Annotated in this window: 110 protein-coding genes and 5 pseudogenes (2 of these 115 cut by a window edge); 76 read left to right on the top strand and 39 right to left on the bottom strand. The window is 66.0% G+C overall.

Going from position 1 to position 113,790, the window contains the following annotated elements; translation table 11 throughout:
* From ACVWWN_RS29980 to ACVWWN_RS29965, 4 genes are all read right to left on the bottom strand, one after another.
* On the bottom strand, nt 1-1,205 hold the 5' portion of the coding sequence (locus ACVWWN_RS29980; protein ID WP_457147116.1) for a carbon starvation CstA family protein. It extends 1,090 nt beyond the left edge of the window; the window shows 1,205 of its 2,295 coding nt (coding positions 1-1,205); the start codon lies at nt 1,203-1,205; the stop codon falls past the left edge of the window.
* Nucleotides 1,206-1,297: 92 nt separating this feature from the next.
* Nucleotides 1,298-2,845 carry an ATP-dependent DNA ligase gene (locus ACVWWN_RS29975; RefSeq protein ID WP_457147115.1) on the bottom strand — a complete coding sequence of 516 codons (1,548 nt, stop codon included), beginning with the start codon at nt 2,843-2,845 and terminating at the stop codon, nt 1,298-1,300.
* 21 nt (nt 2,846-2,866) lie between these two features.
* Nucleotides 2,867-2,995, bottom strand: coding sequence for a hypothetical protein (locus tag ACVWWN_RS29970; RefSeq protein ID WP_457147114.1), 129 nt, complete (start codon nt 2,993-2,995; stop codon nt 2,867-2,869).
* A 279-nt stretch (nt 2,996-3,274) separates the two neighbouring features.
* Complete coding sequence (locus ACVWWN_RS29965) at nt 3,275-4,837, bottom strand: molybdopterin-dependent oxidoreductase (protein WP_457147113.1); 1,563 nt, start codon at nt 4,835-4,837, stop codon at nt 3,275-3,277.
* 100 nt (nt 4,838-4,937) lie between these two features.
* Here ACVWWN_RS29965 and ACVWWN_RS29960 point away from each other — a divergent pair.
* The 3 genes and pseudogenes from ACVWWN_RS29960 to ACVWWN_RS29950 all read left to right on the top strand — a co-directional run bounded on the left by ACVWWN_RS29960 (nt 4,938) and on the right by ACVWWN_RS29950 (nt 9,013).
* Nucleotides 4,938-5,559, top strand: a pseudogene (locus tag ACVWWN_RS29960) (SDR family NAD(P)-dependent oxidoreductase).
* Between the two features lie 10 nt (nt 5,560-5,569).
* Entirely contained in the window at nt 5,570-7,306 is a 1,737-nt protein-coding gene (gene poxB / locus ACVWWN_RS29955) for a ubiquinone-dependent pyruvate dehydrogenase (protein ID WP_457147112.1), read from the top strand.
* A 189-nt stretch (nt 7,307-7,495) separates the two neighbouring features.
* Nucleotides 7,496-9,013, top strand: coding sequence for a DUF222 domain-containing protein (locus tag ACVWWN_RS29950; RefSeq protein WP_457147111.1), 1,518 nt, complete (start codon nt 7,496-7,498; stop codon nt 9,011-9,013).
* A 182-nt stretch (nt 9,014-9,195) separates the two neighbouring features.
* On the opposite strand, the gene ACVWWN_RS29945 is transcribed toward ACVWWN_RS29950, so the two are convergent.
* Both ACVWWN_RS29945 and ACVWWN_RS29940 read right to left on the bottom strand, forming a co-directional pair.
* Nucleotides 9,196-9,951 carry a sulfite exporter TauE/SafE family protein gene (locus ACVWWN_RS29945; RefSeq protein WP_457147110.1) on the bottom strand — a complete coding sequence of 252 codons (756 nt, stop codon included), beginning with the start codon at nt 9,949-9,951 and terminating at the stop codon, nt 9,196-9,198.
* A 72-nt stretch (nt 9,952-10,023) separates the two neighbouring features.
* Nucleotides 10,024-11,559, bottom strand: a complete 1,536-nt coding sequence (locus tag ACVWWN_RS29940; RefSeq protein ID WP_457147109.1) for an amino acid permease — start codon at nt 11,557-11,559, stop codon at nt 10,024-10,026.
* A 125-nt stretch (nt 11,560-11,684) separates the two neighbouring features.
* On the opposite strand from ACVWWN_RS29940, the gene ACVWWN_RS29935 reads away from it, so the two are divergent.
* Both ACVWWN_RS29935 and ACVWWN_RS29930 read left to right on the top strand, forming a co-directional pair.
* On the top strand, nt 11,685-12,734 hold the full coding sequence (locus ACVWWN_RS29935; protein WP_457147108.1) for a putative nucleotidyltransferase substrate binding domain-containing protein: 1,050 nt from the start codon (nt 11,685-11,687) through the stop codon (nt 12,732-12,734).
* The gene (locus tag ACVWWN_RS29930) at nt 12,731-13,546 is read left to right on the top strand and encodes a Fic family protein (protein ID WP_457147107.1); all 816 of its coding nucleotides are present in this window, start codon (nt 12,731-12,733) and stop codon (nt 13,544-13,546) included. Before ACVWWN_RS29935 ends, ACVWWN_RS29930 begins: the two co-directional genes overlap by 4 nt.
* A 13-nt stretch (nt 13,547-13,559) precedes the next feature.
* On the opposite strand, the gene ACVWWN_RS29925 is transcribed toward ACVWWN_RS29930, so the two are convergent.
* Nucleotides 13,560-14,309, bottom strand: coding sequence for an IclR family transcriptional regulator (locus ACVWWN_RS29925; RefSeq protein WP_457147106.1), 750 nt, complete (start codon nt 14,307-14,309; stop codon nt 13,560-13,562).
* A gap of 121 nt (nt 14,310-14,430) precedes the next feature.
* Between ACVWWN_RS29925 and ACVWWN_RS29920 the strand changes: the two genes are divergently transcribed.
* Nucleotides 14,431-15,945 carry an MFS transporter gene (locus ACVWWN_RS29920; protein WP_457147105.1) on the top strand — a complete coding sequence of 505 codons (1,515 nt, stop codon included), beginning with the start codon at nt 14,431-14,433 and terminating at the stop codon, nt 15,943-15,945.
* On the opposite strand, the gene ACVWWN_RS29915 is transcribed toward ACVWWN_RS29920, so the two are convergent.
* Nucleotides 15,856-16,605, bottom strand: coding sequence for a 2,3-bisphosphoglycerate-dependent phosphoglycerate mutase (locus ACVWWN_RS29915; protein WP_457147104.1), 750 nt, complete (start codon nt 16,603-16,605; stop codon nt 15,856-15,858). The genes ACVWWN_RS29920 and ACVWWN_RS29915 overlap by 90 nt on opposite strands.
* On the bottom strand, nt 16,602-17,057 hold the full coding sequence (locus ACVWWN_RS29910; protein ID WP_457147103.1) for an RpiB/LacA/LacB family sugar-phosphate isomerase: 456 nt from the start codon (nt 17,055-17,057) through the stop codon (nt 16,602-16,604). The genes ACVWWN_RS29915 and ACVWWN_RS29910 overlap by 4 nt, the downstream gene beginning before the upstream one ends.
* A 141-nt stretch (nt 17,058-17,198) precedes the next feature.
* On the opposite strand from ACVWWN_RS29910, the gene ACVWWN_RS29905 reads away from it, so the two are divergent.
* Both ACVWWN_RS29905 and ACVWWN_RS29900 read left to right on the top strand, forming a co-directional pair.
* The gene (locus ACVWWN_RS29905; protein WP_457147102.1) at nt 17,199-17,519 is read left to right on the top strand and encodes a 2Fe-2S iron-sulfur cluster-binding protein; all 321 of its coding nucleotides are present in this window, start codon (nt 17,199-17,201) and stop codon (nt 17,517-17,519) included.
* A gap of 2 nt (nt 17,520-17,521) precedes the next feature.
* Complete coding sequence (locus tag ACVWWN_RS29900) at nt 17,522-18,775, top strand: NAD(P)/FAD-dependent oxidoreductase (RefSeq protein ID WP_457147101.1); 1,254 nt, start codon at nt 17,522-17,524, stop codon at nt 18,773-18,775.
* Between the two features lie 173 nt (nt 18,776-18,948).
* Here the strand turns inward: ACVWWN_RS29900 and ACVWWN_RS29895 are convergent, their stop codons facing one another.
* Nucleotides 18,949-19,875, bottom strand: coding sequence for an ABC transporter substrate-binding protein (locus ACVWWN_RS29895; protein ID WP_457147100.1), 927 nt, complete (start codon nt 19,873-19,875; stop codon nt 18,949-18,951).
* Nucleotides 19,876-19,957: 82 nt separating this feature from the next.
* Between ACVWWN_RS29895 and ACVWWN_RS29890 the strand changes: the two genes are divergently transcribed.
* From ACVWWN_RS29890 to ACVWWN_RS29810, 17 genes are all read left to right on the top strand, one after another.
* A complete protein-coding gene (locus ACVWWN_RS29890) occupies nt 19,958-21,082 on the top strand; it encodes a zinc-dependent alcohol dehydrogenase (RefSeq protein WP_457147099.1) in 1,125 nt (374 codons plus the stop codon).
* Nucleotides 21,061-21,792 (top strand): 4-carboxy-4-hydroxy-2-oxoadipate aldolase/oxaloacetate decarboxylase, encoded by a 732-nt coding sequence (locus ACVWWN_RS29885; RefSeq protein ID WP_457147098.1) that lies wholly within the window; start codon nt 21,061-21,063, stop codon nt 21,790-21,792. Before ACVWWN_RS29890 ends, ACVWWN_RS29885 begins: the two co-directional genes overlap by 22 nt.
* 3 nt (nt 21,793-21,795) lie before the next feature.
* Nucleotides 21,796-22,815 carry an amidohydrolase family protein gene (locus ACVWWN_RS29880; protein WP_457147097.1) on the top strand — a complete coding sequence of 340 codons (1,020 nt, stop codon included), beginning with the start codon at nt 21,796-21,798 and terminating at the stop codon, nt 22,813-22,815.
* Between the two features lie 3 nt (nt 22,816-22,818).
* Nucleotides 22,819-23,805, top strand: coding sequence for an ABC transporter substrate-binding protein (locus tag ACVWWN_RS29875; RefSeq protein WP_457147096.1), 987 nt, complete (start codon nt 22,819-22,821; stop codon nt 23,803-23,805).
* Nucleotides 23,806-23,904: 99 nt separating this feature from the next.
* A complete protein-coding gene (locus ACVWWN_RS29870) occupies nt 23,905-25,008 on the top strand; it encodes an ABC transporter substrate-binding protein (protein ID WP_457147095.1) in 1,104 nt (367 codons plus the stop codon).
* A gap of 32 nt (nt 25,009-25,040) precedes the next feature.
* The gene (locus tag ACVWWN_RS29865) at nt 25,041-27,017 is read left to right on the top strand and encodes an AAA family ATPase (RefSeq protein ID WP_457147094.1); all 1,977 of its coding nucleotides are present in this window, start codon (nt 25,041-25,043) and stop codon (nt 27,015-27,017) included.
* 62 nt (nt 27,018-27,079) lie between these two features.
* Nucleotides 27,080-28,180, top strand: coding sequence for an ABC transporter substrate-binding protein (locus tag ACVWWN_RS29860; protein WP_457147093.1), 1,101 nt, complete (start codon nt 27,080-27,082; stop codon nt 28,178-28,180).
* Nucleotides 28,181-28,220: 40 nt separating this feature from the next.
* Nucleotides 28,221-29,087, top strand: a complete 867-nt coding sequence (locus ACVWWN_RS29855) for a dienelactone hydrolase family protein (RefSeq protein WP_457147092.1) — start codon at nt 28,221-28,223, stop codon at nt 29,085-29,087.
* A gap of 31 nt (nt 29,088-29,118) precedes the next feature.
* Nucleotides 29,119-29,739: a cysteine hydrolase family protein gene (locus tag ACVWWN_RS29850; RefSeq protein ID WP_457147091.1), complete on the top strand. Its 621-nt coding sequence runs from the start codon at nt 29,119-29,121 to the stop codon at nt 29,737-29,739.
* Between the two features lie 82 nt (nt 29,740-29,821).
* Complete coding sequence (locus ACVWWN_RS29845; RefSeq protein ID WP_457147090.1) at nt 29,822-30,865, top strand: cupin domain-containing protein; 1,044 nt, start codon at nt 29,822-29,824, stop codon at nt 30,863-30,865.
* Between the two features lie 310 nt (nt 30,866-31,175).
* Nucleotides 31,176-32,282, top strand: coding sequence for an ABC transporter substrate-binding protein (locus ACVWWN_RS29840; RefSeq protein WP_457147089.1), 1,107 nt, complete (start codon nt 31,176-31,178; stop codon nt 32,280-32,282).
* Nucleotides 32,283-32,336: 54 nt separating this feature from the next.
* Nucleotides 32,337-34,085 (top strand): ABC transporter permease, encoded by a 1,749-nt coding sequence (locus tag ACVWWN_RS29835; RefSeq protein WP_457147088.1) that lies wholly within the window; start codon nt 32,337-32,339, stop codon nt 34,083-34,085.
* Between the two features lie 26 nt (nt 34,086-34,111).
* Complete coding sequence (locus ACVWWN_RS29830) at nt 34,112-35,275, top strand: ABC transporter ATP-binding protein (RefSeq protein WP_457147087.1); 1,164 nt, start codon at nt 34,112-34,114, stop codon at nt 35,273-35,275.
* Between the two features lie 8 nt (nt 35,276-35,283).
* Nucleotides 35,284-36,570: an MFS transporter gene (locus ACVWWN_RS29825; RefSeq protein ID WP_457147086.1), complete on the top strand. Its 1,287-nt coding sequence runs from the start codon at nt 35,284-35,286 to the stop codon at nt 36,568-36,570.
* A gap of 53 nt (nt 36,571-36,623) precedes the next feature.
* Complete coding sequence (locus ACVWWN_RS29820) at nt 36,624-37,769, top strand: ethanolamine ammonia lyase-activating protein (protein ID WP_457147085.1); 1,146 nt, start codon at nt 36,624-36,626, stop codon at nt 37,767-37,769.
* Nucleotides 37,766-39,289 (top strand): ethanolamine ammonia-lyase reactivating factor EutA, encoded by a 1,524-nt coding sequence (locus tag ACVWWN_RS29815; protein ID WP_457147084.1) that lies wholly within the window; start codon nt 37,766-37,768, stop codon nt 39,287-39,289. Before ACVWWN_RS29820 ends, ACVWWN_RS29815 begins: the two co-directional genes overlap by 4 nt.
* Nucleotides 39,286-40,020 (top strand): class II aldolase/adducin family protein, encoded by a 735-nt coding sequence (locus tag ACVWWN_RS29810; protein ID WP_457147083.1) that lies wholly within the window; start codon nt 39,286-39,288, stop codon nt 40,018-40,020. Before ACVWWN_RS29815 ends, ACVWWN_RS29810 begins: the two co-directional genes overlap by 4 nt.
* Nucleotides 40,021-40,030: 10 nt before the next feature.
* Here the strand turns inward: ACVWWN_RS29810 and ACVWWN_RS29805 are convergent, their stop codons facing one another.
* Entirely contained in the window at nt 40,031-40,885 is an 855-nt protein-coding gene (locus tag ACVWWN_RS29805) for an NAD(P)-dependent oxidoreductase (protein WP_457147082.1), read from the bottom strand.
* Nucleotides 40,886-41,075: 190 nt separating this feature from the next.
* On the opposite strand from ACVWWN_RS29805, the gene ACVWWN_RS29800 reads away from it, so the two are divergent.
* Genes ACVWWN_RS29800 through ACVWWN_RS29785 form a run of 4 tightly spaced genes read left to right on the top strand, consistent with a single transcriptional unit; the run spans nt 41,076 to nt 44,528 of the window.
* The gene (locus ACVWWN_RS29800) at nt 41,076-42,308 is read left to right on the top strand and encodes an aromatic ring-hydroxylating dioxygenase subunit alpha (RefSeq protein WP_457147081.1); all 1,233 of its coding nucleotides are present in this window, start codon (nt 41,076-41,078) and stop codon (nt 42,306-42,308) included.
* Nucleotides 42,305-42,823: a 3-methyl-2-oxobutanoate hydroxymethyltransferase gene (locus ACVWWN_RS29795; protein ID WP_457147080.1), complete on the top strand. Its 519-nt coding sequence runs from the start codon at nt 42,305-42,307 to the stop codon at nt 42,821-42,823. Before ACVWWN_RS29800 ends, ACVWWN_RS29795 begins: the two co-directional genes overlap by 4 nt.
* Before the next feature lie 8 nt (nt 42,824-42,831).
* The gene (locus ACVWWN_RS29790) at nt 42,832-43,653 is read left to right on the top strand and encodes a 3-methyl-2-oxobutanoate hydroxymethyltransferase (protein WP_457147079.1); all 822 of its coding nucleotides are present in this window, start codon (nt 42,832-42,834) and stop codon (nt 43,651-43,653) included.
* Nucleotides 43,650-44,528: an alpha/beta fold hydrolase gene (locus tag ACVWWN_RS29785; protein WP_457147078.1), complete on the top strand. Its 879-nt coding sequence runs from the start codon at nt 43,650-43,652 to the stop codon at nt 44,526-44,528. Before ACVWWN_RS29790 ends, ACVWWN_RS29785 begins: the two co-directional genes overlap by 4 nt.
* Here the strand turns inward: ACVWWN_RS29785 and ACVWWN_RS29780 are convergent.
* Nucleotides 44,514-45,257 carry a FadR/GntR family transcriptional regulator gene (locus ACVWWN_RS29780; protein WP_457147077.1) on the bottom strand — a complete coding sequence of 248 codons (744 nt, stop codon included), beginning with the start codon at nt 45,255-45,257 and terminating at the stop codon, nt 44,514-44,516. The genes ACVWWN_RS29785 and ACVWWN_RS29780 overlap by 15 nt on opposite strands.
* A gap of 250 nt (nt 45,258-45,507) precedes the next feature.
* Between ACVWWN_RS29780 and ACVWWN_RS29775 the strand changes: the two genes are divergently transcribed.
* Entirely contained in the window at nt 45,508-45,999 is a 492-nt protein-coding gene (locus tag ACVWWN_RS29775) for a homocitrate synthase (RefSeq protein ID WP_457147076.1), read from the top strand.
* A gap of 18 nt (nt 46,000-46,017) precedes the next feature.
* Here ACVWWN_RS29775 and ACVWWN_RS29770 read toward each other — a convergent pair whose 3' ends face one another.
* Complete coding sequence (locus tag ACVWWN_RS29770) at nt 46,018-47,499, bottom strand: cytochrome P450 (RefSeq protein WP_457147075.1); 1,482 nt, start codon at nt 47,497-47,499, stop codon at nt 46,018-46,020.
* A gap of 119 nt (nt 47,500-47,618) precedes the next feature.
* On the opposite strand from ACVWWN_RS29770, the gene ACVWWN_RS29765 reads away from it, so the two are divergent.
* Entirely contained in the window at nt 47,619-48,248 is a 630-nt protein-coding gene (locus ACVWWN_RS29765) for a TetR/AcrR family transcriptional regulator (RefSeq protein WP_457147074.1), read from the top strand.
* A gap of 4 nt (nt 48,249-48,252) precedes the next feature.
* On the opposite strand, the pseudogene ACVWWN_RS29760 reads toward ACVWWN_RS29765, so the two are convergent.
* Nucleotides 48,253-48,478, bottom strand: a pseudogene (locus tag ACVWWN_RS29760) (hypothetical protein).
* A gap of 75 nt (nt 48,479-48,553) precedes the next feature.
* On the opposite strand from ACVWWN_RS29760, the gene ACVWWN_RS29755 reads away from it, so the two are divergent.
* The gene (locus ACVWWN_RS29755) at nt 48,554-49,411 is read left to right on the top strand and encodes an SDR family oxidoreductase (RefSeq protein WP_457149332.1); all 858 of its coding nucleotides are present in this window, start codon (nt 48,554-48,556) and stop codon (nt 49,409-49,411) included.
* Nucleotides 49,412-49,418: 7 nt separating this feature from the next.
* Here the strand turns inward: ACVWWN_RS29755 and phoA are convergent, their stop codons facing one another.
* From phoA to ACVWWN_RS29735, 4 genes are all read right to left on the bottom strand, one after another.
* Complete coding sequence (phoA, locus tag ACVWWN_RS29750; RefSeq protein ID WP_457147073.1) at nt 49,419-50,936, bottom strand: alkaline phosphatase; 1,518 nt, start codon at nt 50,934-50,936, stop codon at nt 49,419-49,421.
* 90 nt (nt 50,937-51,026) lie between these two features.
* Nucleotides 51,027-52,208 (bottom strand): AAA family ATPase, encoded by a 1,182-nt coding sequence (locus ACVWWN_RS29745; RefSeq protein ID WP_457147072.1) that lies wholly within the window; start codon nt 52,206-52,208, stop codon nt 51,027-51,029.
* 26 nt (nt 52,209-52,234) lie between these two features.
* Complete coding sequence (locus ACVWWN_RS29740) at nt 52,235-53,275, bottom strand: DNA polymerase IV (protein WP_457147071.1); 1,041 nt, start codon at nt 53,273-53,275, stop codon at nt 52,235-52,237.
* Between the two features lie 124 nt (nt 53,276-53,399).
* The gene (locus ACVWWN_RS29735) at nt 53,400-54,008 is read right to left on the bottom strand and encodes a helix-turn-helix domain-containing protein (protein WP_457147070.1); all 609 of its coding nucleotides are present in this window, start codon (nt 54,006-54,008) and stop codon (nt 53,400-53,402) included.
* Nucleotides 54,009-54,104: 96 nt separating this feature from the next.
* Here ACVWWN_RS29735 and ACVWWN_RS29730 point away from each other — a divergent pair, with 96 nt between their 5' ends.
* The 6 genes and pseudogenes from ACVWWN_RS29730 (at nt 54,105) to nrdE (ending at nt 60,092) form a co-directional block, all read left to right on the top strand.
* Nucleotides 54,105-54,647, top strand: a complete 543-nt coding sequence (locus ACVWWN_RS29730; protein WP_457147069.1) for an NADPH-dependent FMN reductase — start codon at nt 54,105-54,107, stop codon at nt 54,645-54,647.
* Nucleotides 54,648-55,076: 429 nt separating this feature from the next.
* Nucleotides 55,077-56,322 (top strand): annotated as a pseudogene (locus tag ACVWWN_RS29725) (nucleotide disphospho-sugar-binding domain-containing protein).
* Nucleotides 56,323-56,325: 3 nt separating this feature from the next.
* Nucleotides 56,326-56,766: pseudogene (locus tag ACVWWN_RS29720) on the top strand (adenylate/guanylate cyclase domain-containing protein); the annotation flags it as partial.
* A gap of 458 nt (nt 56,767-57,224) precedes the next feature.
* Entirely contained in the window at nt 57,225-57,476 is a 252-nt protein-coding gene (locus ACVWWN_RS29715; protein ID WP_457147068.1) for a redoxin NrdH, read from the top strand.
* A gap of 34 nt (nt 57,477-57,510) precedes the next feature.
* Nucleotides 57,511-57,954, top strand: coding sequence for a class Ib ribonucleoside-diphosphate reductase assembly flavoprotein NrdI (nrdI, locus tag ACVWWN_RS29710; protein WP_457147067.1), 444 nt, complete (start codon nt 57,511-57,513; stop codon nt 57,952-57,954).
* Nucleotides 57,921-60,092, top strand: coding sequence for a class 1b ribonucleoside-diphosphate reductase subunit alpha (gene nrdE / locus ACVWWN_RS29705; protein WP_457147066.1), 2,172 nt, complete (start codon nt 57,921-57,923; stop codon nt 60,090-60,092). The genes nrdI and nrdE overlap by 34 nt, the downstream gene beginning before the upstream one ends.
* Nucleotides 60,093-60,161: 69 nt before the next feature.
* Here nrdE and ACVWWN_RS29700 read toward each other — a convergent pair whose 3' ends face one another.
* Nucleotides 60,162-60,464: a hypothetical protein gene (locus ACVWWN_RS29700; RefSeq protein ID WP_457147065.1), complete on the bottom strand. Its 303-nt coding sequence runs from the start codon at nt 60,462-60,464 to the stop codon at nt 60,162-60,164.
* Between the two features lie 250 nt (nt 60,465-60,714).
* Between ACVWWN_RS29700 and ACVWWN_RS29695 the strand changes: the two genes are divergently transcribed.
* On the top strand, nt 60,715-60,858 hold the full coding sequence (locus ACVWWN_RS29695; RefSeq protein ID WP_457147064.1) for an MFS transporter small subunit: 144 nt from the start codon (nt 60,715-60,717) through the stop codon (nt 60,856-60,858).
* Between the two features lie 37 nt (nt 60,859-60,895).
* Here ACVWWN_RS29695 and ACVWWN_RS29690 read toward each other — a convergent pair whose 3' ends face one another.
* Nucleotides 60,896-62,080 carry a geranylgeranyl reductase family protein gene (locus ACVWWN_RS29690; protein ID WP_457147063.1) on the bottom strand — a complete coding sequence of 395 codons (1,185 nt, stop codon included), beginning with the start codon at nt 62,078-62,080 and terminating at the stop codon, nt 60,896-60,898.
* A gap of 153 nt (nt 62,081-62,233) precedes the next feature.
* Here ACVWWN_RS29690 and ACVWWN_RS29685 point away from each other — a divergent pair, with 153 nt between their 5' ends.
* The 5 genes from ACVWWN_RS29685 (at nt 62,234) to nrdF (ending at nt 67,042) form a co-directional block, all read left to right on the top strand.
* Nucleotides 62,234-62,971 (top strand): TetR/AcrR family transcriptional regulator, encoded by a 738-nt coding sequence (locus tag ACVWWN_RS29685; protein ID WP_457147062.1) that lies wholly within the window; start codon nt 62,234-62,236, stop codon nt 62,969-62,971.
* A 66-nt stretch (nt 62,972-63,037) separates the two neighbouring features.
* The gene (locus ACVWWN_RS29680) at nt 63,038-63,784 is read left to right on the top strand and encodes a hypothetical protein (RefSeq protein ID WP_457147061.1); all 747 of its coding nucleotides are present in this window, start codon (nt 63,038-63,040) and stop codon (nt 63,782-63,784) included.
* Between the two features lie 117 nt (nt 63,785-63,901).
* Nucleotides 63,902-64,270 carry a hypothetical protein gene (locus ACVWWN_RS29675; protein WP_457147060.1) on the top strand — a complete coding sequence of 123 codons (369 nt, stop codon included), beginning with the start codon at nt 63,902-63,904 and terminating at the stop codon, nt 64,268-64,270.
* A 131-nt stretch (nt 64,271-64,401) separates the two neighbouring features.
* Nucleotides 64,402-65,958 carry a flavin-containing monooxygenase gene (locus ACVWWN_RS29670; protein WP_457147059.1) on the top strand — a complete coding sequence of 519 codons (1,557 nt, stop codon included), beginning with the start codon at nt 64,402-64,404 and terminating at the stop codon, nt 65,956-65,958.
* Between the two features lie 121 nt (nt 65,959-66,079).
* Complete coding sequence (nrdF, locus tag ACVWWN_RS29665) at nt 66,080-67,042, top strand: class 1b ribonucleoside-diphosphate reductase subunit beta (protein ID WP_457149331.1); 963 nt, start codon at nt 66,080-66,082, stop codon at nt 67,040-67,042.
* Nucleotides 67,043-67,628: 586 nt separating this feature from the next.
* On the opposite strand, the gene ACVWWN_RS29660 is transcribed toward nrdF, so the two are convergent.
* The 3 genes from ACVWWN_RS29660 to ACVWWN_RS29650 form a co-directional block, all read right to left on the bottom strand.
* Complete coding sequence (locus tag ACVWWN_RS29660; protein WP_457147058.1) at nt 67,629-67,877, bottom strand: hypothetical protein; 249 nt, start codon at nt 67,875-67,877, stop codon at nt 67,629-67,631.
* Between the two features lie 793 nt (nt 67,878-68,670).
* Nucleotides 68,671-69,513: a bile acid:sodium symporter family protein gene (locus tag ACVWWN_RS29655; protein WP_457147057.1), complete on the bottom strand. Its 843-nt coding sequence runs from the start codon at nt 69,511-69,513 to the stop codon at nt 68,671-68,673.
* A 553-nt stretch (nt 69,514-70,066) separates the two neighbouring features.
* Entirely contained in the window at nt 70,067-70,240 is a 174-nt protein-coding gene (locus ACVWWN_RS29650) for a hypothetical protein (RefSeq protein WP_457147056.1), read from the bottom strand.
* 322 nt (nt 70,241-70,562) lie between these two features.
* On the opposite strand from ACVWWN_RS29650, the gene ACVWWN_RS29645 reads away from it, so the two are divergent.
* Complete coding sequence (locus ACVWWN_RS29645) at nt 70,563-70,826, top strand: hypothetical protein (RefSeq protein WP_457147055.1); 264 nt, start codon at nt 70,563-70,565, stop codon at nt 70,824-70,826.
* Nucleotides 70,827-70,853: 27 nt separating this feature from the next.
* On the opposite strand, the gene ACVWWN_RS29640 is transcribed toward ACVWWN_RS29645, so the two are convergent.
* From ACVWWN_RS29640 to ACVWWN_RS29625, 4 genes are all read right to left on the bottom strand, one after another.
* The gene (locus ACVWWN_RS29640) at nt 70,854-71,705 is read right to left on the bottom strand and encodes a class I SAM-dependent methyltransferase (RefSeq protein ID WP_457147054.1); all 852 of its coding nucleotides are present in this window, start codon (nt 71,703-71,705) and stop codon (nt 70,854-70,856) included.
* Nucleotides 71,702-72,052, bottom strand: coding sequence for a VOC family protein (locus tag ACVWWN_RS29635; RefSeq protein ID WP_457147053.1), 351 nt, complete (start codon nt 72,050-72,052; stop codon nt 71,702-71,704). Before ACVWWN_RS29635 ends, ACVWWN_RS29640 begins: the two co-directional genes overlap by 4 nt.
* A gap of 1 nt (nt 72,053) precedes the next feature.
* Nucleotides 72,054-72,221, bottom strand: a complete 168-nt coding sequence (locus ACVWWN_RS29630; protein WP_457147052.1) for a ribbon-helix-helix protein, CopG family — start codon at nt 72,219-72,221, stop codon at nt 72,054-72,056.
* Between the two features lie 95 nt (nt 72,222-72,316).
* Complete coding sequence (locus ACVWWN_RS29625; protein WP_457147051.1) at nt 72,317-73,924, bottom strand: APC family permease; 1,608 nt, start codon at nt 73,922-73,924, stop codon at nt 72,317-72,319.
* 227 nt (nt 73,925-74,151) lie between these two features.
* Here ACVWWN_RS29625 and ACVWWN_RS29620 point away from each other — a divergent pair, with 227 nt between their 5' ends.
* On the top strand, nt 74,152-74,454 hold the full coding sequence (locus ACVWWN_RS29620) for a DUF3349 domain-containing protein (RefSeq protein ID WP_457149330.1): 303 nt from the start codon (nt 74,152-74,154) through the stop codon (nt 74,452-74,454).
* A gap of 4 nt (nt 74,455-74,458) precedes the next feature.
* Here ACVWWN_RS29620 and ACVWWN_RS29615 read toward each other — a convergent pair whose 3' ends face one another.
* From ACVWWN_RS29615 to ACVWWN_RS29605, 3 genes are all read right to left on the bottom strand, one after another.
* Complete coding sequence (locus ACVWWN_RS29615) at nt 74,459-75,505, bottom strand: NAD(P)-dependent alcohol dehydrogenase (protein WP_457147050.1); 1,047 nt, start codon at nt 75,503-75,505, stop codon at nt 74,459-74,461.
* 144 nt (nt 75,506-75,649) lie between these two features.
* On the bottom strand, nt 75,650-75,925 hold the full coding sequence (locus tag ACVWWN_RS29610) for a YciI family protein (RefSeq protein ID WP_457147049.1): 276 nt from the start codon (nt 75,923-75,925) through the stop codon (nt 75,650-75,652).
* Nucleotides 75,926-75,935: 10 nt separating this feature from the next.
* Nucleotides 75,936-77,048, bottom strand: coding sequence for an iron-siderophore ABC transporter substrate-binding protein (locus ACVWWN_RS29605; protein ID WP_457149329.1), 1,113 nt, complete (start codon nt 77,046-77,048; stop codon nt 75,936-75,938).
* Nucleotides 77,049-77,230: 182 nt separating this feature from the next.
* Here ACVWWN_RS29605 and ctaD point away from each other — a divergent pair, with 182 nt between their 5' ends.
* The 4 genes and pseudogenes from ctaD to ACVWWN_RS29585 form a co-directional block, all read left to right on the top strand.
* Nucleotides 77,231-78,976 (top strand): aa3-type cytochrome oxidase subunit I, encoded by a 1,746-nt coding sequence (ctaD, locus tag ACVWWN_RS29600; RefSeq protein ID WP_457147048.1) that lies wholly within the window; start codon nt 77,231-77,233, stop codon nt 78,974-78,976.
* Between the two features lie 56 nt (nt 78,977-79,032).
* Entirely contained in the window at nt 79,033-80,274 is a 1,242-nt protein-coding gene (gene serB, locus ACVWWN_RS29595) for a phosphoserine phosphatase SerB (RefSeq protein ID WP_457149328.1), read from the top strand.
* Between the two features lie 238 nt (nt 80,275-80,512).
* On the top strand, nt 80,513-80,653 hold the full coding sequence (locus ACVWWN_RS29590) for a hypothetical protein (RefSeq protein ID WP_457147047.1): 141 nt from the start codon (nt 80,513-80,515) through the stop codon (nt 80,651-80,653).
* Nucleotides 80,602-81,072 (top strand): annotated as a pseudogene (locus tag ACVWWN_RS29585) (DUF222 domain-containing protein); the annotation flags it as partial. The gene ACVWWN_RS29590 and the pseudogene ACVWWN_RS29585, both read left to right, overlap by 52 nt.
* Nucleotides 81,073-81,275: 203 nt before the next feature.
* Here ACVWWN_RS29585 and yczR read toward each other — a convergent pair.
* Nucleotides 81,276-82,718 carry a MocR-like transcription factor YczR gene (gene yczR, locus ACVWWN_RS29580; protein ID WP_457147046.1) on the bottom strand — a complete coding sequence of 481 codons (1,443 nt, stop codon included), beginning with the start codon at nt 82,716-82,718 and terminating at the stop codon, nt 81,276-81,278.
* A 62-nt stretch (nt 82,719-82,780) separates the two neighbouring features.
* Between yczR and ACVWWN_RS29575 the strand changes: the two genes are divergently transcribed.
* Together ACVWWN_RS29575 and yczE are read left to right on the top strand one after the other, a co-directional pair.
* A complete protein-coding gene (locus ACVWWN_RS29575) occupies nt 82,781-82,933 on the top strand; it encodes a hypothetical protein (protein ID WP_457147045.1) in 153 nt (50 codons plus the stop codon).
* Nucleotides 82,926-83,621, top strand: coding sequence for a membrane protein YczE (gene yczE, locus ACVWWN_RS29570; protein WP_457147044.1), 696 nt, complete (start codon nt 82,926-82,928; stop codon nt 83,619-83,621). Before ACVWWN_RS29575 ends, yczE begins: the two co-directional genes overlap by 8 nt.
* On the opposite strand, the gene ACVWWN_RS29565 is transcribed toward yczE, so the two are convergent.
* A complete protein-coding gene (locus ACVWWN_RS29565) occupies nt 83,559-84,764 on the bottom strand; it encodes an ROK family protein (RefSeq protein ID WP_457147043.1) in 1,206 nt (401 codons plus the stop codon). The genes yczE and ACVWWN_RS29565 overlap by 63 nt on opposite strands.
* Before the next feature lie 116 nt (nt 84,765-84,880).
* Here ACVWWN_RS29565 and ACVWWN_RS29560 point away from each other — a divergent pair, with 116 nt between their 5' ends.
* The 11 genes from ACVWWN_RS29560 (at nt 84,881) to ACVWWN_RS29510 (ending at nt 94,721) form a co-directional block, all read left to right on the top strand.
* A complete protein-coding gene (locus ACVWWN_RS29560; RefSeq protein ID WP_457147042.1) occupies nt 84,881-85,918 on the top strand; it encodes a substrate-binding domain-containing protein in 1,038 nt (345 codons plus the stop codon).
* Nucleotides 85,915-86,934: an ABC transporter permease gene (locus ACVWWN_RS29555; RefSeq protein WP_457147041.1), complete on the top strand. Its 1,020-nt coding sequence runs from the start codon at nt 85,915-85,917 to the stop codon at nt 86,932-86,934. Before ACVWWN_RS29560 ends, ACVWWN_RS29555 begins: the two co-directional genes overlap by 4 nt.
* Nucleotides 86,931-87,740, top strand: a complete 810-nt coding sequence (locus ACVWWN_RS29550) for an ATP-binding cassette domain-containing protein (RefSeq protein ID WP_457147040.1) — start codon at nt 86,931-86,933, stop codon at nt 87,738-87,740. Before ACVWWN_RS29555 ends, ACVWWN_RS29550 begins: the two co-directional genes overlap by 4 nt.
* A gap of 58 nt (nt 87,741-87,798) precedes the next feature.
* Nucleotides 87,799-88,686, top strand: coding sequence for a sugar phosphate isomerase/epimerase family protein (locus ACVWWN_RS29545; RefSeq protein ID WP_457147039.1), 888 nt, complete (start codon nt 87,799-87,801; stop codon nt 88,684-88,686).
* 22 nt (nt 88,687-88,708) lie between these two features.
* Nucleotides 88,709-89,380 (top strand): nucleoside/nucleotide kinase family protein, encoded by a 672-nt coding sequence (locus ACVWWN_RS29540; protein ID WP_457147038.1) that lies wholly within the window; start codon nt 88,709-88,711, stop codon nt 89,378-89,380.
* 48 nt (nt 89,381-89,428) lie between these two features.
* On the top strand, nt 89,429-90,307 hold the full coding sequence (locus ACVWWN_RS29535; RefSeq protein ID WP_457147037.1) for an ABC transporter ATP-binding protein: 879 nt from the start codon (nt 89,429-89,431) through the stop codon (nt 90,305-90,307).
* Nucleotides 90,304-91,146, top strand: a complete 843-nt coding sequence (locus ACVWWN_RS29530) for an NUDIX hydrolase (RefSeq protein WP_457147036.1) — start codon at nt 90,304-90,306, stop codon at nt 91,144-91,146. The genes ACVWWN_RS29535 and ACVWWN_RS29530 overlap by 4 nt, the downstream gene beginning before the upstream one ends.
* Entirely contained in the window at nt 91,143-91,790 is a 648-nt protein-coding gene (locus tag ACVWWN_RS29525; protein ID WP_457147035.1) for an enoyl-CoA hydratase, read from the top strand. The genes ACVWWN_RS29530 and ACVWWN_RS29525 overlap by 4 nt, the downstream gene beginning before the upstream one ends.
* 10 nt (nt 91,791-91,800) lie before the next feature.
* Complete coding sequence (locus ACVWWN_RS29520; protein WP_457147034.1) at nt 91,801-92,805, top strand: class I SAM-dependent methyltransferase; 1,005 nt, start codon at nt 91,801-91,803, stop codon at nt 92,803-92,805.
* Nucleotides 92,763-93,965, top strand: a complete 1,203-nt coding sequence (locus tag ACVWWN_RS29515) for a THUMP-like domain-containing protein (protein ID WP_457149327.1) — start codon at nt 92,763-92,765, stop codon at nt 93,963-93,965. The genes ACVWWN_RS29520 and ACVWWN_RS29515 overlap by 43 nt, the downstream gene beginning before the upstream one ends.
* Before the next feature lie 66 nt (nt 93,966-94,031).
* Complete coding sequence (locus ACVWWN_RS29510; RefSeq protein ID WP_457147033.1) at nt 94,032-94,721, top strand: esterase; 690 nt, start codon at nt 94,032-94,034, stop codon at nt 94,719-94,721.
* Nucleotides 94,722-94,727: 6 nt separating this feature from the next.
* Here the strand turns inward: ACVWWN_RS29510 and ACVWWN_RS29505 are convergent, their stop codons facing one another.
* Nucleotides 94,728-96,011 (bottom strand): outer membrane protein assembly factor BamB family protein, encoded by a 1,284-nt coding sequence (locus tag ACVWWN_RS29505; RefSeq protein WP_457147032.1) that lies wholly within the window; start codon nt 96,009-96,011, stop codon nt 94,728-94,730.
* 82 nt (nt 96,012-96,093) lie between these two features.
* Between ACVWWN_RS29505 and ACVWWN_RS29500 the strand changes: the two genes are divergently transcribed.
* Together ACVWWN_RS29500 and ACVWWN_RS29495 are read left to right on the top strand one after the other, a co-directional pair.
* On the top strand, nt 96,094-96,831 hold the full coding sequence (locus ACVWWN_RS29500) for an acyltransferase (RefSeq protein ID WP_457147031.1): 738 nt from the start codon (nt 96,094-96,096) through the stop codon (nt 96,829-96,831).
* A 37-nt stretch (nt 96,832-96,868) separates the two neighbouring features.
* Nucleotides 96,869-97,030: a hypothetical protein gene (locus ACVWWN_RS29495; protein ID WP_457147030.1), complete on the top strand. Its 162-nt coding sequence runs from the start codon at nt 96,869-96,871 to the stop codon at nt 97,028-97,030.
* 197 nt (nt 97,031-97,227) lie between these two features.
* Here ACVWWN_RS29495 and ACVWWN_RS29490 read toward each other — a convergent pair whose 3' ends face one another.
* From ACVWWN_RS29490 to ACVWWN_RS29470, 5 genes are read right to left on the bottom strand one after another with little or no spacing between them, the layout of a single operon-like run.
* Entirely contained in the window at nt 97,228-97,983 is a 756-nt protein-coding gene (locus ACVWWN_RS29490) for an ArsR/SmtB family transcription factor (RefSeq protein WP_457147029.1), read from the bottom strand.
* Complete coding sequence (locus tag ACVWWN_RS29485; RefSeq protein WP_457147028.1) at nt 97,976-99,355, bottom strand: MFS transporter; 1,380 nt, start codon at nt 99,353-99,355, stop codon at nt 97,976-97,978. The genes ACVWWN_RS29490 and ACVWWN_RS29485 overlap by 8 nt, the downstream gene beginning before the upstream one ends.
* Before the next feature lie 45 nt (nt 99,356-99,400).
* The gene (locus tag ACVWWN_RS29480) at nt 99,401-100,648 is read right to left on the bottom strand and encodes a glycosyltransferase family 4 protein (protein ID WP_457147027.1); all 1,248 of its coding nucleotides are present in this window, start codon (nt 100,646-100,648) and stop codon (nt 99,401-99,403) included.
* Nucleotides 100,649-100,658: 10 nt separating this feature from the next.
* On the bottom strand, nt 100,659-102,197 hold the full coding sequence (locus ACVWWN_RS29475; RefSeq protein ID WP_457147026.1) for a 1,4-alpha-glucan branching protein domain-containing protein: 1,539 nt from the start codon (nt 102,195-102,197) through the stop codon (nt 100,659-100,661).
* On the bottom strand, nt 102,194-102,985 hold the full coding sequence (locus ACVWWN_RS29470; RefSeq protein ID WP_457147025.1) for a class I SAM-dependent methyltransferase: 792 nt from the start codon (nt 102,983-102,985) through the stop codon (nt 102,194-102,196). Before ACVWWN_RS29470 ends, ACVWWN_RS29475 begins: the two co-directional genes overlap by 4 nt.
* Nucleotides 102,986-103,179: 194 nt before the next feature.
* On the opposite strand from ACVWWN_RS29470, the gene ACVWWN_RS29465 reads away from it, so the two are divergent.
* The 6 genes from ACVWWN_RS29465 to mnmA all read left to right on the top strand — a co-directional run bounded on the left by ACVWWN_RS29465 (nt 103,180) and on the right by mnmA (nt 109,423).
* On the top strand, nt 103,180-103,980 hold the full coding sequence (locus tag ACVWWN_RS29465; RefSeq protein WP_457147024.1) for an electron transfer flavoprotein subunit beta/FixA family protein: 801 nt from the start codon (nt 103,180-103,182) through the stop codon (nt 103,978-103,980).
* Between the two features lie 49 nt (nt 103,981-104,029).
* Nucleotides 104,030-104,986, top strand: coding sequence for an electron transfer flavoprotein subunit alpha/FixB family protein (locus ACVWWN_RS29460; protein WP_457147023.1), 957 nt, complete (start codon nt 104,030-104,032; stop codon nt 104,984-104,986).
* Between the two features lie 156 nt (nt 104,987-105,142).
* On the top strand, nt 105,143-105,988 hold the full coding sequence (locus ACVWWN_RS29455; RefSeq protein ID WP_457147022.1) for a GNAT family N-acetyltransferase: 846 nt from the start codon (nt 105,143-105,145) through the stop codon (nt 105,986-105,988).
* Nucleotides 105,985-106,815 carry a lysophospholipid acyltransferase family protein gene (locus tag ACVWWN_RS29450; protein WP_457147021.1) on the top strand — a complete coding sequence of 277 codons (831 nt, stop codon included), beginning with the start codon at nt 105,985-105,987 and terminating at the stop codon, nt 106,813-106,815. Before ACVWWN_RS29455 ends, ACVWWN_RS29450 begins: the two co-directional genes overlap by 4 nt.
* Nucleotides 106,816-107,117: 302 nt before the next feature.
* Nucleotides 107,118-108,344: a cysteine desulfurase family protein gene (locus ACVWWN_RS29445; RefSeq protein WP_457147020.1), complete on the top strand. Its 1,227-nt coding sequence runs from the start codon at nt 107,118-107,120 to the stop codon at nt 108,342-108,344.
* Nucleotides 108,344-109,423 carry a tRNA 2-thiouridine(34) synthase MnmA gene (gene mnmA, locus ACVWWN_RS29440; protein ID WP_457147019.1) on the top strand — a complete coding sequence of 360 codons (1,080 nt, stop codon included), beginning with the start codon at nt 108,344-108,346 and terminating at the stop codon, nt 109,421-109,423. The genes ACVWWN_RS29445 and mnmA overlap by 1 nt, the downstream gene beginning before the upstream one ends.
* On the opposite strand, the gene ACVWWN_RS29435 is transcribed toward mnmA, so the two are convergent.
* Nucleotides 109,420-110,064 carry a sensor domain-containing protein gene (locus tag ACVWWN_RS29435; protein ID WP_457147018.1) on the bottom strand — a complete coding sequence of 215 codons (645 nt, stop codon included), beginning with the start codon at nt 110,062-110,064 and terminating at the stop codon, nt 109,420-109,422. The genes mnmA and ACVWWN_RS29435 overlap by 4 nt on opposite strands.
* A gap of 86 nt (nt 110,065-110,150) precedes the next feature.
* Here ACVWWN_RS29435 and ACVWWN_RS29430 point away from each other — a divergent pair, with 86 nt between their 5' ends.
* The 5 genes from ACVWWN_RS29430 to ACVWWN_RS29410 all read left to right on the top strand — a co-directional run.
* Nucleotides 110,151-111,161: a methionine synthase gene (locus ACVWWN_RS29430; RefSeq protein ID WP_457147017.1), complete on the top strand. Its 1,011-nt coding sequence runs from the start codon at nt 110,151-110,153 to the stop codon at nt 111,159-111,161.
* A gap of 85 nt (nt 111,162-111,246) precedes the next feature.
* Entirely contained in the window at nt 111,247-112,068 is an 822-nt protein-coding gene (locus tag ACVWWN_RS29425; RefSeq protein ID WP_457147016.1) for an alpha/beta fold hydrolase, read from the top strand.
* A gap of 91 nt (nt 112,069-112,159) precedes the next feature.
* Nucleotides 112,160-112,654: an SRPBCC family protein gene (locus tag ACVWWN_RS29420; RefSeq protein WP_457147015.1), complete on the top strand. Its 495-nt coding sequence runs from the start codon at nt 112,160-112,162 to the stop codon at nt 112,652-112,654.
* A complete protein-coding gene (locus ACVWWN_RS29415; protein ID WP_457147014.1) occupies nt 112,651-113,001 on the top strand; it encodes an ArsR/SmtB family transcription factor in 351 nt (116 codons plus the stop codon). The genes ACVWWN_RS29420 and ACVWWN_RS29415 overlap by 4 nt, the downstream gene beginning before the upstream one ends.
* A 116-nt stretch (nt 113,002-113,117) precedes the next feature.
* A protein-coding gene (locus ACVWWN_RS29410; RefSeq protein ID WP_457147013.1) for a hypothetical protein crosses the window boundary here: on the top strand, nt 113,118-113,790 show its 5' portion. The gene runs 251 nt beyond the window's last position; 673 of the gene's 924 nt are visible here — the first part of the coding sequence; the start codon lies at nt 113,118-113,120; the stop codon falls past the right edge of the window.

The raw sequence follows: 113,790 nt of genomic DNA, 5'->3' as shown, positions 1-113,790 counted from the left end.
CCGATCAGCCGCATCTGGCTTTCCTTCTCGAGCAGCTTGGGCGTGGTACCCGAGGAGATCAACGAATGGAAACCCGACAGCGCGCCACAGGCGATGGTGATGAACAGGAACGGGAACAATGAGCCGGCGAAGACAGGGCCCGTGCCGCTGCCGGCGAACGAAGAGATGGCGGGCGCCTCCATGATCGGACGGGCCAGCAGGATGCCGAGCGCCAGCAGGGCGATGGTGCCGACTTTCATGAAGGTCGACAGGTAGTCGCGCGGGGCGAGCAGGAGCCACACCGGCAACACCGACGCGGCGAAGCCGTAGATGATGATGCACCACGACAACGCCACCTTCGACAGGGTGAACCAGTCAGCGCCCCACGACGTTTCGGCGACCCACCCACCCGAGATCACCGCGAGCAGCAGTAGTACGACGCCGATCAGCGACACCTCGGACACCCGTCCGGGGCGTAGGAACCTGAGATACAGGCCCATGAAGACCGCGATGGGAATGGTCATCGCGATCGAGAAGACGCCCCACGGGCTCTCGGCGAGGGCGCCGACCACCACCAGCGCCAGCACCGCGAGCAGGATCACCATGATGACGAGCACCCCGACGATGGCCGCTACGCCGCCGATGGCGCCGAGCTCGTCACGGGCCATCTGGCCGAGAGAGCGTCCGCGCCGGCGCGTGGAAATCGCCAACACCAGGTAGTCCTGTACGCAACCGGCGAACACCGCGCCGATGATGATCCAGATCGTTCCCGGCAGATAGCCCATCTGCATCGCGAGCACCGGGCCGACCAGCGGACCCGCTCCGGCGATCGCCGCGAAGTGGTGCCCGAACAACACCCTGCGGTCGGTCGGCATGTAGTCGGTGGCATTCTCGAAAAGCTCCGCGGGCGTGGCATTGTCATCGCGTGGCTGCACGATCTTCATCTCGATGAGCCGGGCGTAGAACCGGAACCCGATCACATAGGTGCAGATGGCGGCGATGACGAACCAGACGGCGTTGACGGTCTCGCCGCGGAAGAACGCGATGATCGCCCAGGCGATCGCGCCGATCAGTGCGATGACGCCGAAAATGATCTTGTGTTTGGTGGTGATCGGCGATCGGTCGATAACGGCTACCGGCGGTAGATCCTTCTCGGTGCGGATGTAGGTGAGGTCGCCGTCCCGCTCTTCGATACGGTCCGATGGTGCGGCAGTGGGTGTAGCCACGGTCTCTCCCTTGTCGGCTCGACTGTGTCAGGTACCTTCGGTGATCCTTTCACTGCCCAAATAAGCGTGGCGGTGAAACTGGGTGTTTCCTTTCAGCCGCCGCGCTCATACAGGGCCCGGACGGTATCTATAGTGTCCGCCTCAGCAGGGCTTTTGTCGTCGCGATATCGCAGCACACGCGCAAAGCGCAGTGCCATGCCGCCAGGGTATCGCGAGGAACCCTGCACGCCGTCGAACGCGATCTCCACCACCTGCTCCGGTCTCACTTTGACCACCCAACCATCAGTCGGGCCGTCGGCCAATTCGGTGAATCGTGCTGTCTGCCAGTCGAGCATCGCGTCCGTCATCCCTTTGAACGTCTTTCCCAGCATGATCAATTCGCCGGTCACCGGGTCTCGCGCGCCGAGATGGATGTTCGACAATTTGCCGGTGCGTCTGCCGGATCCCCACTCCACGGCCAGCACGACGAGATCGAGGGTGTGCACCGGTTTGACCTTCAGCCAGCCAGCGCCGCGGCGGCCTGCCTCATATGGTGCGGCCAATGACTTGGCCATCACCCCTTCGTGACCGGCGCCGAGCGTCACATCCAGGAACTGCTGGGCCGCGGCCGCGTCGGACGTGATCAGCCGGTCCACCCGGTGCGCTTTCGGCACGATCGCATCCATGGTCGCCACCCGCTCGCCCGTCGGTTGGTCGAGCAGGTCGACGCCGTCGAGATGCAGCAGGTCGAACACGAACACCGACAGTGGCTGGGATAGGCGCGCCGCCGCGATGTCGACCGAGCGCCCGAACCGTGAGGCGGTGACCTGAAATCGGTGCGGACGGCCGTCCGGGCGCAGAGCGATCACCTCTGCGTCCGCGATCAGGTCACCGACGGGCAATGCGAGCGTCGCCTCGACGACCTCGGGCAGGCGCTCGGTGACGTCGTCCAGGCTGCGCGTGTAGATCGACACCGCATCGCCGAACCGGTGAATCTGGACGCGCGCGCCATCCAGTTTGGCCTCGAAAATTGCTGTGCCGCCGAGACGTTCGAGCGCATCGCCGACTCCCGTCGCCGTCTGCGCAAGCATGGGGCCCACCGGCCGGCCGACCCGCAGCGTGAACTGCTCCAACGCGGCCTGGCCACCTGTGAGGGCCGCGGCCGCCACCGCAGGCAAGTCGCCTGCGAGCATGGCCGCGCGCCGCACCCCCGCGGCCGGGATGCCTGCGGCCTTGGCCACCGCGTCGGCCATCACCCCGACCAGGGCGCCTTGGCGCAGCTCCCCGCCGAGCAGCCGGCGAAGGAACGCCTGTTCCTGTTCGGTTGACGCGGCGAACAGACCAGCGACCAGCTCGGCGCGTCGCGCCTGTGATCCCTTACCGGCGACCCTGCCGATCTCCGTGAACCGTGCGTCGACCTCGCTGACACTCAGCGACGGTTGAGCAGCCGGCGACGGCAGGGAGCGCAGCGCGGCCCATCCGACCCCGATCTGCCGTTGTGGTAGCTCGCCGGACAACCACGCCACCACGACGTGCACCAACTTCGGATCAGCCTCGTCGCTCGCTGCCTTCAACAGGTCAGCGATGCGCGCGATCTTGGCGAGCCGGGCAGACGAGGCACCGACATCGGCAGATGCGGTCGCGACGTCAACGAGCTGCACTGCACCAGCCTCGCACGGACCTCAGACATCTCCGAGGAGTTCGGCCAGCACCCTTGCCTCGGCCTGCAGCGTCGCGGCCCGCTCGGGACGGCCCCCGTCGTACGACGCCGCGGCCACTCGCTCGTCGAGCTCGCCCGACAAACAAGGCACGGATCTGCCCGTCGGACAGATCCAGGCGCGGTACCTCGTGCGTTGGCGATCGCGCTGAGTGCCGACCGGACGTCCGAGACCCGGATGGAATCGTGGGCCTTTCGGGCAGCCGGCAGCGAATCGCACAACAATGACCGCCACTGCTGAGGGGGTCGCTCGGACAGGGGAGGCCAAACTGGCCGGTTCGGCTGCCGATGCAACTCATTTCTTCGCGCACGAGCGTGCGTGAACTCGTGAAATCTGCGGCGTGTCGCCGGCAGACACGCACGGTCACGGATGTTAGTGGACGGCGAAGGAGACTGTGTGCCAACCGGAGGCGCCGTCGGGAACCGGATCGGCGAGATCTTCGGTCTGGACCGCACCACTGTTGTCGGTGGCACGCACCGCGATGGTGTGCGGCCCGGAGTCGGTGGCCTGCCACGGGAAGCTCCACAACCGCCAGGTGTCGTTGGAATAGGCGGCGCCGAGCTGAGCCGGCTGCCAGTCACCCTGCCCGCCCGGCCCGTCGATCCGGACCTCGACCGCGCGCACCCCGCGGTTCTGCGCCCAGGCGACGCCGCCGAACGTCACGGGTCCGCGCGCCACCTCCTGACCGCTGCGCGGCACGTCGACGCGCGACTCGGTTTTGATCGGGCCTCGCGGTGACCAGCCGAGTTCCGTCCAGTACGCCTGGGCCTGGTCGAATCGGGTCACCTCGAGGTCGATCAGCCATTTGGTCGCCGATACATAGCCGTACAGGCCGGGCACCACGAGCCGCGCCGGGTATCCGTGCTCGGTGGGCAGCGGCTCGCCGTTCATCCCGACCGCCAACAGTGCGTCCCGGTTGTCGGTGAGCGCCTCGACGGGTGTGCCTGCGGTGAACCCGTCGATCGACATCGACAGCACCATGTCGGCGTCACCCTTGACACCGGCTTCCGCAAGCAGGTCGCGCACCCGATATCCCGTCCACGCCGCATTCGAGATGAGCTCGCCGCCAACTGGATTGGACACACATGTCAGCGTCACCAGTTTCTCGACGACCTCGAATCGGTCCAGATCCGCGAATCGGTAGGTGATTTCACGATCGACCATGCCGTGGATCCTGAGCTGCCAGTCCGATCGGCTCAACTGCGGCACGCTGAGTGCGGTGTCAATCCGGTAGAAGTCGGCGTTGCTGGTGACGAAGCTCGGCAGCGCAATGCCCGTGGGTTGCACCGTCGGCGGTACCGGCGGGGCGGCGATGTCGACGCGCGGAAGCGCGAACGAGTCCCGATCGCCGGCCACCGATGTCAGAAGACGCGACAGCACGACCCCGGCTACGCCCGAGACGGCGCCCGCGCCGAGGAGGCCCAGCGTCACCAGGGACAGCCGGCGCCCCGGATCGGGGGTATCCCGTGCGTGACCGCCGCTGTCATTGACCTCCGGTTCGTCCGTGAGCCGACCCGATGTGAGCAGCCTCAGCGCCGCCACTCCGCATACGGTGCCCACGACCGTCGGAACGATGTCGACCGCCGTGGCCCCTTCCCGGGACAGCACCGCCGCGCAACCGGCGACGCCGGCGAGGACGATCGCGACACTGCCGATCGGCCTCCGGCGCGTCTCCCAGGTGGCCGTCACCGCGGCGACCATCGCGATCACAGCGAGAACGAGCAGCGACAGGAACAGCTTGTCCGCCATGCCGAAGAGCTGGATCGCCCACTCTTTGACAGCCCCGGGTGTCAGATCGATGACCGCCGACCCGACTGCGGTCCGGGCATCGGCCTGGGGTCCGAACGCGACGGCGAGGAGCTGGGTAACTCCCAATGCGACGGCGGCCGCCGCGATGCCGCCCCACGCCCGGGAGCGCTGGAGGGGTTCGGTCATGATCGCCAAGGTACTGCCCGGTACACCCGAACGCCTCATCGAAAAGATCACGTCGGCTAGGTTGCTTTACAGTTCACCCACGATTTGGAAACGGAGCTAGATGGAGATCGAGGGCAAGAAGGCCATCATCGTCGGCGGCGCGTCGGGCTTCGGGAAGGCGACCGCGGAGTCGCTTGCGAAACGCGGCGCCAACGTCGCGGTGCTGGATCGCCCACAGTCGAAGGGCAAGGAAGTTGCCGACGCCATCGGCGGCACGTTCCACGAGATCGATGTGACCGACTTCGCGGACACCGAGCAGGTACTCCAGAATGCGGTGGACGGGCTCGGCGGGCCGCACATCGCGGTGACGACCGCGGGTGGCGGCATCGGCGAGCGCACCATCAAGAAGGACGGTCCGCACAGCCTGGACTCGTTCCATGCCAGCGTCGACCTCAACCTCATCGGCACCTTCAACATCAGCCGACTGGCCGCGTGGCAGATGAGCAAGAACGAACCCGTCGACGACGAGGCCGAGGAGCGAGGCGTCATCATCAACACGGCGTCGATTGCGGCGTTCGAGGGTCAGATTGGCCAGGTCGGACGCCGCGTTCCCGAAGCGGCAGGGCCGCGCCGACGAGTACGCCAAGCTCGCTGGCGCAATCGTGGAGAATCCGATGCTCAACGGTCAGTGCATCCGCCTGGACGCCGGGCAGCGCTTCGCCCCCCAAGTAGGCCGGCGCTAGGCTTTTGCGCGTGACGACCGTTGCCGATCATGTCATTTCAGCCTTGCGGATCAGCGGCGTTCGTCGCGTCTACGGTCTGCCCGGCGACAGCCTCAACGGGTTCACCGATGCGCTGCGGCGCTCCGGCGACATCGCGTGGGAGCACGTCCGCCACGAGGAGACCGCTGCCTTCGCGGCCGCAGCGGATGCCGCGCTCAGCGGCCGGCTCGCGGTCTGCGCCGGCAGTTGTGGTCCGGGCAATCTGCATCTGATCAACGGCCTCTTCGACGCGCAGCGCAGCCGGGTTCCGGTGTTGGCGATCGCGGCGCACATTCCCCGCGCGGAGATCGGCTCCGAATACTTCCAGGAAACGCATCCGCAGGATCTGTTCCGCGATTGCAGTGTCTACTGCGAGCTCGTCAGCACCCCCGAGATGGCGCCGCGGATCCTGGAAATGGCAATGCGTGCCGCCGTGGAGGAGAACGGCGTCGCCGTGATCGTGGTGCCCGGTGAGATCTTCCTGCAGCGTGCCGACGGGTCCGGATTCCCATCGCGCCCGGTGGTGGCGACTCGCTCCGTGGTGCGGCCCGACGACGCGTCGCTGAGGCAGGCGGCCGAAATCCTCAACGCCGCACAGGCGGTCACCGTGCTGGGGGGAGCGGGCGCGGCCGGTTCGCATGCCGCCCTGATCGAGCTGGCCTCGACGCTCAACGCGCCCATCGTGCACGCGCTGCGCGGCAAGGAGTTCATCGAGTACGACAACCCGTTCGACGTCGGGATGACCGGACTGCTCGGCTTCGCCTCGGGCTACAAGGCGATCAAGGAAGCCGACGCGCTGCTCATGCTGGGCACGGACTTCCCGTATCAACAGTTCTATCCGGACAACGCCAAGGTGATTCAGGTCGACATCCGGGGTCGCAATCTCGGCCGCCGCACCGCCGTCGATCTCGGCCTCGTCGGCACCGTGAAGGACACGCTGGCCGCGTTGCAGCCGATGCTGCGCCAGAAAGTCGGCCGCGGCCATCTGGACCGTTCGCTGCGGCACTATGCGAAGACCCGTAAAACGCTCGACGAGCTCGCCGTCAACGACCGCGACCGCACCCCGATCAGGCCGGAATACGTTGCCGGACTTGTCAATCAGGCGGCGGCGGACGACGCCGTTTTTACGGTCGACGTGGGGTCACCGGTGGTTTGGGCGGCGCGGTACCTGCGCATGAACGGTCGGCGCCGGCTGATCGGATCGTTCAACCACGGCACCATGGCGTGTGCCCTGCCGCTTGCGATCGGTGCGCAGACGATCTCACGTGAGCGGCAGGTCGTCGCACTGGCCGGTGACGGTGGCCTGACGATGCTGTTCGGCGAACTGGTCACCCTGACCCAGAACCGGCTACCGGTCAAAGTGATCGTCTTCAACAACTCGTCGCTGAACTTCGTCGAGTTGGAGATGAAGGCGGCCGGCATCGTCAACTTCGGCACCGACCTGGTCAACCCGAACTTCGCCGACGTCGCACAAGCGATGGGGATATTCGGCCGACGCGTCGAGCAACCCGCGGATCTGCAAAAGGCGCTGATGGACGCGTTCGCGTTCGACGGCCCCGCCCTCGTTGACGTCGTGACGGCCCGTCAAGAGCTGTCGATACCGCCCGCGATCACTGTGGAACAGGCCAAAGGCTTCTCGTTGTACGCGATCCGGACGATTCTGGCCGGGCGTGCCGACGAACTGTTGGACCTGGTCACCACGAACGTGGCGCGACGCATACTCGACTGAGCGACCCCGTTGCGCGCCAATCGCCGACCACGAAGGCTGGTCCAGTGCAGGGGCGACCGTAGCCGGTGAGGGTGACAAGAGGCGCCTTCCGTCTCGGGGTTGTGCACAGTTGCGGTTTCATCCACAGCCCAGAAGTCGGGTTTTTGCACCTGGGCGATTTGGTCGGAGAGCCCGCCTAGATTCGTACGTATGTTCGACGATTTGGTTGCGGCCGCTCAAGGTGCCGGTGGTGCTGGGGAGTGGGGTCGGGTGGAGAACGCGGCCTGTGCCCGAAAGCTGGCCGCGATCGCTGACCTGCTCGAGACCCGGCTGGCCGCGGTAGGCTCCGCCGAACGCGAGCAGTGGTGTCTGGACAACTGGGACGCGGTGTGCGCCCAGATCGCCGCCGCATTGCACGTCTCGTTGGGAGTGGCGTCGCATCAGCTGATCCTGGCCCAGGCGTTACGCGAACGACTGCCCCGAGTGGCCGAAGTGTTTGCGGCTGGGTTGGTCTCGTCTCGGCTGATCACCACCATCGTCTACCGCACCGGGTTGATCACCGACCCCAATGCCCGCGCGAAGGTGGATGCCGAGCTGGCCGGGGTGGTGGTGGTGTGGGGGCCGCTGTCGGTCGCCAAAACCGAGCTGGCCATCGACGAACTCGTGCAGCGCCACGACCCCTACGCGTTGCGGCGGGTGGAAACCAGCATCCGGGGCCGCCACCTCGACATCACCCCCGACGCCGACGGCACGGCCGGGGTGGAGGGGGTGTTGCTCGGCCACGACGCCGCCGCCCTCGGTGCCCGCCTCGACGCGATGGCCGCCACGGTATGCGCCGGTGATCCGCGCACCGCCAAGCAGCGTCGCGCCGACGCGATGGGAGCCCTGGGCCGCGGGCACACCACCGCTCTTGCGTGCCTGTGCGGCAGCCCCGACTGCCCCGCCGCCGACCAGCCCACCCCGTCGGCATCGTTGGTGGTGCATGTCATCGCCGGGGCCGACAGCCTGGCCGATGACACCCCGGTCGCGTTGGACGGGCAAGAACCGCCGCAGGAACAGCAGGCGATCCCGCTGCGGGAGCAGACCCTGGCCCAGGCGCTGGCCCCCGACGCCCCGACCGGCACTGCCCACACCAATCCGGGGCTGATTGTGGGGAGTGGGGTGTTGCCCGCCCCGCTGTTGGCGGCCAAAGTCGGGCCCATTGCAACCATTCGGCGGGTGATCCATCCCGGTGACGCGCCACCCGAACCCCGGTATACGCCCTCACCGGCGTTGGCCGATTTCATCCGTTGCCGGGATCTGACGTGTCGGTTCCCGGGCTGTGACGAACCGGCCTACAACTGCGATTTGGACCACACCATCCCGTATCCGTGGGGGCCGACGTGTGCCTCCAATGTGAAATGCCTCTGCCGGAAAAACCATCTCCTCAAAACCTTCTGGGGCGGCCACGACGGCTGGCGGGAGCGCCAGTTGCCCGACGGCACCGTCGAGTGGACCGCTCCGGATGGGCGCACCTACACCACCCATCCCGGCAGCCGGCTACTGTTCCCCACCCTGTGTAAACCGACGGCACCGGTCGATCCCCGACTGGCCAACCACGATCCGGATCGACCCCGGCCGCGGCCGGAAAATGCCCCGACGCACCCGCACCCGCGCCCAACACCGCGCCGACTACATCACCGCCGAACGCGCCCGCAACAAGGAACTGTCCGAGAATCCCGGAAATGATTGCGGCAACGCCTGTTTCCCAGCCCAGCCGCGACCCGCAGCCGACGATGACCCGCCCCTATTTTGACGACCGCCCCGACATCCAGTGTCCGTGGCGGAGGCGGGCGGCTGCATTCGAATGCGCAGAATCTGATCGACATTGGCACGCGTGTTGCCCACGGCGACAGTCCTTTTGGCATCGGCTAGGGATAGGCGTCGATTCCCAGTTTCACCGCCAGCGCCAGACCGGCGACGCCGATGCCCACGCGTAAGGGCCATGCAGGCGCATGCCGGACGACGACGGGGCCGAGCCGGGATCCGAGTAGACACCCGAGCCCGACGGCGACGACGGCCGGCCAGTCCACCGGCGCGATGACAACGAAGATGACGGCGGCCGTAGTGTTGGCGACGGCCAGAATGACGTTCTTGCCCGCGTTGGCGTGCGCGAGCCCGGCCCCGCCGGCCCGAAGCAGCAATGCCAAGAGCAACACGCCCGCCGCGGCGCCGAAATACCCGCCGTAGATGCAGATCAGAAAGATCGCCGCGGCCTCCAGTGCCACGGTGACACGGTGGCGTTGGTGGCTGCTGACCCGCGCCGGCCGGCTTGCACGATGCGGAATGACGATCGCGACCGAGGCCAGGCCGATCAGTATCGGCACGATCTTCTCGAAACCCTCTGCGGGCGTGGATAGCAGCAGCGCGGCACCGGCCGCGCCCCCGAGCAGCGCGACGGGTGCGATCCGTTTGAGCCATGCGCCCTGACCCTCGAGTTCAGGCCGTGAACCCCACACCGACCCGATGCCGCTGAACACCAAAGCCACGGTGTTGGTGACGTTGGCCAACAAGGGCGGAAGCCCAACCAGCAGCAGGGCCGGGTAGGTGGCAACCGACGCGAGTCCCGCGATGCTTCCGGCAAGTCCGCCCAACACGCCGGCGCCAAAAAGCAAAGCCCAGTTCATCGGCCGACCACTGTGGGCCCGTGCCACGTGATGTCCGATTTCAACGTGACACGTGCCCACATTCGGGCCAGACTACTTCTTCCCGCGGACCAGGGCGTCGACGGGATCGGGCGCACCGTCGCGGTCCTTGACCACGCGGTAGGCGAAACAGCCGGCCACCAGTGTGATCGCCACGAAGGTCACGGCGAAGTACTGCAGCGCCGCCGAGGAGCCGTCGGGGTCGTAGACCTCCTGACGCGGCCACGCGATGTTGACACACAATATCGCGCCCATGACCACCGCGATCAGGTTCACCGGGATGCCCCACCTGCCGAGATCGAGTACCGGTCGTCCGTAGCTGAGACTGGTGCCGCGGAGTCGGTGCAGCAGCGCGGGCACGGTCACCATCAGATACGCGAGGTAGACGATCACCACCGAAACACTGGTGATTGCCGCGAACACTCCTGCCTGGCCGAGGTTGACGAGCAGAACCAGGATCGCCAGGGCGCTTACCGTGCTGCCGGTGATGAGTGGAGTTCCGGTGCGCTTGTTGACCTTTGACAGAACCTTCCCGAGCGGTAACCGGTTGTCCCGGGCCATCGAGAACATCACCCGTGACGCCGAAGCCTGGATGGCCAGCGTGGCCGAGAAGATCGCCACCGCGACGGTGCTCAGCAGCGTCTTGCCGAGCCAGCTGTCGAGCTGGCTGGTGATCACCCAGGCAATGCCCTCGGTGGACAGCAGCGGATCGTGGAGCGAGGGCGCCGACATCAGCGCACCGAGGATCATCAGACCGCCTCCGACGAACGACACCAGCAGCGCGGTGATGATCGCTCTGGGTGCGGTCTTCCGGGGATCCCTGGTCTCTTCAGAAAGTTCTGCAGCGCTGTCGAATCCGTACATCACGTAGGCCGCCATCAACATCGACGCGAGGAATGCGGGAGCGTATCCGAGCCCGGACCCGTGGCCACCGGTGTCCAGGACGGCCTGCGCGGGCCCGCGTTCCGCCGTGAGGAACATCGCCGCTACGATCAGCACTGCGCCGATGATCTCGATCGTCACACCGGTCACGGTGATCTTGCCCATGAACGACACCCCGACACTGCTGATGATGGTGCACAGCACGATCGTGATCGTTCCTAGGATGATGCCATTGGTGGCGCCGCTGACCGAGGTGAGCGCCGGGTTGTCACCGACCAGTTGGAAGCCGGTCCAGATCGATGGCAGCACGCTCTGCATCGCGATCGCCAGCGCCGAGATGCTGACGATGTAGCCGATCAGCATGAACCAGCCCGCAAACCAGCCGACCGCGTTTCCGGCCAGCCGCCGCGACCACTGATAGATCGCGCCTGCGACGGGGAACTTGCCGGACAGCTCCGCGAAGACCAGGCATACGCAGAACTGGCAGACGAAGACGATGGGCCAGGTGAAGAAGAACGCCGGACCGCCGAGGCCGAAGCCGAGCGCGAACAGGGCGAACACCGTGGTGAGGATCGAAACGAACGAGAACCCGGACGCGAACGCCGCATAGGCGCCGATGCCACGGTGCAGTTCCTGGGTGTAGCCGAGTTCGGCCAGCGAGTCGGCGTCCTCGGGCGAGGAAATCGCCGGGTCGAAGGTCGCGGTCATAGAGGAATCTCCTAGGGGTGACCAATATCTGTCGTGCGATAGAAATTAGCGACGGTTTTTGTTGCGGAGGTTTCCCGTCTGTCACAACTGTGTGACCAACCCGCCGATCGGTGAGAATCGACGACGTGCCCAGCCCGATGGACTCCGAACGACGGATTGCCGCGACCATCGGAGCGATCGATACCGCGATTGACGAGGAGCAACTGAGCGCCGCCCTGCTGCGGGCCAGAGAAGCCGTGGCCGCCGAGCTGGCTGCCCACATACCGACGCTCACTGTGGCGGCGGCTTGGTCAGAGGTGATGCAACGGTCCGTCGCAACCGCAGCACGGTTGATCGCGGGCGCGCAGAGACCGGGGTGGACGTGGTTCGTGTCGGGCAGCGTCGCGCGGGGCGAGGCCAGTCCGGGTTCGGATGTGGAGACGCTCGTTGCGGTCGACGATGGTGTCGACGATGACGGGAAGACGACGCTGCTCGCTTCGGCGGCAGAGGTCCACGCCCTCCTCGAGCGTTGCGAGCTGCGGCCCGATACCAACGGGGTGCTGGCCAGCCGCGGCCGGTTCTGCCGTAGGCGGGCCAACTGGGCCGAACGGATCGAGCGATGGTGTGACGAGCCGGCCGAAGACCGTGGAGTGGTGATGACCGGCGTGCTGGCGGATGCGACCGGTGTGCATGGCCTGACGCACGGCGAGGACGAATTGCGGACACTCACCGTCGGCGCGGCGCGGCATCATCCCGCTGCGCGCCGCGCGATGTTGCAGGATGCCACGGCGGTGCGCGCCGCCATCCCGTCTCGGTTGCGGCTCTTGGCGACGCAGGACGATCGGGTCGACCTCAAGCTGGCGGCCGTCGACCCGATCGTGAAGATCGCCCGGTGGGCCGCGTTGTCGGCAGGCTCGACCGCCCTCTCGACGCCCGACCGTCTCAGCGACGCCGGCACGGCGCAGGTACTCGACATCGATGACGCCTCCACGCTGCGCGACTGTTTCCTGTCGCTGACGCGGATTCGGTGGCGGACGCGCGCTGGGGCGTGGATGACGGGCGAACCCATCTCCGAGCGAGTGTCGTTGTCCGCGTTGGCTCCTGCCGAGCGCGCCGCGATACGCACCGTGGCGCGGGAAGTGGGCGGTATCCGACGCAAACTGGCGTACCTCGCCTCGACATCGTCGTTCGGGTGACGAATCAGGAGCTGCCGGACTCGATTCGGCTCGCCATCGACCAGACCATCGCCGCCGAACGGCTGGAAGGGTGGGCGCCCACCGACACGGATGTCGCCGCGCTCGCCGAGCTGGTGTCCGGGCACACCACGTTCGACGAATATCTCGCCGCCTACCGGGCGCGGTACCCGGCCGGCGGGCCCTCACCGCGCCGCGACCACCGGCATCTCCTGCGCCGCAGAGGCCAATACCTGATACCCGGAACGACGCTGCTGCGCAACAACTTCGGAGTGGATTCCCAAGCAGCGCTGTCGGATCTCGAGTTCGTCGCCACCGCCGGACGCATCGCTGCCTGGCACGCCCGGATCGCCGACGGCGCCGTCGCGGTCAACGACGTCGACATCCGTGCCATCCACCGGCACGTCTTCGCCGATGTCTACCTGTGGGCGGGCAACTACCGGCGGTGCGAACTGCGGCGCGGCGACTCCGTTTTCGCATGGCAGTCATCGCTTGCACGGTCGACGGCACTGCTCATGGAATCCGCTCGGGCGCTGGCCCTCAACGGTGGCGGACTGGACGCGGCCGGACTGGCGTACCGGTTCGCCCGGCTCTATGCCGACTACAACCACATCCATCCCTTCCGCGAGGGAAACGGTCGCGCTGGCACGCTTCTGCTGCACACCGTCGCGGCCCTGTGCGGACGTCGGCTCGATCTCACCGGGATGTCCCGCGAGGACTGGTATTCGGCGTCGCGTGACAGCATGCCGTTCCGGCGCGGCGGGCAGCCCAACCATCGGCCGTTTCTCCCACTCTTCGTCGCCGCGATCAGATAACGGATTCCGGGTATCACAGGAGCCGTCCGACGCCGCGTGCCGCGACCTGCAGCGCACCGACCAGTCGCTGCCGGTCATGCTTGAGGGAGCCGACCACCACGCCGATCGCCGCCACGACCGCGCCGTCAGAGGACTGCACCACCGGCACGGCCAGCGAACACGACCCCAAGGTCATCTCCTCGCTCGTCGTCGCCACGCCATCGCGGCGGACCCGGTCCAGCTGCGCCCGCAGCGTGGCCGGCCGGGTGATCGTGTACGGCGTGACTCTCTCGAGTGTGGCGAGCAGGCGGCTGCGGACATCGTCGGGCGCGTGCGCGAGTAGCACTTTGCCGACCCCTGTGCAGTGCATCGGAAGGCGGCTGCCCGCCGTGCTGACGATGGGCGCGGAGCACCGGCCCCGCACCCGGTGCAGGTACAACACCTCGTCGCCATCACGCACGGCCAGGTGCACGGTGGCCACCGTTGCGGCGTAGACGTCATGGAGAAACGGTTCGGCCACTTGGCGCAGACCGCCCTGCATGGGGGCCAACAGGCCGGCCTCCCAGACCATCGGGCCGATGACGTAACGATCGTCGTCCCAACGTTGTAGGGCTCCGCCGCCGACCAATTCGCGGACCAGCCGGTGAGCGGTCGGCACCGGCACGGCAGCGCGGCGCGCGATCTCCGACAACGTGAGGCTGCGATGTCGCTCATCGAAGGCGCCGAGCAGCGCGAGCAAGCGTGACGCGACGGTGGCACCGGGCACCGAGGTGTTTCCAGCCATTTCAGCGTTCCTTCCGCTCGACGAAAGTCTAAGCGTCAGACCAACGCCGTTGTCTTCAGCGAAGCTTTTATTGGCATAATGGTCTGGCAATTACGGTGCTTTCGGCGCTAACATCGCCCCCATGACATCCCCGCCGTTGAGCCGTCGCCGACGGTTCCTGGTGCTCGGGATCTGCTGCATGAGCCTGTTCATCGTCAGCATGGACACGACCGTCATCAACGTCGCGCTACCGTCGATCAGCGACGATTTCGGCGCCTCGATCTCGGATCTGCAGTGGACCATCGATGCATACATCGTCGTGCTGGCGAGCTTCCTGTTGCTCTCAGGCTCGACCGCCGATCGCATCGGTCGTCGCCGGACGTTCCAGACCGGCCTTGCCGTCTTCGGGCTCGGATCGTTGCTTTGTAGCGCGGCGCCTTCGGTGGGCTGGCTGATCGCTTTCCGGATGTTGCAGGCACTCGGCGGTTCGATGCTGAACCCCGTAGCGATGTCGATCATCACCAACGTCTTCATCGAGCCACGAGAACGCGCCCGCGCCATCGGCATCTGGGGTGCCGTCTCCGGCCTGGGGATCGCTCTGGGGCCGGTGGTCGGGGGAGTGCTCGTCCAAACTGTCGGGTGGCGGGCGATCTTCTGGGTCAACGTCCCGATTGTGGCCATCGTTCTGATCGCCGCCGCGGCTTTCATCGGCGAATCGCGCTCGCCGCGCCCACGTCGAATCGACCCCGTCGGCCAGGTTGCCATGGTGGTGCTGCTGGCCAGTTGCGTCTACGCGATCATCGAAGCGCCGCATGCGGGCTGGCTTTCGGCGCAGACGATTTCGCTGTTCGGCGTTGCCGTCGCGGCGCTGGGGGTGCTGCTGTACCACGAGTCGCGGCGCACCGATCCGCTGATCGAGCTACGGTTCTTCCGGAGCGTTCCGTTCACCGGAGCGACATTGGCGGCTATCAGCGCGTTCGGCGCGTTCGGCGGCTTCCTTTTCCTCAACACCCTCTATCTGCAGATCGTGCGCGGGCTCTCGCCCCTGCAGGCCGGACTGTGCACGCTGCCCATCGGGCTCGCGGTGCTCATCTGCTCGCCCATGTCGGGACGCATGGTCGGCGCATACGGGCCGCGGCCATCGCTGCTGTTGGCCGGCTCCATGGTCTGCCTCGGCGCCGTGATCTTGTTGCGACTCGACGCCGACACACCGCTGACCTATGTGCTGGTTGGATATGTCGCGTTCGGCATCGGACAGGGGGTGGTCAACGCACCGACCACCAACACCACCGTGTCGGGGATGCCGCGCAGCCATGCGGGCGTTGCTGCCGCAGTGGCCACGACCAGCCGCCAGATCGGCACCAGCCTCGGTGTCGCCATCGTCGGCTCCATACTCAGTTCGCACGTGTCACGCCCGGTGGCCACGGAATTGACCGCGGCAAGCCGACCCGCACTATGGGTCATCGTCGGGTTCGGGCTCACGGTCATCGCCGTCGGCGCGGTCACCACCACGCGCTGGGCGCAGCGGACGACGGAACGCGTCGCCCACCTCTTCGACGATGACGAGTCAGCGGCGATCGCCCGCGGCCAGCCGGGTCAGGCCGTCGGCCGTACCGGCGGGGTCCAGGTAAACACCACCGCGTACCGACGGCGTTAGCGTGTCATCGAGGTCGTAGCGCAGTGGCATCCCGGTGGGGATGTTGAGGGTGCGCACCCGCTCCGGCGTCAGGCCGTCCAGGTGCATGCACAGTGCCCGAAGCGAGTTTCCGTGCGCCACCACGAGCGTGACGAGCCCCGCAGTGAGGTCGGCCGCGATGGCATCCTGCCAGTAGGGGACCAGGCGGCGCCGGACAGCGGCGAGCGATTCCGCGGTGGGGAGTTCCTGTGCAGGCAGCGCGGCGTAGCGGGGGTCATGGCGGGGATGGGACGGGTGATCCCATCCGATGGCAGGTGGGGTCAGGTGATAGGAGCGGCGCCAGTCGGCGACGAGCTCGGTGCCGAACTCCCGGCTCACGGCGGAACGTGTGCGCCCCTGGAGCGTGCCGTAGTGACGCTCGTTCAGGCGCCAGCTGCGCCGAGTCTCCCGCGTCGGTGAGTTCGACTCGTCGGCAACCATATCGGCAGTGTCGATGGCGCGGCTCAGTAGCGAGGTATGCACGGAGCCGATAGCAAGCCCCGTATCGCGGATCAGCCTGCCTGCAGCGGCAGCCTGATCTTTACCGCGGTTCGTCAGCCCGAAGTCGAGCCAGCCGCCGAACTTGTCTTCGGCGTTGGCGGTGCTCTCGCCGTGCCGCAACAGCACCAGGACGCGGGTCATACCAGCGATTCACCTCGTTCCAGTGCCGAGATCTGCTCGACCCGCTGCTGGTGTCGGCCGCCCTTGAACGCAGTGGCCAGCCATACGGTGAGGATGCGCTCGGCGAGATCCGGCGCGACCACCTTGGACCCCATGACCAGGACGTTGGCGTCGTTGTGTGCGCGGGCGATCTCGGCGGTGAAGACGCAGTGGCAGAGCGCGGCGCGCACACCGTGGATCTTATTGGCGGCGATCCCCTCACCACAGCCGCTGCCGCCGAGAATGACGCCGAAATCAGCCGGTCCGTCGACCACGCGCGAGCCGACGTCGGCGCACAGCGGCGGGTAGTCCACGATCTGGCCCGGTGTATCGACTCCGCGGTCCTCGACCTGATGGCCCTGTTCGGTCAGCCAGGCGGACAGGCGGGACTTCATCGAAACTGCGTTGTGGTCGGAAGCGATCGCGATACGCATCTGTCCGGTCCTAGGGCTCGCAACAACTAAGTAGTGGCCTTATGGTAACACCATAAGGCTGCGAGGTAGGGCTTGAGGAAACGCCTGGCGCTCGGTTAAGGTAGAATGGTTAGACCAACGAGACTAGGTTGCGGAGGCTGTATGCCGAAGGTTGTCTTCATCACCCTCGACGGTGCCGCGCGGGTCGTGGACGCCCAGGCCGGCGAGTCGGTCATGGCCGTGGCTGTGCGCAACGGAATCCCCGGCATCATCGGCGAATGCGGCGGCAACTGCAGCTGTGCCACCTGCCACGTCTATGTCGACAATGAATTCTCGGCCAGCGTGGGCGGCGCAGGGGACATGGAGGATGATCTGCTTGACCTCGGGGTCGCCGACCGCCGGGACACCAGTCGGTTGTCCTGCCAGATCAAGGTCTCAGAGGAGCTCGACGGGCTCACGGTGCATATTCCGGAGGAGCAGTGACCGTGGACGCCGGCACCTTGGTCGTCGGCGCCAGTCAGGCGGGTCTGCAGCTGGCGGTTTCTCTGCGAGACGCGGGTGACACGGCGCCCATCACCCTGATCGGCGAGGAACCGCACGCACCCTATCAGCGTCCCCCGCTGTCGAAGTCCTACCTGCAGGGCGGCGCCGAGCTCGAGCAGCTGTGGCTCCGGACGCCGGAGTTCCTGGCCGACAAGGACATCACGCTCGTCACCGCCGAACGGATCGACACCATCGAGCTGGACCACGGTGGACCATCGGGGTCGGCTCGGACCGTCAGCGGTCAGACGCTGACCTTTGATCGCCTCGCACTGACCGTCGGCGCCCGCCCGCGTCGTCTCGAAATACCCGGCGCGGACCTGGATGGCGTGACATATCTGCGCACCGCGGCTGACGCGACACTCCTGCGCGAATTGCAGTCCGCCGCGGAATCCGTCGTGGTGGTCGGCGGCGGGTTCATCGGTCTGGAGGCCGCCGCGGTCGCGCGCGCTCAGGGCAAGGCGGTGACCGTCGTCGAGGCCGCCGATCGCCTGATCGGCCGCGCGGTGGCGCCGGTGGTATCCGAGTTCTACCGCGCCGCACATGCGCGCCGCGGCGTCGACGTCCGTCTCGGCGTTCAGGTGACATCACTGGCGGGCGAAGGCAACCGCGTGCAGTACGTCGGACTCTCCGATGGCAGTCGGATTCCCGCGAACCTCGTCATCGTGGGTATCGGGGTGGTGCCACGCATGCAACTGGCCCGGCAGCTCGATCTCGACATCGAAGGCGGCATCGTGGTCGACCGCTACGCCCGCACCAGCAATCCGACCGTGGTGGCCGCGGGTGACTGCACCGTTCAGCCCAATCCGTTGACCGGCCAGGGCAGGGTGCGGCTCGAGTCTGTGCAGAACGCGATCAGCCAGGCCAAGACCGCCGCCGCGACGCTGCTCGGACGGCGTGAGCCGAACGACGCGGTGCCGTGGTTCTGGTCCGATCAGTACGACCTCAAACTTCAGATCGCCGGTCTGTCAAACGGGCACGATCGATTCGTGGTTCGCGGGGACCTCGAGGAAGAGGCGTTCGCGGTGTTGTATTACCGCGATGAGATGCTTCTCGCGGTTGACGCCGTGAATTCGCCCGGTGACTACATGGCCGTGCGCAAGGCCCTCACGCAGGGTTCGACGATCTCCGCCGACGCGGCCGCCGACGGGGCGGTGGCGCTGCGAAGCCTGATCGTGCCGCAGGCCCTCGGCGTCTAGGCCACCGCGTCGATCACACGGGTGGTGGACACCGAAACTCGGCAATGGGCGACCGGCGAAGGCGCCGGCGAGATAGTCCGTCGAGCACAGCTGATAACCAGGCATGCTTGAACGCACCGGCGACCTGCGTGCTTCAGTGCTGCGCCGGAATCACCTGCAGAGATAGCTGAGTCTCAGACGGCGAACAGTTCGTCGACGTCGATCGGGCGCGTCAGGATGCGCTGTGCGAGCGCGAATTCCATGAGCTGCTCGAGCATCGCGCGGTTGGGCTCGACGCCGTAGGGGAGCGGGTCGGTGCCGGTGATTTCGAGCACCCGGGCGTACATCTTGTCGCCGGCGGTGGTCACGTCTCCGTCACGGAGGCGTGCGACGTATCGCTCTTTGGCTTCGGTGAAGGCATCGATCACCGACGACGCGACCTCCGGATACCTCTTCAGCACTTCGTCTTTCACCACGATCAGATGATTGATCGGGTAGAACGACTGTCGCCGGAGCGCGGCGACCGCCGCCTCGTCGGGGTCAGGGATCAGCGGTGCGACGTCGGGGTGGTCCACCTCGACGCCGATCACGGCGTCGAGTTCGCCGCGGACCAACAGGTCGGCGAGGTCGGCGTCCGGGCCCGCCGGCTCCACGTTGGCAGGCGGCACGTACGACGCGACATGTTCGTCACCGGAGAGCACCCACGTGACCTTGTCGAGGTCGACGCCGTACTCCGAGGCGAGGATGCCGCGGGCCCAGACCCCGGTGGTCACGGTATATCCGCGGTTCACCCCGACCCGGCGACCCTCGAGATCCTTCGGCTGTCGAATCGCCGATCGGGTGTTGTAGCGAATGGCGCCGTGATGGAAGCCGCGCACCAAGAAGATCGGCAGCGCGGTGAAGGCCACGCCGTGTTCGCGCGCCGTGAGATAAGTGGTCAGCGCCATCTCGCTCACGTCGAACTCCAACTGCCGCACCATCCGGCGGAAGCCCTTGACCAGGACCGGGATCTCTTCGAACTGCAGAGAAAACCCGGCGGGCACTACCGTGCCGTCCTTCAGCGCCTGGTTTGCGCCCTGGGTTCTGGTCACTGTCGTCAACACGCGGTCCGGATCAGACATCGTCACTTCCGTCTCTGGTGGCCTCAGATGCTGCGATGGTAGATTGGCATGACCATAATGCCATAAGAAATAGGGGTGACAATTGGCCGAGCATGTCCTGGCCGCCGTGCGGACCGCGCCGAGCACCACCGAACTGCGGGAACTGCCGATGCCCGTGTTGTCCGACGATGCCGCCCTGTTGAAGGTCGAGGTGGCAGGCATCTGCGGCACAGACGTGAAGATGTACGCGAAGCCGCCGTTCGACGACCCGGTGATCATGGGGCACGAGAACGTCGGCACCATCGCGGTAGCAGGGGAGAAGTTCAAGCGCTTGCACGGCGTGCAGGAAGGCGACCGCGTCTTCGTCGAGCATTACGTCGGGTGTTTCAACTGCGAATGGTGCCGCATCGGTGAGTACCGACACTGCGAAGCCACCGACTGGCGGACCAATGCCGACGCAAGACGCTACGGGTACACGTCGTCGGAGAACTTCGGCACTCTGTGGGGCGGATTCTCCGAGTACATGTATCTGCCGTGGAACGCAGTGCTGCACAAGGTGCCCGACGGGGTGACCGCCGAGCTTGCCGGACTCGTCACCCCGCTGTCCAACGGCATTGAGTGGGCCCTGCTGGCGGCGGGGGTCGGCTACGCCGACACCGTCCTGATCGAAGGTCCCGGTCAACAGGGCCTTTCCCAGATAGTGGCCTGTAAACAGGCCGGGGCATCGAAGATCATCATCACCGGCACCACCCGCGACAAGGCTCGGCTCGATCTGGCGCTCGCACTCGGGGCTGACGACGTGATCGACATCGAACAGATCGATCCGCGCACCCGGGTCCTCGAGCTGACCGGCGGCAAAGGCGTCGACTTCGTTCTCGACTGCACGTCGAGGGCCGGGGTCGCGCCTGTGCTGCTGGGTATCGACGTGCTCAAGCGCCGTGAGGGCACGCTGCTGATCCAGGGCGAACTCGCGGCGTTCCCGGACTTCCCGATCAAATTGCTGACCGAGAAGGCGATCACGATCAAGAGCGCGCGCGGCCACAGCTACCGGGCCTGCGAGCTGGCCCTGCAGCAGTTGGCCTCGGGCCGCTTTCCATTGGAACGGCTGTCCACCCACAAGTTCGGCCTCGACCAGGTGGACCACGCGATCAGGGTGCTGGCCGGTGACACCGACGAACGGGACGCCATCCATATTTCGCTCATGCCATGGCTCGGAAAGGAATCCTGACGATGTCGATAGTCGTGCGCAATCCGCGCCGAGCCGACCCTGCCGTCCGCGACGGCCTGGGCGAGTACGGGGTGGCCACCATTCACGAGGCGCAGGGCCGAACCGGCCTGGTCGCGCCCCACATCACGCCGATCTACACCGGCGCCCGAGTCTGCGGGACCGCGGTCACCGTGATCGTGCCGCCGGACGACAACTGGATGCTTCACGTCGCCGTCGAACAGTGCCAGGACGGCGATGTACTGGTCGTTGTCCCCGAATCACCTTCGGAATACGGCTATTTCGGTGAGCTGCTGGCCACCGCAGTGGCCGCGCGCGGGGTCCGCGGGCTGGTGATCGATGCGGGTTGCCGCGACATCGCCGAGCTCACCGCGATGAAGTTCCCGGTGTGGTCCAAATGCGTGTCGGCGCAGGGGACGGTGAAGAAGCGGCTCGGATCGGTGAACGTGCCCGTCTCATGTGCCGGCGCCGCGGTCGAACCCGGTGATGTGGTCATCGGCGATGACGACGGGGTTGTCATCGTGCCCCGCGAGCAGGCGGCCGGCGTGTTGGCGGCTTCGAAGGACCGCGAGGCCAAGGAGGCCCGTAGCCGCGAGCGTTACCAGGCTGGTGAACTCTTTCTCGACATGAACGACATGCGTGGCGAATTGGAGCGACTGGGACTGCGCTACGTGGACTACGAGGAAACCGCGGACGCCAGGAGCAGGGGTTAGACCGTGATCATCGATATTCACGGCCACTACACCACAGCCCCGCAGGCACACGACGTCTTTCGCAAGCAGCAGCTGGCCGCGCTCGAGGACAAGACGCGGCCGGCGCCCACACCCGAGCCGATCAGCGACGACGAGATCAGGGAAAGCGTGCAGCGCAATCAGCTGCGTGTGCTCCGTGAACGGGGTGGTGACTTGATGCTGTTCTCGCCCAAAGCTTCCGCGATGGAGCACCACATCTCCGACCAGCCCACGGCGACGGCGTGGGCCAGGGCATCGAACGATCTCGTTCACCGGGTTGCACAGCTGTTCCCCGAAGCCTTTGCGCCTGTCGCTCAATTACCCCAGACTCCCGGGGGGTCCCTCGGTCCGGTGATCGAGGAGTTGCACCGTTGCGTCGGCGAGCTCGGCTTCGTCGGCTGCAACCTCAATCCCGACCCGGCGGCCGGGTACTGGTCCACGCCGCCGATGACCGACGAGTACTGGTACCCGCTGTACGAGGCGATGATCGAGCTGGAAGTTCCTGCCATGGTGCATGTCTCGACGTCATGCAATCCCAACTTCCACACCCTCGGAGCCCACTACCTCAACGCGGACACCAGTGTCTTCATGCAGTTCGTCCAGTCCGATCTGTTCGAGCGATATCCGGCGTTGACTTTTGTGATTCCGCACGGCGGCGGGGCGGTGCCCTATCACTGGGGGCGATATCGCGGACTCGCCGCGCGTCTCGACCGGCCCGACCCGAGTGAACTGCTGCGCAACGTGTTCTTCGACACCTGCGTCTACCACCAGCCGGGAATTGATCTGCTCTACAAGGTGATTCCTGCCGACAACATCCTGTTCGCATCAGAAATGCTCGGTGCCGTACGCGGGGCGGACCCCGACACCGGTATCGCGTGGGACGACACGCTGGCGTACCTCAACAACCTCGACATGACCGAGGAAACCCGACGGGCCGTTGTCGAGCTCAACGCGCGCAGGGTGTATCCCCGTCTTTCCAAACTACTAGCAGTGCAAGGAGTGTGACTGGTGTCGAACCTGCATCTCACGTTGGCCTGTGGCGACTACGACCGGACCCGTGCCCTCGAGGACGGCTCCGTTCGGGCGGACGGAATCGACCTGACCTACCTGCGCCTGCCGGTGGAGGAGACGTTCTTCCGCATGCTGCGCCACCGTGAATTCGACATCGCGGAGATGTCGCTGTCCACCTACGTCGCGACGCTCGACCGGGAGCCCCGGCCATTCGTAGCGCTGCCCGTGTTCACGTCGCGGATGTTCCGACACGGCGGCATCTACATCAATTCCCAGGCCGGCATTTCGGAACCGGCCGACCTGCGCGGCAAGCGAATCGGCTCACCCGAATTCCAGTTGACGGCCGGCGTCTGGATCAGGGGAATCCTCGCCGAACACCACGGCGTGCCGGTCGATTCCGTCACCTACTTCACCGGTGGCCAGGAAACGCCGGGCCGGATCGAGAAGGGCAAGGTCGACACGGGACTGGACATCAGGCCGATCCAGGCGGGAACGACCCTGTCTCAACTGCTGGCCGACGGTGACCTCGACGCGCTCTACACGCCGCGGGTGCCGAGCCCGTTCCGCGATGGCGATCCCCGGGTCACGCGGCTGTTCCCCGACGTGGTGGCCGTCGAGAAGGAATACTTCGCGGTGACTTCCATCTTCCCGATCATGCACGTCGTGGTGATCCGCAGCGATATCTACGAGCGTCACCGTTGGGTGGCACAGTCCCTGTACAAGGCGTTCCTCACGGCGCGGGATCAGGCCTACGGCCGGATCTACGATTCGTCGGCGCTGCGGTTCATGGAGCCCTGGCTGATTCAGCACCTCGAGGAGGCCCGAATCCTGCTCGGTCAAGACTTCTGGTCGTACGGGATCGCCGAGAACGAGAAGGCGCTTGACGTCTTCCTGGACTACCACCATCAGCAGGGGCTCTCCGCCGTGCGCTACAAACCGGCCGATCTGTTCGCCGCCGAGACTGCTGAAGCATTCGTGATCTGACGCCGGGGCCTTCACATCCGGTACGCGACATGGTACAAATCACACTAATGGTCTGAGTGTCAGTCCATTCACAGTGAAGTGTCGAGGAGTGAGCCGTCCATGAGAAAGCATTTGGCCAGCTACCTGATTGCCATCCTGGCGTTGGTGCTCTCCGCCTGCGGGGGCAGCCCCACTGCGACCAACGCAGGCGACGCGGCGGCCGGCGCGAGCGACGCCCAGCAGGTCTACCAGCAGATCAACGGGTTGTCCGGGGACGAGCGCAGTAAGACGCTGCTCGACCTCGCCAAGAAGGAGGGAAAGCTTTCGCTCTACACCTCCAACACCGACATGGACGACGTGGTGAACGCATTCAAGGAGAAGTACGGGCTGGACGTCGAGACGTACCGGGCGAATTCGGAGACGGTGCTACAGCGGGTGCTCCAGGAGTCCACCGCGCACTACCAGGGCGCGGACTTGATCGAGACCAACGCGGGCGAACTCAACGATCTGCAGCAGCAACAGCTTCTGTACCCCTACGAGGGAGAACTGCGCGACAAGGTGCGACCCGAGGGCCAGAAGGACGGCTGGACCGCCGATCGATTCAACGCCTTCGTGATCGGTTGGAACACCGGCAAAGTCGCGGCGGGCAGCGAGCCGCAGTCACTCAAGGACCTCGCCGAGCCGCAGTGGAAGGGCCGCGTCGGCCTGGAGATCGGGGATGTCGACTGGTTCGCCGCGATGTACAACTACTACAAGTCGCAGGGCATGTCAGACGACGACGTCACGAACTTCTTCCACAGTTTGGCGGCCAACTCCAAGATCGCCAAGGGACATACGGTGATGGGGGAGTTGCTGTCGGCGGGCCAGTTCGACGTGGCCGCATCGATCTACTCGCACACGGTCGATAACGCCGCGGAGAAGGGCGCGCCGGTGGCCTGGCGCAAGAACGGCAAGCCGGTCGAGCCGGTGGTTCTGCGACCCAACGGCGCGGGGCTGATGAAGACGGCCAAGCACCCGGCGATCGCCATGCTGTTCCTGGACTTTTTGCTGACCGACGGACAGAAGGCGATTGCGGGCGCCAACCGAATCGGAGCGATCCCCACCGCCGACGATCCGCTCGCCGGCGTCCAGACGGTATCCGTTCCGGAGGAGGAGCTTCTCAACAACCCTCAGAAGTGGAATGACGCATACAAGAAAGTGACCGATTCCGGCGGCCAGGCGTAAGCGCGTCAGCGGCCAACCACGAAAGGCAGGACATGGCATCACGTACCACCACCAAGGTCACGCACTATCACGTTCAGAAGAAGCGCCGAGCCGAGTTCATCGACGAATGGCGCGGATATCAGAAGACCGTGGTCGCGGTCGAGGATGTGAAGCTGGAGCCGACCGCCAGGGGGACGCGTGTCGGGGTGTATGCCGGCGCCGACGCCGACCGCCCGACCCGGTCGATGGACGCCCTGGTGCATGAGATCGACCCCGGCGTGGTGTCGACCATCCACCGGCACTCGTGGGACGCCATGGTGCTGATCGTGGCCGGACACGGCTGGACCGAGGTCGACGGTGAGCGCATCGACTGGGGGCCAGGCGATGCGGTTCATCTGCCGGCATGGTCGTGGCACCGCTCCGGGAATGAAGGCGACACGGTGGCCCGTTACATGTCATTCTCCAGTGAGCCCCTGCTGGAGACCATGGGGATGTCGACCATCGAGGATGCCGGGCACACGCCCGTGAGCGAGCTGCCTGCTCGCCCTGCGTATTCCGCTGAGGTCACCGGTGACGACCCGTACGCCCGGCGACTTCGCCGGCTGGCCCGCGACCAGCGCGCGAGGCGATCTGGCCGCCTCCACACCAGCTGGGACGAGCTCGAGCTGCTGCCCACCCCGCGCGGTACCCGAACGACCTTCCTGCTGGACCGGGCCACCGGCTACCAGGCGTCGGGAATCTCCATGGCGATGTTCGAGATCGGCCCGGGCCGCGGCCAATCGATGCACCGGCACGCGGGGGAGGCGTGGCTCTATGTGCTGGAAGGCACCGGGCACAGCTACCTCGGAACCGAACCCCGAAGGCGGAACCAACCACCCGTGGAAGAAGGGCGACATCATCGTCGTCGACCATTTCCTGTGGCATCAACACTTCAACGACGACCCCGAGAAGACAGCGAAGGTCGTCCGGATCCACATGTTCGACAGCCTCCTCGACACCATGCGGGTGCTGCTGGATCCGCTGGTTCTGTTCGAAGAGCCGCCGGACCACATCCGCGACGCTCAGGCCGGGGACCCGACGACAGTCGACTGGCCGGAGGTGACCAGGCCGACATGGCCGTGATGCCGATTGCACTTCCACCGGGCGTGCTGTCCGTGCACGCTCTGCCTTCGGACCACCACGACGGGCCATGGGACCACATCATCACGCCGCCGGGCATGAAAGAGCGGTTGCTCAACCATGCCCTGCTCACGCTGTTGCACGGGCCCGCCCTCGCCACTATGGCCGGGCTGCCGCACGGGCTCATCATCCTGTCCGGGCCGCCGGGAACCGGGAAGACGACGCTGGCCCGCGGCTTGGCGCAGACCGCCGCGCGCGCGGTTGCCAAGCGTGGCGCCACCACTTATGTGGAGATCGATCCGCACGCCTTCCCCAGCGAATTGCTCGGAGAGAGTCAACGCAACATCAGCCAGCTGATGATGGACACGATCCCCGAACTCGCGGCTCGTCGGCCGCACACGATCGTGCTCATCGACGAGGTGGAAAGCTTTGCGGTGCGCCGGTCTACCGCGTCGTTCGGAGCCAATCCGGTCGACGTGCACCGCGCCACGGACGCGCTGCTGGCCGGGATCGATGCCGTCGCCGCCGACCTGCCGAGAGTGGTGTTCGTGGCGACGACCAACTTCACCGATGCCGTCGACGAGGCCTTCCTGTCGCGGGCGGACCTGGTGCTGACCCTGTCGTTGCCGGACACGGCGACGATGGTGCAGATATTCCGGCACAGCCTGCTCGAGCTCGCGGCCCTGTGGTCAGGCACCGCGCCTCTCGCGCAGGACGACGGCCTGCACGCCAAGCTGGCCGCCGCATGTGCCGGCATGGATGGCCGCAAGGTCCGCAAGGTCGTGCTGACGGCATTGGCGATGCGGACCGACGTGACGCGCGATCCGAACGAATTGACCGCGGACGATCTGCTGGCTGCGGTCGAGCTCATTGCAGCGGACACCGGCGAAGGAACGGATAGGCACAGTTGACCCCCAGTCGGCGCCAAACATTCTGTGCGGGAATGGAACAGCAGTAAGGGAGGACCAACCCCATGCAACTGCGACGGCACGCCAAGCTGAGCAGGGCTGTGTTGGCCGTGGGGGTGGCCGCCGTGATGGCCGCGTGCGGTTCCCCGCCGCAGTCCGGGCCGGGCGCGGAGGGGCAGGCACCGTCGTCGGCGCACGCGTGGGACGGCCTCACCGGATCGGCGCGGGAGTCCGCGCTCCTCGCGACTGCCAAGGGCGAGGGTGACTTGACGGTCTACTCCGCGTTCAACGACGAGCAAGCGATGGCAGACGCGTTCAGCAAGAAGTACGGCCTGAAGGTCGATGTCTATAACGCCAACTCAGAAACGGTGCTTCAGCGCGTTGTCCAGGAAGCCACCGCGAACAAACTTGCCAACGACGTGCTGATAGCGCCGGCCACCGATATGTCGGCCATGGAATCCAGAGGGCTGCTCGGCGATTACCGCTCGACCTATCGGGATGCCATGCCCCCCGCCGGCAAGTCGACGGGGTGGACCGGGGTGCGCCGGCTGGCTTTCGTCGCCGGGTTCAACACCGGCAAGCTCGCCCCGAATGACTTGCCCGTCGACTACACCGGGTTCGCCGACTCGAAGTGGAACGGTCGGATAAGCATGGAGTACAGCGATATCGACTGGTACGCCACATTGCGTCGCTATTACGCGCAGCGCGGGATGTCGGCCGAGGACTTCTCTTCGATGTTCAGGCGAATCGCCGCGAACTCGAAGACCGCCAAGGGCCACACGGTCCAGGCGGAGCTACTGGCGGCGGGACAGTTCGACGCGGCCTTGTCGGTCTACACTCAGTCGGTCAACCGGCTCATCGACAAGGGCGCGGCGGTGTCCTTCGGAGAGGGTACGGGCCACATCGTCAACCCGGTGGTGGTCCGGTACGACGCCGGCGGTGTCATGCGTGGCACCGACCACCCGGCAGGAGCGGCGCTGTACCTGGACTTCCAGCTCGGGCCCGATGGCGCGGCAGTGGACGACCAGCTCCGTGCGCTGCCGCCACTTCCCACCCGGCACGATCCACTGGCCGGTGCGGAGGTGATCGACCTGGACGTTGCCGACCTTGTGGCCAACCGACAGCAGATAGCCGCGGAGTACAACCAGTTGGTTACGGAATCTTAAGCGGCGCAACAATCACGGTGTAGGAGGGTCGACGTCGAGCATGTGTGTAGAGCTGAAGGGTGTGCCGCCTCTGCTGACCGCCGAGGCGCGGGAGCCCGCCGATCGGATCCCGCCCGCCGAGCTGACCCCGCTCGGCCCGGTTTCCTTCGGCTGGGTCGCAGTGCCGGAGGGCGTGGCGGCCTCGGAACCGGCGCCCGTCGTGATCATCTGTCACGAGCGCTACGGCGTCGTTCAGCACACCGTCGAGCTGGCGGAGAAGTTCGCCGCTGCCGGGTTCGTCGCGGTGGCGCCTGACTTCTATGCGGACATGGACCTGTCTGCCGGTCGCGACCGACTGCCCGACATCGGCGATGCCGCCGCCCTTCGGCATCTGGACGCGGCGATCTCGCACGCACGCGGGCTTGACGCTGACGGCGACGACGCGCCGATCTGCGTCATCGGGATCTGCAGAACCGGCAGCTTCGGCATTCTGGCGAGTGCGAAGCGCGACGACATCGCCGCTGTTGTGATGCTGTACGGAGGTGCCCAACCGCGCGAGTACGAGGTCGGTGACCTGCGCCCCACGCCGTACGTCGAGCTGATGAAAGCGGGTACCGCGCCCGTGCTGGGCATTTGGGGGGAGAAGGACCACACCATGTCTGTCGAGCACGTCCGCCGGGTCCGCGACCTCCTCGAAGACGCCCGCCGCAGCTACGAATTCGTGATGTATCCCGATCTTCCTCACGGCTGGCTCAATGACACGATGCCGGGCCGGTTCCGCGCCGAGCAGGCCCGCGAGACCTTCGAGCTGATCGTGACGTGGCTGCGTGCAACCGCGTCGGCGAAACAGGGCACGAGCGTGTCTTGGCGATTCACCTCGACGATTGCCGCGACTTATGACTTCGCCAGCAACGCTCGACTGCACTGAAGCAAAAAATCCTATGACGTTTGGAGTACCAGTGATCCACTATGATTTCCGCGCGACCGGGCTCGTCATCTTCGACATGCTCGAGGCCTACCGGGAACCGATCGAGGCGGCCGGCTCCATCGGACCGACGAAGCGACTGATCGAGGCGTGTCGCGGTGTCGGTGTCCCGATCTTCTATGCGCGTGCCGATCATCGCGCCGACGGTGCGGACTTCGCGCGGACCGTCGCCGACACCGACAGCCACTTCCGCCCCTGGGGGCCCGATAACCCGTACCGCACCGTTCCACCTCACGCATCAGGCTCACCCGGATTGTCGGTGCTTGCCGAGATCGCCCCTCAGCCTGGCGACTACGACGTCCCCAAGCATCGCTGGTCGGCGTTCCACGGCACACACCTGGAACTGTCGTTGCGCAGCCGCGACATCGACACGATTCTGCTGGTCGGCGGGTCGGTGCACGTCGGGATCGCCTCGACCGCATATGAGGCCCGCGACAAGGACTTCCAGATCACCGTCGTGCGCGATTGTTGTCATGGCTTTGCCGAGCAGCGAACCTTCTTCATGGACAAGGTCTTCCCGCGGATGTGCAACGTGCGCTCCGTGGACGAGGTGGTCGCGGGCCTGAAACCGGGAGCTGTGAGGGCTCACGGATAGGGGTTGTAGCGTCGCGAGCTAGACACCATGTGTGACAGGGCTTACCATGAAGAATGGTAAAACCATTGGACACTAAAGGTCGATGAAGGAGAACAGTATGGGGAAAAAGGGCCGCGTATTCGTCCGCGGGCTGACCTCAGAGACGTACGGACTCGGGGAGTTCCGGCGCCAGCAGTTGGCCGTTGAGCGGGTGCGCGACGACGAATTCGTCGTCGACGACGCCAAGGTCGCTCACTCCGGGGACAGCGAGCAGTCCCGCACCTGGTGGCGGATCGGCCCCGGTGACGAAGACTTTCTGACGCAGACCATCCAGGTCCACTTCGTCGAGCTGCCACCGCAGTCGTCCAACCACGGCCACGGCCACCAGAACGAGGCGGCGTTCTACATCCTGGAAGGCCGCGGTTACGAGATCCACGACGATCAGCGTTACGACTGGTCGAAGGACGATCTGGTCTACGTGCACACGGACTCGGTGCACCGCCACTTCAACCCCTATGACGAGAAGGCCCTTGCGCTCGTCGTCAAGGCGAAGTGCACGTGGATGTTCATGGGCCTGATCCAGCAGGGGCGCAGCGGACCCGTCGAGAACGAGGAAGCGTTCGGCCCTCGCGAGGACTGGTCCAAGATCTGGACCCCCGGCGTACTCGACCGCAAGAAGGTCATCAGCCCGTCCGACACGGTCTGGGAGCAGACACCGCTGGGACGGGTGCGTGTCATCGCCTCGCCCGAGCGCACCGACGGCAGGATCTTCAGCATCGACGCCTTCAACCTCGAGATCGAGGCTGGCGGGCACTCCGGCAAATACTGGAAGATGGCCGACGAGGTCTACTACGTGCTCTCCGGCGGCGGCTATGCGCTGCAATGGGAGGTCGAGGCCGAGATTGCCGAGAAGTATTACGCGCGTATTGCCACCACCCCCAAGCGGTTCGAGATGAAGCAGGGTGACACGCTGTACGTTCCGCAGAACCACGTGTGCCAGATCTTCGCCGCGGACGGCACGCCGTTGCAGCTGTTCAATGCGCAGAACCGGGTGTTCAAGCACCTCGGGTATGACACCGTGCACTACTTCGAGCCGGCCTCCGGATCCGCCCAGGCCGTCGGCGAACTCGCTGACACTTCTGCCTGATCGAGTCTTTCGGTCCGGCGGCCGGCTTCACGCGGCCGCCGGACCGAATCACCAGCCGTCCGGTTGCGGCGACGCCGCGACCGTGCTTTCTGCTATCCAGAATCGCCTGGTGTTTTCTGTTCGTCAGACAGACAGTTAGGTTGCCGGTGGACTTCACATCTGCCGCCAAACATGATAGACATCACACTAATGGTCATACAATAAGTCCAGAGATCGCCAACCTGTTTCAGCCCAACAGCCGGCGATCGAACAGACCGGAGTCCGGCGTCGTCGGCACCGGTGTAAACCGAGGAGATAGGACGCGAGGGACATGAAATTTCGACACGGTCGTCGGGTAGCCGCCGTTGGCCTCATGCTCGCCCTGGTGTCTTGCGGCGCCCCGCCGACGGCACCACCTGCGGGCTCGGGACCAGGGGGCGGCGCCTCGAAGTTTCAGCAGTACGAATCGCTGAAGGGCCAGGAACGCCGCGACACTCTCCTGAAGGACGCGAAGACCGAAGGCGCGGTGTCCCTGTACACCTCGATGACGAGCGACGTCGCCGACGCGGTGAGCAAGGCCTTCACCGACCAGACCGGCATCAAGGTCAACCTGTACCGCGCGGACTCGGAGACCGTCCTGCAGCGCATCCTGCAGGAGGCCAGTGCCAACCACGCGGGCGCGGACGTGGTCGAGACCGATGCGCTGGAGATGGCATCCCTCGGCAAGGAGAAGCTGGTGGAGCCCTACACCGGCGAACGTCGCGATATGGTCGGCGCCGAGGGCAAGTTCGACAGCTGGACCGCGGACCGCTACAACTTGTTCGCCCCCAGCTGGAACACCACGAAGGTGGCCCCCGGTGATCAGCCCAAGACGTGGGAAGACCTCGCCAATCCCAAATGGGACGGACAGCTCGCGCTGGAGCTGAACGACTACGACTGGTATCTGACACTTTCTGAGTACTGGCTGCAGCACGGCAAGAGCCAAGCGGACATCGACAAGCTGTTCGGCGACATGGCCAACGGTGCCAAGGTCGTCAAGGGGCACACCGTGATGGGCGAAATGCTCTCGGCCGGGCAATATTCCGTGGCTGCATCGAATTACAGCTACATCGTCCAGAAGGGCGTGAACAAGGGCGCGCCGGTGGCCTACCAGCCATTCGTGCAGCCGATCATCGCCCGCCCGCAGGGCGCCGCGCCGTTGAAGTCGGCGGCACATCCGGCTGCGGCGTTGCTGTTCCAGGACTGGCTGTTCACCGAGGGCCAGCAGGTGTTCGTCGACCAGGGCCTGACGCCGTCGATCGAGCCGGCCAACCTGAAGGACCCGCTCGAGGGCCTCGAGGTGATTCCGGTCGACGTCAACCAACTCCTCGCCAAGCAGAAAGAGTGGAGCGATCGCTACGACGCGTTGCTCTCCCGCAGTGACAAGCTCGGCGGCTGATCCGGCCGCCCGCCCCTCGAGTCGGCATTTCCAACCAGTCCGTGAGGTGAACACATGACCACCACCGCGCCGATGCGGCCGGCACCGCCCCCGTCGATCGATCCGCTCCCAGCGGAGCCGCCACTCTGGCGCCGCATCATCCCCACGCCGAAGTTCCTGACCCTCGGAGTGGTGTCCCTGGTCATCGCCTATCTCGCGATAGTGCCGCTGTACTACCTCTTCTGGGGCACCTTCTTCGACGCGTCGGGTCTGACGTTCTCCGGCTTCAGGCGTGCCTACGGCAACGATCAGATCTTCGATCTGGTCGGCAACTCGCTGTGGTTCGCCGGCGGTGCCGCGCTGCTTTCGTTGGTGATCGGCACGGGACTGGCCTATCTCAACGTGCGCACCGACGTGCCGTTCAAAGCCCTGTTCTTCGCCGCGTCGATCATTCCGTTGGTCATCCCCGGCATTCTGTACACCATCGCGTGGATCCTGTTGGGCAGCCCCGACATCGGGCTGATCAACCACTACTTGGAGCCCGTATTCGGACGCGCGGTGATCGACGTCTTCAGCATCTGGGGAATGATCTGGGTCGAAGGGCTGCAACTGTCGCCGATCGTCTTCCTGCTCATGGTGGCGGCGTTCCGCTCCATGGATCCGTCGCTGGAGGAGTCGGCGCTGATGTCGGGAGCCGGCCGCTGGACGGTGTTCCGAAAGATCACGCTGCCGTTGGCCCGGCCGGCGATCGTCGCCGCGATCCTGATCATGGTCGTGCGCAGCCTGGAAAGCTTTGAAGTGCCTGCGCTTCTGGGCCTACAGAACGGGATCTACGTTTTCACCAGCCGGATCTACTTCGTGCTTCGTGACTATCCACCGGACCTGTCCGCGGCCGGTGCTCTGGCGATCGGCCTGCTGGTCATCGCAGTTGCCGGGGTGGTGATATCCAACTTCGCGGGCCGTGCCAGCAAGAACTTCCAAACCGTCACCGGCAAGGGATTCCGTCCCCGCCCAATGGAACTGGGCAAGTGGCGCCCGGTAGCCGGCGTCATCATCGTGCTGTACTTCCTGCTGACCGTCATCGCGCCACTGTTGGTGCTGCTGTACACCTCGCTGCTGAAGTTCTACGCGCCACCGTCGAAGGACACGTTGTCCAGCATGACCTTCGACAACTACCGGCAATTGGCGCACGCCTCGGGTGCTCTGACCGCGCTGAAGAACTCGCTGATACTCGGCCTTTCGTCGGCCACCTTGGTGATGGCGTTCATGGCCATCGCCGCGTGGATCGTCGTGCGGTCGCGGATACCCGGGCGGAAAGTGTTGGACGGGTTGGCCTTCCTGCCGCTCGTGGTTCCGGGTCTGGTGATGGGCCTGGCGTTGAGCTTCGTCTACCTACGCAGTCCCATTCCGATCTACGGCACCCTGTTCATCCTGCTCATCTCGTACTGCACCCGGTATCTGCCGTACGGCATGCGTTACTCGGTGACCTCGATGCAGCAGATCTCCAACGAGCTCGAGGAGTCGGCACTGGTGAACGGTGCGAGCTGGTGGCAGACGTTCCGGCGAGTCCTGCTGCCATTGCTGATGCCGGGTCTCGTCGCCGGGTGGATTTACATCCTCGTCGTGTCGTTCCGAGAGCTGTCGAGTTCGATCCTGTTGTACAGCCCCGGTAATGAGGTGCTGTCCATCCTCATCTTCGAGCAGTTCGAGAACGGTCAGTTCACCGTGCTGTCCGCGCTCGGAGTCGTCATGGTGTTGACACTTGTCGTGCTCGTCACCATCGCCTACAAGCTGGGGGCCAAGGTCGGCCTCAAGCAGGATTGATTTGGGTCCGGAAAGGAATTATCGACGTGCTTGAAGTCCAGAATCTCGTGAAGACCTTCGACGGCGAGCGACTCAAACGTCGCAAACGCCGCGATCAATCCGCCACCAATGGTGAGGCGCCGGCGCGGGTCTTCGCCGTCAACAATGTCAGCTTCACAGTCCAGCCTGGCGAACTGTTCACCCTGCTCGGTCCGTCGGGATGCGGCAAGTCGACGACGCTGCGCTCGATCGCGGGCCTCGAGCAGCCGGATTCAGGCGTCGTCTCGGTGGGCGGCAACGTGCTGTTCGCCGCGGGCTCCAGTACCCCCAAGAAGGTGAACGTTCCTGCGAACAAGCGTGGGCTGGGCATGGTGTTCCAGTCCTACGCCATCTGGCCGCACATGACCGTGTTCGAAAACGTCGCCTTCCCGCTGCGGGTGCGAGCGCGCGGCCAACGCCCGGGCAAGCGCGAGATCACCGAACGTGTGCAACGTGTGCTCGAGACAATGGAGCTGCTGCAGTACGCCGACCGGCACGCGACCAAGCTGTCCGGCGGGCAGCAGCAGCGGCTGGCACTGGCAAGGGCCATCGTGATCGAGCCGTCGCTGTTGCTGCTCGACGAGCCCCTGTCCAACCTCGATGCCAAGCTTCGGGAATCGCTGCGGTTCGAGCTCAAGCGTCTGCAGCGCGAGTTGGGGATCACCTCGATCTACGTGACGCACGATCAGATCGAGGCGCTGTCGCTGTCCTCGAACATCGCTGTCATGCGGGCAGGTGAGGTGGTGCAACTCGGCAAGCCGCGTGACATCTACGAGAACCCGCAGAGCAAGTTCGTGGCCCAATTCATCGGTACGTCCAACTTCATCGATGGCACCGTCGCGTCACGCGATGGCGACCGCCACGTCGTCGAAACCCGCGACGGCCGACTGACGTTGGACTCCTCCGCGCACATGCCGAACGGAACCGAGGTCGTGGTGTCGATCCGGCCCGAAGCGGTCATGCTGACCACCGAGCGGCCCCTCAACGCGGCCAACATCTGGGAGGGCCAGGTCACCACGCGCGCGTTTCTGGGCGACGCGGTGGATCACGTGGTCGCGGTCGGGAAGCACGAGATCCGCGCCCGCTGCCTGCCGCACGTCTCACACGCCCCCGGTACGGCCGTTTACTTGGATATGGACCCGAGCAAACTGGCCCTCGTCCCGGTCGACTGATCGCGGGTATGCGCGTCGCGGCAGTACTCAAGAACCGCGATTTCGACCTCTACTGGTCCGGAGTCGTCTTTTCACAGGTCGGCACCCGCGGCACCGTCGCGGCGAATCTATATCACGTCTACCAGTTGACCGGCTCGGTCCCCCAGACCGGACTGGTCGGCGCCGCGCAGGCGATCGCGTTGCTCATATTGAGCCCGCTGGGCGGCGTGTTGGCCGACCGCTGGGATCGCCGGCGGCTACTGCAGTGGTCGCAGGCCGTCGCGATGGTCGTCGCTGGTGGGCTGGCGGTGCTCACCCTGACCGGTCACGTCGTGGCCTGGCAGGTGATTCTGTCAGTGGTGTTGACCACCGCTGCGGCGACTTTCGACCAACCGGCCCGGCAGGCGCTGATTCCGGCGCTGGTGCCGCGCGACCAGTTGCCTCAAGCCTTCGCCCTGCTCAACCCGTCCCGTGAGGTCGCGGTGCTGTTGGGTCCGGCGCTGGCGGGCATCTTCATCGGCATCGCCGGACCCGGCCTGATGTACGCGGTAGATGCAGCCACCTACGCAATTCTGGTGATCGTTCTGCAGATGCTGCACGTGGTGAGGCTTCCCGGTGCGGGTAGGCATGTTTCGGTGTGGCGCCAGATGGCCGACGGTGCGCAGTTCGTCAAGGGTCGAAAGATCATCTGGATGCTGATGTCGCTGGACCTGTCGGCGACGCTGTTCGGCGCGTACCGCGTGGTGCTGCCGGCCTTGTGTGCCACGGTGTTTCACGTCGGTCCACAAGGCTATGGCCTGCTGTCCGCGGCGCCGTCGGCGGGGGCGCTGTTGGCGACATACACGGTGTTCAAGGTGGTGGGACGCAGCAGGCGACTCGGCCGCGTACTGCTGATCTCGACCGTCTTCTACGGTGTGTCGAACATCGTTCTGGCGCAGGCGCATATCTTCATCGTCGCGGTGTTGGCAGGACTGTCGATCGGGGCGTTCGACGCGATGGCCACCACAATCCGGCATGCGGCGGTTCAACTGGAGACGCCCGACGATCTGCGCGGCCGGGTGTCCGCGATCTATCAGATGTCCTCACGCGGTGGCCCCGCGCTCGGCGACACCTTGGTCGGATCCGTCGCCGGTGCGCTCGGCCCGGTGACCGCCTTGACCCTGGGCGGGGTGCTGGCCGCGCTCTATGCAGGTGTCTTCATCCTCCGACCGAATCCGGTACGGAGGTATGCGGGAGCCTCGGAAGACGGAGAAGACGCTGAATATGAAGAAGAGCGGGAATCCGCGGGGGCGCAGAAGCCGTCCGGGCGAGCTTGACATCAACCCTATTGGTAATACCATTAGTTCAAAGAGATCGATGGAGGATGCACGTGGCAAAGGATGCGATTGTTTCCGACGACCTGGCGAAGAAGTTCGCCACCGAGAAGGACTCGCCGTATGTGCGCTGGGTCCGCGCCGAGGGTCTGGACATCATCGGCGCGCATTACGTGCCGGATCTGAACACGGTGGAGCTGAAGCCCTGGTCGCGGCGCGGCGGGCGCGGGGTCTTCATCAACCACGAGGCGTCACGGACATCGAATGACTGCTACGTGTGTGAGATCCCCGCGGGCGAGGAACTTGCGCCGCAGCGGCAACTCTTCGAAGAGATGATCCTGGTGCTGTCCGGCCACGGATCGACCACCGTGTGGAACGACGCCGGACAGAAGGTCACCTTCGAGTGGGGACCGAACTCGATGTTCGCCATTCCGCTCAACACCTGGCACCAGCACTTCAACGGTTCGGGTACCGAAGCCGCTCGCTTCGTCTCGTCGACGAACATGCCACCGATCATCAACCTGTACGACGACGCCGAGTTCGTGTTCAACACCAACCACGACTTCCTCGGACGGTTCAACGGTGAACCCGACTACTTCGCCCCGAAGGACGAACAGGACGGACTGTTGTTGAAGACGAACTTCGTCGCCGACGCGGTCGACCTGCCGCTGATCTCGGCCAAGGAGCGCGGCGCGGGCGGCGGGCATATCCGTTTCTCGATGGCGAAAGGCTCAATGAACAGCCATATTTCGCAGTTCGCCACCGCGACGTACAAGAAGGGCCACCGACACGGTCCCGGCGCCCACGTGATCATCCTCACCGGCGAGGGCTTCAGCCTGATGTGGCCCGAGGGGGAAGAGCCGCGACGCTACGAGTGGACGCCCGGCACGCTGATCGTTCCGCCGAACATGTGGTTCCATCAGCATTTCAACACCGGCGCAACGCCGGCACGGTATCTGGCCTTCAAACACGAAGTGGTGTCGGTGCGCAACGCCCAAGGCGTGCCGAAGGCCTGGATCAGCCGGCGGATCGGCGGCGACCAGATCGACTACGCCGACGAGTCGCCGGTGATCCGCGAAACCTTTGCCAAGGCGCTCGCCGAGAACGGGCTGGAGCCACGAATGGACGAAGCCTATGCTGCAGAACTCCCGGACCTGCCGCCCAAGCCGGCCGAGGCCGTTGCGGTTCCGTCGCCGGCATGACATACGACCCGGACCACGAGCACGATGAGCCCGATCTGCCCCTCGAGGACAACCCGATCTGGCAGAAGGACAACGTCACACTGCACAGTGTCGGTGTCGACATCGGCAGTTCGGGCACTCAGGTGGCCTTCTCGCGGCTGGTGTTGCGCAGACGCGGGGAGGATCTGACCAGTCGCTACGTGGTGGTCGCCCGGAACACCCTGTACGAGTCGGAGGTGCAGCTCACGCCGTACACCGACGATCTCCAGATCGATGCGGTCGCGCTCGGCCGGATGCTCGACACGGCCTACGCCGGTGCCGGGCGCCAACCACAGGATGTGGATACCGGTGTGGTGATCCTGACCGGTGAGGCGTTGCGGCGCAGAAACGCGGAGCGCATCGCGTCAGTCGTCGCCGAGCGGGCCGGCGACCTGGTGTGCGCTACCGCGGGGCACCACATGGAGGCGATGCTGGCGGCCTACGGCTCCGGCGCTGCGCGGACCTCACATGACCTGCCGGGCCGTGTCCTCAACGTCGACATCGGCGGAGGGACGACGAAACTCGCGCTGATCGACCGTGGCCGGGTGCTGGCGACCGCGGCGCTACATGTCGGCGGCCGACTGATCGCCGTCGAGGACGGCACCGTGACGCGGATCGAGCCGGGCGGTCGGACACACGCCGCCGCGACAGGCCTCGATCTCACCGTCGGCAGCCCGGCCACCTCGCAGGAGCTCAACGAAATCGCCTCGCATATGGCGGATCTGGTGCTCGCGGCGGTTCGCGGCGAGCCCTCGGCGCACCATGTCTTCCTGACCGAACGGATCGCTGAGCTCGGCGGCCTGGACGGGGTGATCTTCTCCGGCGGTGTCGCCGAATTCGTCTACGGCGTGGAGGCGAGGGATTTCGGTGACCTCGGTCGCCAGCTGGGCGCGCAGATCGCGCAACGGATCGATGCCGGACAACTCCCGGCCCGGCTGTTGCCTGCGACCGAGCGGATCCGCGCGACGGTGCTCGGCGCGTCCGAGTACACCGTGCAGCTCAGCGGCATCACCAGCTTCATCCCGGCGCCGGACACCACCCTGCCGCGACGCAACCTGCAGGTCGCCCGCCCGCACTACCTGATCGACGATGTGCTGCAGCCCGACGTGATCGGCTCGGCGATCGCCGATCATCTGGCGGCCTTCGGCTTGCACGACAGCATTGACGACATGGCGGTGGCGCTGCAATTCAGTGGCACTCCGAGTTACCGGCGTCTGCGGGCCTTCGCCGAGGGAATCGTGGCAGGTCTGCGATACCGGCTCGCAGCCGGCCGGCCGCTGTATCTGATGATCGACTCGGACATCGCGCTCACGCTGGGCACCATCCTGCGCGATGAGCTTTCGGTGACCAACGATCTGCTCATCCTCGACGGTATCGACCTGCGCGACTTCGACTTCGTCGACCTCGGCCGCCTACGCCAACCGTCGAACACCGTGCCCGTCACCATCAAATCGTTGGTGTTCAGCGTCGAGCACGCCGTTCCCGTCGGGGCACCAGCGTGACCGCGGTCGGGGAGCTGACCGAGCTGCGCACGACAATTGCCACCGCGTGCCGGATCCTGGCGCAGCAGGAGCTCGCCGCCGACGTGCTGGGGCACGTCAGCCTGCGGCTGGACGATCAGCGTATCCTGCTGCGCTGCCGCGGACCGCGTGACCGGGGGCTGCTGTTCACCGAGATCGACGACATTCGTGTCGTCGATCTCGACGGTGGTGGTGAACTCGATGGCGGATACGCGGTGCCCAACGAATTCCATATCCACACCGAGTTGTTGCGGGCCCGCCCGGAGATCCATGCCGTCGTGCACGCGCACCCGCGGTGCGTGGTCACTGCCGATCTGGCCGGTGTCGAACTGCGACAGGTGTTCGGCGCGTACAACATTCCGGCGTCACGGCTCGCGCAGACCGGACCGGCGGTCTACCCGCGAGCGGTTCTGGTCCGGACTCCAGGGCTGGGCCGAGATGTCGCGGCGGCCATGGCGGGGGCGGACGTGTGCATCCTGCGGGGCCACGGCATCGTCACGGCGGGGGAGTCGGTGCAACAGGCGACGCTGCGGGCACTCGACCTCGTCGAGTTGTCACGCTTCTCGGCGGAGGTGGCACTGCTGGGTGGACGGCCGGCGGAGCTGTCGGACGAGGACCTCGCCGAACTGCCGGATCTGGGCTCGTCCTTCAACGACCTCTCGCGCTGGCGGCACTATGCCGGACGGCTCGAGGCCGCCGGCTTGGCCGTTTAGCGCGAACAGCTCATACGCCGCCCTCGGCCTTGGCCAGCGGCGCGACCCTGCGGCCCAGGTAGGAGCATTCCGGCTCGTACAACAGGGCCGATACGTCGGCGGCGGTCAGGGTCTTGATGAGCTGGTCGGCCTGGCCGGTGAGCGGCAGCACGAGCCCGCCGCCCTGCGCCAGGTCGGTAACGAAGTCCATGTCCTTCTCTTGCCAAGTGAACCGCGTGGAGTCCCAACGCCGCAGGGTGCCGTTGTCACCCGGGCACTTCAGAAGTACTTCGCGCATGCGTTGCGCATCCACCCCGTATCGCTTGGCGATGGCAAGCGTCTCGAAGTTCGCCACACAGTGAATCCAGTGCAGGAGGTTGTTGCACGTTTTGGCCAGTTGGCCCGCACCGAGGGGGCCGACGTGCTCCACACCGCGGCTGTAGGCCATCATCACCGGGCGCGCCCGTTCCACGTCGCCGGCTTCCCCCCCGCACAGCGAGAGCAGATTCCCCTCCTGGGCGCCCTTGGCGCCAAAGACCACAGGCGCGTCGATGAGTCGAAGCCCCTTCGGCGTGACGATGCGGGACAACTGATGCATGAACTCCAGGCTGTGGGTGCCTGCAACGACGATGAGTTGGCCTGCAGTGCCGTGAGCCACCAACTCTTGGGCGACGGCTTCCATCTGATCGTCGGTGCGGAGGCAGGCCACGACGATCTCGGCCTTCTCGCCCATTTCGGCCAGGCCCGATGCAGGTGTGGCACCGCCCGCCGCTGCGGTCGCCAACTGCTCGGCGTCGATGTCGTACGCGACGACGTCGAAGCCTGCGGTCACCATGTGGCCCGACATCGGCAATCCCATATCGCCGACACCGACGATTCCGATCATGCTTTTTGCCTCCTTGTTCGGAGAAAAGCCGCGGTGCGGCAGGGGTTGGCGTTAAGTTCTAATGGTATTACAATTAGGTTGATTGTGATGCGGTTCTCACCGCGTAAGTTTTGGCAGACAGCTGAGAGGGTGGACGGTGCTTAGGCCCGAAATCAATGAGCTCTTGACCCGCACTGGACCAGGTACGCCGATGGGCGAGATGTTCCGGCAGTACTGGATTCCGGCCATGCTCGCCGAAGAGCTTCCCGAGGACGACTGCCCTCCGGTGCGGGTGAAGCTGTTGAGCGAGCGGATGGTCGCCTTCCGCGACAGCGAAGGCCGGTACGGGCTGATCGACGAGTTCTGCGCGCACCGCGGTGCTTCACTGTGGTTCGGCCGCAACGAAGGTTCGGGACTGCGCTGCCCCTACCACGGGTGGAAGTATGACGTCACCGGGCAGGCCATCGAGGTGCCCTCCGAGCCGGAGAACAGCACGTTCTGCGCGCACGTCAAGCTGACGTCCTACCCGCTGGTCAAGATCGGCGACGTGCTCTGGACCTACATGGGTGACCCCGAAAAGCAACCGCCGCAACCCGAATTCGAGTTCGCACTGGTCCCGCCCGAGCAGACCTACACCTCGAAGAGGTGGCAGGAATGCAACTGGCTACAGGCTTTCGAGGGCGGGATCGACTCGAGCCACGTGTCTTTCCTGCACTCCGGTGGCCTCAAGTCCGACCCGCTGTTCAAGGGCGCCAAGGGCAACGAGTACAACATGGCCGACCTCAAGCCGTTCTTCGAGGTGGCCGAGGCCGACGGTGGCCTGTTCGTCGGCGCGCGGCGTAACGCCGAAGAGGACACGTACTACTGGCGCATCACCCCATGGGTGATGCCGTGCTTCACGATGGTGCCACCGCGTGGTGACCACCCGATGCACGGTCACTTCTGGATCCCGATCGACGACGAAAACTGTTGGGCCTACTCGTTCGACTATCACCCGGTTCGCGCGCTGACGGCCACGGAGGTACAGGCGATGCGGGACGGCCACGGAGTCCACAGCGAGAACATCCCCGGCACCTACCGTCCAGCGGCCAACAAGGACAACGACTACCTGATCGACCGGGAAGCTCAGAAGCGCGGCGACACCTATTCAGGCGTCAAGGGCATCGCCATGCAGGATGCCTCGCTGCAGGAGAGCATGGGCCCGATCGTGGATCGGACCAAGGAGATGCTGGTATCTGCGGACAGCGGCATCATCAAGGCCCGCCAGAAGCTGAAGAGAGCGGTCGAGGCGTTGCGGGACAAGGGCATAACGCCTCCTGGTGTCGACCCGGCCCACCACCGAGTCCGGTCCGCGGCGGTCGTCCTGCCGCGGGAAGCATCGTTCGTCGAGGCCTGTCGCGAGGACCTGTCGGTACGCGAGGGCGTGCGGCAGTCGTCGGTATGACCGTCTCGACCCGGCCGATCCTGGGCAGCAGTTGCGCCAGGGCGACGACGGCTGCCGAGATGAGGTACCGCATCGACCGTCCGATCCGTGGTCGCCGAGGTGCGCGCATCATCGGACTCGATGCCGGAGCCGACGCGATCGTCGAGCGGATCTCCCACGAAGAGTGGGGTCATGCACGGTTCCTCACGCTCGGCGGGCCTGCCGGCGATACCGGCCCCCTTGGCTCCGGATCGGTCGAACTGCGCGCTACCGACGGTGGGGCGTCCAGCCTGCTCGCCGAACTCGAAGAAGCTGATGTGGTGATCATGGTCGCCACGGTCGACTCCGACGCGGCCGCGGCCACCATCATCGGTGCGGCGTGCACCGTTCGCGCAATCATGACCGCCGGCCTCGTCATCGGCGATCCATCACTGGTCGGCGGAACGGTGGCGGTGCTGCGACCGCACGCTCGGGTGCTCATGGTCAGCAACGACGAGCGGGATGCCATCGATATGTTGACCGCACTACGGGCTTGAGGAGTGATGTGACCGCCAAGGTGAAAATGGCCGACCTGCAGGCGATGAAGCGTGACGGCACCAAGATCGTCGGCGTCGTCGCCTGGGACTATCAAATGGCGCGCATCGTCGACCGGGCCGGAGTCGAGTTGGTGTCGGTCGGCGACACGGTCGGGGCGAACCTGTGGGGGCAGCCGAATCCGCTCGAGGTGACGATGGACCAGATGCTCGTCGTCAGCCAGGCAGTGCGTCGTGGAGTGCGGCGGGCGTTGCTGAGTGTCGACTTCCCGTTCGGCCCCGTGCAGGAAGGGCCGAAGAGCGCAGTGCGCGCCGCGATCCGGTTCGTCAAGGAATCGGGTGTCGACATGGTCAAGCTCGACGGCGCGTCGGACCACCTCGACGCCGTCACGGCGGTGACCCGCGCCGGCATCCCGGTATTCGCACAGTTCGGTATCACGCCGCAGACATCGTTGAAATACGGCACCAGCTATAGCGCGACCCCCAAACCCGGCGACACGGTGCCCGATGAGCTGCTTGAGGAATTGGTGGGGGAGGCCAAGCGTCTGGAGGATGCGGGCGCTGCTCTACTGAACTTCACCAATTCCGGGCCAGTCGTGGGCCCTGTTGTCGCACAGTCAGTGTCGATACCGGTGCTCGGCGGGTTCGGCGGAGGGCCGTGGTTGGACGGCCGGATGCGGATGGCCACCGCTGCGATCGGCTACGCCGCCGACTCGCTGGACGATCCACCCGACACGTATGCCAACGTCGCTCGCATCGCCCACGACGCGATCACGGCGTACGCCGAGGATGTGCGGTCCGCTCGCCAGATAAAGGGCGGCATCCGGGCATGAGCGCGAATCCGACGGTCGACGTATCCACCGCGGTGGTCGACGGAATCGTCACGCGCTACTCGGTGGCGGGTTCCGGGCCACCGCTGCTGATGTTCTCGCCGGGCGGCTTCAACGCCACCATGCAGAACTGGGAGAAGCATGGGCTGTATCAACGCACGGAGATGCTGTCGCGGCTGCGAGAACGGTTCAGCTGCATCACGTTCGACAAACGGGAGTCAGGCGGTTCCGGCGGACGTGTGGAGCGGCTGCGCTGGTCTGACTACGTCACCCAGGGTGTCGGCCTGCTCGATCACCTGAACCTCGATCGGGTCCACATCATGGGGGCATGCGTGGGCTGTTCGATCGCCGCGCGGATGGCGTCGACCCACCGCGATCGGGTTGCCGGCGTCGTGCTGTATTCGCCTGCGGGCGGACCCAAGTACCGAATGAAGCAGCACGCCCGGTTCTGGGCCCACTTGGCCTACGTCGCCCAGAACGGGCTGCCCGGCGTTGCCGCGCTGGCCGCCGACACCGATGCCGGCTTCTCCGACGACGGTCGCGTCGGTCCGTGGGTCACCGTGCTGCGCAACGATCCCGAATTCGCGGAGCGGTACGTGCTGCTGGACCCCGACTGGTACCAGACGGTCGTCGCGGGTATGGGCAGGCTGCTCTTCGATCGCGACACCGTGCCCGGTGTCGAACCGGAAGATCTGCTCGCCCTTGATGTTCCCGCGTTGATCGTGCCGGGACAGGACACCTCGCACGCACCCTCGGCGGCGCGCTATCTCCAGGAGTGCCTGTCCCGCGCGGAGTACTGGGATGTGCCGGTCGCCCAGCAGACCGCGGAATCGGCGCCGGCGCGGGTCGGCGATTTCCTGGAGTCACTGCCCCTTTGAGACGTGGCGCGCGGTGCGACCGATATGTGTGCGCATTACTGCGGTCGCCTTTTCGATATCGCGCTTCTTGACTGCGGCGACGAACTGACGGTGCTCACGGTTGCCCCGGATACCCATCTCGGGATGGGCTTCCCTGACATGCCGCATGGACAGCAGCGTGGGCCCGTGGAACGACGCAGCGAGCATGGCGATGGCTGCGTTGTGGCTGGCGATGGCGACTCTGGAATGGAACTCCGCCGACAATTCCATCGGATACGAACCGTTCTCGAGGGCGGCATCACCGCGGTCGCAGATCTCGTTCAGTTCGGCGATGTCTTCTTCGGTGGCGCGCTCGCACACCATCGGAATGATGCCGAGCTCGAAGATCTGCCGCGCTTCGGTGACTTCCCTGTCCGTGAGGTCTGACATGGTCAGCAGGTCGATGATCCCCTCGCCGATGCGCGCGCTCGTCGGCGCTGTCACAAAAGCACCGCCGCGCGCCCCGACCTTGATGGCGACCATGCCGTTCGCCTCGAGTCCGCGCAACGCCTCACGAACGGTGACCCGGCTCACGCCGAATTGTTCCCCGAGTTCACGTTCGGCGGGAAGCCGATCGCCCGGTTTCAGTTGACCGTCGCGGATCAACAACCGGATCTGATCGACGATCATCTCCGACGCGCGTCCCGGGGTGACCCGACTGAAAAGCCCGTCCACTGCCCGCGACGACGCCATCGTTCCTTCTGAAGCCATGGACCAATGATAATGCCACCAGACCATACGATGGGGACTTCCGTTTGCCGGGCGCGTGGCGGGCACACCGGTCAGCAGAAAGGGTCCCCAAAACGATTGCACGGCCTGCCGAAGTGCGTCTAGAGTCGCCAACGTGCCGAGACGACTCGTAGTAGCAACCCGCAGCGGGGTCTGATCCTGACCGACCCCTCGCTGTGGGTCGTCGCTACTTCGTCGGTCACTTCCTCTGAAGACAAGAGAAGTCCGGCACATGAACTCCACAACCGCTACCAGCGCAGCGCCGCTGACGTTTACGGCCTACATCGGCGCCTCGATGCCACGCGGACTGCGCGAGGAGGCCGAGGCAATGTCGTACGAGGCGTTTCTGGATGAATATGCGGCCAGTTCAGGACCGTTGCGGCTGGGCCACTGGGCGTGCACCGACGCTGAATGCCCGTCGAGCCGGCTGGGCCCCCAGGCCCGCAACTACGAAGCCACCCTTGCGGTCGGCGACCGGATCAGCACGTCGTCGGCCGCTGCAACCGGCCCCATCGCCGCGCTGACCGCGATGCTCTACGAACGCGGCATCGCCATGGAGATGACCGCGTTCCACCAGGTGCCGGCCGGTCAGGACACGGCGACATTCATCCGCGGGTTCGACGGTGCGCATTCCGAATGGGCGATGGGTCTTTCGGATGATCCGACGCAGTCGGCGCTGCGCGCGCTCATCGCGTGTGCGAATCGCCTGCTGACCGCCGCCTGAGGTTTCGGCGCAGGGCCGTCAGTGCAGGGGGCGCAGCACGATCGGCATGCCGTCCATCGGGATCGGCATCCCCGCGTAGTCGTAATGCGGCCGATAGCCGGGGTGGGGAAGTTCCAGCCGGTAGCGGCGCAGCAGTCGATGCATGACCGTCTTCACTTCGAGCTGACCGAACATCATTCCGATGCATTTGTGCGCGCCACCGCCGAACGGAGCAAAGGCGTAGCGATGCTTTTTGTGCTCGCTGCGTGGCTCGGCGAAGCGGGCCGGATCGAACCTGTCGGGATCGGTCCACAGCTCGGGCAACCGGTGGTTCATGCTCGGCCACGTCACCACCAGGGTGTCGGCCGGCAGGTGGTAGCCCAGCAGGTCGGTATCGCGAACAGTTTGGCGCACATTGAGGTGCAGCGGTGTCACCAGGCGCAGAGCTTCGTTCATTACGAGGTCGAGGGATTCGAGTTTCTCCAGTGCCTCGATATCGAGAGGACCGTCGCCGAGAGGGTCCGATTCGTCTCGCACACGTTCCTGCCAGTCGGGGTTGGCGGCGAGGTGATACGCCATCGTCGTCAGCGTCGATGTCGAGGTGTCATGTGCCGCCATCATCACGAAGATGATGTGGTTGATGATGTCTTCGTCGGAGAAGCTGTTGCCGTCCTCGTCGGAGGTATGGCACAACACCGTGAGCATGTCGGTGCCGTCGGCGTTGCGACATTCCTTCACACGTGCGGCGAAATAGTCCTCAAGGACCTTGCGGGCCTGCAGGCCGCGCCACCATTTGAATGGGGGAACCCCGGTGCGGATGATCGCTCCGCCTGCCCGGGTGGTCGTGGTGAAGGCCTGATTCACCTTGGTGACCAAGTCATGATCGGTGCCCGGCTCGTGGCCCATGAACACCATCGACGCGATGTCCAGCGTCAGCTTCTTGGTGGCCGGATGGAACAGGAATCGCGCGTCGTCGGTCACCCACTGGTTGGCAACGACGTCGGACGCCACTCGGTCGATGTGCTCGACGTAACCGGCCAGCCGGGTCCGGGTGAACGCCTCCTGCATGATCCGCCGGTGGTACATGTGTTCGTCGAAGTCCAGCAGCATCAGCCCGCGGTGGAAGAACGGCCCGATTATGGGGTGCCAGCCCTTCTGCGAGTAATCCTTGTTGCGATTGGAGAAGACGGCCTGCGTCGCGTCGGGGCCGAGGGCGATGACCGATTGAAGCGCGGTGGAATAGGAGTAGGAGACCGGGCCGAATTTCCGGTACACGCTCAGCGCGTATTCCGGGCCGCCACGGAATGATTCGATCATGTGGCCGACGACGGGCAGGCCCGCGTCGCCCACCACCGTTTTGAGGCCGCTGCCGGGTGCCGGCTCGGCCAGCGTGATCTGATCCCAGTCGCGTTTCGTCAGTCGCTTCTCGAGCGCGCCCATTCCCGGAATGTTGTTGATTGTGGGTATCAGCCGTCGTTTGGCCTGGTCAACCAGGTAATCCTTGGTGCTGATGGTCGGCATCTGGACACTCCTGAAATGACACGCTGTGGTGGATGTCACCCGACCATCCATCCTGGTATGGTGTCTTGACGCGTGTCAAGTTTTGAAACCCGCGAGTCGTGATGAAAAGGTCTACTGCCATGACGGCCGAACCCGCACAACAGGAAATCCGCCGGAGTCGGGGTGATCGGCAACGCGACGCCATCGTTGCTGCGGTTCGTGAATTACTCGAGGAGCGATCGTTCGCCGACCTGTCCGTCAGCACCATCAGCGAACGTGCCGGCGTTGCGCGGTCGGGCTTCTACTTCTACTTCGACTCGAAATACGCCGTGCTCGCCGTGATCCTCGCCGATGCCGGGGACCTGCTTGACAACCTGACCCATCACTTCGCCCCCCGTGAGCCGGGGGAGACACCGTCGGAGTTCGCCAAGCGGATGGTCGGAAGCGCCGCCGCGGTCTATGCCAGCAACGACCCCGTGCTGGCCGCCTGTGCGGTCGCGCGCAACACTGACACCCAGATCCGCGAGATGATGGACGACTTCTACGACTCGGTGATGAACAAGATCGTCACGCTCGTCGAACAGGACGCCGATGCCCGCCCCATCTCCGACGACCTGCCGGGACTGGTCCGCACCCTGGCGGCTACGACGACGATGACGCTGACGCACGACAGCACCTTCGTCGGCAGAGGCAGTGCGCCGGAACGGGCGATCGAGATCGTCGAGCGGTTGTGGATGAGCGCCCTCTGGCGTGAGTCTCGAGACGACTGACCCGTCAGTCGCTGGCCGGCAGTGGCTTGGCTTCCTTGCGATTCAACGGCGTATCGCCGATCGAGAGTGTCCCGGCGCCCGCCTTCGTGACGAGGACTTCCCCTCCACCCTCGTCGACGTAGCGCTTGCCCATCGCGTTGCCGTCCGGACAGCGCCGCGTCGAGGGTGCGTACGACGATGACCTGGGTGTCACACACCTGACTCTGCAAACGGGTGCCGTTCTTGATCATTGGCGAATGAGATTAGGCAACGCCTTCGAGTCGAGCGTGAAGGGGCGTTCCGGCTTCGCCGGTAAGGTCACCGCCATGACGCAGGGGAGCGGTTTTGCCGGGAGGCGTTGCTTTATCACCGGGGCCGCGAGCGGCATCGGGCGCGCGACAGCGCTGAAACTGGCGGCCGCAGGGGCGCAGTTGTTCCTCACCGACCGTGACGCCGACGGCCTGGAGAAAACCGTCGCCGACGCGCGTGCGCTCGGCGCAGAAGTACCCGAACACCGGGCGCTGGACATCTCCGACCACGATGCCGTAACGGCCTTCGCCGCCGACATTCACTCCCGCCATCCCGCCATGGATGTGGTGATGAACATCGCCGGAGTGTCCGCATGGGGCACCGTCGACAAGCTCACCCATCAGCACTGGAAATCGATGATCGACATCAACCTGATGGGTCCGATTCACGTCATCGAGGCGTTTCTGCCGCCGATGGTCGAGGCGCGCCGCGGCGGCCATCTGGTGAACGTGTCCTCGGCCGCCGGACTGGTTGCGCTGCCGTGGCACGCCGCCTACAGCGCGAGCAAGTATGGGCTGCGCGGGCTTTCCGAGGTGCTGCGTTTCGATCTGGCGCGCCACCGCATCGGTGTCTCCGTCGTGGTTCCCGGTGCGGTGAAAACTCCGCTGGTGCAGACGGTTCAGATCGCCGGCGTGGATCGCGAGGATCCCAACGTGCAGAAGTGGACCGACCGATTCGCCGGCCACGCGGTCTCGCCGGAACACGTGGCGGACCGAATCCTGCGAGGAGTGGTCAAGAACCGCTATCTCGTCTACACGTCACCGGACATCCGCGCGCTCTACCTGTTCAAGCGCACCATGTGGTGGCCCTACAGCGTTGCGATGCGACAGGCCAACGTGGTGTTCAGCCGCGCGCTACGACCCAGCCGGCGGTGACTTCTAGCTACCGCTTGATGCCGAGGGCATCGGTCATCGTGAAGAACAGGTCGGTCTGATCGGTCAGCCCGACGACGTTGGCTGCGCGCGGGCCGTAGGCCGCGATGTGCACCTGGGTGCCGGTATGCGTCTGATCCTCGGCGTTGACGTCCCCCGACGTGCCGTAGCTGACTGTCATGTCCGCCCTGTCGTGCGTGGTCAACGTGACCGTCAGCCCCGGGTACATGATGTCGCGGACGCGCTCGATGGGCAGCTTCATGTCCTCGGCGACACCGCGTAGATCGTCTTCGGTGACGGGCTCGACGATCTGGCTGGTATGGCCGTGGTCGGCCGTGGCGATCACCAGCGTGTTGCCGTCCTCTTTGGCGAAGTCGATCGCCTTCTTGACGGCTTGGTCGAACACGACGGTCTCACCGATCTGGCCGCAGGCATCGGCGGCGTGGTCCCGCTTGTCGATCGACGCGCTCTCCACCTGGAGGAAGAAGCCCTTGCTCTCGCCCTTTTGGCTGCCCTTGAGCAGATCGATCGCCTTCTGCGTCATATCGGCCAGTTTCGGGACATCCGGACCATGTTCGGGGTTGTCGGTGCACTGGGCCGCGGGCTGCAGATAACCCTGATGTGTCGCCGGCGGCCCGGCCCAGCTGACCGGCATGTTGCCGTTGGCGAACAGCCCTAGCAGCGGGGCATCCTGGTCGGCCTTGGTGACATTGGCCAATTCGTCTGCGGTGCGGACGATCTGGTAGCCGCGCTCCTTGGCCTGCACCTCGAGTGTCTTGCCGCGGTAGTCACCGCCGGTGGCGGTCTGCGCGAACGTCTCCGCACCGCCGCCCATCGTGACATCGGGGCGGCCCGCCAATAGCTGTTCGGTGACCGAACCCTTTCCGCCCTTCTCCAGCGTCTCACCGGGGCAGCTCTCAGCCATCTCGTCGGGGCCGTAGCAGTCCCGCTCGCTGATGTGAGCGAACAACGCCGCGGGTGTGGCGTCCTGGATCTCCGACGTGGTGATGTCGCCGGTGGCGAGGCCCTGTTCGTTGGCGAGTTCCAGAATCGACTTCTGCGCTTCGCCCTTGATGTTGACACCCAACGCGCCGTTGTAGGTCTTGGTGCCGGTGGACCACCCGGTGCCGCTGGCGGCCGAGTCGGTGACGTAGTCGGGCTTGCCGTCCTTGGTGAGGGCGTAGGTGGTGTACGAACCCGTGAGGGGAAGGGCGTCGATCCCGTCGAAAAAGCCGCCCGCGCCCTTCTCGTAGTTGCGGGCGAGGGTGATCTCCGAATCGCCCATGCCGTCGCCGATCAGCAGGATGATGTTGCGGGCGCCGGAGCCGTTGATCGTGCCGCGGACGGCGTCGGTCTGGTCCCCGCCGAGCCGCTGTGCACCGCCGGTGGCGGACAGTTCGCCCTTCGCCGCGCGACTCAGCAGATCGCCGCTGGACTCTTTCTTTTCATCGCTGCCGCAGCCCGCGAGGACGACGACGGCCGCGGCGCTCACTACGCAGACCGCCTTGAACCCCGAATTCACCGGCATGAATGCTCCTAGCTCGACAGAACAGGCCGAGCGAATTGAACGGCATGCCGGTTAACAAAGATTGGCCGTCAAGGAAATTGACAGCTTTGCTCAGCGCTTGCCCCAGTCCCACGCCGGAGTCGACAACAGCCCCTGGCCCCTGACCTTCGTTTCGCCCCAGTCCTTGTACAGCTCGATCTCGGTCGCGACGTCGCCCGCGTCGTCGATCGGGGCCGCGTCCAGGTAGTCCAGCAGCGCCCGGGAGTGGGTGACGACCACCACCTGAGCCTGCGCTGCCGCCGCCCGGATCAGCCTCGCCAGCGGACGCACCAGGTCCGGGTGCAGCGATGTCTCCGGCTCGTTGAGAACCATCAGCGACGGCGGCTGGGGACTCAGCAGCGCCGCCGCCCAGAGCAGGAAACGCAATGTGCCATCCGATAATTCGGCTGAGCGCAGCGACCGCAACATGCCTTTCTGGCGCAGCTGCAGGTCGAACAGCCCCTCGGTGACGGCCACCGACAGCGTCGCGCCGTCGAACGCCTCGGCGACGGCACGGGACAGGTCGTCGAGGCCCGCCTCGATGATGGTCTGGATCGAGGCCGCGAGATCGCTGCCGTCGTCGGCGAGAACGGGCGTGCGGGTCCCGACTTGCGGATGCCGCGACGGCGCCGCCGCGTCGACACGGAAGCCGTCGTAGAAGCGCCAGCTGCGCAGCCGCTCTCGCACGGCGGCGAGTTCGGGGAGGGCTTGCGGATGCGCATACTCGGCCAGCACGCTGCGGTAGGCCGGCATCGATCGGCTCAATTCGTCGAAACCACGTCCGGATTCCGAGCTGGCTTCGGCGAATTCGCGGGTGCGGCGGATGAGCATCGCGCCCTTCCGCGGCACCGGGCCCGCGAACACCGCTTCGCGTTTGATCTCAGGGTCTCGGGCGAACGCCGATCGCAGGCCGGCGTCCTGGGGAATGCCGAGATCGACCAGGTAGCCGAAATCATCTGAGGCATAACCAAGTTCGAGCGATATCGGACGGGTGCGCGTCGTGCCCTGCGCGACACCGGTCCGGCTCGCGCCCGTGAGATTCTCCGGCCCCGCCCACAGGACCGACTCCAGGCCGCCCTCACGTGCGAGCGATCCGATGACCTCACCGCGGCCACAGTCCGCGAGCAGTCGCAGCGCGCGGTAGACCGACGACTTGCCTGCGCCGTTGGCTCCGGTGATCACGGTGAGCTGACGCAGCGGCAGGATCAGCTCGCGTAACGAGCGATACCCGCGGATGGCGACCGTGTTCAACATTGGGCGAGCGTATTGTGCTGGTCTGACTAGTACCCGCCCGCAGGCGGTGCCAGTTCGAGTCGGACGCCGAGAAGCCGGATGGGCCGGTCGAGTTCGAATTGGTGAAGCAGGTCCAGGGCCGTTGTCGTGATGGGTGTGAGGTCGACGCTGGGGGAGGGCAGTTTGCGCATCTTGGTCCGCGTGTAGAACGTGTTCGTCCGCACCGTCACGGCGACGCGGGCGACCACCCGGTCCTGCGCGACGACCTCGTCGAGAGTCTGCCGCGCGAGCTGGATGACGGCCGAGTCCATTTCCGAGCGTTCGGTCAGGTCGTGGGCGAAGGTGATGACATGACTGCGTGAGCGGGGCACCCACGGCTCGGCGCTGACGTTGGTATCGCCGCCGCCCTTGGCCAGTAACAGGATCCACAGCCCCGTCGTGGGGCCGAAGGTCGACGTCAGCAGGGTGGCATCGGTGGCGGCAAGGTCGGCGACGGTGGCAATGCCCAGTTCGGCAAGCTTTTTGGCCGTCTTGGGACCCACGCCCCACAGCGCATCGACCTGACGGTCCCCCATCACCGCCATCCAATTGTCCTCGGTGAGAACGTAGATGCCTGCGGGCTTGCCGAACCCGGTGGCGACCTTGGCCCGTTGCTTGTTGTCGCTGATGCCGACCGAACACGACAGCCCGGTCTCCGTCGCGACGACCTCACGAATCTGCTCCGCCAGGCCAACGGGGTGGTCGACATCAGCGCCGACATAGGCCTCATCCCAGCCCCACACCTCGACGGGATAGCCGAAGTCCCGCAGCAGACCCATCACCTGTTCGGAGGCGTCGTCGTAGGCGGCGGTGTCCAGTGGCAGGAACGTCGCGTCCGGGCACTTGCGGGCGGCGGTGCGCAGCGCCATCCCGGCGTGCACCCCGAATTCACGCGCCGGATACGACGCGCATGTGACGACCTTCCTGGGTTCGTTCGGGTCGCCGTTGCCGCCGACGATGACGGGCAGGCCGGCCAGCTCGGGGCGGCGGCGTACTTCGACGGCGGCCTGGAACTGGTCGAGGTCGACGTGCAGAATCCACCTGTTCATCGGTGCCGTCTGCTCTTCGCGCGAGCGCTCATCGGTGCCGTCTGCTCTTCGCGCGAGCGCTCATCGGTGCCGTCTGCTCTTCGCGCGAGCGCTCATCGGTGCCGTCTGCTCTTCGCGCGAGCGCTCATCGGCCGCACAGCTTGCGCGCCACACTTTCCCACGCATCGCCGAGGGTTTCGAGTGTCTCGCCGCGCTCGGCCAGCTGGTGGCGCACGTAGTCGGCGTCGAGCAACGCGAGAAGCGCGTTCGCCTGAGCGTCGAGGTCGCCGGTGGTAGCCGCATCCTCGAGCAAGATGCGGACATGGCGACGGTGCAGCATGGAAGGGGCGTTGAACCGCGTCTGCGGGTCGCGGCCGGCGTCGGAGAGCAGAGCCTGATGCGTGTGGACGAACCGCAGGCGCTCACGGCCGTATGCCAGCAGCCTGGCCAGCGGCGGCGCGCCGGGCCCCAGCGGCGGCGGACCGAACAGGAACGCTTGTTGCTGAACCTTTTCGTCCTCGTCGAGCAGCACGATCATCAGCCCCGCGCGGCTGCCGAACCGCCGAAAAAGGGTGCCCTTGCCGACGCCGGCGGCCGCGGCGATGTCATCGGTGGTCACCGCGTCGGCGCCGCGTTCGGCGATGAGCTTGCGTGCGGCGTCCACCAGTAGGGTGCGGTTGCGTGCGGCGTCGCCTCGCTCCTGCGGCGCGTTGTCCGTGACCGGGAGCCCGCGCAGCTCGGGAGTGGAGGTCATGTCCGCAGTTTAGTTCAGCCGAATAAATCGGACCGTGGTCCGATTAGATCGTGCGAAGATCGGTGAGACGACCGAAAGGATCGAAAGGACGCAGCGATGTCGGACATCACGGTGCTGGTACTGCTCGGGAGCCTGCGCGCGGCGTCGGTCAACCGGCAGCTTGCTGAGCTGGCGATCGAAACCGCGCCGGACGGGGTGCGTCTTGTGCTGTTCGAGCGGCTCGGGGAGTTGCCCCTCTACAACGAGGACTTCGACAACGACGACGTCGCCGAGCCCGTCGTCGCCCTGCGTGACGCGGCGTCCGGGGCCAACGCGGCGCTGGTCGTCACCCCCGAGTACAACGGCAGCATTCCCGGTGTCCTGAAGAACGCGATCGACTGGCTGTCCCGGCCGTTCGGCGACAGCGCACTGAAGAACAAGCCCCTGGCGGTGATCGGCGCGTCGCGGGGTCAGTACGGCGGGGTGTGGGCGCACGACGAGACCCGCAAGTCGTTCGGGATCGCCGGGCCACGAATCGTCGAGGACCTCAGGCTGTCGGTGCCCACCAAGGTGCTCGAGGGGAGGCATCCGCGGGAGAACGCGGAGCTCGTCGAGAATCTGCGCAACATCGTCGGCAAGCTGGCCGCCGAGGTCTTCTGACGGCGTCGGCCGGCGACACGGGTAGTACGCGCGCGCGGACCGTGAAGTCGGGTAGTCGACTACGCACGACCCGGGACGGTTGCACGTCGCACCATCTGGAGCATGTGCGGACAACGCGTGGTCACGAGCCTGGTTCGAACGGTGTCATCGCTGCGGCCTGTGCCGGGCACGTCGCCCTCGGCGGACGCCAAGGCGTCACACGCCTGCGCCGGTGCGTCGTGCCCGCCCGGCATGCGGGTTTGCGCCCCCGACAAGTCTCGCTGCTGAATCTACGCCGATAGCCCCCGTTGGTCGTGGCTTCCTATTGCGCAACCGCAGCGCGACGGTCAAAGGCTGTCCATCACCTCGGTGCGCCGAATAAACTCCCAGCTCGAGAGGTCGATTCGGGGCTCCGGCTCGGCCTACGAGCGCAGGGGGTCGACTGGACCGATGGCGACGACCCTGGCCTACACCTCACCGGCCTTCGGCAACCTGTGTCCCATCCTGGCGGTGCTCAGCGAACTGCGTGGGCGCGGCCACCGGATCATCCTGCGGACCCTCGCTGAAGGGGTGCCCATCGGCGCCCGGTTGGCATTCGAGACGTCGGCCATCGACCCGCGGATCGAAGCGGTGGCGATGACCGACTGGATGGCTCCCAACGGGCGCGCCGCGATACGAACGGCGTTCGACGTGTTCGCCAAGAGGGCGGAATACGAAGTCGACGACCTGCGCTCGGCGATCGCATCCACGCATCCTGATGTCGCGATCATCGACGCCACCTGCTGGGAGCGCCGGCTGCGGCGGACGTGGCGGCACTGCCATGGGTGGCCTTCTGGTCGTATCCACCGTTTCTGAAATCCCGGGCGGTGCCGCCCTTCGGCCCGGGCCTGCGCCCGTGGCCCGGTATGCGCGGCCGACTCCGTGATGCAATGTTGCGCCCCTCGTGACGGCCTGATCAAGCAGGCGATGGTCGAGCCGCTGAATCGGATTCACGCGACCCCTGGTGCCAGACCGATCGCGTCGAGCGACGACTTCGTCAGGCGCGCACGGCTCATGCTCGTCGCGAGCGCGGAACCGTTCGAGTATCCCCATCCCGACTGGGGCGATGCGGTGCAGATGATCGGTCCCTGCGAATTCGATCTGCCCTTCGCCGATAGCAGTGACTGGATCGACGACGTCGACCGGCCGATCGTGCTGGTGACGACGTCGTCCGAACGGCAAGGCGACGACGCGTTACCGCTCGCCGCGATGACAGCGCTGAGCGATGAGCCGGTACACGTGGTGGCGACATTCCCGTGCGGAATTCCCGCGCGCATCTCGATTCCCGACAACGCGACCGTGCGCCGTTTCGTCCCGCACGGACTATTGCTCGACCGTGCGGTTTGCTCGGTCACCCACGGCGGAATGGGCGCTACCCAGAAGGCCCTCGCGCGAGGCGTTCCGGTGTGCGTGGTGCCCTTCGGCCGTGACCAGTTCGAGGTGGCCCCGGCGCGTGGAAGTGTCGTGCAGCGGTACGCGGTTGTGCGCCACCAAGCTGACCCCCTCGCGACTGAAATCGAAGGTCGCCGAGGCCATGTCGACGGTCGACGGCGCCCGCCGGGTGGCGGCAGGGTTCGCGGCCTCGGGCGGTGTCGCACGGGGCGCCGATCTATTGGAGCGGCGACTACTCGGCCTGGGGCCGGCGGCAAAGGTCTGAATGATGACCGTGCCGTGCGCGAATTGTGGAATTGCACCGCGCGACGGTGCAAAATTCTGCGACGCCTGCGGATCGGCGATCGCCTCATCTCCGCGTCCTCCAGAGTTCAAGCAGGTCACCGTCCTGTTCGCCGATGTGGTCCGATCGATGGACATGGCCTCGGCATTGGGTACCGAACGCCTGCGTGAAGTGATGAGGGACCTTCTCCACCGGTCGCGGACAGTGGTCGAGCGATACGGCGGCACCGCCGACTTCACGGGCGACGGAATCATGGCGGTATTCGGAGCCCCGATCGCTCTGGAAGACCATGCTTTTCGTGGCTGTCTGGCGGCTCTCGACCTCCAGGAACAGGCGCGGGTCCTGGCTGCCGAAGTGCGCCGCCGCGACGACGTCCAGCTGGAACTGCGGGTCGGTCTCAACTCGGGGCAGGTGATTACCGGTGAGCGGCTTGATTCACCCGACGCGCGTCAGCCGTCGGCGCCTTTGCTGATCATGTCGACGCCGCGGATCGGGCAGCGCGGATTGTCGGTGCCCGGTGATAGACGTGTAGTGAGCCGGCGACACACCCAGAATGTGATGTGCGACACGCTGAGCGGTGAGGTGGCGAAATGCTTACGACCTGGGAATTTCACAAATGTCATTCAGAACATCTGGTATCCGTGCGCAATGTCGGACACTAGGTGTAGTGTTCCGATGCACCGACAGACCCCCACGGTTCTCGGACCTTCCAGGGTCGGCCGGAGCCCAGAAATCCAGCGGTACCGGTTCCCGGACCCCGCGGACGGCGGCCCCGGTCGCCAGGAATTTTGAGGGTCTTCGGGTCGCTGAACTTTTAGCGATGTGCAGTACCAGACAGTTGCCAGTCTCAGTGAAGTGTCAGTTGCAGAGGAGCCGTACCGCCGATGACCGTCACCGTGTACACGAAGCCCGCATGCGTGCAGTGCAACGCCACCTACAAGGCGCTGGACAAGCAAGGCATCGCATACGAAAAGGTCGACATCAGCTTGGACAGCGAGGCCCGTGACTACGTCATGGCGCTCGGTTATCTGCAGGCGCCCGTGGTGGTGGCCGGCAATGACCACTGGTCCGGTTTCCGGCCCGACCGAATCAAGTCACTGACCGGCGCATTCGAAGGTGCAGCGGTCACGGCGTAAGGGGTATCCGAAGCGCAGGAAGGAGAAGCAGTTGATGACAAACCTCGTCTACTTCTCCAGCGTGTCGGAGAACACGCACCGCTTCGTCGAGAAGCTGGGCCTGCCCGCCACCCGGATTCCGCTGCACGGACGCATCGAGGTCGACAACCCCTTCGTGTTGGTGCTGCCCACCTACGGCGGTGGGCGCGCCACACCGGACATCAACGACGGTGGCTATGTCCCCAAACAAGTCATCGCGTTCTTGAACAACGAACACAACCGAGCGTTGATCCGCGGCGTCATCGCCGCGGGCAACAACAACTTCGGTGCCGAGTTCGCCTACGCGGGCAATGTGGTGTCCCGCAAGTGTGGCGTTCCGTACCTGTACCGCTTCGAACTCATGGGAACCCCGGACGACGTGGAAGCCGTCCGTGCGGGCCTCGCCGACTTCTGGAAGGACCAGACGTGCCACCAACCGTCACAGCTGCAGAGCCTGTAACCCCCGCCGCGCCGGGCGCACTTCCCGGCGAGACGGACTACCACGCTCTCAACGCGATGCTGAATCTGTACGACGCCGACGGCAAGATCCAGTTCGACAAAGATCGCGAGGCGGCGCACCAGTACTTCCGCGAGCACGTCAACCAGAACACCGTGTTCTTCCACGATCAGGACGAGAAACTCGACTACCTGATCAAGGAGAACTACTACGAGCGCGAGGTGCTCGATCAGTACTCGCGCAACTTCGTCAAGAGCCTCATCGACCGGGCGTACGCGAAGAAGTTCCGCTTCCCGACCTTCCTGGGCGCGTTCAAGTACTACACGTCCTACACGCTGAAAACCTTCGACGGCAAGCGCTATCTCGAGCGCTTCGAGGACCGCGTCTGCATGGTGGCGCTGACGCTGGCCGCCGGCGACACCATGCTCGCCGAGAAGCTCGTCGACGAGATCATCGACGGCCGCTTCCAGCCGGCCACCCCGACGTTCCTCAACTCGGGCAAGAAGCAGCGCGGCGAACCCGTGTCCTGCTTCCTGTTGCGCATCGAGGACAACATGGAGTCCATCGGGCGCTCGATCAACTCGGCGCTGCAGCTGTCCAAGCGCGGCGGGGGAGTTGCCTTGCTGCTCTCCAACATTCGCGAGCACGGCGCTCCGATCAAGAACATCGAGAACCAAAGCTCCGGCGTCATCCCGATCATGAAGCTGCTGGAGGACTCGTTCTCCTACGCCAATCAGCTGGGGGCCCGCCAGGGTGCCGGCGCGGTGTACCTGCAGGCCCACCACCCGGACATCTACCGGTTCCTCGACACCAAGCGCGAAAACGCCGACGAGAAGATCCGGATCAAGACGCTCTCGCTCGGCGTGGTGATCCCGGACATCACCTTCGAGCTCGCCAAGAAGAACGAGGACATGTACCTGTTCTCGCCGTATGACGTCGAGCGCGTGTACGGCGTGCCGTTCGCCGACATCTCGATCACCGAGAAGTACTACGAGATGGTCGACGACGCGCGGATCCGCAAGACGAAGATCAAGGCACGCGAGTTCTTCCAGACGCTGGCCGAGCTTCAGTTCGAGTCCGGTTACCCGTACATCATGTACGAGGACACGGTGAACCGGTCGAACCCCATCGAGGGCAAGATCACCCATTCCAACCTGTGCTCGGAGATCCTGCAGGTTTCGACGCCGTCGGTGTTCAACGAAGATCTGACCTACGCCCAAGTGGGCAAGGACATCTCGTGCAATCTGGGTTCGCTCAACATCGCCAAGACGATGGATTCGCCGGACTTCGCACAGACCATCGAGGTGGCAATCCGGGGGTTGACCGCCGTGTCCGATCAAACGCACATCTGGTCGGTGCCCTCGATCGAGCAGGGCAACAACGACTCGCACGCCATCGGGCTCGGACAGATGAACCTGCACGGGTATCTGGCGCGGGAGCGGATCTTCTACGGCTCCGAAGAGGGTGTGGACTTCACCAACATCTACTTCTATACGGTGCTCTATCACGCGCTGCGGGCGTCGAACCGCATTGCGATCGAACGTGGCTCGCACTTCAAGGGCTTCGAGAAGTCCAAGTATGCATCGGGGGAGTTCTTCGACAAGTACACCGAGCAGGCGTGGGAGCCGGCGACCGACAAGGTGCGCCAGTTGTTCGCCGACGCCGACATTCGCATCCCGACGCAAGAGGACTGGGTGCGGCTCAAGGAGTCGGTGCAGCAGCACGGCATCTACAACCAGAACCTGCAGGCGGTTCCGCCGACGGGCTCGATCAGCTACATCAACCATTCGACATCCTCGATCCACCCGATCGCGTCGAAGGTGGAGATCCGCAAGGAAGGCAAGATCGGGCGCGTGTACTACCCGGCGCCATACATGACCAACGACAACCTCGAGTATTACGAGGACGCGTACGAGATCGGCTACGAAAAGGTCATTGACACCTACGCCGCGGCGACGCAGCACGTGGATCAGGGGTTGAGTCTGACGCTGTTCTTCAAGGACTCCGCCACCACGCGCGACGTCAACAAGGCGCAGATCTACGCGTGGCGCAAGGGAATCAAGACGCTGTACTACATCCGGCTGCGTCAGATGGCGTTGGAGGGCACCGAGGTCGAGGGCTGCGTCAGCTGCATGCTGTAGAACGCGCACGCCGCGTGTGGACGTGATGCACGCGGAGGCGGGGAGACGTGCGCTAAGTCCACACGCGGGCTAGCGCAGCGTCGCGACTTGGAGGTCGGGCAGTCGCGTCAGCACGGGCCGCTTCGGGGGAACGCGGGGGCCGGGATCGGCTTTCTCCAGCTTCACCTCGTGGTCGATCCAGCATTCGCCGGTCTTCTCGTCAAAGGTCCCGCCGTAGAAGACGCAGCAGACCCCGAACTCGGTGGGGTCCGGGTGCTCGGCGGCGCATTCCCAGAAGTCCGGGCTCACCGGCGCAGCGTCGGCATTGGCGGCGAATCCGATCGCCAGACCGGCGGTCATCGCAACTGTTGAGACAAATCGTTTGGTGTTCATGGCGCCAAGCCTGCGGTGCCGTCGCGCTCACTGAAACGGGGCACACACCCCTGAGCTGGGCTGACGGGTAGGGCGTCGGCCGTAGACCGGTTATAGGGGCTTAGGGGCTCGGCCGTGTAGATGTGGTGTCTGAGAGCGCGCTGTGTAGGCACTCGGCGAGATGTGACCGCCATCACCAGCCGGACGGAGGCATGACGTGAGCGCGTCATTCTTCAGCCAGATCCCTCCAGGGACTTCAGGAGAGCAGGCGATGACCTGCCCACAGCCGATGTCGAGTACCGCGACTACCCGGAGAGGGCAGGTCTACATCGGCCTCGCATGGCTGTGGGTGGCGGTACCGTTCGCCTACGGCGTCTTCGAGCTGCTGCTCAAGGTCAAGCAACTGCTCCAGTGACCCACGGGTCCCGAACGGCCACTTATGGTTCGGCGATTCACTTGTAGGTGTGCTGCGGACCCTGGGCCTTCTTGTACAACGCCTTGAGCATCCGGTCGCGGAAGAAGCCGTTGTCGATGAACTTGATCCCGGTGTTCGCCACTGCGGGGATGCCCGCCAGCTTGTGGAAGTAGCGGCCGCGCCGGTACTCCTTGCCCCAGGCGGCTTCCATCCGCAACGCATAGTTCGTGAAGTCGTCGGGCCCGCCGTTCTGCAGCGCGGCGATCGCGCACTCACCGGCGGCGAGCCCCGATTCCAGCGCCTTGGAGATGCCCGCACCGGAGGCGGGCTTGCCCGCTCCCAACGAGTCGCCCGTGAACAGCACACCGGGCCGCCACGGCGGCCACGCGGTGAAGCCCATCGGCAGTCGCCACGCCCGCACACTCTTGTTCTTCTTCAGTTCCTCGATCGCGGGCAGTTCCCAGTCCGGTGGCAGCGTCTTGAGAAACTCGCCGAGGAACTGGGTGGCATTGATCGACTGCCAGTTCTTGTAGCTGTTGACGTATCCCAGCCCGATGTTGAAAACACCGTTGCCCATCGGGAACACCCAGCCGTACCCCGGCAGCTGATCGCCCTGGAACGCCAGCTTCAGATAGATGTCCAAGGAATCGGAATCGGCTCTGTTGGCATGCATCTCGGAACGAATCGCGATCGCCGAGTAGCCGTTGTACTCCGAGTCGAGCTTCAGCGCCCGCTTGATGGGGGAGTACGCGCCATCGGCGGCGATGACCGCATCGGCGGACACCTTCTCGCCGCTCTTCAGCGTCACGCCGACGACGCGACCCGTGGCATCGAGTTCGGGACCGGTCACCTCGGCGCCCTGGCGTACTTCGGCGCCCGCCGATTCGGCGTGCTTGAGCAGGACAGTGTCGAGGTGGGTGCGGCTGACCGTATGACCGTGGTCGGGCATGCCCGGGCGTTTGGGGAACGACAGCTCCCACTGGCTCGGGCTGAAGACGGTGACGCGGTTGACGCGGTGGAAGGTCGACACCTCATCGGCCAGGCCCATCTTCTGCAGATAGCTGACCGCCCGCGCGGTCAGGCCGTCACCGCACGGCTTGTCGCGCGGGAACTCGGCCTTGTCCAGGACCACTACCTTCGCGCCGGTTTGGGCGGCCTGCCATGCTGCGGCCGAACCCGAGGGGCCGCCACCGGCGATGACCAGGTCGTATCGCTGCGTCATAGCTCTCGTCTCATTGATTGGCTGTCGCAGAGATAGTACCCAAGCCGGCAATGGCCATCCCATTACGGGATTTGCCTGGCCACGGGAGGATAACCCGCGGTTCTCGGCACGGTCTGACCAGGTCAGGGGTATCCGGGCGGGTACAGTGGGCGGGTGCGAGGAGTGTCCGGGTCACGTTCCCGTAATGAATCGGGCGTCAAAGTGGATGCGCGCAGCGAACGCTGGCGTGAGCACCGTAAGAAGGTGCGCTCGGAGATTGTCGACGCTGCTTTCCGCGCCATCGACCGCCTCGGACCCAATGTGAGCGTGCGAGAGATCGCCGAGGAAGCCGGCACCGCGAAGCCCAAGATCTACCGTCATTTCGCCGACAAGTCCGACATGTTCGCCGAGATCGGGGAACGGATGCGCGACATGTTGTGGGCGGCGATCATCCCGTCGATCAATGTGGAGAAGGACTCCGCGCGCCAGATCGTCGGTCGCGGAGTCGAGCACTATGTCGAGCTGGTCGACCAACACCCGAACGTCGTACGGTTCCTGCTCCAGGGCCGGTTCGCCGACCAGTCAGCGGCGGCGATGACGACGGTCAACAAGGGGCGCGACATCACACTGGCGATCGCCCAGATGATGAGCACCGAACTCGAGGACATGGCGCTGGACCCGGCGGCCTTCGAGCTGGCGGCCTTCGCGATCTTCGGAACAGCGGCGTCGGCGACCGACTGGTGGCTGGGTGCTGATGACGACAGCCCGCGCCGGATGCCGGCCGACCAGTTCATCAGGCACATGACGACGATCATGATGGGCGCCATCAACGGCACTGCCGAACTGCTGAGCGTCAAGATCGACGCCGATCAGCCGATCCACACCGCAGTTCGACAGCAGCCCGTCGCCTGAGCAGAACCATCGATTTGAGGCAGACGCCTCAAGTGGCGAGATCGCATCGCGCGCGACCATCGGCGCATGACAAAACACCACATCCCACAAGACGCCGTTGCGGCCGTGATGGCCAACCCGATGCTGCCCCCCGGCGATGACGAACGGTTCGTCGGGTTCGGAATCATGGGCCTTCCGTTCTCCAACGGGCATTACCTGGCGCTGCGCCAGCTTCCTGCGACCACCTTTGGACCGCCGTACCTTTCGGTGTGGCATCGCGACCCGTCATGTAACTGGACGTTCTATGCGACGACCCCCGGACCGCAGAGCTGCGCTCGTTATTTCAGCTCGGCGACCACCAATGACGCGGTTCAGTGCGATATCGCCGTCAGCTGGCTCGGCCCGTGGTCAGTCCACATCACGATCCCTGGAACGCTGCACTGGACGGTCGGTCTGCAGGCTTCCACGGCTACTCGGTTGATGAGCACGATCGGCGACCGGTTGTCACAGTCGGCGTGGACGGACCCGAAAAGCCTCAAGCGATTGAGCCGGGTGGCCACGCGAACGCTCGGTGTCGATGACGTCCGGCTGACGGGCCGCGCACCCAACGGGCAGTGCTACACGATCGCCCCGAACCAGTTGTGGCTTGTCGCCGAGTCGCGTGCGGTTCTGCGCGGCCGCGACCTCGGTCCGAGCGGGCCGCTGCTCCGGCAAGCGCGCCTCGGCGATTTTCGCATGCCGCAGCGCGGGATTGGAATGGTCGGATCCGGTCACTTCGAGTCCTTCGACCCTGCCGTCCATCGGTCCCCGGAACGGGCCCATACCTTCGCGTAAGCGGCACCTGCCGCGACCTCGTACCGGCAATTACCGTGGGCCACATCGGATGAGGAATGGAAGGACGACGACCAACACGGTCGCTGTCGACAGGACAATCTGAGCGACCATCAGGGAGTGGACCGTGTCGGCGTGATCCCTGTTCGCCGCGGCGACCCGCTTGTATCTGGGATAAAGCCTGTCTTGGGGCATTTCGATCTCGTCGAACTCGAGCTGGCCCTTGCGTTTGGTGGAAACCACCCAGACGGTGAGGCCGATGGTAACGAGCATCAGTCCAAGCGCGAGATAATGCCACCACTGCGGTTCTCCCGCGAAGCCGCCCGCGGTCACGAATGCAGCGGCGATTCCGGCCGAGAACGGGGTGACGAGTTTGGCCGTGCCTACTATGTGTCGCGAGTGGTGTTCTTCTTGGTCGAGCCGATTCATTCGCTCGCGATGAACCGTCGAACCTTCATCCATCGGACTTCCCCCATCGTCGCCTGGTAGGGCAGATAATGCTCCCACCTGCAACCGCGGTGTAGGGAACCGACGACTTCGCGGCCGACGTTGACAGCGGGGTTCCTCGATCGGACACTGGCCTCAATACCCGGTACCGGCGTTCCCAGGAAAGGACGAACATGACGCTTGCGGAGCAGGCTGCCGACACGGACATGCAGCAGCCCGTGCACACCCGCGCGCTCATCATCGGAACGGGCTTCTCGGGCCTCGGCATGGGCATCGAGCTTCAGCGGGCGGGCGTCGACTTCCTGATACTGGAGAAGGCCGGAGAGATAGGCGGCACCTGGCGCGACAACACCTATCCGGGGTGCGCCTGCGACATCCCGGCGCACATGTACTCGTTCTCCTTCGAGCCGAAACCGGACTGGCAGCATATGTGGGCGTTCCAGCCGGAAATCTTCGACTACCTCAAGGGCGTGACCGACAAATACGGGCTGCGCCGCTACATCCACTTCAACTCCCATGTGGACCGCGCGCACTGGGACGACGACGAGTTGCGTTGGCATGTGTTCACTTCCGACGGCCGCGAGTTCGTCGCGCAATTCGTGGTGTCCGGCGTCGGCGGGCTGCACATCCCGCTGATCCCGGAGTTCGAGGGGCTCGACGAATACCGGGATGCCGGAGGCGCCGCTTTCCATTCCGCGCAGTGGGACCACAGCGTCGACCTGACCGGCAAGCGAGTCGCGGTCATCGGCACCGGTGCCAGCGCGATCCAGATCGTGCCCGAGATCGTCAACGACGTCGCCGCCCTCCAGCTCTACCAGCGCACGCCGGCCTGGGTGATGCCCCGCCCCAACAACCCGATCTCGGAGCGGATGCGCGAAGTGTTCACCAACGTCCCGGGCACCCGTGCGTTGATGCGCGCGGGGATCTACTGGATTCACGAGGCCGTCGGCTTCGCGATGACCCGGCAGCCGCGGCTGCTGAAAATCGCTGAGCTGCTGGGGAAGTGGAACATCCGGCGATCGATCAAGGATCCCGAATTGCGTCGCAAGCTCACCCCGAACTACCGCGCCGGCTGCAAGCGCATCCTCAACTCCGACACCTATTACAAGGGCATCGCGAATTCCAAGACCGAGGTTGTCACGGAGGGAATCGTCCGGTTCACGCCGCACGGGATCGCGACCGCCGACGGGGCCGAGCGGGCAGTCGACGTGGTGGTGTTCGCCACCGGCTTCCACGTGACGGACTCCTTCACCTATGTCGACATCAAAGGTCCAGGAGGCGAAGACCTCGTCGACCGCTGGAAACGTGATGGCGTGTCCGCCCTGCGTGGGATCACCGTCGCCGACATGCCGAACCTGTTCTTCCTGCTCGGCCCCAACACCGCGCTCGGGCACAACTCGGTGGTGTTCATGATCGAGTCGCAGATCCGGTATGCGGCGCACGCCATCGCCGCGGTGGAACGGGCGGGAGCCCAGGCGCTGGCGCCGACGCGCGCCGCGGCCGACTCCTACAACGACGAGTTGCAGAGTGAGCTCGCGGGCACCGTGTGGAATACCGGAGGTTGCCGCAGCTGGTACCTCGACGAGCACGGGGTCAACCGGGCGCTGTGGAGTGGGATGACCTGGCAGTACTGGCTGGCCACCCGCAAGTTCCGGGCGTCGGAGTACCGTTTTCTCGGCGATGAGCCGCTTACGCGAAGAGCAGAAAGAACGGCTGGCTCGACAAAGTAAGACGACACGCCAACACAAGGTGTTGTGCTACGGCGTGATGTCGCACCCCAGGGGTAGTGTCGGCCTAGCCGTTGCGGCAAACCTACTTCTGCGGCGAAATGGGGTTGTGGTGTCTGAGGGAATGAAGCTGATCGACCGAGTTTCGGCGATCAACTGGAACCGCCTGCAGGACGAGAAGGACGCCGAGGTCTGGGAGCGGCTCACGGGCAATTTCTGGTTGCCGGAGAAGGTTCCGGTGTCCAACGACATCCCTTCATGGAACACGTTGACCGCCCACGAGAAGCAGTTGACGATGCGGGTGTTCACCGGCCTCACGCTGCTGGACACCATCCAGGGCACCGTCGGCGCCGTCAGCCTGATCCCTGACGCGTTGACCCCGCACGAAGAAGCGGTCTACACCAACATCGCGTTCATGGAGTCGGTGCACGCGCGCAGCTACAGCAACATCTTCTCGACGCTGTGCTCCACCGCCGAGATCGACGACGCGTTCCGCTGGTCGGAGGAGAACCCCAACCTCCAGCGCAAGGCCGAGATCGTCATGCAGTACTACAAGGGCGACGAGCCGCTCAAGCGGAAGGTCGCCTCCACCCTGCTGGAGAGCTTTCTGTTCTACTCCGGCTTCTACCTGCCGATGTACTGGTCCAGTCGCGCGAAGCTGACCAACACGGCCGACATGATCCGGTTGATCATCCGCGACGAGGCTGTGCACGGCTACTACATCGGTTACAAGTACCAGAAGGGTCTGGCGCTGGTGGACGAGGCGCGCAAGGCCGAGCTCAAGGACTACACCTACGAGTTGCTGTTCGAGCTCTACGACAACGAGGTCGAGTACACCCAAGACCTCTACGACGAGGTCGGGCTCACCGAGGACGTCAAGAAGTTCCTGCGGTACAACGCCAACAAGGCGCTGATGAATCTCGGCTACGAGGCGCTGTTCCCGCGCGACGAGACCGACGTGAACCCCGCGATCCTGTCGGCGCTGTCACCGAACGCCGATGAGAATCACGACTTCTTCTCGGGCTCGGGCTCGTCGTATGTGATTGGCAAGGCCGTCAACACCGAAGACGAGGACTGGGACTTCTGATCTATGCGGGTCAGGATGTGATCCGGCCGTCGCAGGTGTATGAGACCAAGCAGGGCAAGTGATCCCGCGTTCGGTACCGCTAGCCCGCCTGCATGCTGCGGCTTGGTCCTCAGATATGGCTCACCGTGGCGCAACTCCGCCCACGGACACACCTCGCCGTCGTCGTCGATCAATGCGCCATGCTTTAGCGTGCGGTCGGCCAAGACCCGTAAAAACGCTGGCCGTACCTGCACGATCTGCTCGACCTGTTCCGGCACCGTCCGCGGACCCATTCCGCAAGCCGGTTGTCGTCGATTGCCCGAAATTCGCGTTTACGTCCGCACATGGTGACGGTGCCGATCTTGTATCCCGCGAGCAGCGCCGCCTGGCGATCCCCCGCCATCATGTCGCCGAGTTCGGCCTTCGCCTCGTCTTCCCACTTGCCTACCTGACCGGGAATCCATTTGCACACGGCCTCATTTCGACGATGCCGGCGCGGTGGATCTTTGCATTCAGACATCTGATGTCCCGCGCGATTAAGGCACGTCCGTAGGAATCGACAGGCAAATCGCAGGGCTGGATTGACTTTGGATAGCTCCTCAGCAGCCTACGTACTCGTGGCCCTGCGCACGCCGGTGTCGTCCGGCGTGTCAACGGGAGCGCGAAGGTCAACCGCGTGGCCCTGGAGCCCGGATGGCGTGCCTGCGCCCTCCGACTGCTCGATGTCGTCAAGCTGTCTGTCGAGGTCCGTCAGTTCGATTGCCAGACGCCGCAACTGATGTGCAACGGTCGCGCGACGCTGCGCAAGCAGCGCCCGGCGCTCGTCGCGGCCCATGTCGTGTGCATGTGTCTGCATGATGGTTGCTCCTGTGGTTCATTGGCTGGGGACGGTGCCTAATGGCGCAGCCAGGCGATAAACCGATCAACTGACGGGGATCGGCCCCGCAGGGGGCGGGATGGTTTTATTGGTGAACCGCCACGAGGGGCTCGTCGGCGTAGTCTTCGTGGTGTGTTTGGCTGGCATTGTCGAGGTCAGCGGCGTAATGAGTCCGCGCGATGTGTTCGCCATCCCGGCCTTCGCTGACGACGATGTACACGTCACGCATCGCACGCGGGTCGAACCGTGATCAGCACTTCTCGGTCCCGGCGGCGACGAAGCCGCTCGCGGGGGTGGTCTGGGCCGCAGCGGGCGCGACCGGGTTGGTGCTGTCACCGGCATGGGGCTGCTTCACGCGTTTCTCCTGGGTGTGGTCCGCTGGATATGCCCGTAAGGACAGGAAACCAAAGGCAATTATATCAATAAAACGGCAATCGTTTCCTTAAATGCTGTTTCGCTCTTCAGGAAGACTGCAAGCCCCCAGCGGAGACGGAGACCCCGCGCCGCAGACGGTGGTACGTGCTCACGACCCGGTAGCGGCGACACCTACCGCATCAAACGGGTGGAAGTGGCAGGCGTGCATAAGAAACGATTCCGCTAGTTCGCGACAAGTGGAAGTAAACGGCCACAGCGCCTCGAAATTGCCGCCTGGTGCGCCGTGATGCCTGCATGGATTCGCGCGCCCTGGAACGGCTCCCTCATACCCGCTACGGGGTGCGGCGGGGTACACCCGCTGTCCGGAGGGGATGCTTTCCCCATTGAGACGAGGACCCTAGCGGCCCCTCGCTAGTAGGCGAGCGAACGGCAGCAGCATCAGGAACTCGACGATCAAGACGACCGTGATCATCACTATGACCTTCGCGTCATCGAAGTTCTGCCCGGCGACCACGAATGCAGCGGCGGCGTTTCTCTGCGCCGTCCCCAAAGCCAGCACCCCCCGGGTGCTCCTTTCGGGTCCTCCAAAGAGCCACCCGATACCGACGCAGACCACCGTGTAGACAACGGCGGCCAAGACACCGTAGGTACCGAATACCGACAGGACACTCTTGAAGTGGCCAGCCGTGGTCAACACCACCACCAGGATCATGCTGATGTTGGAGATCCACCCAACCGTGGGTCGGATGCTGCTGGCCGCGCCCGGGCGGTGAGCCCGGAGCAGGAGACCAACAGTCAGCGGGATGAGCATCAGCACGATGAGCGACCGCGCAATCTTGAGCGGGTTGACCGTGATTCCCTCGAGTAAGAAGGGCAGCGCGAGGGGTAGGTAGCCCACGGTGACGACCATGAGCAGCACCATCAGGCCCACAGCGAAGGCCAGATCAGCCTTGGCGAACTCCGCGAGCTTGATCAGAAACGGCGCGCCCGCCGCCAACCCGCACAGCAGCAGGCCGATCCCCAGCGGCTCGTCGAGATCGAGTACCCGCCACAGCCCGACCGCCACCAGGGGCGCCAGGACGAAGTTCGCCGCGAGGGACAGCGCGACCAGACGGGCGTTCTTGAGTGGGGCCAGGATCTGGCCGACGGTCAGACTCAGGCCGACACCGAGCGTGCTCGACACCACGAAGACGACGACGGCCACACTCGAGCCCCGGATCAGCAGGTCGGTCAGCGCCATCGTTGCCGCCCTTCGTCACTTCACTGCGTAGAGGTCAGTCGGCCGGCGGCGCGCTGGGTGCGCTCGACATTGCCAACAGTCTGCTTCGCGCCCAATCCAACGTGACCAGAGACGCCTTGGTGCCCTCGCTCGTTGCGGCACGTTGAGACGACCTTATTCTCACGCGTACGACGCCGATGCGATTTGCCGCGCCGTTGCTTCGAACAGTTCCGGCGCCCAGTACCACCGCCGCAGTGGAAGACGCCTTGAGGGCGGAGACCGGTCACGGCGACGACACCACGATCGGAACCGAACAGTACTGGTTAGGACTACGTTCGCGATCATGACAGTCGAACTGACGCAAGATGTCTCCCGCAGGCTCGAGTCGGATCGTTACCTGTGGTTGACCACCGTGGCGAGATCCGGCCAGCCTGTGCCCCGGCTCGTGTGGTTCTTATTCGACGGCAAGGATGTGACGGTGTATTCGATGCCCAAAGCCGCGAAGATCGCGTATATCAAGGCCGGTCGGGGCCGATTCGCTCGCGGACGGGCAATATCAGGCCAAGTAACACGATTACGCCGCCAGCATCGGGATGGGCGACGAGTATCTCGCCGCGTTCAGCACGCGGTTGAAGATCAGCGTCGACAAGGTGTGGTCAACGCCCTCTGCTAGGTAGCCACTGTCCCAGTGGGAAGCCTCCCGCCATAGCCTCACCGCTGTCGCGCCACCGTCGCCAATCCTCGGCATCGTTCTCCTCGATGGTGCCGGGGTGAGCGAACTTCTCTCGAAATCTGATCCGGGTCAGGACGTGCCAGATCTCGCCACGCTGACAGCGGACCAGGTCGGGGTTCTCCGCCGTGGGCTAGTGGTCTGGATGGTGACCTAGATCGCGGTGGCGGCCCTGACGGTCGCGCGGCGAGTACGACGCCGGAAACTGCCCACGCCCCGATACCAATGCCTGCGAGGTGCCGCTTCATCCGCGTTACGTAATTGCCGGACATTGAACAATTTCACGTCGCCGACGTGAAAGCATCCCCGATCGAAACGTTTCGGCTGCGTAGGGACAGACATGGTTCGGCACGGTACAGCTGTTGCGGCGGCATTGATCGTCTTGATCGCGCTTCCATCGGCTGCCCGGGCGGCGACCGACGCCGGCCAATTGGTCGGCTCGCAGTCCGGGAAGATCCTCTGTCTGGTCAGCGCAGACAATGTGTCTCTCGGCGGAGGGCCCATCGTGGCGTGCCAGCAGTTCGACGAGACCAGCACGCGCTTCACGTATGACGCCACCGGTCATGGCATGTCCGTCAGTCCGGCCTACATCCGCTCCTTCTGACCTCGACTGACGACGGGTCGAACCCGACTAGCTGGTCGCGACCAGGAGTTCCTCGGTGGTGAACGGCCGCAGGCCGTCGGTTCTGTCGGCGAAGTAGCGCCGCGCGTAGTCGGCGGCTGAGACGTGCCGCGCCCCGGTGAAGCCGGCCTCGCGTGCCATGGCGAGGACGTCGTCCGGGCCGTAATAGCTGATGAACGGCGTGCCCGAAGTGCGGGCGGCCGCATCGGTCGCCTGGTGCATCGCCTTCTCGTCGGCCGCGACGAGCTCCAGTGGCTGCAGGAACGTCATCGCGAATGTCGAACCCGGTGCGAGCGTGGCCATCTGGCGCATCGTGACCGCCGTTGTCTCCTCGGTGAGGTACATCGAGACGCCGAGCGACGCCACCACCGCCGGTGCGCTGGTGTCAAATCCGTTGTTCACCAGCTGCTCCCACCACGACTGGTCCTCGAAGTCGACCGGAACGAAACGCTGACCCGGGGGGATGCCGAAGCCGAGGTCGATCAGACGCTGACGTTTCCAGGCCTGCGGGCCAGGCTGGTCGACTTCGAATACCGTGATGCATGAGGCGATGTCAGGCCTCCGTTGCACGAACGTGTCCAAACCCGCGCCCAGCAGAACATACTGCGCAACGCCACCTTCTGCCCGTTCGGCAACAAGGTCTTCGATGAAGCGCGCACGCGCCACGATCGAAGCGCGCACACCCGGCGTGGCGTACTCGTTCATGTCGGGACGCCGGCGCCAATCGGGACCCGGCTCGGCCAGCAGCAGGCCGAGGCGGTCGTCGATGACGTGTGGGGCCGCGTCGATCTCGGTGTGCAGGGCGCGCCAGAGCGCCGTGCGGACCGCGGTGCTGTCGGGCGCGAGATCGGCGCCGGTCACTGTCCGGCTTTTTTCGGCGCCTGAAGCTTCCATTCGCGACCGTCCGGGTCGCGCACCGTCATCAACCGTGTGCCCCAATGGGTGTCCTCCCACGGGGTGACGACCTCGACGGGCGCCGCGGGCTCGAACGCGTCGGCGTCGGCCACTGCCAGGACGGTGTGCCGTCGCGTCGGCGCGGTTTCGGGCACCTCGGAGATGAACAGATAGGGGCCGTCGCCGCGGCGGAGTTGCCCGGAGTTGTGGTCGGTCTCGAACACCACCTCATAACCCAGGGCGCGGAAGAACTTGGCCGACTTGCCCCAATTGTGGGTTTCCAGGAATACGGCCTCGATGCCGTCGGTCGTCATATCAGCTCTCCTCCTTCGTTCGCTTGTCGTGGACATCGAGGTAAGCCCTCAGCGCATCGGCGACCAGTGCCGACAGCGAGGATTCCGTCTCGATCGCGTGGTGCTTGAGCTGCCTGATCAGGCCGATCGGCAGGTACACGTTGAACTGCTTGACGTCCTCGTCGCCCACGATCCCGATGCTAGCATGCTAGCAAACAAGGTTTACCGGCGGTGGGGACGCGAAAGCCCCCCGGCGCGCCGGGGGGCTTTCGGACTCGAGATCAACTAGACGGACTCCTCGGTGCGTTCGTGTGCGTCCTCCATCACCGTGCGGCCGATCGCGGCGTAAGTGACCGGCTTGGCGGCGCGCAGCCAGATCGCATAGGCCAGGCCGATCACGAACACCCCCAGAATCAGATACGGGGCGATCTTGAACACGTCCGATTTAGCCGCCAGTCCCGCGGCGAACTCCCGGTTGTCCCACAGCAGCCACACCACGTACAGCATCGCCAGTCCGCCGATCAGCGGGCAGATCAGGGTGGTGATCACGTTGCCGCAGTGCGTCTTTCGTACCCAGAAGTACCAGATCACCGCCGCTGAGCAGATGGCCTGCACCAGCAGGATTGCGGCAGTGCCGATCAACGCCAGGAGGCCGTAGATGTTGGTGTAGGGCACCAGAGCCGGGGTGTCGACGGGGTTACCGTTTGCGTCGGGCACCTGAACGGCCGTGAAGACGGCGAACAGCAGCACGATCACGAGCGTGATCACACTCTGGATCGCCGAGGCGATGTAGGGGGAGCCGTGCTTCGGGTGCGCGGCGCCGATCGTGGATTGCACTTTTCCCGAAGGGATTTCGCGACCCAGTGCAAAGATGTATCGGGACGCGGCGTTGTGGAACGCCATCGCGCAGGCGAATGATCCGATGACGAGCAGGACCTTGTAGACGTCGAGCAGGACGCTACCCAGTTTGGCGTCGACCAGGTTGAAGAACAGGTCCAGTGGCGAGGCGCTGATCGACGCCTCGACCGAGGTCTTGGCGCCGTTGCCGGCCAACACCATCGCCGAGATGAACGTGTAGAAGAGGCCGAGTCCGATCACCGCGATCAGGGTGGCCCGCGGAATGATCTTCTTCGGGTTGCGGGACTCCTCGCCGTAGACGGCGGTGGTCTCGAAGCCAACCCAGGACCAGAACGCGAAGAACAAGCCGATCGCCATCGATCCGGCCGCCGCGGCAGTGCCGAATGCACCCGCAGGCAGCGATTCGAAGGCGTTGTTGAGCAGCACGGTCTGGTTCAGCATGAAGCCGTCGGGGCCGCCGCCGGAGAAGATGACCGCGAACGCGAGCGCCAACAGGATGAGCACCTCACACGTCAGCGTGACGCTGAGAATGGCGGCGGTGACGCTGATGTGGAAATGACACAGCACCCCGATGGCGACGGTGGCGCCGATCGCGAACACCAGCCAGGGCATGTTCACCTTGAGGATGGTGTTCACCGCGTCGTTCGCGAAGTAGGCGCAGCCGCCGATCAGCGAACCCTCGAACACCACATAGGCGAACGTTGCGAGCATCCCGCTTGCCATTCCCCAGATCTGGCCGAGGCCGTGGGAGATGAATCCGTAGAACGCGCCCGTGGTGGTGATGTGCTTGGCCATCGCGACGTAACCGAGCGCGAACAGGGTGAGAATGATCGTCGCGAACAAGAAGCCGGCCGGGGCACCAAGGCCGTTGCCGAATCCGACGGCGATCGGCACGTTGCCGGTCATCGCGGTGATCGGTGCGGCGTTGGCGACGGCCATGAAGATGACGGCGACGATTCCGATGGCACCCTTCTTGAGGCCGGTCGGGGAGGCCGTCGTCGTCTGGCCTTCGGGGGCTGCGGAATCAGTGGTCACCGCGGGTCTCCTGCTTCGGATTTGAGTGCATGAGCGGTCCGCGCCGTTGCAGCCCGAACTGAGCGTCGCACCCCAACGCCAACTCGACAACCGGAGGACACATGCTCGTAACACAGTTGCCAGTGAATGCTCAGTGAATGGCGGTCGAACTGTGCGAACCCGCGGCGGTGCCCGCACAGGGCAGCTACGACACTGTCGTCGTGACGACCACTTCGCTGCTCGGCGCGATCCTCAATTGGCTACGGGCCGGTTACCCCGAGGGCGTTCCAGGACCCGACCGGGTTCCGCTGCTGGCGCTGCTGCGCGCCACCCCATTGACCGATGAGCAGATCAAAGAGGTGGTGCGCGACGTCACCGCCGACGGATCGACGGCGACTGCCGACGGGTCGATGGACAACGACGAGATCGCCGCGTTCATCAAGGACGTCAGCCACCACGACGCCGGCCCGGAGAACATCGGCCGGGTCGCGGCGAGGCTGGCCGCGGCCGGATGGCCGCTGCCCGGCGTCGCCGACGGTCCGTCCGAATAGCCCGTTACCGCAGCGACGACGTATCGATGACGAATCGGTAGCGCACGTCGCTGGCGAGAACGCGCTCGTAGGCATCGTTGATGTAGTCCGGTGTGATGATCTCGATTTCGGGGCGCACGCCGTGCTCGGCGCAGAATTCCAGCATTTCCTGGGTTTCGGGGATGCCGCCGATGTTCGAGCCGGCCAGGCTGCGCCGCATCAAGGCCAACGTGAACGCTCCGACCTTCATCGGATTTTCGGGAATGCCGAGTTCCACGAGGGTCCCGTCCGCGTCGAGGAGGCTCATGTAGGCGTCCAGGTCCAGGTTCGCGGACACGGTGTTCAGGATCAGGTCGAACGAACCCGCGAGCTTGGTGAACGTCTCGGGGTCCGAGGTGGCGTAGTACTCGCTGGCGCCCAGCCGGAGCCCGTCTTCCATCTTCTTCAACGACTGGCTCAACACCGTCACCTTGGCGCCCATCGCCGCAGCGAGCTTGACGCCCATGTGGCCCAGCCCGCCGAGGCCGAGGATGGCGACCCGGGTCTCCGGGCCGGTGTTCCAGTGGCGCAGTGGTGAATACAGCGTGATGCCGGCGCACATCAGCGGCGCCGCATCCTCCAGGGCCAGGCTGTCCGGGATGTGCAGCACGTAGTTCTCGTCGACGACGATCGCGCCGCTGTAACCGCCGTGTGTGGGCTGGCCATCGCGGCCGACGGCGTTGTAGGTACCGGTGAATCCGCGCTTGCAGTAGTTCTCTTCGCCTGCCAGGCAGCTGGTGCACTCCCGGCACGAGTCGACGAAGCAGCCGACCCCGACACGGTCTCCGACCTTGAACTCCGTCACCTCGGGACCGACTTCGGTGACGATGCCCGCGATTTCGTGGCCGGGAACGATCGGATAGGTCGCATTGCGCCACTCGCCGCGAACGGTGTGGATGTCGGAGTGGCAGATGCCCGCGAAGTGGATATCGAAGGCGACGTCGTGCGCTCCTACGTCGCGGCGCGTGATCTCCGTCTTGGTCAGCGGCTCGGTGGCGGAAGTGGCGGCGTAGGCGGAGACGGTTGTGGTCATATGCGATTCCTCTTTGCTTGTCATTTCGGGATGCACTACAGCAGCATTAGCCAGCTAATTGAATATGCCGCGTCGATGCGACAACACAGGTCTGCAACCACCGGTGGGGCGACCGCAATTCCCGGTTCGTGCTGTGAATTCGCGCTAGAGCCCTGAGGCCCGATAGGCGCCGTTGAAGGACGTCCGTTCGTAGCGGGCCACCCCGGCCAGCGTGTAGGGGTCGCGATCGACGATGTCCTGCGCGTCGTCGGCGCTGATGTCGGCGGTGATGAGCACGCCGCCGGACTGATTCTCCTGCCGGCCGGCGACCAGGAGGCGACCGGCGTCGATCTCGGCTTGCAGGAAATCCAGATGGGCGGGCCTGGTCTGCTCGATGACGTCGGGAGGTTGGACGTACGTCGACTTGAGGACGTGGATCACGTTGGTGAGGTTAGTTGATCGGCGCGTTGACCCATCTCAGGTCGGCCAGGATGCCGCGGGCGGCGACGATGCCCTCGCCGGTCTGCCACACCTCGTTGTTGACCGCGAACACGCGGTTGTCGCGGTTGGCCGACAACTTTCGCCACGCCTGGCTCTCCAGCACCACGCGTGCCCGGTCCCTGGCCGCAGGCGAGTCGAACGAGATGTAGAGGATGTCGCCGTCGGCGCTGGAGAAGTCGGGGGAGTTCCTCAGGTCCTCGTCGGTGATGCCGATCTCGCTGTAGGGCTTGTCGGTAAAGCGTTGTGAGGCAGGACGATCCACGCCGACGGCGGCCATTACGCTGCCGGGGAAATTGTCGGCGCCGTACACCCGCATCGTGGTGTCGGTCAGCTGCACCACCGATACCTGGAAATGGGTGGCGTCGTTGTCGGCGCCGGTTTTGTCGGCGGCCTGCTCGAATCCGTCGACCAATCCATTCGCGGCGTCGAGGCGGCCGGTCGCGGCGCCGACCGTGCGCAGATCATCGCGCCATGCCGCACCGGCGGGACCGGTGAACACGGTCGGCGCGATCGCCGACAGCCCTCCGAACGCATCGGGCGTGAGTGCCTGCGAGCCCAGGATGAGATCGGGATCGGCGGCCCGGATGGCGTCGAGGTCCGGGGCGGTGCGGGTGCCGGCGCCGGGCACGTCGTGGATGACCTTGCCGAGGTAGGACGGCTGACTGCTGGAGCCGTCGGGCAGCGCGGCCGCGACGATGCGCGATTGCAGGCCCAGCGCGCACAGCGCGTCGAGCTGGTCACCGGAGAGCACCACGATGCGCTGCGGGTCGGCGCGCACCTGCGTGGTCCCCGCCGCATGGCGGACCTCCCGGTCGGGCGGACCCGGATCGACGGCGGCCGGGTCGGGTGCGCACGACTCGTCGGGCCTGCGCTCATTTCCGAGCACGCCCGCACTGGCGATCTTGGTCGTGCTGGTGATCACCGACTGCTGAGCGCCGGGGCTGGCCGGGGCGTCGCCGGAACCGCAACCGCTGACGAGGGTGAGCGACACCGCCGTCGCGACAGCGGCCAGACCCAATGACCGGGTGGTCGCGGGGCCCACTCGCCGTCCGCCGATCAGCACGTCGCCGACGGTAACATCCAGGCCGTTCACAGCTGGTCAGGCGACCAACCTCGGATGTCGCCGGGCATTTACGACAGTTTGTAGGACCCAGGCTCACACAGGCGTCCTGGGAAGCTACGATTCATATGCGGAGCCCATGCGGCCTTCGCGAATTTGGTGCCGATGAACATTTGGAGGACCTGGTGGTAGCCGAAGCGCCCCCAATAGGAATACTCGAGGCTCGTCGGCCTTTCCCGGCCCGTCTCGGTCCCAAGGGGAGCCTGGTCTACAAGCTGGTGACCACGACCGATCACAAGTTGATCGGCATCATGTACTGCGTCGCCTGCTTCATCTTCTTCTTCATCGGCGGCCTGATGGCGCTGTTGATGCGCACCGAGCTTGCGCTGCCGGGTCTGCAGTTTCTGTCCAACGAGCAGTTCAATCAGCTGTTCACCATGCACGGCACGGTGATGCTGCTCTTCTACGCGACCCCGATCGTGTTCGGGTTCGCCAATCTGGTGCTGCCCCTGCAGATCGGCGCGCCCGACGTGGCGTTCCCGCGGCTGAACGCGTTCTCGTTCTGGCTGTTCCTGTTCGGCGCGACCATCGCGATCGCCGGATTCATCACCCCGGGCGGTGCGGCCGACTTCGGTTGGACCGCCTACACCCCGCTGACCGACGCGATTCACTCCCCGGGTGCGGGCGGTGACCTGTGGATCATGGGCCTGGCCGTCGGCGGTCTGGGCACCATCCTCGGTGGCGTCAACATGGTCACCACGGTGGTGTGCATGCGGGCTCCCGGCATGACGATGTTCCGGATGCCGATCTTCACCTGGAACATTCTGGTGACGTCGATCCTGGTGCTGCTGGCCTTCCCGCTGCTGACCGCGGCGTTGTTCGGGCTGGCCGCCGATCGCCACCTCGGCGCGCACATCTACGACCCGGCCAACGGCGGGGTCCTGCTGTGGCAACACTTGTTCTGGTTCTTCGGCCACCCCGAGGTCTACATCATCGCGTTGCCGTTCTTCGGCATCGTGACCGAGATCTTCCCGGTCTTCTCGCGCAAGCCGATCTTCGGCTACACCACGCTGATCTACGCGACGCTGTCGATCGCCGCGCTGTCGGTGGCGGTGTGGGCGCACCATATGTACGCCACGGGCGCGGTGCTGCTGCCGTTCTTCTCGTTCATGACGTTCCTGATCGCGGTGCCGACGGGTATCAAGTTCTTCAACTGGATCGGCACCATGTGGAAGGGCCAGCTGACGTTCGAAACACCGATGCTGTTCTCGGTCGGCTTCCTCATCACCTTCCTGCTCGGTGGCCTGTCCGGCGTGCTGCTGGCCAGCCCCCCGATCGACTTCCACGTCACCGACTCGTATTTCGTGGTGGCGCACTTCCACTACGTGCTGTTCGGCACCATCGTGTTCGCCACCTACGCGGGCATCTACTTCTGGTTCCCGAAGATGACCGGACGGATGCTCGACGAGCGGCTGGGCAAGCTGCACTTCTGGCTGACGTTCATCGGGTTCCACACCACCTTCCTGGTGCAGCACTGGCTCGGCGACGAGGGCATGCCGCGGCGCTACGCCGACTACCTGCCCACCGACGGGTTCACCACCCTCAACATCGTGTCGACCATCGGGGCGTTCATCCTCGGCGCGTCGACCATCCCGTTCGTGTGGAACGTGTTCAAGAGCTGGCGTTACGGCGAGCCGGTCACCGTCGACGATCCGTGGGGCTACGGCAACTCGCTGGAGTGGGCCACGAGCTGCCCGCCGCCGCGACACAACTTCACCGAGCTGCCCCGGATCCGTTCCGAGCGGCCGGCGTTCGAGTTGCACTACCCGCACATGGTGGACCGGATGCGCGCCGAAGCGCACGTCGGTCGTGCACACGGCCCCGACGACGGCGACGTGACGCGGCTCGACCACGAGAATGTGCGCACCTGACCTGACTCGACTCCGCGGCAGCAATTGGGGTGACTAGTCGAAAGGTGGCTCCGCCCATCGGCTCTTCGCGCGAGCGCTCATCGCTGCTGATCACCGTCACCGGACACGATCAACCTGGGGTTACCTCGGCGCTGTTCGAAGTGCTGTCGCGGCACAAGGTCGAACTTCTCAACGTCGAGCAGGTCGTCATTCGTGGCCGGTTGACGCTGGGTGTGCTCGTCGCCACGGCGGCGGAGGTGGCCGGCGGTCATCAGCTCCGCTATGACGTGCAGGAGGCGGTCCACGGCGTCGGCCTCGATGTGACCATCGAGCGCAGCGACGATCTGCCGATCATGCGGGAACCGTCGACGCACACCATCGTTGTTCTCGGCCGCCCGATCACCGCCGAGGCCTTCGGTGTGGTGGCCCGCGAGGTGGCCGGGCTCGGGGTCAACATCGACTTCATCCGTGGTGTTTCCGACTATCCGGTGACGGGGCTGGAGCTGCGGGTCTCGGTCCCGCGGGGCGCGGCCTACGAACAGCTGCAGTCCGCGCTCGCGCGGGTGGCGGTAGACGAGGGCGTCGACATCGCCCTCGAGGACTACAGCCTGTCGCGACGGGCCAAGCGGCTCATCGTCTTCGACGTCGATTCGACGCTGATCCAAGGCGAGGTGATCGAGATGCTGGCCGCCCGGGCCGGCGCCGAGGCCGCGGTGGCCGAGGTTACGGACGCCGCCATGCGAGGCGAGCTCGACTTCGCCGAGTCGCTGCACCGCCGGGTCGCCACGCTGGCGGGCCTGCCCGCCGAGGTGCTGGACGATGTCGGTGAGCAGATCGAGCTCACGCCGGGCGCCCGCACCACCTTGCGCACGTTGCGGCGCCTGGGATTTCATTGTGGCATTGTGTCCGGCGGCTTCAGGCAGGTAATCGAGCCGCTCGCGCACGAATTACAGATGGACTTCGTGGCCGCCAACGAGCTCGAGATCGTCGACGGCAAACTTACCGGACGCGTCATCGGGCCGATCATCGATCGCCCCGGGAAAGCCAAGGCGCTGCGGAACTTCGCGCAACAGGCCGGGGTCCCGATGGCGCAGACGGTGGCGGTCGGTGACGGCGCCAACGACATCGACATGCTGGCCGCCGCCGGACTGGGCGTCGCCTTCAACGCCAAGCCGGCACTTCGCGAGGTGGCCGACGCGTCGCTGAGCCATCCCTATCTGGATACCGTGCTGTTCATCCTCGGCGTGACCCGCGGCGAGATCGAAGCCGCCGACGCCGTCGACGGCTTTTCGCGACGGGTCCAGATCGCGGACGACTAGCCGGTATGGAAGCGACTTGAGGCCGAAGGCCTCGGGCTCCAATCGGACGTGGGTTGCCGGTATCGGCGGTCCTGGTCCAGATGTTGAGTTGGCGCATTGAGGTGTGGGTTCCGCCATGATGTGCTGTTCGGGCCATGCGCGGCCGGCTGATGGCGGCCGATCGGGTTGGGTCTGTTGGCATCTGATGGCCGGGTTCGGGTGGCCCGAATTTGTCGGACCTGGCTGTGATGATGGGGTTATGTCTTCGACCGCGTCGCTTGAGGTGCCGGTGGTGCGGGCTGGGGAGCGGGTTGAGGTGCTGTTCGGGGAGTTGTCGGAGTTGGCGGGGCAGCGCAATGCCAGGGTCCGCTGCTGTCGGATGCTGATCGGCGTTACCTGAGCTGTGATGCCACTTGTGAGGTGTGGTTTGAGCGGGCCGGGGTGCCGATCGGGGCGGGGCGGGCGTCTCGGGTGATCAGCCGCCGGTTGCGCCGCGCGCTGGAGTACCGCGACCGCAGCTGCGCGGTGCCGGGGTGTGCGGCCACCCGGGGTTTGCATGCTCATCACCTGTGGCATTGGGAAGACGGTGGCCCCACCGAGTTGGACAACCTGGTGCTGCTGCTGTGCCCCTATCATCACCGGCTGCATCACCGCGGCGGTATCACCATCACCGGACCCCCAGCCCAGTTGTGCGTCACCGACAGCGCCGGGCGCACCCTGAGCCCGGGGTCGCTGGCCCGCCCCCCGACCCAGCCCCCACCGGCGGTCCCACCGTATCCGGGACCCACCGGCGAACGCGCCCACTGGTGGTGGTATTAACCCTTCCAACCCCAACCACCACCCACACTGAATTAGGTTCAATCACCGGGCCGGTCACCACCGGCCCTGGGGCCATCCGCGTCCAGACATGGGGTCATGAGTTGTCGTCGCAGATGTCGATCCAGGCTCAGACATCGGCGTTGAATTGCTGGCACCGCCAACACCGCAACCCAATTAATGACACAGGACACCAGCCGCTGCAGCTAGACGACGACGGCCTGCGACTCGGGCCCGGCGGCGCCGGTGACGCTGCGCCACGCCTGGGCGAGCAGCTGGACCGCGGCGGTCAACTGATCGTCGGGCAGGGTGTAGGGCACCCGGATGAAGCGTTCCAGCGTGCCGTCCACACCGAACCGCGGGCCGGGCGGAATCTCCAGTCCCATCCGCGACGCCGCCGCCGACAGCGCCGAGCTCATCGGGGCGGACAACCGCACCCACAGCGACATGCCGCCCTTGCCCGGTGCCGGCTCCCAGTCGGGCAGATACTCGTCCAGCAGGGACAGCAGCAGGGCCCGGCGGGCCCGTAAGATGTCGCGGCGTTCCGACAGCACGTCGTCTGCGAGTTCGAAAAGCCTTGCCGCGGCGAGCTGTTCGAGAATCGCCGTGCCCATATCGATGGCCGGGCGCAACGCGGCGATGGTGCTCAGGGTGTTGCGTTCGGCACGAATCCAGCCGATCCGTAGCCCGCCCCAGAACGATTTCGACATGGAGCCGACGGTGAGGACCAGGTCGCGGCGCGAGGTCATCGCCGCTGCGAGCGGCGCCGGAACCGGCTCGTCGAGCCACATGTCAGTGATCGTCTCGTCGATGATGGTGCGCGTGCGGGTTTCGGCGATGATCTGCGCCAGGCGTTGACGTCCCGTCCACGGCAGCGTCATTCCGGTCGGGTTGTGGTTGTCGGGGATGAGGTAGGCCAGGCTCGGCGTCAGTTGGCGCACCGCAGCGTCGACGGCCTCGAGTTCCCAGCCATCGCTCGTCATGGCGACGGGGACCGGTCTCAGGCCGCGTGTCGACATCGCCGAGAGGGCACCGTGATACGTGGGCTGTTCGACCAGCACGCGGTCCCCGGGCTGGGTGTAGGTCGCCATGATCAAGCCGATCGCATGCAGCGCACCCGTCGTCACCATGATCTCGTCGGGATCAGTCGGAAGGCCTCGGGCGCAATACCTTTGGGCGATTGCGGCTCGCAGTGTGGGCACTCCGGTCAGCTCGATTCCGATGTCGTGGAGATACGGCGTGACTTCCTCGGCCGCTTCGGTGAACGCCTGCGAGAGCGCGGCGGCCGGCCCGGCCAGTGTCGCCGCGGCCAGATTCGCGGTGACGGGGCCGATGGCCGCGGGTGCGGCGGGTGTGACCGGCAGGGCAGTCGTACTGCGGGCACCGCGGCGGGCGTTGAGGTAGCCGTTCTCGCCCAGTTGGGCGTAGGCGGCGGTGACGGTGGTGCGGGACACCCGCAGCGCATCGGCGAGCACCCGCTCACTGGGTAGCCTGGCGCCGACCGGGACGCGGCCGTCGACGATCAGCAGGCGGATCGCGTCGGAGAGACCCTGGTAGGCCGGTCCACTCCGACTGGATGTCCGCCAGTTGCCAAGTTCGCGGGCCAAAAGGTCCACATCGAGCGCACGGGCCGCCATATCGATGGTCATTTGCGGCCAGTATGGGCGAACTGGCTATTGAAAGGCAAGCCACTTGTTCGGAAAATCGAGTCGTGAGCATGAACTGGACCTCTCGAATGGCCCGCCCGTGGGCCAGATTCTTCAAACCGGCGGACAACCTTCCCGCCGAGTTTTTCGACCGGGACGCGGAACGGGTGAACCGCGAGTTGGAGCTGATCCGGATACGCTTCCCGCACCATGCGTAGAGCCACGCTGCAAGGCACGGCACTGCTGATCGGCCTGTGCGGCTACGGCTTCTCGATGGCGATGATGGTGCGCGCCGGGCTGGGCCTCGACCCGTGGGACGTCTTCCACCAGGGCCTGTCGAAGCACACCGGGATGACGATCGGCGTCGCGTCGGCGGTGGTCGGCGTGGGGGTGCTGCCGGCCTGGATTCCGCTGCGAAACCGACCGGGCATCGGCACGGTCGCCAACGTGATCGTCATCGCCGTCACCGTCGACGCGGGAATGTGGTTGTTGGTGCCGCCGACCTCGCTTCCGGTGCGCATCGCCATGATGGTGGGCGCGGTGGTGCTCAACGCGGTCAGCACGGTGCTCTACGTGGGCGCCGGCCTGGGCCCGGGACCGCGCGACGGGCTGATGACGGGGCTGGTCGCGCGCTCCGGGTTGTCGGTCAGGTTGGTCCGCACATCGATCGAGGCGACGGTGCTGGCCGTTGGCTGGTTGCTCGGCGGCACTGTCGGCGTCGGCACCATTCTCTACGCGTTCGGGATCGGGCCGCTGGTCCAGTTCTTCCTGTGGCTGACCCCGAAAAGGGTGCTGGCGGTCAGCGGGTGGGCTGCGATGGCCGAGGCTCGCCGCAGGCGCGTCTCAGGCGAAGGTGGCGTCGATACGGCGCGGGTCGAAGAGGTAATCGGTGAGCACGCCGGTTAGGCCGACGGTGCCGGCCCGATCGCCGAGGCGCGCGGGGACGATCTGAAGCGCTCGTGTCGCCAACGGGCTCGACCGTGCGTACACGCTTTCCCGGATTCCGGCGATCACGTAGTCCGAGCCGGCCGCCAACTCGCCGCCGATCACCACCATGGACGGGTTCAGCAGGCTCACCACCTCGGAAAGCGTTCTGCCGATGAAGCGGCCTGCGCGCCGGGCCAGGTTCACCGCGAGCGGGTCGCCCGCCACGATGAGGTCCACCACATCCCGGATCGTGGCGGCCTCGTGTCCGCTGCCGCGCAGATCGCGCATGAGGGCCCAGCCTCCGGCGTAGGCCTCCAGGCAGCCGGTATTGCCGCACCGGCAGACCGGCGGATCGGCGCTGACGAGGGCGTCGTCCCGTGGGTGGATCTGGATGTGGCCGATGTCCCCAGCGGCTCCGTCGGCGCCACGGTAGATCGATCCGTGAGCGATGATGCCGGCGCCGATTCCGGTGGCCACCTTGACCATCACGAGTGAGTCGCGATCGGCGAACTCGCGGGCGTGCTCGCCGAGTGCCATGGCGTTCGCGTCGTTGTCCACGACCACCGGGCAGTCGAAGCGTGACGCGAACCACGAGCGAATCGGGTAGGCGTCCCAGCCCGTCATGATCGGTGGGCTGATGACCGATGCACTGGCGAAGTCCACCGGCCCGGGTACCGCCAGCCCGATGCCCCGCACAGCTTCCCTTGTCAGATCGGCGCTTTCGAGCAACTGGCCGAACAGTTCGTCGACCGACCGAAGCCATTTCTCCGGTCCGATGGTGATATCAAGCGCGGTTCGCGTGTCGTGGCGAATGTGCCCGCCGAGGTCGGTGACAGCGGTTCGTACGCCGGTTGCCCCCGCATCGGCGATGAGCAACGCGCCCTGCTCGTCACGGAAGTGGAAATGGCTGGGTGGCCGCCCACGAACCGAGGTCGACTGGCCACTCGAGATGAACCCCGCCCCCTGCAGGGCCTCGAGTCGCGCCGCGACGGTGGAGCGCGACAGTCCCGTCCGCTCGATGATCTCGGCGCGGGTCAGCCCTCCTGCGCGACGGATGACGTCCAGCACGTGCCCCACCGACCCTGGATCAGGGACGGTCGGCGTCACCGGCGCGGGGTGCATGCAGTCTTTTTACCAGAAATACGCTTCTTTTTGCTTGACATTATGCATATATACCGACTTGACTAGTCAGAAATCACCCTTCATTTCGCTCGAACCGCTCAAAGAGGAGAGGTCCCATGTCCCCTGCAAATCACGTGACCCGCCACATCGGGCGTACCACGACCATCGCCGTGGTCGGGGGCTTGACGATGGCCCTCGCCGCGTGTGGTGGTTCGACCTCGGGGGGTGGCTCGGCCTCCGGCGGAGTCGCCGCCGTCGTCAAAGGACTGGACAACCCCTTCTTTCAGACCATGGAGTCAGGCATCAACGACCAGGCGAAGACGGCGGGGGTGCCCGTGACGGTGCAGGCCGCGAACTCCATCACCGACACCACCGGCCAGGGCGACAAGCTCAACGGACTCGCCGGTCAGGATTTCAAATGCTTCGTCGTCAACCCGATCACCGGCACCAACCTGATCCAGGGCATTGCTGCGCTTTCGGCCAAGAACGTGCCGATCGTGAACATCGACAGCCCGATCGACGACGAGGCCGCGAAATCCGCAAATGCCAAGATTGCCACCTACATCGGCACCGACAACACCGACGCCGGAGCAAAGGCCGCCGCTCAGATGGGTGTGCTGTTGCCACAGGGCGGCACGGTCGCGCTGATCGGCGGTACTGCCGGTGATGTCACCAGCGCGGCCAGGCTCGACGGCTTCACGACCGGCAAACCGGCCAACATGACCATCGTCTCGACGGTCGCGGCCGACTGGGAGCGGCAGCAGGCGCTGACCAAGGCCACCGACATCATGACCGCCACCCCCGATCTGGCGGCCTTTTTCGTGGCCAACGACGACATGGGCCTCGGCGTCGCGCAGGCCATCGCCAACAAGGGCAGGACCGGACAGATCAAGGTCATCAGCGTCGACGGCAACAAGGATGCGTTCGACGCGATCAAGGCCGGCGGCATCGACGCCGTCGTCGCCCAGTTGCCCTACGTGATCGGCGCGATGGGGGTGGAAGCCTGCCAGGCCGCGATCGCGGGCAAGACGCTGCCCGCCTCGGTCAAAGCCCCTGTCCAGGTGGTGACCAAGGCCAATGTCGATGCGGCGCTGGCCGCCGCGCCCAAGCCCGCCGATGCCTACGACGACCCGTTCACGGAGCTGAACAAATGACCGGAGCCGAACCAGCAACGGCGGAGCCCGCCACCTCGCCGCGTGCCGATGTGACCGGCACATCGGCGGCTGACGCCGGCGAACCGATGTGGCGCAAGCTGATGGACCCGGCCAATCTGGCCAATTGGGCCGCCCCGATCGCCCTTGTCGTGCTGGCGATCGTCTTCCAGGTCTTGAATCCGACCTTCCTCAGCCTGGGCAACATCGAGTCGATGCTGTCTGCCGCATCGATCCTCATCGTGCTGGCGGTCGGCCAGACGTTCGTGGTCGCCACCGCGGGCATCGACCTGTCGATCGCATCGGCGATGACATTCGCCGCAGTGATCTTCGGAGCCGTCTTCCAGTTCGGTCTCGTCGCGGCGATCGCTGCCGCGATTGTGGCGGGTCTGGCCGTCGGTATGGTCAACGGATTGCTGATCGCGCGCGGCCGCATCACCGATTTCATCGTCACCCTCGGCACGCTGTCGGCCGCATCCGGCACGGCCCTCATCGTCGCGGACGGAAAGCCGAAGACGATCATCAGTGCGCCATTGCTGAAGTTGTCGACGGGCACCGTGTGGATCTTCGGCTACGCATTTCTGCTCGCCATGGTTCTTGCGCTGGCCGCGCACGTCGTGCTGTTCCACACTCGCTTCGGCACGTACGTGCTGGCAACGGGCGGAAACAAGGAAGCGGCTTCCGCGACAGGGGTTTCGACCGCGCGGATCAAGGCTGCCGTGTATGTGATCGCCGGTCTGACCGCCGGGATTGCGGCCATCCTGCTGGTCGCCCGGGTGGGCGCCGCCGAACCGGCGTCGAATACATCCTTCCTGCTGAACTCGGTGGCCGCCGTCGTCCTCGGCGGCGTGAGCCTGTTCGGCGGCAAGGCGACCATCGCCGGACCGGTCATCGGCGCACTGCTGCTGACCGCGCTCGTCAACGGCCTCACCCTGCTGGGCGTCTCGCAGTTCTACCAACCGCTGTCGGTGGGCATCGTCGTGGTGCTGGCAGCGTTCCTCACGAGGTTCCAGAAATGACGCAAGCGACATCGCGGAAGCCACTGAGCGAAGACGTGCCGGATGACGCGCTGCTGAAAATCGATGGCGCCACCCTGTCGTTCGGTCAGGTCCGCGCGCTCAAGAACGTGACGATGCACGCCCGCCGCGGGGAGGTCACCGCTATCGTGGGCGACAACGGCGCAGGCAAGTCCACTCTGATCCGCTGTGTCAGCGGCGTGCACTCACCTGATTCGGGCGCGATCTCCTTCGAGGGCAAGACGGTGAACTTCCGGTCGCCGCACGAGGCCAGGGACGCCGGAATCGAGACGGTGCACCAGAATCTGGCGCTCGTCGAGGATCTGACCGTCTGGCAGAACCTTTTCCTCAACCGCGAGCTGGTGCGCAGGTTCGGCCCCGTCGCGTTCCTCAACCGCCGCGCGATGCGCACCAAGGCCGAGGAGATGGTTTCGACCCTGGCGGTCAACGTGCCCGCGGTGGGTTCACGGGTGCGCCGTCTCTCCGGGGGGCAGCGGCAGGCCGTGTCGATCTGCCGCGCAGCGGGATTCGCCTCCAAACTCATCATCATGGACGAGCCCACGGCGGCCCTCGGCGTCCAGGAGACGGCCCGCGTCGAAGAACTGATCGTCCGCTTGCGCGACGAGGGACACGCCATCATCCTCATCAGTCACAACTTCGCCCAGGTGCTCAAGCTCAGCGACGCGGTCTGGGTGATGCGCGCCGGACGATGTGTGGCGGGGCGACGAACCCGCGACACCGACGGCGACGAAATCGTCGGGCTCATCACGGGCGCACGCCCGGATGACGTGGCGTCCGCCGCTACCTGACAGCCCCCCGATTCGACCTGCCGATCCGACCCAATTTGCAAGCAAGGAGCACACATTCATGACTACTCCGGTCGACGTTCCCAATGTCGTCGGCATCCATGCGCTGGTATGGGTGGGCGACACCGCTCCGGCCAGCGTCGACTCCGCCATCGAGCAGACGGTGGCCAGCGGATACGGATTGCTCGAATTCTCGCTGCATGATTCGCTCAACTTCGATCGGGCGAAGACGCGAGAGGCGTTGCAGAAGAACGGGCTTCAAGCCGCATGCTCGCGCGGACTGGCCGTCGACGCCGATATCTCCAGCACCGACCCACAGGTCGTGGAACGTGGCGCGGCGCTGCTGCAGGAGTCGTTGCAGCTCACTCACGATATCGGCGCAACGATTCTCACCGGCGCGCTCTACAGCGCATTCGGCAAGGCCGCGCAGCCGTTGACGCCCGCCGGCCGGGCGAACGTCGTAGCCGTATTGAAAGACCTCGCGGTCGAGGCTGCGCCGCTCGGCGTGGCGCTCGGACTCGAAATATGCAACCGCTACGAGACCAACGTCGTGAACACCGCCCGCGACTGCCTGTATCTCGCCGACGACATCGGTGCCGACAACGTGGTCATCCATCTGGACACGTACCACATGAACATCGAGGAAAAGGATCTCGCGACGCCGGTCATCGAGGTTGCGGACCGCCTCGGATACGTCCACATCGGCGAGAATGACCGCGGCTATCTGGGATCCGGGCACATCGACTTCCCGGCGTTTTTCGGAGCATTGGCGGACATCGACTACCGGGGTCCGGTCACGTTCGAGTCGTTCTCGTCGGCGGTCGTCGCCCGCGGCCTCTCGAACGACCTCGCGATCTGGCGCAACCTGTGGGATGACGGTGCCGACCTGGCCGGGCACGCGTGCCGCTATATCGTCGACGGCCTGCGTGATGCCCGCGCGTGTCAGTAGTCCGCCTGGGCCTGGGCAGCAGATGACGGTGCTCGATCGGTTGGCACTGGAAGCGATCGAGCTGGCTGAGAGAAATTCCCAGGCACGCGTCAAGCCTCGTGCCATCCTCGGTATCGCGGGCAACCCGGGGGCGGGCAAATCGACGCTGGTCGAATTGCTGATGCCGCGGATCGCGGTGATCAAAGGTGATCAATGGATCGCGCATGTGCCCATGGACGGATTTCACCTCGCCGACAGCCAGCTGGACCGGCTCGGCAACCGCGACCGCAAGGGTGCCCCGGACACCTTCGACGTTCTCGGTTACGCGCACTTGCTGGAGCGGATCGCGCAGGAGGACACCGACCCGGTCTACGCGCCGGGGTTCGACCGGACGCTCGAACAACCGTTGGCCGGCGCACTGGTCGTGTTGCCGTCCGCGCGTCTGGTGATCACCGAAGGCAATTACCTGCTGCTCGACGACCCCAGATGGGTGCGGGCACGCGAAGCCATGGACGCCGTGTGGTTCGTCGCCAGCGAGGAAGCGCTCCGTGTCGAGCGGCTCGTCGAGCGGCATGTGCGGTTCGGCAAGAACGCGCGGCAGGCACGCGCCTGGGTTGCAGGCACCGATCAAGTCAACGCCGAGCTGGTGTCGACCACCCTCCCCAGGGCCGACCGTGTGGTCGTCAACGATTCGGCGGGATGGACACTGGCCTAGCGATCCGGTCGCCGAGGCCGGCGACCCGCAGAACGCGCGACCCGTGGAATGCGGCACGATGGGCGGGTGCCAGCCGCCGTGGAGACGCCAGAACACACCGAAGACGCAGCCGACCCCGACCTGCTGATCGATTTCGCCAGGGTCACTCTGCGGCGCGGTGGTCAACGCCTGGTGGGGCCCATCACTTGGTCGGTGGAACTCGATGAACGCTGGGTGGTGATCGGTCCCAACGGGGCAGGCAAGACATCGTTGCTGCGTATCGCGGCGGCCATGGAGTACCCCTCGTCCGGCACCGCCTATGTGCTCGGCGAGCGGTTGGGCCGCGTCGACATGTCCGAACTCCGCGCCCGGGTCGGGTTGAGCAGCTCGGCGCTCTCGCAACGGGTGCCCGACAGTGAAGTGGTGCGCGATCTCGTCGTCTCGGCCGGTTACGCAGTGCTCGGCCGGTGGCGTGAGCAGTACGACGACGTCGATTACGGACAGGCCATCGACATGCTGGAAACCGTCGGCGCCGAACATCTCGCCGAGCGCACCTACGGCACATTGTCCGAAGGTGAACGCAAGCGGGTGCTGATCGCGCGGTCGATGATGACCGACCCCGAGCTGCTGCTACTCGACGAACCCGCCGCCGGCCTGGATCTCGGCGGCCGCGAGGAACTCGTCAGCAGGCTGGCCGATCTGGCGGCCGACCCGGATTCGCCGGCGCTGGTCCTCGTCACCCACCACGTCGAAGAGATACCCCAGGGTTTCAGCCACTGCCTGATCCTGTCCGAGGGCGAGGTCGTCGACGCGGGGCTGCTGACGCAGGTGCTGACGGCAGAGAATCTGTCCAAGGCGTTCGGCCAGTCGATCGCGCTGGAGTACGTCGACGGCCGCTACTTCGCCCGTCGTACCCGCAGCCGGGCCGCACACAGGAGGCGCGCATGAGCGAGCAGGATCCTCTGACGCCACGTCCGGCGGCGACCGTGATGCTGATCCGCGACAAGCACCCGGGCTTCGACCGGGAAATTGAGGTGTTCCTGATGCACCGGCATTCGCAGATGGATTTCGTGGCGGGTGTCATGGTCTTCCCAGGTGGCGGCGTCGACGACCGCGACCGCAACGCCGACATCGCCTGGGCCGGCCCCGACCCGTCGTGGTGGGCCGGGCGACTCGGGGTGGACACCGATCTGGCCGAGGCACTGGTCTGCGCGGCGGCGCGTGAGACCTTCGAGGAGTCCGGGGTGCTGTTCGCCGGGCCGGTAAGCGATCCCGACGGCATCGTCGACGACGCATCGGTCTATCGCGAGTCACGGCTGGCGCTGGCGAACCACTCGCTGTCGTTCGCGGACTTCCTGCGGACCGAGAAGCTCGTGCTGCGCGCCGATCTGTTGCGGCCCTGGGCCAACTGGGTGACTCCGAAGGCGGAGCGGACCCGCCGCTACAACACCTACTTCTTCGTCGGGGCGTTGCCCGAGGGTCAGCGCGCCGACGGCGACAACACCGAAACCGACCGAGCCGGGTGGACCACCCCCGTGGAGGCGCTCGACGATTTCGCCAACTCGTGCACCTTCCTGCTGCCGCCGACGTGGATGCAGCTGGACTCCCTGAACGGCCGCACCGTCGCCGAAGTGCTTGCGGTGGAACGTCGGATCGTGCCGGTCGAGCCCCATCTCACCGCCAAGAACGGCAATTGGGAGATCGAGTTCTTCGACAGCGACCGCTACAACAACGCCCGCAACCACCGCGCGCCGGAGAGCTATCACCGGGACGCGCCGCCCGCATGAACGAATTCGTCTCGGTCATCGTCAGCGATGAGCAGCCCGGCATCGCGACACTGCTGCTCTCGCGTCCGCCCACCAACGCGCTCACCCGGCAGGTCTACCGGGAGCTGGTCGCCGCAGCGGCCACCATCGGCGGACTCGACGACGTTTTCGCGGTGATCATCTTCGGCGGTCACGAGATCTTCTCCGCAGGTGACGACGTGCCGGAACTGCGCACCCTGAACGCCGACGAGGCCGCCGTGGCCGTCCAAGCGTGCAGACAGGCGATCGAGGCCGTGGCGGCCATCCCGAAGCCGACCGTCGCGGCCATCACCGGATACGCGCTTGGCGGCGGGCTGACCCTGGCGCTGGCTGCCGATTGGCGGGTCAGCGGTGACAACGTGAAGTTCGGAGCCACGGAGATCCTGGCGGGACTCGTGCCCGCCGGTGGTACCGAATGGCTGGTCCGGTCCGTGGGTCTCGGCAAGGCCAAGGACCTGGTATTCAGTGGCCGCTTCGTCGACGCCAAGGAGGCGCTGGCGCTGGGCCTGATCGACGAGATGGTGGCGCCCGACAGCGTGTACGACGCCGCCCTGGCCTGGGCCCGGCGGTTCGGTGACCACCCACCGCAGGTACTGGCTGCCGCCAAGGCAACCTTCGACGTTTAGGCTGCCAGCCATGAGCTTTGAGGAAACCGACGCTGTCTCCGGTGTCTCCGATCAGGCGCCTCCGGTCCCGAATCCGCACGCCACGGCGGAAGAGGTAGAGGCGGCCCGCCACGACTCCAAGCTTGCCCAGGTGCTGTACCACGACTGGGAGGCCGAGACCTACGACGACAAATGGTCGATCTCCTATGACAAGCGCTGCGTCGACTACGCCCGCGACCTGTTCGACGCGACGGTCCCGGCCGAGGAGCTGCGCAACCTCCCGTATGACCGGGCGCTGGAGCTGGGCTGCGGCAGCGGCTTCTTCCTGCTGAACCTGATCCAGGCCGGAGTCGCCCGCCGCGGCTCGGTCACCGACCTGTCGCCGGGAATGGTGAAGGTGGCCACCCGCAACGGCGAGAAGCTGGGCCTCGAGATCGACGGCCGCGTCGCCGACGCCGAAGGCATCCCGTATGACGACGACGCCTTCGATCTCGTGGTGGGCCACGCCGTGCTGCACCACATTCCCGATGTGGAGCTGTCGCTGCGTGAGGTGGTGCGGGTGCTGAAGCCGGGCGGGCGGTTCATCTTCGCGGGGGAGCCGACGAACGCGGGCGAAACCTACGCCCGCCCGTTGTCGACGCTGACCTGGCGGGCGGTGACGAACGTGACCCGGCTCCCTGGGTTGTCCGGCTGGCGGCGCCCGCAGGCCGAACTCGACGAGTCGTCGCGGGCCGCGGCGCTGGAGGCGATCGTCGACCTGCACACGTTCGACCCCGCAGACCTCGAGCGGATGGCGGCCAATGCGGGCGCCGTCGAGATCTCGACGTCGACAACCGAGTTCACCGCCGCGATGCTGGGCTGGCCACTGCGGACATTCGAAGCCGCCGTGCCGCCGGGCCGGCTGGGGTGGGGCTGGGCGAAGTTCGCGTTCAACAGCTGGATCGCGTTGAGCTGGGTCGACGAGAACCTCTGGAGCCGCGTCGTCCCGAAGTCCTGGTACTACAACGTCATGGTGACCGGGGTCAAACCGTCGTAGAGTTCAGCCTCGACGATATCGCCTATCTGCGCGGCGATGCGGGGGAGCGGGCTCTGGATGAGGTCGGCGGCTACCAGCTGACCGACGCCACGCTGATCGCCGATATCGCCTCGGCCCGAACGCGTTTCGGCGATCGCGCCGCAGTATTGGTGGAGATGACGTTGTTACGGCGCAGGGCTGCGGCCAAGTTCGCCGATCCGTCCCGCTGGCTGTTCACCGACGAGGCGTTGCAACAGGCCACCGCCGGCCCCGTGGCGCTGCACAGGGCGGCGCGACTGGCCGGCGCCGATGTCCACGACGCCACCTGCTCGGTCGGCACTGAGCTTGCAACACTTCGGAATTCGGCGCGCCTCGTGCTCGGCAGCGATGTGGACCCGGTCCGCCTCGCGATGGCCAGGCACAACGTCGCGGAGGTGGACCTGTGCCGAGCCGACGCGCTGCGGCCGATCACCCGGAGCGCGGTGGTCCTCGTTGATCCGGCTCGGAGGCGCGGCGGACGACGGCGGTTCGACCCGCGGGACTACACCCCCGCCCTCGACGAGTTGCTGGATGTGTACCGTGGCCGCGATCTCGTCGTAAAATGTGCTCCTGGTATCGATTTCGACGAACTTGCCAGGATAGGCTTCACCGGCGAGGTTGAGGTGACGTCGCTGGCTGGGAGTGTTCGCGAGGCGTGTCTCTGGTCGGCCACGCTGACCGGCGCGGGGGTCACCCGGCGCGCCACGCTGCTCGATTCGGGCGAGGAGATCACCGACAGCGAGCCCGATGATTCCCTGGTCGCACGGGCCGGTCGGTGGATCATCGATCCCGACGGCGCGGTGGTGCGGGCCGGTCTGGTGCGCCAGTATGCCGTCCGCCACGGGCTGTGGCAGCTGGACCCCGACATCGCCTACCTGTCCGGCGACCAGTTGCCCCCCGGTGTGCGTGGATTCGAGGTGATCGAGGAACTGAGTTTCAGCGAACGGCGACTGCGCCAGGCACTTTCGGCACACGACGTCGGGGCGGTCGAGATCCTGGTCCGCGGCGTCGACGTCGACCCCGATGTATTGCGACGGCGGCTGCGGCTGCGCGGAACCCACCAGGTCTCGGTCGTGATCGCCAGGATGGGGGCCGGGGCGGCAAGCCGGGCAACGGCATTCATTTGTCGCGCGTCCCGATAGAGCGACACGTACCCTGTCAGTGATCGCCGGTATCGGAACCGGTGCCGGCTGCGAGGACGTCCGACGATGCGCATTCTCTCAGTGGCTGCGGTAGTGGCGGCCGGTGTTCTGGCCGGCGTCGTCACCGCCCAGACGGCTGCCGCCCAGGCGGCGTGCGCAGGCCTCGGGGGCACGGTGACCGACGGCATCTGTACCGTCCACACCGCCAATCCGACATACACGCTGGACATGACCTTCCCCGACAACTATCCCGACCAGCAGGCGTTGGCGGCGTACCTGACTCAGACCCGCGACGGCTTCGTCAACGTGTCACAGATGCCCGGGTCGTGGAACCAGCCCTACCAGCTGGATGCGAAGGGAACCGGATACACCTCGGGTCCGCCGACGGGCGGTACGCAGAGTGTGGTCTTCGAGGTCTACCAGAACGTGGGTGGCACACATCCGCAAACCTTCTACCAAGCGTTCAACTGGGACAACGTGAAACATGCGCCGATCACGTTCAACACGCTGTTCAAGCCGGGGACCAAGCCGCTCGACGTGATCTATCCAGAGGTCAATCGCTACCTGCAGAAGGAGCAGGGGATGATCGACCCGATCCCGCCCACCGCGGGCCTCGATCCCGACAACTACCAGAACTTCGCGCTGACCGACGATTCGGTGATCTTCTTCTTCGGGCAGGGCGAGATCTTCGCTCAAGCCGGAGGCGCGGTCCAGGCGACGGTGCCGCGCGAGGCGCTCGCACCGATGCTGGCCTGAATTCCGTTATGCCGGCGCGAAACCGTAGACCCGCCCGTCACTGGTGGCTGTCACAACGCGCCGGTCGTGGCCGATGGACACGCCGACAGGCCAGCCCGTTGCGTTCGGCAGCGGGTAGCTGTTGACCGTGTGGCCGTCGCCCGGGTCGAAGACCAGCAGCGCCTGGCCGGTGTCTCCATCCCGGGCAACGGTGTAGCCCACGCCGGCGGCGCGACTCGACGTGCTCAGCGGGGAGACGTCATCGCGCGTCCACACCACCTCACCGTGGTCGCCGGAATCCCGGATGGCGACCAATTTGGCGCCGGGACCACCGCCCGCCACGATCATCCCGTCGGGTGACACGGACGGCGGAGTCTGAGCCAGGTACTCCAGCGGTACCGACCACTTCGGCTTGCCGTCGGCGGTGTCGAGCGCCCACAGCCGTTCGTCGCGACCGTTGACGTACACCGTCGAACCGTCGGCCGACACCACTGGGCTGGCCAACGGGCCGCCACCCACCGCGGCGCTGGTCCATTCGCGGGTGAGCAGCGGGGTCTGGCCCGGCCGGTAGCGCAGGCCGACCAGGGTCGGCGTGTCGGCGTCGGGCTGCCACACGCCGAGCACGACGATTCCGCTGGACTGCGAAAACGCGGGGGCGGCGGCTACCGGGCAACGAGGTCGGGCCGGCTGGCAGTCGGCGAGCCCGCGGGTGGAATCGGTCGGGTCGACACCGGCAACCAGATCCAGCGGTGCACCCACGACAGTGCCCTTGTGCGCGTCGAACACCAGCACCTGGCCCAAATGAGTGACGACCAGCAGCTGGTCCGGCGCGAGAATTCTTGGCGTCAGAGGCATTCCGATAACCGGTTGGCGCCACCGGATCCACTGCGTCGGCGGGAACGATTGCATGGTCCCGGGCTGACCGACATAGACATTGTCGAAACCGTCGAACAGTGGGCCGGCGAACCCGCCGCCCTGGACCAGCCGCGTGCACCAACGCTGGCGGGCGCGGTTGTCGGTCTCCCACACCATCAGCGAGCAGCCGCCCGCGGTTTGTCCGTTGACGGCGAGATAGCTGCCCGACCCGAGGGCCACCTGGGCGCCCAGCTCCCCTTTCACCGACCGAATCCACTCCAGCCGCAGCTCGTTGGCGCCCTGCGCGGGCGAGAAGCTGCTGTTGGCGGCGTCACCGTACTGCGCCGGCCAGCCGTCGGATGCGTGCGCCTGAACCCAGGAGTCGGTGTTCCCGCAAGCGGCCAGTACACCCGTGGTCAGCGCTGTTGCCGCCAGCACGATGAATCGCCGGAACACGGGGTCCTTTCCTAGTTTCTGTTCTCGAGCCCTCGTGAGGGTAACCGTTCCTGGTGTGTGCCCTCGCGTAGGCTTTCCGGCCATGACGACCATGTGGGGAGCGCCCCTGCACAAGCGGTGGCGAGGTTCGCGGCTGCGGGATCCGCGGCAGGCGAGGTTCCTGACGCCGGCCTCATTGCGGTGGGTGCTCAAGAATCGTGCCTACACGCCGTGGTATCTGGTCAGGTATTGGCGGTTGCTGAAGTTCAAGCTCACCAACCCGCACATCATCACCCGCGGCATGGTTTTCCTCGGCAAGGGCGTGGAGATCCAGGCGACACCGGAGCTCTCGACGATGGAGATCGGTCGCTGGGTGCACATCGGCGACAAGAACACGATCCGCTGCCACGAGGGCTCGCTGCGCTTCGGCGACAAGGTGGTGCTCGGCAGGGACAACGTCATCAACACCTATCTCGACATCGAATTGGGTGATTCGGTATTGATGGCGGACTGGGTCTACGTCTGCGACTTCGACCACCGGATGGACGACATCAACGTGCCGATCAAGGATCAGGGCATCATCAAGGGCCCGGTCCGGATCGGGCCGGACACCTGGATCGCCACTAAGGTCACCGTCCTGCGCAACACGACCGTGGGCCGGGGCTGCGTCCTGGGATCACACGCGGTGGTCAAGGGCGACATCCCCGACTATTCGATCGCCGTGGGCGCCCCCGCGAAGATCGTCAAGAACCGCAAGCTGTCTTGGGAGACCTCGGCTGCCCAGCGGGCCGAGCTGGCGGCGGCGCTGGCCGACATCGAGCGCAAGAAGGCCTCCCGCTAGCGTTTGGGTTCCTCACCGTCGCCGGCGCGAAAAGCTGATGTCTCTGGCCGTGTACCTCTACGTCGACAACTCGAAGCTGTGGGCCGAGGGCAAGCGGCTGAGTGCGGTGAAGGCCGGGCCGGCCTTTTCGGGTGCCGGCCGCTGGAACGCGATCCGGTGTGGGCGCCGGCCACGCAGCGGGGCTTCGATCTGTCGGTGACGGAATTCGATCCGGCCGACGCATACGACGTGGCGGTCGCGACGAAGGTGATGGCGGCGGGAATTATCTTCCGGTCATCGACTCGTTGCGGTCGCGCAAGCTCGACGTTCTCGTCGCGTTCTGGCGCCACGCCACGGCGCGGGAGCTGCGAACCGGCGATGCCGAATTCGTCTCGCTCGACGAGATATTCGACGACGTCACCAGAGGATGCCGAACAACTCGGCCAACGCGGCGCGGCCATCGTCGGTGACCCTCAGCGCCCGACCGCGCGGCACCCGTTGCACCCAGTCCGCGGACACGAACCGGTTGAGGAGAGCGCGCCCGAGGCCGCCGGACAGGTGGTGCCGCTGCTCGGTCCAGTCGACACAGTAACGGACGAGTGGCCTTCTGCCGGTAGGTAATTCGACGCCCGCCTCGGAGAGCAAGCCGGGTCCGGCGTCAGTGAGTTCGTAGTGGATGTCGTGTCCGGGACTGCTCAACGCGTCGTGCGCATCGCGCCGCGGGTCGTATCGCCCGTCACCGCCCGTCAACACTCCGCGGTCCAGCAGGCCGGACATGAGCTGGACACCCAGGCTGCCGGCGACGTGGTCGTAGCAGGTGCGGGCCGACCGGAGCCGGGCCGCGCGGGTGCCTTCGCGCAGCGACCTGACGGGGCGCGGTGGGGCCAGCCGGACCAGGTGCTCCAACAGCTCGCCGACCTCAGGGCCGGCCAGTCGGTAATAGCGGTGACGGCCGTGACTCTCGACGGTGAGCAGGCCGGCGTCGGTCAGCTTTCCGAGGTGACTGCTTGCGGTCGGTCGGCTCACGCCCGCTTCGTCGGCCAGCACGCTGGCGGGCAGTGCCCGGCCGTCGTCCAGCGCGAGCAGCACCTTGCACCTGGCCGGGTCGGCAAGCAGCGACGCCAGCGCCGCGATGTCCGCGTCGCCCACCGCGGGTGCGGCGCCGTCATGCACGGCAGGGCTCCTTCGTCGTCGTCACCGGGGTCAGGCGCGAACGCGACCATCGCCAGGCGACGGCAGCACCCACCAACTGGACTGCTGCGCCCACTGCCAGCGCGGTGCGCACGCCGTCGGCGCCTCCGATGGCTGCCATCGCACTACCCAACACCGCCACACCGACAGTGATACCCACCAGCCGGGCCAGGTTCACCACGCCGGAGGCCAGCCCTGAGCGTTCCAGCGGAATCGCAGACATCGCCAGGCCGACGGCGGGCGCGGTGTTCAGCGCCAGGCCGGCCCCGGCGAGCACGAAGCACAGTTCCAGCAGCACCACGGCGGCGCCGGGTCCGGCCACCGCGTAGAGCACCAACCCCGCGGCCATCAGGCACAGCCCGGCGGTCATCGGCGGTCGCGGGCCCGTCCGCCGGGCCAGTGCATTGACCACAGGGATGAGCACCAGGTAGGTCAGCGGCATCGGCAGGAACCACACTGCGGTTGCCAGCGCGCCGGCGCCGCGTTGCTGTTGGAACACAAAGCTGTTCACCAGCAGCAAGCCGTAGATGCCGAAAGTCATGGTGAAGGTGGCCACGAGCGCGGCGGCCAGTTTCGGGCTGCGGAAGAGGTCGGGCGGCAGCATCACGCGGGCCGCGCGGCGCTGGCTCCAGGGGAACACGGCGATCGCGGCGGCGGCGATGCCGGCCAGTGCGGCGGTCCAGCCGGGCGCCAGGGTTCTGCCGTCGACAAGAACGATGGTCAGCGTGCCGAGGCCGAGAATCGCCAGCGTCTGACCAGAGATATCGAGCGACGCGGCGTCGGGGTCACGCGATTCGGGAAGGTAACGGTAGGTCATCAGCAGCGCGACGACTCCGATCGGCGCGTTGAGCCAGAAGATGTAGCGCCAACCGAGGGTGTCGGTGAGTATTCCGCCGAGGATAGGTCCGATGCCGGTGCTCAGCGCGGCGGCGATGGCCCAGGCCGCGGTCGCGCGCGCACGTTCGTCGGGATTCGGAAATGCGGCGGCAGTGATCGCCAGGCCCTGTGGGAGCATCAGCGCCGCACCGACGCCCTGAATCGCGCGGGCGGCGAGCAGCAGGGGCAGCGTCGGGGCCGACGCGCAGGCGAGCGACGCGACGAGGAACGTCACCAGGCCGGCCCGCAGGATCGTGCGCCTGCCATACCGGTCACCGAGCGAACCCGAGGTCAGCAGCAGCGCCGCGAAGGTGATGTTGTAGGCGTCGATGGTCCACTGCGCCCCGGCGATTCCGCCGCCGAGGTCATCTCGGATCGTCGGCAAGGCCAGGTTGATCGCGTTGGCGTCGATCAGGCCGACGAAGAGTCCGAGGTAGGCCGCGATCAGGGTCAGAACCGCGGATCGATGGATAGCCATACCCGCACGTTAGGTGCGGAATGATTCGACGCCGATCGAACTGTGTCAGCGTTCGGGGAGAGCGTGCTCGACGATGGCCCGCCGTCGATGCGGTTCGCGCTCGCGGCGTTTGGCCGCCAGATAGACCTGCGCCGTCTCGGTCGCCACCGTGTGCCAGTCGAAGTCCGATGTGAGGCGGTCGCGAGCTGCGACGGCCATGCCCTGCGCCGCGGCCGGGTCGTCGAGCACCACACGCACCGCGGCGGCCAGGCCGGCGATGTCACGTGGTGGGTAGGAAACGCCGGTCTGGCCGTTGATCACCGCCTCGCCGAGGCCGCCGACATTGGACGTCGCCAGGGGGATGCCCGTCGCCGCGGCCTCCAGTGCGACGATGCCGAAGGGCTCGTAGTGGCTGGGCAGTACGGCGGCGTCGGCGGTGTGCAGGAGCCGCACCAACTGTTCGTGATCGAGATGGCCGACGAAGGTGGTGGCCTTGAGTACCTTGTGCTTTCGCGCCTGCTCGACCAGCCACTGCTGTTGGGTGCCGGTCCCCGCGATGGTCAGCGTGGTGCCGGGGTGGGTGCGTCTGATCCGGGGTAGCGCCGCGATCGCGTCGTGAATTCCCTTCTCGTACTCGAGCCGTCCGAGGTACAGCAGTTGGGCTGGGCCCTTTCGTGGCTGCCGTCGCGCGAACGGCCAGCGTTCGGTTTCGATTCCGTTGCGGATCACCTGTGTCCCGGCCGGCAATGGACCGAAGAGTTCGGTGACCTCGTCGCCCATCGACGCCGAACATGTGATGAGGGAATCGGATTCATGCACCAACCACGACTCGACCGCATGCACCTGTCGGCTGATCGAGCCCGAGACCCAACCCGAGTGCCTGCCTGCCTCGGTGGCATGAATGGTGGAAACCAGTGGCACATCGAAGTATTCGGCCAGTGCGATGGCCGGGTGGGCGACCAGCCAGTCGTGGGCGTGCACGACATCGGGCTGCCACGGCCTGGGTCGGCGGGCGTGGGTTTTCAGCGTCAGGCCGGTGCGGACCATCGAATGACCCATCGCCAGCGTCCAGGCCATCATGTCCGTGCCGAATTCGAATTCGTGTGGGTCCTGCGCTGCGGCGACCACCCGCACGCCGTGGGCGAACTCGTCGGTCGACGGATGCGTGCTCGGATCGGTACCCGTGGGGCGACGGCTCAGGACCACCACTTCATGTCCGGCCTCGGCGAGCGCGGTGGCCAGGTGGTAGACGTGCCGACCGAGGCCGCCGATCACCACCGGCGGGTACTCCCACGACACCATCAAGACCCGCATGGGTGGCCGTTCACCGGCGGAGGCGCCTGGCATCGAGTGCGCCGAACAGTCCGTCGGCACGATTCCATCCGTCGGCCAATCGCTGCGCATGCTCGCGGCGGCCGGTCGCCAGCCCATCGGCGATCTCGCGGGCGGCATGCGCGTGGAGGTGGGCGCGGTAGCGCGCATAATCGGCCGCCGAGTCCTTGCTGACCATGAACGGCCAGTCGCTGGACACCGTCAGCAACGTCTCGCGCAAGATTTGGTCGGCGACGAAATCCCGTGGGGTGGGTGCACTTACCGACGTGGCCTGTTCGAGTGCCTTGTCCACGGTGGTCAATGCGGTGTCGACGACTTCATTGTTGAGCTGGACCAGATCGGCGACTCTGGGACCCGCCCACACCTGCCAGTCCTTGCCCGAACCCCAGGAGCTGGGCGGCAAGTCGACAGGAGAACCGACGAAGCCGTCCGCGACCGCATCGGCGAGGGTGCCGATGCGGACGCCCGCCGCGGGCAGCGCACGCAACACCCGTTCCAGCCAGGTGGGGCCCTCGTACCACCAGTGCCCGAAGAGTTCGGTGTCGAATGCCGCCACCACATGGGCGGGCCGGCCGATGCGCTCGGTCTCGGACACCAGGCGTTGCCTGACTACGTCGATGAAGTCGGCGACGTGATTGTCGACGGCCGCGTCGGCCCTCTCCGGGTCGTACGGCGCCTTGGCGTCCGACGGCACGTTGCGACCCGTGACGCGGGCGGGTTTGAGGCCGGTGACGTGGTCGTAGGTGTGAAAGTCGCGGTAGGCGGCGTGTCCCGGATAGCCGGACTTCGGCGACCACACCCGGTAGCTGACCTGCAGGTCGCGGCCGAACGCGATGACATCGGAGTCTGCGACGGGACGGCCGAGGGCCGTGTCACCGTGCAGCGACGGCCCGTCGACCATGAAGTGGCCGATACCCGCTGCCGCGTAATCGCTTTCCATGCCGGGCGCATAGGCGCACTCCGGAGCCCAGATACCTTTCGGCGTGTAGGCGAACCGCTGCCGGGCGTCGGCCAGCCCTTCTCGCAGCGCGAACTCGCGCAACCGTGCGTTGAGCAGCGGCTGGAAGGGGTGTGACAGCGGACCGCCGAGCAGTTCGATGGTGTCGTCGTCGATCAGCGCCCGCAGCACCGGGCTGCCGCCGTGTTGCCATATCGCGGCGAATTCGTCGAGCGCACCGCCGGCCTCGGCGTGTTCGCGAATCCCGAACTCGCGCAGCGACTCCCGCCCACGCAGTGTGGTGGCCTCGGTGGCCCGCAGCCCCCAGTTGGCCAGCCAGTGGTTCATTCCCGACAGGCAGTACGGGTCGTCGAGTTGAGCGGTGACCACGGGTGTCATGCCGAGTGTCAGCAGATGATGACGGTCCTCGGCGGCCAGTGTGCGAAGGACACGCATCAGCGGTAGATAGGACGCCGCCCACGACTGGTACAGCCACTCTTCGCCGACCGGCCAGCGACCGTGGTGGGCCAGCCACGGTAAATGCGTGTGGAGGACGAGCGTGAAAAGCCCGGGTACCGGCACGGTCGTTCTCATGGCCGGACCGCGATCACAACCAGGTCGAGGCTGTCATCGATATCGCGGCCGTCGCGGTCGCCCGCGTCGACGAGATCGAAGTCATCGATGGTCACCGACGCGACGTCGGCGAGCAGGTCGGGTGGCCACGGCGCATCGGCCAGCGCGCGGGCGATCTGTGCGTCGATGATCGAGCCGCCATGCCGGGCGTCGAGCTCGGCCAGCCGCTCGCCGTGAAAAACCCCGTACACGCGGTCGACCGAGAAGCCGGCATCGCCGCACACTTCGGTGAGCTCGGCGGCGTTGAGTTCGCGGGTGTGGAACGGATTGATCGGAGTGTCGCGCCCGGGTGAGAAGGTGATCCGGTTCGGTGTCGACATCAGCAGCACGCCGGCGGGCCGCAGCACCCGATGACATTCCATGACGAACTGCGCCTGATCCCAGAGGTGTTCGATGACCTGGAAGTTGACCACGACATCGACCGAGCCGTCGGCCAGCGGCAGTTCGGCGAGGTTGCCGTGCCGCATCTCCACCCTGGGGTAGCGGGCCTTGACGTGGGCGACGGCCGATTCGTCGTAGTCCAGCCCGATCACCCGGCGCGCGACGTCGGCGATCAGATCGGCGCCGTAGCCCTCGCCGCAACCCGCCTCGAGCACATCTCGCCCGGCGCACCGCTGCGCCAACCGCCGGTACACCACTTCGTGGCGGCGGAACCAGTAGTTCTCCTCCGCCAGACCCGGAATGGTGCGCTCGCCGGTCAGCGCCAGCTTTGGCTCCTCGACAGGACCGTCCGTAACGAATGCGCTCATTGCAAGGCAGGCTAACGCGGATCGGGCCGATGGCGAACAGTTCAGGTACTACGTGCTGCTAAAACGCAAACTTCGACCAGCTATGGTGAAGTGCGAACCAGCACAAGTTACCCACGAGTAACATGGTGGTTGTTACTGGAAACGTGGTATGGCCGGCCGGTCGTCGGCCCCTTCGAGGAGGACGAACCAGACTCATGACGAACATCGTGGTCCTGATCAAACAGGTCCCAGACACCTGGTCGGAGCGCAAGCTGACCGACGGCGATTTCACCCTCGACCGTGAGGCCGCCGATGCCGTGCTCGACGAGATCAACGAGCGCGCCGTCGAAGAGGCGCTGCTGATCAAGGAGAAGGAAGCCGCCAACGGCACCGAGAGCACTGTGACGGTACTCACAGCCGGGCCGCCGCGCGCCACGGAGGCGATCCGGAAGGCGCTGTCGATGGGCGCGGACAAGGCGGTGCACCTCGTCGATGACGGCATGCACGGCTCGGACATGGTGCAGACCGGTTGGGCGTTGGCCCGGGCGCTGGGCACCATCGAGGGCACCGAACTCGTCATCGCCGGCAATGAGGCCACCGACGGTGTCGGTGGTGCAGTGCCCGCGATCATCGCCGAGTACCTCGGACTGCCCCAGCTCACCCACCTGCGCAAGGTGTCGGTCGAGGGAGGCAAGGTCACCGGCGAGCGCGAGACCGATGACGGTGTGTTCACCATCGAGGCTTCGCTGCCCGCCGTGGTGAGCGTCAACGAGAAGATCAACGAGCCGCGCTTCCCGTCCTTCAAGGGCATCATGGCCGCCAAGAAGAAGGAAGTCACGACCCTGACGCTGGCTGAGATCGGCGTGGAGAGCGACGAGGTCGGTGTCGCCAACGCCGGCTCCAAGGTGATCGCGTCGACCCCGAAGCCGCCCAAGACGGCCGGCGAGAAGGTCATGGACGAGGGCGACGGCGGCACGAAGGTCGCCGAGTACCTGGTGGCTCAGAAGATCATCTAGCCCGGTTTCAGACCTTTCCCGCAGACACTCACGAAAGACATACAGACCCATGGCAGAAGTACTTGTGCTCGTCGAGCATTCCGAAGGCGCCCTGAAGAAGGTCACCGGCGAACTGATCACCGCGGCCCGCGTGCTGGGCGAGCCCTCCGCGGTCGTGGTGGGCAAGCCGGGCACCTCCGAGCCGCTCGTGGACGGGTTGAAGGCGGCCGGTGCCGCAAAGATCTATGTCGCCGAGTCCGACGACGCAGAGAAGTACCTGATCACCCCGTACGTCGACGTGCTGGCGTCGCTTGTCGAGTCGGCCACGCCTGCCGGCGTGGTGCTGGCCGCCAACGCCGACGGCAAGGAGATCGCGGGCCGGCTCGCCGCCCGCACCGGTGCCGGCGTGCTCACCGACGTCGTCGAGGTCAAGGAGGGCGGCAAGGCCATCCACTCGATCTTCGGTGGCGCCTTCACCGTCGAGGCCGAGCCCACCGGCGAAACCCCCGTCATCACCGTGCGTCCCGGCTCCATCGACGCCGCGCCCGCCGACGGCGCCGGCGAGGTCGTCAGCGTGGAGGTGCCCGCCCCGGCCGAGAACGCGACCACGATCACCAAGCGCGAGCCCGCGGTGGCGGGCGATCGCCCCGAGCTCACCGAGGCCACCGTCGTGGTCTCCGGTGGTCGTGGTGTCGGCAGCGCCGAGAACTTCCACGTCGTCGAGGAATTGGCCGACTCGCTCGGCGCCGCGGTCGGGGCGTCGCGTGCCGCCGTCGATTCCGGCTACTACCCGGGCCAGTTCCAGGTGGGCCAGACGGGCAAGACAGTGTCGCCGCAGCTCTACATCGCGCTCGGGATCTCCGGGGCCATCCAGCACCGCGCCGGTATGCAGACGTCGAAGACGATCATCGCGGTGAACAAGGACGAAGAGGCGCCGATCTTCGAGATCGCCGATCTCGGCGTCGTCGGTGACCTGTTCAAGGTCGCTCCGCAGCTGACCGAGGCGGTCAAGGCCCGCAAGGGCTGATCCCGCGTATGCCGCGGTTTCCCGCGGTGCGAGCCTGATTGGGCGCGCTCTGGTGTGTTTGCTCACACCACAGCGCGTCCAATTCGTCATTCAGCGTGCACGAACACGTCACACGCGCGTAGGCATCCCGCTGTCCGGCTCAGCGACCGTGCAGCCATGAGCACTGCTTCAGTCCTGATCGCCGCTGATAAAGACAGCGACCTGGCCGAGAGCACGTCCGGGCCGCGCTACACCCTGCTGTTGTCGTCCGACCCTGCGCTTGTCGAGACCGCGCAGCGCCTACGTCACGATGTGTTCACCTCGGAGCCGGGTTTCGCGTTAGCCGGCGCGACCGATGGACGCGACGCCGACCGGTTCGACGAGCACTGCGATCACCTGCTGGTCCGCGAGGACAGGTCGGGCGAGCTGGTCGGGTGCTACCGGATGCTTCCGCCACCCGGTGCGATCGCCGCGGGCGGCCTCTACGCCGCAACCGAATTCGACGTGACCGCCCTCGACCCGCTGCGGCCCTCGCTGGTCGAGATGGGCCGGGCGGTGGTTCGGGAGGATCACCGCAACGGCGGCGTGGTGCTGCTGATGTGGGCCGGCATCCTGGCCTATCTGGACCGCTGCGGCTACGACTACGTGGCCGGCTGCGTGTCGGTGCCGGTCTGTGGCGCCGACGAGCCGACGCCGGGAAGCCAGATCCGCGGTGTCCGCGACTTCGTGCGCCGCCGGCACGCCGCGCCCGCGGAGTACACCGTGCGGCCCTACCGCCCGGTGGCGTTCGACGGTCGGGGTCTCGACGACATCGAGCCGCCGGCCCGGGTCGCGATGCCACCGCTCATGCGCGGCTATCTACGGCTGGGCGCCCAGGTGTGCGGCGACCCGGCCCACGACCCCGACTTCGGGGTCGGCGACTTCCCGGCGCTGTTGGACAAACGCCAAGCCGACACCCGATATCTGCGCAGGCTCAGATCGGTGGGAGCGGCTTCTGCGATGGCTGCCGGGATCGCGTCGTGACCACCGAGAATCCCTGGGTGCCGCGGGCCTCCTGCGACGCGGGCTGCGTGCGCGCGGGAGCGGCGGCGGCCGGCCAACCGGTGATCGTCGCGCTGAGGATCGCGGTACGGGTCACATTCGCGCTGCTGCTGCTGTCGGCTTGTCCACTGCTGGCGATCCCGCTGCCGGGCCGCTCACACCTCCAGCGGGGCTACTGCCGGATGATGCTGCGATGCCTCGGTGTGCGGATCACGGTGTCGGGCGGTCCGATTCGCAATCTCCGCGGTGTGCTGGTGGTCAGCGGCCACGTCTCCTGGGTGGACATCTTCTCGATCGGCGCCGTGATGCCGGGCTCGTTCGTCGCCAAGGCCGAGTTGATCAGCTGGCCCGGTCTGGGCATCGCCGCACGTCTGATGAAGGTGATTCCCATCGAACGGGACAGCCTCCGGCGTCTGCCCGACGTGGTCGGCGTGGTCGCGGGACGGTTGCGCGCAGGCCAGACGGTGGTCGCCTTCCCCGAGGGCACCACGTGGTGCGGGTTGGCCTACGGACAGTTCCGGCCTGCGATGTTTCAGGCCGCCGTCGATGCGGGCAGACCGGTCCAGCCCCTGCGGCTGACCTACCACCACCGCGACGGCAGGCCGTCCACGGTGGCGTCCTACGTCGGTGAGGACACGTTGATCGAGTCGATCCGCCGGCTCGTCACCGCGCGCCGCACGGTCGTGCATGTGCAGGTCCAGTCGCTGCAGTTGCCGGGAGACGACCGGCGGGACCTGGCGGCCCGCTGTGAGGTCGCGGTCCGCGGCGACAGGCCCCACAGCGCGCACGGCCACGCCCTGGTGGCCTAGCGGTCATCCCGGGCCCGCAGTTACCGCGGCGGCCGCATTGAGCGCATCGTCGATGTCATCGATCCAGGCTCGATTGGACTGCATCCCCAAGGACCAAGCGCTCGGCGCAGAGCCATCTTCCATGCGTCGACATCGGTGAGTGAACTGCACGGATGCGGGACGGTCCTCACCCGACGTTCCGCCAGCCACGCAGTTCACAAACCTGCTCGACGACTGCACCTAGCGCTCATTCGGGCCGGTGACACCGCGGCGGCTATCCTGGAGCGGTTATGACCTCGGACACTGGGCCAGACGCTGCTGTCATGAGCGCGGCTGAACAAAATATTCTTCGCGCAGGCGGCTCATCGCCCGTCTACCTGGATCACGCCGCCACCACCCCGATGCACTCGGCCGCCATCGACGCGATGACGGCTGTGCTGGCGAGCGTCGGCAACGCCTCATCGCTACACGGCACCGGCAGGCTGGCGCGCCGCAGAATGGAGGAGGCGCGCGAGACACTGGCCAAGCTGCTCGGCGCGCGACCCTCGGAGGTGATCTTCACCGCGGGCGGCACCGAAAGCGACAACCTCGCGGTCAAGGGCATCTATTGGGCGCGCCGCGACGCAGCGCCCGGTCGGCGCCGAATCGTCACCACGCCCGTCGAGCACCACGCGGTGCTGGATTCGGTGGAGTGGCTCGTCGAACACGAGGGCGCAGAGGTGACCTGGCTGCCGGTCGCCGACGACGGCTCGGTCGCGCCCGCCGCGCTGCGGGACGTCCTGCAGCAGCATGACGACGTCGCACTGGTGTCGATCATGTGGGCGAACAACGAGGTGGGCACCATCATGCCCATCGCCGAACTCGCCGCCGTGGCCGCCGAATACGACGTGCCGATGCACAGCGACGCGGTTCAGGCGGTCGGTCAGATACCCGTCGACTTCGCCGCGAGCGGTTTGGCGGCGATGAGCGTCGCGGCGCACAAGTTCGGCGGTCCGATCGGGGTGGGCGCGCTGCTGCTGAGGCGCGACACCACATGTGAGCCCCTCCTGCACGGCGGCGGCCAGGAACGTGATGTCCGCTCGGGCACACCGTACGTCGCAGGAGCTGTGGCGATGGCGGCCGCAGCCGTGGTGGCGATCGAGGGCCTTCCGGCCAACAGCGCCCGCGTGCAGGCCCTGCGTGACCGGCTCGTGGACGGCGTGCTGGCCGGCATCGACGATGCCTATCTCAACGGTGCCGCCGGCGCCGGCCGGTTGCCCGGCAACGCGCACTTCACGTTCCGCGGTTGTGAGGGCGATTCGCTGTTGATGTTGCTGGACGCCAAGGGAATCGAGTGCTCGACCGGGTCCGCGTGCACTGCAGGGGTGGCGCAACCGTCGCATGTGCTGATCGCGATGGGTGCCGATCCGGCGAGTGCCCGTGGCTCGCTGCGGCTGTCCCTGGGCCACACCAGTACTGCCGCGGACGTCGACGCCGCACTCGCCGCGCTCCCGGCGGCGGTACAGCGGGCGCGCCAGGCGGCGCTGGCCAGCTCGGGAATTGTCGAGTAGTGCGTGTTCTGGTCGCGATGAGCGGCGGCGTCGACTCGTCTGTCGCCGCCGCCCGGATGGTCGACGCCGGCCACGACGTGGTCGGAGTGCACTTGGCGCTGTCCGCCGCGCCGGGGACCCTCCGCACGGGATCTCGGGGTTGCTGCTCGAAAGAGGATGCCGGCGATGCCCGACGGGTGGCCGACGTGCTCGACATCCCTTTTTATGTCTGGGATTTCGCCGACCGCTTCAAAGAGGACGTGATCGACGACTTCGTGTCGTCATACGCACGGGGTGAGACGCCGAACCCGTGTGTGCGGTGTAACGAGCGAATCAAGTTCTCCGCGTTGGCCGCTCGCGCAATGGCCCTGGGATTCGATGCGGTTGCCACCGGCCACTACGCCCGACTCTCGGACGGCCGGCTGCGGCGCGCCGTCGACACGGACAAGGATCAGTCCTACGTGCTCGCAGTGCTGACGGCCGCGCAGCTGCGCCATGCGGTCTTCCCGATCGGAGACACCCCGAAGCCCGCGATCCGCGACGAAGCCGCCCGCCGCGGCCTGTCGGTCGCCGACAAGCCCGACAGCCACGACATCTGCTTCATCCCGTCGGGTGATACCCGGGCGTTCCTCGGTGCCCGCATCGGCGTGCGCCGGGGCGCCGTCGTCGACGCCGGCGGAACGGTGCTGGCCGAACACGACGGCGTACACGGCTTCACGATCGGTCAGCGCAAAGGACTGGGGATAGCCGGGCCGGGACCCGATGGCCGGCCCCGGTATGTGACCGCGATCGACGCCGGCACCGGCACGGTGCACGTCGGTGAGGCCGCGGATCTCGACGTCTGGACACTGACCGGCGAGAAGCCGGTGTTCACTTCGGGCGCGGCGCCCGAGGGCCCGGTGGAGTGCGCGGTGCAGGTTCGCGCTCACGGGGGAATCGGCGACGGAGTGGCCGAACGGCGTGGCGGACAACTGGTGGTCGCGCTGCGTGCCCCACTGCGCGGGGTGGCGCCCGGCCAGACGATGGTCCTCTATCGCGTCGACCCGCTGGGGGACGAAGTGATCGGCAGCGCCACCATCAAGGACACCCTCGGCGTTTAGCTCGGGACCTTGGCCAGGATGTTCGGCATCACGATGTCCGGCACCGAGTCGGGGAACTGGCACATCGTCACCTCGACCAGCACCACGTTCTCGATCCGGTAGTCGCGTCCGCACCCGTTGTCCTGGCGCGTCCGCACCGAATCGGGCAGTACCGTCGGCACACCGACGAACATCGTCCCCAGCACCGTTGAGCCGCATCCGTCGACGAGACCTGCCAGCTGGTCGAAGGCGTTGCGCGCGGTCCCGCGATCGCGGTAGGCCGCCGCGCCCTCCGAGATCAGGCCGCCGTCGCGCGGATCCTGATACGTCGTGTTGTGGAACTCCTCGACCTCACGGCCGAAGATGCGGGTCTCCTGGAAGATCCACCTGCATTCCGGCGGAGTCGTCTGCGCGAGTTGGTCGATGTCGACCGGAAGCTTGCCGTCCATTGTCGGGATGACGGTGAGGTCATCTCCCGCCCCGGTGATGGCACGCATCTGGGACTGATCCAGCATCACCGTTTCGACGTCGACGGGCGATCGCGAATCCTCGTCGATACCGGGCGCCGCCCGCATCCCGAGACCGCCCACGGTGGTGGAACACCCCGCCGCCAGCATCGCCGCCGCACACCAGATCGCCGACGGCCTGGTCGAAAAGCGCATGGCGACTTCTTCTTCCCGGGCTCTTCGCACGCCCTTACCGGACCCGTCCCGAATCGAGATTAGCCCGATCGAATACTGTTCAACGAGTGAGTGTTTTCGCCGCGGCAACCGGCATCGGATCGTGGCCGGGAACGTCGGCGCGCGATGCCGCCGAGATCGTCGTCGGCGAACTGCACACCCTGCCGCATCTCGTCGAACTGCCCGCCCGCGGTGTCGGAGCCGACATCATCGGCCGCTCGGGAGCGCTGCTGATCGACATCGGTATCGACACGGTGCCGCGCGGATACCGCATCGCCTCACGCCGCAACGCGGTCACGCGGCGGGCGGTCAGCCTGCTCGACGAAGACGTCGACGCGCTCGAAGAGGCGTGGGAGAAGGCAGGCCTGCGAGGCGGGACTCGAACCGTCAAACTGCAGGTTCCCGGACCGATCACCCTGGCAGCGCAGCTCGAGCTGCCCAATGGACACCGCGCCATCACCGACGGGGGGGCGCTGCGCGATGTGGCCGGATCGTTGGCCGAAGGCGTCTCCGCCCTTCGCGCGCAGGTCGCCAGGCGGCTGGAGACTCCGGTGGTGGTGCAGTTCGACGAGCCGCTGTTGCCCGCCGCCCTTGCGGGCCGGCTCACGGGAGTCACCAGCCTGACCCCGGTGCATCCCGTCGACGAGCCGGTGGGCATCTCGCTGCTGGACGACTACGTTTCGGCTGTCCAAGCCGATGTGGTGCTGCACAGCTGCGCGCCGGAGCTTCCGTGGAAGATTTTGCAGCGAAGCACAATTCAGGCGATATCGGTTGACGTTTCGACGCTCGGGCCGGTAGATCTCGACGGTATCGGTGAATTCGTCGAGTCCGGCCGCACGGTGCTTCTCGGTGTCGTGCCGACCACTGCGCCACCTGTGCGGCCGTCGATCGAGGAGGTGGCCAAGGCCGCGGCGGCCGTCACCGACCGGCTCGGCTTCCCGCGCGCCGTGCTCAGCGAGCGGATCGGCGTCACGCCGGCATGTGGGCTGGCCGGCAGCACGCCCGAATGGGCGCGCATCGCGATCGAATTGGTCCAGCGGGCGGCCGACGCATTCGCGGAGGATCCCGACGCGATCTGAAGCCGGGTCCCGTCGATCGGGAAGAGGCGGGACCGCCCCGGCGTCTACTTCCTTGAACCGCTTCACCGGAGCCGAAGGGAGCACGATGACGAAGGCGATCACGCCGGAGGTCCGCACCGTCGATGGACTGAGGATCCGCTACGCCGAGGGCGGGTCGGGACCGCGTGCCGCGGTGCTGCTGAGCCCATGGCCGGAGAGTGTCTTCGCGTTCGAGCAGGTTTGGCCATTGCTGTCCGAGCACGCCCGGCTGCTCGCAGTGGACCCACCCGGCTTCGGCGGATCGGAGCGGCGAGACGACTTGATGAACCCAAAGGCGATGGGGGAGTTCATTGTTCGAATCACCGACGCCTTTGAGCTGGACAAGCCGCATCTCGTCGGGCCCGACATCGGCACGTCCTCGACGCTGTTCGCCGCCGCCGCGCACCCGGACAGATTCTCATCTCTGGTGATCGGAAGCGGCGGCGCGGCGGTACCGATCACCGTCACCGGAGTACTCAAGGAATGGGTCGAATCCACCGACGTGCAGCCCTACCGGCAGATCGGCGGACAGGCGATCGTGGAGGCCGCGCTGAACACCATCGACGGCTATACGCCGGTCGACGAAATTCGCGACGACTACATCGACTGCTATCGGGGTGACCGCTTCGCCGACACCATTCCGTACGTGCAGGCCTACCGCGAGCAGCTTCCGATCCTCGGCGATCTGCTCGGGGGCGTCCGCTTACCGGTGCGTGTCGTGCAGGGCGAGAACGATCAGGTGGTGCCCGCCGACAACGCGAACTACCTCGCTGACCGCATCCCCACCAGCAGGGTCGACCTCATTCCCGGTGCCGGTCACTTCTGCTGGGAAGAGAAGCCCTCGGAGTACGCCGCCCTGGTAGTCGACTGGTGGCGCCGGGCGAGCTGAGGATCTGCCCCTCGACCCCATTTGATGCAACCAGATGGTTGCGCATCCGCAGCTCGCGCGGTTAGGCTGATGAGCAACCAGGAGGTTGCACATGAGTTCAGATCGAATCGAGAAAGACGTTCTGTTGCACGCGCCGCTCCAGCGTGTCTGGCGCGCGATCAGCGACGCCCACGAGTTCGGCCGGTGGTTCGGCGTGCGCTTCGACGGCCCCTTCGTCGCCGGGAATTGCGTCACCGGAGTCATCACCCCGACCAGCGTCGACGACCAGGTGGCCAAAGCCCAGGAGCCTCACGCGGGCAAGTCGGACACCTGGCAGATCGTCGCCGTCGAACCGCCGCGGCGGCTCGCCTTCCGGTGGCACCCGTACGCGGTCGATGCGGATACCGATTACCGCAACGAGCCCACCACCCTGGTGGAATTCACGCTGGAGGAGACCGACGGCGGGGTGCACCTGCGCATCGTCGAATCCGGATTCGACGCGATCCCTGCCGACCGGCGGGCGTCGGCGTTCGAGTCCAACAGGGAGGGATGGGCCGCCCAGGCCGAACTGGTCCGCGAGTACCTCGCCCTCAGCGAGAAGGTGTGAGCGCACCTTCGGCGATTGCCGGCCCCGCGCCGCCGCCGGTCGTCGACATCTTCAACGCGCTCGGTGACCCGAACCGGCTGCGCATCATCGCCCGGCTCTGCGACGGGGGGCCGTGTTCGACGTCAGAAGTCACCCACGTGACTCCGGTGAGTCGGCAGGCGGCAACCAAACACCTCCTGCTGTTGGAGGCGGTCGGGTTGGTGAGCAGCGAACGACACGGCCGGGAACGGATCTGGCGGATGCAGCAAAAGTCCCTCGCCGAAGCGAGCGACTATCTTGCCGCGTTGTCGCAGCGCTGGGACCAGGCGATCGACCGATTGCAGGCATACGTCGAGGGCGAGAATTAACGGAACAGTCGAAAAATTTGCGCGTTCGGGGAAGACCTGGCTCTGCGCGGCGTGGTCATGCGACAATGCATGGCGAACAGGAACCAGCGATCTTTGCTACCAGCGAATGAGGAAGTGTGGGCCGAACGAACCTACGCCTGGCGGCAGGTGCCGGGGTCGTTGCTACCTGCCTGCTGGTGGCGGGTCCTGTAGAGGGCGTGGCAGCCGCGCATCCAGGCGATTCGCACTCCGATCGCCCCAATAACGGCCACCGTTCGGACAGTCGCGGCCGCGGCGACTCGCGTGACGAATCCAAGCGCGGGAACGACAACAACGACCACCGCGGCGACCGCCGGGGCGAACGCGGCCGTGGGGGCGACAACGACGGCCGCAAAGGCGGAGGCGGTAGCTACGGCCGCACCGGCGGCGGCAACAGCAACCGTAACGACGACAACGGCCACGGCGACCGCTACACCGATAGTGGCGACGGCAACGGCGACAAATCGGGAGCGACCGGCGACGCCGGGCAGCGTTCGGTCTCCGCGTCGAGTCGCAGCGCGCAGGTCCCGACGGCCTCGCTTGCTCCCGATACGTCCGACAGTGACACGATCGGAGGCACCGTCGACGTCCCCACCGTGCCGACCTTCCCGGTCGACCAGGGTGGCTCGGATTTCTCGGGTACACCACCGGCGGACCCGTTCACACCGCCACAGGTGACCTTCGGGAACGGGCGGACACCCGCACCGCCCGAGTCGGACGCGCAGCTGCCGCGGGTGACCTACCGCGTGCCGGACGTTGCGCCGGCACCAC

The organism is Mycobacterium sp. URHB0021, from assembly GCF_054057895.1.
The sequence above is the reverse complement of the archived record's forward strand: the minus strand, read 5'-3'. Positions and strand labels throughout refer to the sequence as shown.

Bases quoted from the DNA above. Each gene is read 5' to 3' on its own strand.
- ACVWWN_RS29735 (WP_457147070.1), bottom strand. From the start codon at position 54,008: ATGACCTCCACTCCCGAGCTGCGCGGGCTCCCGGTCACGGACAACGCG.
- ACVWWN_RS29460 (WP_457147023.1), top strand. From the start codon at position 104,030: ATGGCAGAAGTACTTGTGCTCGTCGAGCATTCCGAAGGCGCCCTGAAG.
- ACVWWN_RS29855 (WP_457147092.1), top strand. From the start codon at position 28,221: ATGTGTGTAGAGCTGAAGGGTGTGCCGCCTCTGCTGACCGCCGAGGCG.
- ACVWWN_RS29730 (WP_457147069.1), top strand. From the start codon at position 54,105: ATGTCGGACATCACGGTGCTGGTACTGCTCGGGAGCCTGCGCGCGGCG.
- ACVWWN_RS29940 (WP_457147109.1), bottom strand. From the start codon at position 11,559: ATGACCGCGACCTTCGACCCGGCGATTTCCTCGCCCGAGGACGCCGAC.
- ACVWWN_RS29470 (WP_457147025.1), bottom strand. From the start codon at position 102,985: ATGAGCGCATTCGTTACGGACGGTCCTGTCGAGGAGCCAAAGCTGGCG.
- ACVWWN_RS29520 (WP_457147034.1), top strand. From the start codon at position 91,801: ATGAGCTTTGAGGAAACCGACGCTGTCTCCGGTGTCTCCGATCAGGCG.
- ACVWWN_RS29545 (WP_457147039.1), top strand. From the start codon at position 87,799: ATGACTACTCCGGTCGACGTTCCCAATGTCGTCGGCATCCATGCGCTG.
- ACVWWN_RS29860 (WP_457147093.1), top strand. From the start codon at position 27,080: ATGCAACTGCGACGGCACGCCAAGCTGAGCAGGGCTGTGTTGGCCGTG.
- yczR (WP_457147046.1), bottom strand. From the start codon at position 82,718: ATGACCATCGATATGGCGGCCCGTGCGCTCGATGTGGACCTTTTGGCC.
- ACVWWN_RS29510 (WP_457147033.1), top strand. From the start codon at position 94,032: ATGCGCATTCTCTCAGTGGCTGCGGTAGTGGCGGCCGGTGTTCTGGCC.
- ACVWWN_RS29480 (WP_457147027.1), bottom strand. From the start codon at position 100,648: ATGCGGGTCTTGATGGTGTCGTGGGAGTACCCGCCGGTGGTGATCGGC.
- ACVWWN_RS29920 (WP_457147105.1), top strand. From the start codon at position 14,431: ATGACATCCCCGCCGTTGAGCCGTCGCCGACGGTTCCTGGTGCTCGGG.
- yczE (WP_457147044.1), top strand. From the start codon at position 82,926: ATGCGTAGAGCCACGCTGCAAGGCACGGCACTGCTGATCGGCCTGTGC.
- ACVWWN_RS29555 (WP_457147041.1), top strand. From the start codon at position 85,915: ATGACCGGAGCCGAACCAGCAACGGCGGAGCCCGCCACCTCGCCGCGT.
- ACVWWN_RS29485 (WP_457147028.1), bottom strand. From the start codon at position 99,355: ATGGCTATCCATCGATCCGCGGTTCTGACCCTGATCGCGGCCTACCTC.
- ACVWWN_RS29795 (WP_457147080.1), top strand. From the start codon at position 42,305: ATGACCGTCTCGACCCGGCCGATCCTGGGCAGCAGTTGCGCCAGGGCG.
- ACVWWN_RS29745 (WP_457147072.1), bottom strand. From the start codon at position 52,208: ATGTTGAACACGGTCGCCATCCGCGGGTATCGCTCGTTACGCGAGCTG.
- ACVWWN_RS29945 (WP_457147110.1), bottom strand. From the start codon at position 9,951: ATGAACTGGGCTTTGCTTTTTGGCGCCGGCGTGTTGGGCGGACTTGCC.
- ACVWWN_RS29615 (WP_457147050.1), bottom strand. From the start codon at position 75,505: ATGACCACAACCGTCTCCGCCTACGCCGCCACTTCCGCCACCGAGCCG.
- ACVWWN_RS29870 (WP_457147095.1), top strand. From the start codon at position 23,905: ATGAGAAAGCATTTGGCCAGCTACCTGATTGCCATCCTGGCGTTGGTG.
- ACVWWN_RS29680 (WP_457147061.1), top strand. From the start codon at position 63,038: ATGACAAAACACCACATCCCACAAGACGCCGTTGCGGCCGTGATGGCC.
- ACVWWN_RS29550 (WP_457147040.1), top strand. From the start codon at position 86,931: ATGACGCAAGCGACATCGCGGAAGCCACTGAGCGAAGACGTGCCGGAT.
- ACVWWN_RS29435 (WP_457147018.1), bottom strand. From the start codon at position 110,064: ATGCGCTTTTCGACCAGGCCGTCGGCGATCTGGTGTGCGGCGGCGATG.
- ACVWWN_RS29635 (WP_457147053.1), bottom strand. From the start codon at position 72,052: ATGACGACCGACGGCATCGAGGCCGTATTCCTGGAAACCCACAATTGG.
- ACVWWN_RS29825 (WP_457147086.1), top strand. From the start codon at position 35,284: ATGCGCGTCGCGGCAGTACTCAAGAACCGCGATTTCGACCTCTACTGG.
- ACVWWN_RS29965 (WP_457147113.1), bottom strand. From the start codon at position 4,837: ATGACCGAACCCCTCCAGCGCTCCCGGGCGTGGGGCGGCATCGCGGCG.
- ACVWWN_RS29660 (WP_457147058.1), bottom strand. From the start codon at position 67,877: ATGCAGACACATGCACACGACATGGGCCGCGACGAGCGCCGGGCGCTG.
- ACVWWN_RS29540 (WP_457147038.1), top strand. From the start codon at position 88,709: ATGACGGTGCTCGATCGGTTGGCACTGGAAGCGATCGAGCTGGCTGAG.
- ACVWWN_RS29925 (WP_457147106.1), bottom strand. From the start codon at position 14,309: ATGGCTGGAAACACCTCGGTGCCCGGTGCCACCGTCGCGTCACGCTTG.
- ACVWWN_RS29655 (WP_457147057.1), bottom strand. From the start codon at position 69,513: ATGGCGCTGACCGACCTGCTGATCCGGGGCTCGAGTGTGGCCGTCGTC.
- ACVWWN_RS29715 (WP_457147068.1), top strand. From the start codon at position 57,225: ATGACCGTCACCGTGTACACGAAGCCCGCATGCGTGCAGTGCAACGCC.
- ACVWWN_RS29805 (WP_457147082.1), bottom strand. From the start codon at position 40,885: ATGATCGGAATCGTCGGTGTCGGCGATATGGGATTGCCGATGTCGGGC.
- ACVWWN_RS29775 (WP_457147076.1), top strand. From the start codon at position 45,508: ATGAACTCCACAACCGCTACCAGCGCAGCGCCGCTGACGTTTACGGCC.
- ACVWWN_RS29420 (WP_457147015.1), top strand. From the start codon at position 112,160: ATGAGTTCAGATCGAATCGAGAAAGACGTTCTGTTGCACGCGCCGCTC.
- ACVWWN_RS29815 (WP_457147084.1), top strand. From the start codon at position 37,766: ATGACATACGACCCGGACCACGAGCACGATGAGCCCGATCTGCCCCTC.
- ACVWWN_RS29475 (WP_457147026.1), bottom strand. From the start codon at position 102,197: ATGAGAACGACCGTGCCGGTACCCGGGCTTTTCACGCTCGTCCTCCAC.
- ACVWWN_RS29910 (WP_457147103.1), bottom strand. From the start codon at position 17,057: ATGCGTATCGCGATCGCTTCCGACCACAACGCAGTTTCGATGAAGTCC.
- ACVWWN_RS29690 (WP_457147063.1), bottom strand. From the start codon at position 62,080: ATGACGCAGCGATACGACCTGGTCATCGCCGGTGGCGGCCCCTCGGGT.
- ACVWWN_RS29645 (WP_457147055.1), top strand. From the start codon at position 70,563: ATGGTTCGGCACGGTACAGCTGTTGCGGCGGCATTGATCGTCTTGATC.
- ACVWWN_RS29885 (WP_457147098.1), top strand. From the start codon at position 21,061: ATGGCTCGGAAAGGAATCCTGACGATGTCGATAGTCGTGCGCAATCCG.
- ACVWWN_RS29840 (WP_457147089.1), top strand. From the start codon at position 31,176: ATGAAATTTCGACACGGTCGTCGGGTAGCCGCCGTTGGCCTCATGCTC.
- ACVWWN_RS29455 (WP_457147022.1), top strand. From the start codon at position 105,143: ATGAGCACTGCTTCAGTCCTGATCGCCGCTGATAAAGACAGCGACCTG.
- ACVWWN_RS29905 (WP_457147102.1), top strand. From the start codon at position 17,199: ATGCCGAAGGTTGTCTTCATCACCCTCGACGGTGCCGCGCGGGTCGTG.
- ACVWWN_RS29770 (WP_457147075.1), bottom strand. From the start codon at position 47,499: ATGCCGACCATCAGCACCAAGGATTACCTGGTTGACCAGGCCAAACGA.
- ACVWWN_RS29765 (WP_457147074.1), top strand. From the start codon at position 47,619: ATGACGGCCGAACCCGCACAACAGGAAATCCGCCGGAGTCGGGGTGAT.
- nrdF (WP_457149331.1), top strand. From the start codon at position 66,080: ATGAAGCTGATCGACCGAGTTTCGGCGATCAACTGGAACCGCCTGCAG.
- ACVWWN_RS29755 (WP_457149332.1), top strand. From the start codon at position 48,554: ATGACGCAGGGGAGCGGTTTTGCCGGGAGGCGTTGCTTTATCACCGGG.
- ACVWWN_RS29950 (WP_457147111.1), top strand. From the start codon at position 7,496: ATGTTCGACGATTTGGTTGCGGCCGCTCAAGGTGCCGGTGGTGCTGGG.
- ACVWWN_RS29465 (WP_457147024.1), top strand. From the start codon at position 103,180: ATGACGAACATCGTGGTCCTGATCAAACAGGTCCCAGACACCTGGTCG.
- ACVWWN_RS29560 (WP_457147042.1), top strand. From the start codon at position 84,881: ATGTCCCCTGCAAATCACGTGACCCGCCACATCGGGCGTACCACGACC.
- ACVWWN_RS29800 (WP_457147081.1), top strand. From the start codon at position 41,076: ATGGGCGAGATGTTCCGGCAGTACTGGATTCCGGCCATGCTCGCCGAA.
- ACVWWN_RS29565 (WP_457147043.1), bottom strand. From the start codon at position 84,764: ATGCACCCCGCGCCGGTGACGCCGACCGTCCCTGATCCAGGGTCGGTG.
- ACVWWN_RS29740 (WP_457147071.1), bottom strand. From the start codon at position 53,275: ATGAACAGGTGGATTCTGCACGTCGACCTCGACCAGTTCCAGGCCGCC.
- ACVWWN_RS29670 (WP_457147059.1), top strand. From the start codon at position 64,402: ATGACGCTTGCGGAGCAGGCTGCCGACACGGACATGCAGCAGCCCGTG.
- ACVWWN_RS29700 (WP_457147065.1), bottom strand. From the start codon at position 60,464: ATGAACACCAAACGATTTGTCTCAACAGTTGCGATGACCGCCGGTCTG.
- ACVWWN_RS29425 (WP_457147016.1), top strand. From the start codon at position 111,247: ATGACGAAGGCGATCACGCCGGAGGTCCGCACCGTCGATGGACTGAGG.
- ACVWWN_RS29495 (WP_457147030.1), top strand. From the start codon at position 96,869: ATGTCTCTGGCCGTGTACCTCTACGTCGACAACTCGAAGCTGTGGGCC.
- ACVWWN_RS29845 (WP_457147090.1), top strand. From the start codon at position 29,822: ATGAAGGAGAACAGTATGGGGAAAAAGGGCCGCGTATTCGTCCGCGGG.
- nrdI (WP_457147067.1), top strand. From the start codon at position 57,511: ATGACAAACCTCGTCTACTTCTCCAGCGTGTCGGAGAACACGCACCGC.
- phoA (WP_457147073.1), bottom strand. From the start codon at position 50,936: ATGCCGGTGAATTCGGGGTTCAAGGCGGTCTGCGTAGTGAGCGCCGCG.
- ACVWWN_RS29525 (WP_457147035.1), top strand. From the start codon at position 91,143: ATGAACGAATTCGTCTCGGTCATCGTCAGCGATGAGCAGCCCGGCATC.
- ACVWWN_RS29535 (WP_457147037.1), top strand. From the start codon at position 89,429: ATGCGGCACGATGGGCGGGTGCCAGCCGCCGTGGAGACGCCAGAACAC.
- ACVWWN_RS29915 (WP_457147104.1), bottom strand. From the start codon at position 16,605: ATGACCCGCGTCCTGGTGCTGTTGCGGCACGGCGAGAGCACCGCCAAC.
- ACVWWN_RS29500 (WP_457147031.1), top strand. From the start codon at position 96,094: ATGACGACCATGTGGGGAGCGCCCCTGCACAAGCGGTGGCGAGGTTCG.
- ACVWWN_RS29780 (WP_457147077.1), bottom strand. From the start codon at position 45,257: ATGGCTTCAGAAGGAACGATGGCGTCGTCGCGGGCAGTGGACGGGCTT.
- ACVWWN_RS29445 (WP_457147020.1), top strand. From the start codon at position 107,118: ATGAGCGCGGCTGAACAAAATATTCTTCGCGCAGGCGGCTCATCGCCC.
- ACVWWN_RS29530 (WP_457147036.1), top strand. From the start codon at position 90,304: ATGAGCGAGCAGGATCCTCTGACGCCACGTCCGGCGGCGACCGTGATG.
- ACVWWN_RS29590 (WP_457147047.1), top strand. From the start codon at position 80,513: ATGTCTTCGACCGCGTCGCTTGAGGTGCCGGTGGTGCGGGCTGGGGAG.
- ACVWWN_RS29835 (WP_457147088.1), top strand. From the start codon at position 32,337: ATGACCACCACCGCGCCGATGCGGCCGGCACCGCCCCCGTCGATCGAT.
- ACVWWN_RS29695 (WP_457147064.1), top strand. From the start codon at position 60,715: ATGACCTGCCCACAGCCGATGTCGAGTACCGCGACTACCCGGAGAGGG.
- ACVWWN_RS29785 (WP_457147078.1), top strand. From the start codon at position 43,650: ATGAGCGCGAATCCGACGGTCGACGTATCCACCGCGGTGGTCGACGGA.
- ACVWWN_RS29650 (WP_457147056.1), bottom strand. From the start codon at position 70,240: ATGCCGAGGATTGGCGACGGTGGCGCGACAGCGGTGAGGCTATGGCGG.
- ACVWWN_RS29895 (WP_457147100.1), bottom strand. From the start codon at position 19,875: ATGTCTGATCCGGACCGCGTGTTGACGACAGTGACCAGAACCCAGGGC.
- ACVWWN_RS29865 (WP_457147094.1), top strand. From the start codon at position 25,041: ATGGCATCACGTACCACCACCAAGGTCACGCACTATCACGTTCAGAAG.